We start from the raw sequence: 115,343 nt of genomic DNA on the forward strand, positions 1-115,343 counted from the left end.
CGCTGTCGTCTATATTATCATCGCTACCACTACCGCTCGCTGCGATGCCCGCCGCAGCGGCACCACCAGCAAGAACACCGAGAATGGGAAGCAGCGGAGATCCTTCGCCCGATCCCCCGACTAACTGATCGACCGAGCCAATCTGTGAATAGTCGATCTCCGCCAGGTCGTCGCTAATCTGCGCGTGGAACAACTCACCGTCGCTGTCCTGCAACACGAGGTCACTGTCGGTGCTATGGAAATTTTCGATCCTGATTATCTCTCCCGAGTTCAGGCGAACTATCAAAGCACCGCCCTGCGACTGGATGCTAGCCACATCCTCTGGGCCGTAGGGTATGCGAATGATGCTATCTTCCGAAACCGTTATAACCGCGCCCGAAACGGTTTCGATTGATCCATCGATCTTGCTGGTGATCTCGATTGCCATCTGCAGCCTCCGCCAGAAACACGGAACTGGATATTCAATTCCGCTTATATTCGGAATTTATTGTATGCAGATTTACTTATGTAAAGGGTTGCTGATAAACTAAATCGTGATCGATCAAGGTTACCCTGACGTGTTGCTTAAGTGCCTCACGATCACCATAAAAATACTAGGCGGTGGCGGCCTTTTGTGACGCGCGCCTGTAGCTTACAATTAAGTCGTTGAACTTGGTTCCTTGTATCGCGACGTGGTCGCGCAGAATATCGGCAGCGCTATCGCTGTCACCGGCCACCAGAGCGTCAAGCACCATGCGATGCTCCGCCAAGGATTGGTTCAGCCTTCCCCTTACTTTCAGCTGCATCCGCCGAAATGGCTTCAGTTGCCTGTGCAGCTTGCGCGCTTCCTTCGAAAGGAAAGCATTTCCCGATGCCTCGTAGATCAGGAAGTGAAAGGTTTCGTTTGCATTGTAATAACCGTTTATATCGTCACTTTCGACGGCCGCTTCGCATAAAACCACTGTCTCAGATAGCGCATGGAGAGTGTTCTGAGTAATCCGCCGCGCGGCTAATTTTCCGCAGAACGCCTCCATTTCAGCCATTACTTCGAACATTTCTATGACTTCGTCAAAAGCCGGATGGCGTACGAAAGCTCCACGTCGGGTTTGAAGGTCAAGAAGGCCTGAGGCTGCCAAAGCTTGAAACGCCTCGCGTAAAGGCGTTCGTGAAACGTTGAATTTCTTCGAAAGCGTCGTTTCGTCGAGCCGCTCCCCGCTTGCAAATGCACCTTCTATAATCAGTTCTTCAAGTTTCTCCCGCACGGCGTCCGCTCGACTTACCATAATGTCTTCCGACCAAATTTAAAACGCAACAAACCAATCCTTGCATACAAGACGCTTGACATTGAATACAATAATGCGGCTCATTGACTGATGCAACCGGCATTCGCGCTGGAGGAGAGCGCGGATGTCATAAGGTCTGGGAGGAACCTATGCTGAAACATCTAGTGCTTGCCGCATCCGTATCCCTTTTCGCGTGTAATATTGCAGAGGCAACTGAACTGCGATTATCGCATCAGTTTGCGCCCAACGACATACGCCACAAAATCGCAGACATGGTCGCCAAGGATGTCGCGGCGGCAAATGTCGATCTAAACATTAAGATATTTCCGTCGGGTTCACTCTTTAAGGCCACTGAGCAGTACCTGCCGCTAAGCCGCGGACAGCTGGATATGACGGTTTTTCCGCTTTCCTATGCAGGCGGACAACGACCGGAGTATAATCTCACCCTGATGCCAGGGCTGATAAAGGACCATGATCACGCCGCGCGCATGAATGACAGCCCGTTCATGAAGGCATTGGAGGAAATCATGGCCGAGGACGATGTCATGGTTCTCGTCCACGGTTATCTTGCTGGGGGATTTGCTTCCAAACAAGGCTGCATAACCAAGCCGGAGGATGTACGCGGCAAAACAGTACGCGCGGCAGGAAAGGCTTTCGAGCAAATGCTGGAAGGCGCTGGCGCATCAATTTCCTCAATGCCATCGTCCGAAGCATATAATGGAATGCAGCAGGGCATTCTCGACGCCATGAACACGTCGTCATCGTCGTTCGTCTCATTTCGACTGTATGAACAGGTCGGCTGCTATACGCCAGCATCGGATGTGGCGCTCTGGTTCATGTACCAGCCCATGCTGATCAACAAGACTACCTTCGAAGGCCTCACCCCGGAACAGCAAGAGGCGCTCCGTACTGCCGCTGCCAAGGCACAGGCTTATTATCTGGAGGAAGCGAAGCGAGAGGACGTCGCATCAATCGAGCCATTTGAAAAAGCTGGCGTCGAAATCGCGAAAATGACGCCCGAGGATTTCGAAGCATGGCGCAAGCTGGCGGAAACCACGTCTTACGCAGCTTTTCTCACGGAAGTTCCGGATGGGCAGAAGTTGCTCGATATGGCGCTCGAAGTGAAATGATCAGACATCGCCCCGGGCCTGCCCAGGCCCGAGGCGACGTTTTTTGATCGCCGCGTTTTTCCTGCGCTGTCGCCAGCTCTCTTCATCAGGAGAACATCCGATGGAACAAAGCATCCCTGTCCAATTGAAGGCAAGTGAAAGACATCCTGTTCTGCGATTCATCTACGGCATCTCAACTGTGTGCGGATGGTTCGCGGCAGCCCTGATCGTGGCATCGATCTTTGTCACTTGTCACATGATCTTCGTCCGGTTCGTCCTCGGCCAGTCCACTATCTGGCAGACCGAAGCCGTCATCTATATGATGATCGCCGTAACCACGATCGGTCTCTCATACGTCCAACGTCTCCGTGGTCACGTCAATGTAGACCTGATCCCGTCCCTTCTTCCGATGCCCGCAAGGCGCGCGCTCGCCTATATTGTGCTCATCGCGACCATCGTGCTGATGGCTGCGCTGACCTGGTATTCCGCCCATGCCTGGTATGATGCTTTTACCCGCAACTGGCGCTCAAGTACCGTTTGGGGCGTTCGCCTCTGGATACCATGGCTGGCACTGCCCGTCGGCTTTGGACTTTACCTTCTCCAGCTAATCGCCGACCTCGTTGCGCTTCACTTGCGCCTGGACACCCCCTTTCATCTGGAGGAAGTGTGATGGATCCATTACTGATCGGGCTTCTGGTTTCTCTTGCAACTATCTTCGTACTATTCTCGGGGGTTTCGGTAGCGGTTGGCCTTCTGCTCGTCGCAGCAGGTTTCCTGCTTATATTTGACGGTACCCGTTCTCTGATGATGATACCCGAAGTGTACTTCGCGGATCTCAACAGCTTCACAATGCTTTCCATTCCGATGTTCATCATCATGGGTGCTGCAATCGCATCGACCAAGGCAGGCGCAGATCTGTTCGAAGCCTTCGAGCGCTGGATGACACGGGTGCCTGGCGGACTCGTCGTATCCAACCTTGGAGCGTGCGCCCTTTTCTCAGCCATGTCAGGCTCGAGCCCCGCGACCTGCGCGGCTATCGGCAAGATGGGTATCCCGGAGATGCGCAAGCGCGGTTATTCGGAGGAGATCGCCGCAGGGTCGATCGCTGCGGGTGGAACCCTCGGAATTCTCATTCCCCCGTCGGTCACTATGATCGTTTACGGTATCGCCACCGAAACCTCTATCGGCCGGTTGTTCCTGGCGGGCGTGCTACCGGGCATCATGCTCGTCGCCTTCTTCATGATATGGACGATCTACAGCGCCTGGAGATCCGGAACCCTCTATAATTTGTCGCAGCGTCGCTATTCATTGGCCGAACGTCTGGAGATCATGCCGCGCGTCCTCCCCTTTCTGCTGATCATCGGCGGCGTCCTCTATATCATGTATGGCGGCGTTGCCACGCCCTCGGAGACAGCAGCGGTCGGAGCGCTTCTTGCCATCATTATGGCGATGATCATCTATAAGATGTGGCAACCGCGTGTTCTTTGGACTGTCTTCAGAGATTCGACCAAGGAAGCGGTGATGATCATGTTCATCATCGCGGCAGCCGGTGTCTTCGCTTATATGATGTCGTCACTTTTCATTACCCAGACCATCGCCCAGTGGATCTCCGAACTAGACGTCAATCGCTGGGTTCTGATGGGCATCATCAATGTATTTCTGCTTTTCGCCGGCTTTTTTTTGCCGCCCGTCGCAGTGATCCTAATGACCGCTCCCATTCTGATGCCAATCTTACTGGCAGCTGAATTTGACCCCTACTGGTTCGCAGTTATTCTGACAATCAACATGGAGATCGGCCTTATAACGCCACCCATCGGACTTAATCTCTACGTCATAAACTCGATCGCGCCCGACATCTCCTTGAAGAAAATCCTCGTGGGCTCTCTTCCTTATGTCCTGTGCATGGTGACTGCCATCATCGTACTCTGCTTCTTTCCGGGAATTGCGACTTGGCTGCCTACCGCCGTCATGGGCCCTGCCAACTGAAGCCACGGGGGAATATCATGAAGACGTCCTTCTTCAGTGACCTACTTGCGACTTTGTTCGATCGGCCCCTTTGGCTCGAGGCAACCCCCAGTGCACAACCGATGCACGAGTTATGCAAAGAGCTTCTAGCTGGAAGCGGCGAGATCACCGGAATGCGTACCGCACGCACCATCCTGAGCCGCTACAAATCGATGACAAAGGAGGAAAAGATCACGTTTTTCCAATACTTGACGGAAGAACTTGACGTTGACGCAAGTGCAATCATAGCGGCGGCGAGGCAATATGGCGCTTCTCCCGATGCTCGTGGTTTTGCAAAACTAAGCGAGGCTAGCGAGCCACCGCGGCAAGAATTCCTGCGCCGGCTTAACCGGGTGCCCGGTGCAACAGGCGAACTGGTTCGAATGCGCCTCGATCTTCTTGGGCTCTGTGACAAGTACCCGGAGTTCGCCCGCGCCGATATTGATTTCGTACATCTGTTCAAGTCCTGGTTCAACCGCGGCTTTCTCGTACTGCGGCACATCGACTGGCACACGCCGGCAAACATCCTTGAGAAAATCATCGAGTATGAAGCGGTTCATGCCATCAACAGCTGGGATGAACTGCGCCGGCGCCTCCTGCCGGTCGACCGGCGATGTTTTGCCTTTTTTCACCCCGCTATGGTCGATGAGCCTTTGATCTTTGTAGAAGTTGCGCTGCTGAGGGATATCCCGGGTTCGATACAAGCAGTGTTGGCCGAAGAGCGTCACCATATCCAGCCGGCACAGGCCGACACCGCCGTATTCTATTCAATCTCCAACTGTCAGGCCGGCTTAAAAGGCATTTCCTTTGGGAATTCGCTGATCAAGCAGGTGGTGGAAGAACTCAGTCAGGAAATGCCAAACCTGAAAAATTTCGTTACCTTGTCACCGATCCCAGGCCTCTCGCGCTGGCTCGAAAAACGTGCCGAAAATCATGACGAGATTGCAAAGAAAGTTCTTGTCGCATCCGAAAACGGTGACGGCGATGTCGCCGCGCTGCGGGATGATCTACGCGCGCTTGCGTCCGTCTATCTGCTTGAGGAAAAACGGAGCGACGGATTGCCCATCGATCCCGTTGCGCGCTTCCATCTCGGCAATGGCGCGTCAGTGCATGAGGTGCACGCGCTGGCTGACAAATCTGCAAATGGTTTAAAGCAGTCTTGCGGTGCAATGGTCAACTATCTCTACGACCTGAAAACCGTCGAGCAGAATCACGAGAATTTCGTGACCCAGAATATTGTCGCCAGCTCGCGCTCGGTTAAAGCGGCGGCAAAAAGTGCATCTATGAAAAGAGGAACAGTCGCAAATGTCTAACATGCTCTATGAAGCGCTGTTTGCGCCGCTAGCCGGGCGGTCTTCGACATTCTTGTTTACCCGTGAAGGCAAAGAAATCTCGGGACGGGATTTCCATGATCTTGTGCTGCGTTTTGCATCGACATTTGCCACGCTTGGCCTCAAGTGCGGCGACCGCGTGGCTGTTCAGGTCGCGAAATCACCGGAGGCGCTTGCTCTTTACGGCGCAGCCGTCGCATCAGGCATCGTGTTCCTTCCATTGAATACGGCCTACACCGCCTCGGAGGTGGCATATTTCGTCGATGATTCAGGGGCCGCTCTCTTGATCGGTGATGACGCCCATGCTGCAACGTTGCAAGAAGTGGCACAGAAGGCCCGCGCGAAGTTCCTGTCGCTCAATGCCGACGGGTCCGGGACTTTCTCCGACGAGGCCGAAAAGGAGAGTGCCACCTATGTCCCGGCTGAGCGAGGACCGGATGATCTGGCCGCCCTGCTCTACACCTCAGGCACCACAGGTCGCTCCAAAGGAGCGATGCTGTCGCAGAAGAACCTCCTGTCGAATGCCGAAGTATTGGTAAGGGAATGGCGCTTTACCGGCGAGGACGTCCTTCTCCACGCATTGCCGATCTTTCACACACACGGCCTTTTCGTCGCATGCAACGTTGTATTGCTCTCCCGCGGTTCGATGATTTTCCTGCCCTCTTTCAAGCCGGACGACATTATCCGCTTCCTGCCAATGGCAACGTCGATGATGGGCGTTCCGACCTTCTATACACGTCTGCTTGATGATCCTCGGTTCGACCGCGAACTGACGCAGCATATGCGGCTGTTCACCTCCGGCTCGGCTCCGCTGCTGGCGGACACGCACGTCGCCTTCGAGAAGCGCACGGGACACAAGATCCTGGAACGGTACGGCATGACCGAGACCAACATGAGCACGTCAAACCCCTATGAAGGCGAGCGCCGCGCGGGAACAGTAGGCTTCCCGCTGCCTGGTATTGAACTTCGGATTGTAAACGCAGATACGAACGAACCTGCTGCCGATGGCGAGCCCGGCATCATCGAGGTGCGCGGCCCCAACGTTTTTCAAGGCTATTGGAGGATGCCAGAAAAAACGAAAGAAGAGCTTCGAGAGGATGGCTTTTTTATCACGGGAGACATCGGGCGGATAGACGAGGATGGCTATGTCAGTATCGTCGGACGACAAAAGGATCTCATCATCACCGGGGGCTATAACGTCTATCCCAAGGAGATCGAGCTTGTTTTTGATGAGCAGCCAGGCGTAATGGAGTCGGCCGTCATCGGCTTGCCGCACCCGGATTTTGGAGAGGCCGTTGCATGCGTCGTCGTGCCCGAGAATGGAACGTCGCTCAATCCGTCCGAACTTGAAGCAATAGCGGGTGAAAAACTCGCACGGTTCAAGCAGCCGAAAGTGATTTTCATCGTAGATGAGCTACCACGAAATACCATGGGAAAAGTGCAGAAAAATGTGCTGCGCGACACGTATCATGAGTATTTTCGAGAGAAATCGCTCATCTGATCCGCATGCAGACGAGCGCCGGCTCAACGCGGCGCTCGTCTTGAAAGCTTACGCAGAACGCTCGCTTTCCTTCCACTCTTCCCATCCCTTGTCGCCCCTCATGAAGGCTTCAATCTGTTCACGGTCAGCTTCGAGCTTGGGATCATGCTTGAGATAGAGCCTAGTTTCTCTGGCGATCAATCCCGACATGATGAGCAACCCAATCAGGTTGGGGATAGCCATCAAACCGTTCATCACGTCTGAGAAATTCCACACGACACCCAGTTGAACCGTGCACCCTATAAAGACGACTAAAGAGAACAGAATTCGGAACGGAACGACGCCCCCTCGACCGACCAGACGTTCCACGTTGCGCTCACCATAATAGGCCCAGCCAAGAATCGTCGAATAGGCGAACAGCACAAGACCGACCGTGACAATCCAATGTCCCCACTCGCCGGGTAAGCCATGGCTGAACGCCTCACCGGTCATGATGGCCGCCGAAATCTGCGTCCCCGTGGCCGGGTCGACCTCATTCCAGACGCCGGTCGTAATGATCACCAAACCAGTACAAGAAACCACGATAATGGTATCGATGAAGGTCTGTGTCATGGATACGAGGCCCTGGCGTACAGGATGGGCCGTCTTGGCAGATGCAGCCGCGATTGCCGCAGAACCCATGCCGGATTCATTCGAGAATATGCCACGCGCCACGCCGAACTGCACAGCAATCATTATCGTCGATCCAACAAATCCACCAACCGCGGAGGAACCTGTGAATGCAGAGCTGAAGACTTCGGCGAGGGCGGCAGGAACCGACGTAATATTGACGAACAGGATGTAGAGAGCGCCTGCGACGTAGAAAACAATCATAGCCGGAACCAGCCCCGCGGTCACACGGCCGATCGACTTGATGCCCCCAACCAGGACAAGCAGTGTCATACCCGCAAGTACCGCGCCGGTAGTCCAGGTTGGAATGGCAAAACTGCGATCGAGATTGGACGCGATCGAATTACCCTGTGTCATGTTCCCAATACCGAAACACGCACATACGGCAAATATTGCAAAGGACAATGCCAGCACTTTGCCGAAAGCGTTCGGAATACCGCGCTCGAGATAATATTGGGGGCCGCCCGATTTTTCGTTGGCTGCATCCGTCACACGGTAGCGGACGGCCAAAAAAGCTTCCGAATATTTCGAGGCCATACCGAGTAAAGCTGTAACCCACATCCAGAAAAGAGCGCCGGGACCACCCACGGCGATCGCGGTTGCGACGCCGACGATATTGCCGGTACCCACCGTCGCTGCCATTGCAGTGGTCAAAGCCTGAAACTGAGAAATGTCGCCGTCCGTTCCATCGTCACGCCGCTTCAGGAAGCCCAGTCGTAAAGCTGCTCCCAAACGAACCAGCTGTATTCCCCCGAGGCGGATGGTCAAGATTATGCCGGTTCCCAGGAGCAACGGGATCAGCAGATAAGGTCCCCAAATAATACTGCCTATTTCACCCAGAATACTTTCAAGCTCGTCCATAACTCCATCAACTCCCTAAGTCACTTATTCGAGGGTATAAGAGGTTTAACTCATGAGCAGCAATCACTTAGAACACGCAAGGTCCACGGTTCCTAAATGAGCGCTTTCCTGCCTATCGCCGCCTGTTTTAATTGCACGTCTTGATGCGCACTGGCTCAGCCTCTGTCGCGCCGAGCTCCAGGCACCGATCTTCCGTGCACATGGACCAACCACTCACGGTTTTTCCAGAGGCCGCAAGAACGATTTCCTGCCTGGGTGGAATTTTTGGAACGTAACGATACCAGCCATCTTTCAGCACCGCTTCTTCGGGTGGCTCCATGCCAGCGCCCGATCCTTTTAACCGCGCTTCTACAATGACCATACCCTGAGGAGTGACGACCCAATCCTCCTCCCAGGGCGTTTTCTCAACGCTATGCGTCCACGACAGAAGAAACGCGGTGGTGGCGAGCTTCAGCACGCCGCCCGCCGTTGCAATGCAAATCGCCATGTCAGGCCGTCACCGCCGATATCTGTCGCGACTTCCAGAAGTGCCATGCGAGGAACGCAATGCAGGCAGCAAAACCTATCTCATCGCTCAGAGGATAAGTCGCAAGCATCAAGGCAATCGCTGAGAAAGCCCATACACGCTCCCATATCCTGAGTGGGGTCCGCAGGTGGCCGATAGTAGCCGCGCCCCAGAGAACGATGCTGAGCAGCGCCTTTACAAGCATGTAGGCGAAGGCCGGCCACAAGCCCCAGGCAGCACTTAGAGGGCCGCCCTCCTGCAGCATTATTGCCGGTTCATAAACCGCCATGAACGGAATGGCAAAGCCCGCCGCTGCAATGCGTATGGCCTGCATCCCGATCTTCATACCCGATACTTTTGCTATCGGCGCAGCCGCGAAGGCGGCCAAGGCTACCGGTGGCGTCAAGTCGGCCATGATGCCGAAGTAGAAGACGAACATATGCGAGACAATGAGCGGCACCTCGAGATGAAGCAGCGCGGGACCAGCAATGGACGAGGTGATAATGTAATTGGGGATAGTCGGGATGCCCATACCGAGCACCAGACAGGTCAACATGGTCAAAATCAGCGAAAGAAAGAGCGAACTTTCTCCAATGCTGACAATAACACGCGCGAAGGTCGAACCTGCACCAGTCAGGGCAAGAACGCCAATAATGATCCCTACGAGCGCACAGGCGATACCGACGGGAAGCGCATTCTTCGCGCCGTCAGCCAAGCTCTGCAGACAAAGCCTGAGGGTCTGGCGGCCACCGCGAACGGCGATGTTTATGGCTATGAGCAGTGCAACCAGTACGAGGATGAGAGTGATGCCGCGCAGCTGGAATCCGAAAATATTGAATGTCGTGCTGAAAGCCGCGGCGGAAGTAAAGCCAAGCGCCATCCAGAAAAGCACGCGCACCCAGATGGGCATCGTCGTCGAGACCGGAACGCCGAGAATAATCAGGACGGTAAGACTTAGCCCGACGGTGCCGGCAAAAAGCGGGGTGTAGCCTGAAAACAGCAACCAAACGAGCACTGCCAGCGGCAGGATGAGATACCAGCGCTGCCTCAATGCACCCAGAACGCTCGGCATATCCTCTTTGTTAAGACCTTTCATACCAAGCCGGCGAGCTTCCAGATCAACCATTAAAAAAACTGTCACGAAGTACAGCAGCGCAGGCACGACAGCAGCTTTGACGATTTCGACGTAAGGAAGACCGAGAGTTTCAGCCATGATAAACGCGACAGCGCCCATCACTGGTGGCATGATCTGACCGCCCATAGAGGCGACGGCCTCGACCCCACCCGCGAAAGCCGGACGGAAGCCCGAACGCTTCATGAGCGGAATTGTAAAGGCACCGGTCGTCACAACATTGGCGACGCCCGAGCCATTAATCGTTCCCATCATGGCGGAGGAGAACACGGAGACTTTTGCAGGACCGCCACGCGATGCGCCAACGGAGCCCATAGCTACGTCGTTGAAGAGCTGGATCATTCCCGCGCGCTCGAGGAATGCTCCGAACAGAATGAAGAGAAAAATATAGCTCGAAGAAACGTAGATCGGGGTGCCGTAAATTCCTTCCGTTCCCAGGAAGAGCACTTCGACGATCTGGTCGAAACCATAGCCTCGGTGGTTCAACGGATATGGAAGATATTGCCCAAACAGGCCGTAACAAAGGAACGCTGCACAGATGAGTGGAAGCGTCCAACCCATCATCTTCTGCCCGGCCCAAAATACCAGGGCGATCGCCATGACCCCTACAACTATGTCTGCCGTCGTCGGCTCGCCCGCGCGGATGATAAGGTCATCGTGAAACCGCCAATGGTAAAGGCTGATAACAAAGGCGAAGATTGCCGTCCCCCACAGAAGCAGGCGCGTCCCTGACTGCGACGTCGAATTGGCATAGAGACCAAACAGCAGCAGGAGCAGAAACCCTACATGCACCGAACGGACGATCTGACTCGCCAAAGGCGAATAAGCGGCAGTCCATAGCTGAAAAGCCGAAAACGCGATGGCTATGGCGAACAGAATCTTAGCACCGGCACCCATTCCCCATCCCGGGATATGCTCGGCGGACTCCACGGTGTCGTCGGCTACATGCGACATGGTGAACCTTCGATATGGTGATAACCTGCAAGACGCCGGGACAACCCGGCGTCTTTAACCTTAAAGTTTTACAAGTCGATCCAATAAAGCTGCGGCTTACTGGATTCCCTTTTCAGCATAATATTTCATCGCCCCAGGATGAACCGGCACTGGAGAATCGATAGTGCTCTTGTCAAGTTTGATCGCCCTGGCAGAGGCGTGCGCAGCAGTCAGCTGATCCAGATTCTCAAACAGGCTCTTGGTCATCTGATAAACGAGATCATCGCTCATATCCTTGCGGACGATGAGATAGTTGATGACAGAGGCCGTGGTAACGTCTTTGTCCTGACCTTCATAGGTGTTCGCAGGAATCGTGTTCACCTGATATGGCGAGCCAATCTTTTCAATGATTTCTGCGGGGACCTCGACGACGTTGATCGGAACGGCATTCGCAAGATCGCGAAGCGAGGCCACGCCGAGACCGGACGATTGGAGCGTAGCATCAAGCTGACGGTTCTTCATAAGCTCGACGGATTCAGCAAAAGGCAGGTATTCGATCTTGCCCAGATCATCATAGGACATGCCCGCAGCGGCGAGAATGGTGCGGGCGTTGAGCTCGGTACCTGATTTAGGCGCGCCCACCGAAATGCGCTTACCCTTGAGATCCGCGAGCGTTGTGATGCCCGACTCCCTCGACGCTACGATCTGCACATAGTTCGGGTAGATGGCAGCCATCGTCGCGATGTCGGTCAGCTTCTTGCTGAATCCAGCTTCGGCGTTCCCCTCATATGCATCCCGCAGTGAATCTCCCAGGGTAAAACCTACCTCACCACGACCGCTATTGATGAGATTGATATTTTCGATGGACGCTTTTGTTGCCTGCACTGACGGGCGTACATCGGGCAAACCGGAATAAATCTTCTCCATTGCCACGCCCATGGGATAATAAACCCCACTGGTACCACCCGTCAGGATGTTGATGAATTCTTGAGCCTTGGCAAAGCCACCGCCAAAGGCAACGCCAATTGCGACTGCCGCACCAGCGACAATCCCTTTACGGAACAACGACATTTCTGATCTCCTCCTTGATCCGCCCGATTCCCCCGGCGAACATAACTGACCTAACTTATTAGGGTATGCTGCCTCTTTGCAAGTAGGATCAGAAATGAAGAGACCAATAATGGGATTGCCCTGGCGCCTGACCAAGATGCTATGGACAAAACACGGCTTCCCAGACATTTACGGTCGAAAGGGTTGACGACGCGGCTCGTTACGCCATGCTTTGACGATCTCCGCAACCGGAAAGGACCTCATGCTCCTCCGCCTCCTATTCATCAGTATCGTCGCCTCTTTTCTCTCCTTCAGCCACGGGGCGTTTGCTCAAGACATGCCAAGCGGGCAGGAGACACCTGCCGCGAGTGTGGAAGATCTGGTTCGAATTCTGGAGAATGAGGATGCTCGCAACGCCCTGCTGACCAAACTGAAGACGCAGGTATCAGCAGCGGGCCAGGAAGCAGCAGTGCAGACCGAACCCACCTTAGCACGGCAGATTGCCGAACAGACCCGGGCGGCAGCTGAACAGATCGTTACGGGCGGTACGGCGATCTGGGCGGGCGTGACGGCGGTTGCCGCCATGCTTTCGGGATCATCCGACGTTGACTATGGCGTGATCTGGAATGTTGCGATTCACGTCGTCCTTGTCGGCGCCGGATTGTTTACGTCGTTCTTCCTTGTGGCAATGCTTATGCATGTTGTGCAACGGAGGCTGGAGGGCCGCGCGAGCGGACGGCATTGGTCAGTCCGTGCGGCATTTATGGTGATTTCAACAGTCTTGGACGGGCTCAGTGTCGCGATCGCATGGGGGGCGGGGTATTTCATCGCTCTTCAGATTATCGGTGGCGCAACCGGGCGGATGGACATTAACCAGACGCTCCTTCTGAACGCGTTCCTCATGGTGGAAATGCTGAAGGTCGCCATGCGGCTCGTTCTTCAGCCGCGTTTTCCCGCATTCCGTCTGATCCCGATGTCCGATACGACATCTGCCTACTGGTATTTCTGGCTTTCCCGCGGGGTGTCGCTCGTCGGATACACATTTATGTTCGTGGCTCCAGTAATCGACACGAACGTGTCCCCTGCCGCGGCGCAGGCTGTGCGTGTTCTTGTCATGCTAACCGTCACCGTGACCGGCATACTTATCGTTCTGCAAAATCGGGTGCGCGTCCGCGCGACACTGTCATCACGTGCTTCAAGAGGCCGAAGCGATTTTATCAGCCGCGCGAGTGCTGTTTTTGCCGGCGTATGGCATCTCGTCGCGATAGCTTATCTGATTGCGTTCTTCGTCGTCTGGTTGGTCAACCCGACCGCGGCTCTCCCCTTCATGATTACCGCGACGGTGCAATCCTTCATCGCCGTCCTCGTGGGCGGGCTGGTCATAACCTTCATCTCGCGCTTCGTGAACGCGGGCTTGCGACTTCCCGACGATTTGCGGCTCCGTCTTCCCGCCCTTGAGGGCCGATTGCAAGCTTTCGTGCCACGCGTCATGCAGGTGACCCGGACGATCGTCGTGATTGCGGTGGTCATAGCGATCGCACAAGCCTGGGGTCTGATCGACTTTCTGAGCTGGGTAACGACGGAGCGAGGACAAAGAATAACCGGCTCGTTGTTCGCAGCCCTCGTCATCCTGCTTTTCGGCTTCGTCGCCTATCTCGCAATGTCTTCCTGGGTAGAGTATCGACTTAACCCCGACTACGGTTCTGTTCCAACGAGTCGCGAGAAAACACTGCTTTCGCTATTCCGTAACGCCTTCACCATCGCGTTAATTGTTCTCGTCACCATGCTGGCCCTGGCCCAGCTCGGCGTAAACATCGCACCGCTTCTGGCTGGTGCGGGCGTGCTTGGACTGGCAGTGGGCTTCGGCGCGCAGAAGCTCGTTCAGGATATCATAACCGGCGTTTTCATCCAGCTCGAGAACGTGATGAACGAGGGCGACGTCGTTGATCTGGGAGGCGTGAGCGGGGTCGTGGAGAAGCTCACCATTCGTTCCGTTTCCATCCGTTCTCTCGACGGAACGCTGCACCTGGTCCCCTTCTCCTCCGTCGACACAGTTGCCAATATGATGAAGGGCTTCGGCTATCACGTCGCTGAAATCAGGGTTGCCTATCGCGAAAACATCGCAGAGGTGAAGGAAGCCATGCAGGAGGCTTTCGAACTTCTGCAGCAGACCGAGTGGGGTGAGAAGATTATCGGCCCGCTCGACATGCAGGGTATAACCGCGTTCGGCGACAGCGCCATCACGGTCCGGGCGCGGATCAAGACAATCGCGGGAGGACATTGGGGCGCAGGTCGTGCATACAACGAGTTTATCAAAGACGTGTTCGATCGCCGCGGCATCGAAATACCCTACCCGCATGTCACACTCTATATGGGCGAGGACAAGTCGGGAAACGCGCCGCCCCTCCGGATCAAGCAGCAAAACATCGAATCCGGCGACGAGCCAGCGGCAATCATTACGTCCTGAGCAACCGACGTCTTGTTTCGAGGGTGGCAGTGACCAGCCCAGCGCGACGGTCTCCCATCGCGCACCGCCCTGCGCCAGACCGGCGACACTTTGAACGTCAAGCCAAGCCGGTCACCGTTATTGCGGGCGTTAACCTGGCCCGTTAGAGCGGGAGCAGGAGGGCCGAAGCCAGAGCACTATCAGTGCGGCCGCATCATTGTTACAATCGGCCCGTGGACAGTCATGCAGGAAAAAGAACCGCATATTCGGCTTCCGGTCGCCCATACGCGTCTTGGGCGAATTCTTCCAAAGCTCTACGGTCTCTGATGGTAATCCGCCCGCGCTGCGCGCGTATGAACTGGTTTCCCTCCAGAACATGCAAAGACGTTGTAACACTTGGACGGCGAACAGCCAGCATCAACGCCAAGAACTCGTGCGTGATCTGAAGTTCATCTCGACGCAACCGGTCGTGACACATCAACAGCCACCGGCCCAAACGCTCGTCGACTTGATGAACTGCGTTTGTCAAAGCTGTATAGGATACCTGGGTGGCCAAGTTGTGGGCAGAGCGGTGCAAAAGTTCGGAGAGACCATGGCATCCGGGCATCAGATTCCATAAGTCTTCCACCTTCACCCGGTGACCATGGCCTGACGCCTGCATGATCGTCTCGTGGAAGCTCAAGGCTGATTGAACTGCCGGTGGCGTCGGGGAAAAGCCCTCATAGCCGAACATTCCCGCCTCCGCCTTCTGTCCCTCTGGAGAAACAGAGACGATTGAGCCTAACCCCTGTTCAAGGAAATAGACGTACTCAATCGTCTGGTGAGGCACCGCCAAAAGATAGCCCCTTCTCAGCTCCACAGGCTCGAGAAAGGGCTCCAACGAAGCAATTTCAGCAGCTGGAAGCCTGGCGAGAAGGTTATTCTGGTACGAAGCGGATGACACAATAGCCTCCCGGTTGGGGCAAGAGGTCCTACTCCCAACCGTTCAGGCCCAAATCAAGCGAACGGCACCAGCAAACATACCAGAAACCTTGAGTCTTGACAAAGTGATGGCGGATCGAGGGGCCGCCGGATCGAGGGAGCCAAGCAGACGCTCGAGAACGGGGCGGCGACATCGAGAATGTAGCCCCCGCGCTGAGCTACAGGATACGACGTTATTCCGCCGACCGTTCAAGCGCTTGCCGGCACCAACCTTCGGCTGGAATGCGGGCTTTGGCAAAGGCGAATTCCGGCGTCCGGAACAGATCCCAAAAGCAAGAGTTTGCTAGTGATCCCGACGCGTGGCCTGACGAAGGACACCTGCATTTTTGAGGCGTGCTGCCCCGGCGCAGCCGAACGCGGACCATCCGCGCCGGGCAGCTCAAAATCATCAAGGAGGTTACCGCGATATGAGCGAAAGCAGGTCGGAAAAAAACTGGTGGCATTCAGCAACAGTCTACCAGATCTATCCACGAAGCTTCTTCGACAGCAACGGCGATGGGATCGGCGATCTTCGCGGAATCACTCTGCATCTTGATTATCTGAAGAAGCTCGGAATCGGGTTGATCTGGCTCTCTCCGATCTTCAAGTCGCCTATGGACGACAACGGGTACGATATCTCTGACTATCAGGATATCGCCGCTGAATTTGGCACACTAAGGGACTTCGAAGAACTGCTGGAAGAAGCTCGCAAGCGGGATATCGGCATCCTGCTGGATCTCGTCGTCAACCATACCTCGGACGAACATCCCTGGTTCATGGAGGCCAGAAAGTCCGAGGATAATCCCTTCAGGAACTTCTACATATGGCGCGATCCCGATCAGGATGGTGGCCCTCCGAACTCGCTCCAATCCAGCTTCGGGGGGCCTGCCTGGTCTTACGAACCGGCAACCGGGCAATATTACTTTCATCAGTTTTCACGTCGCCAGCCAGATCTTAATTGGGACAATCCCGAAGTCAGGTGCGAAATCTACAACATGATGAACTGGTGGCTGGACAAGGGCATCGCCGGCTTCCGGATGGACGTCATAGACCGGATAGCCAAGGAGGTTGATTCGGAAATCACGGCGGATGGCCCACGCCTTCACGAATATCTTCAGGAGATGCATCGCGAGACACTGGCGGAAAGGAACGTATTGACGGTTGGCGAGGCCTGGAGCGCAACGCCAGGATCTGCCCTGCTCTATTGCGGAGAAGACAGAAACGAACTGTCCATGGTCTTTCAATTCGAACATGTGACACAGCAATGGGATCAACTCTACGGGAAATGGCGTTCCAAACCTTTTGACCTGGTGGCGCTGAAATCAGTTCTGGGCAAATGGCAGCACGCTCTCGCAAATGATGGATGGAACTCCCTCTTCTGGGGCAATCACGACCTGCCCCGTGTGGTTTCGAACTATGGAGACACGGCAGGCTACCACCGCGAGTCCGCCACCATGCTTGCCACTGCGTTGCATCTCCTGAAGGGGACGCCGTTTATTTATCAAGGCGAAGAGATTGGCATGACGAATGCCGTCTTTCAGAGAATAGAGCAATACAGAGACGTCGAGACGCTCAACATGCATCGCCTGCACATTGAGGCAGGGCTCTCGGTGGAGGAGTTCATCGCCGGCGCGAACAGGAACAGTCGCGATAACGCAAGGACGCCGATGCAATGGAACTCGGCTCCGCATGGAGGTTTTACTACCGGAACGCCTTGGATCGAAAGTAATCCAAACTATCCACAGATCAACGTGAACCAGAACCTGCGCGACGACCGCTCCATCTGGAACCACTATCGCCGCCTGATCGCCCTACGAAAATCCGAACCTGTTATTGTTTACGGTACATATCAGGGTTATTTCGACCAGCATCCCAACCTCTACGTCTACACTCGTACGCTCGGCACCCGGCGTGTCGTTATTATCGCCAATTTCACCGCTGAAAGCGTCACTTTCACTGTCCCGAACGAGCTGCGCGGGCGTGGCAGATGCCTGATCTCCAACTATGAAAATATTAAAGAATTGGAGAGCGGAGTCACGATGCGTCCATTCGAGGCCTTTGCCGTCCTGCAGCAGATTGAGCGAAGTTCATCCTGCTGACTGCAACCGACCGGCCGGAAAGCTCATGTGCATGCTCCTCAATCGGCGGGTGGAGGTTGCCGAATAATTTTCCACGAAAATCGACGGTCATTCAGCTCAGGAAGCGACCCGGCATTGTTGCAGACGAATCGAATAACGCGTTGCATGAACGACCGATTCGCTTCTCCGAAGCCCCGAGCAGGGCCAATGATGGGCATGTCAGAAAAGACTCTTAAACTGGAGCTGCACCTGCGACCTGCTGACCGAACCGCATAACCATTTATAATCAAAGGGCTTTTAGCTAGCTGGTTGATTTGAAGCGGCCGCTGATGGCGTTCAGCGTTAAGCTTTTGTTAACCAATAAAGATTTGACGAGAAGTGGAAAAACCGTAATTGTCTGTCGCGACGGTTTTTCATCATCGCTGTGCAAATTTCCGTCGGAACGCATTTCATCAGTTTATCATCGGGCGGACGCTAAGGTGACAGGATCTTCTGCACAAAAGATTATGAGACAGTCGAAGCTTCTGTCTGCGCAGCTGCAGGTCTTGCGTCAGCAGATGTACCCACCGGAAGCGATGAAGTCGATGAAAACCTTCACGTCCCGGGAGGTTGCGTCTCTTTTAGGCGTCGCGGAATCGACTCTTCGCCAGATGTCGATCGACGGTGAAGGCGTCATTCCAGATCGGCAGGATAATGGACGCCGCGCCTATACGCTCGCGCAGATCAATGAATTGCGGGTGTTTTTGGCGCATAAAAGGCCCGGTGAAAGCTTGGGTTTCCTGCCGCGCCGACGTGAAGGCGACAAGTTACAAGTCATTGCAGTGGCGAATTTCAAAGGCGGATCGGCCAAGACTACGACAACCGTCCATCTTGCACATTACATGGCCCTTCAGGGCCTACGCGTTCTTGTGCTTGACCTGGATCCCCAAGCCTCCCTCTCGACCATGTTCGGCTATCAGCCCGAGTTTGACGTCGATGAGAACGAAACACTTTATGCAGCTCTTCGCTACGATGAGGAGGAGCGCCGGCCGCTACGCGAGGTGATCCGTAAAAGCTATTTCGAGGGGGTTGATATCGTTCCTGGCAACCTCGAATTGATGGAGTATGAACACGAGACCCCTCAGGCGATCGCCAGAGGTCTTTCCCGTGGAGATGGCATGTTCTTTCGCCGGCTAAAGAGCGTCATTTCGGAAGTCGAAAATGACTATGATCTTGTTTTGATCGACTCTCCACCGCAGCTCGGTTACCTGACCCTGGGCGCACTTTATGCAGCGACGTCGCTCATCATAACGGTTCATCCAGCAATGCTCGACGTGGCTTCAATGAACCAGTTTTTAGCCATGACCAGCGACTTAATGAGTGTAATCGAGGATGCCGGCGGCAGCCTGGATCATGACTTTATCCGCTATATCATCACGCGCCACAATCCACATGATGCGCCACAGGTCAATGTCGTGGCTTTGCTGCGATCTCTTTTCGGCCAAGACGTATTGGCTGCGCCTGTCGTTGACACGACTGCGATCGCCAATGCCGGTCTGGAAAAGAAGAGTTTGTACGAAATTGCACGTGGTGCCGTAGGTCGTGATACTCTCAATCGCGCGCTTGAGTCAGTTGACGCGGTCAATGGCGAAATCTTCCAGCTGGTGAAAACCGTATGGGGACGCACATGAATACTCCAAGCGACCGCTCCAAACGCATGAAAGCCCTCTTTGGCGGCATTGACCCCTCAAGCCTGGAGCAGGCCCCCTCCCCCGCTCCGACAGAACAAGAAAAACGTGTCGGGGCTGGAGCCATAAAATCAGTCCAGGGTGCGTTTTCAGCAATCGAACAGGAGAACGACAAGCTCCGAGTAGCTCTTGCTCAAGGTGAGCGTCTCGTTGATCTCGACCCGGACTTGATCGAAGCCTCCTTTGTGCGGGATCGTATGGATTTCGAGAATGATGCAGAGTTCCAGTCACTGGTCGACAGTATTCGCGAAACCGGGCAACAGGTTCCAGTTTTGGTTCGCCCACATCCCGCACATTCAGGGCGTTACCAGCTGGCTTACGGCCACAGACGTTGGCGCGCGGCTAAAACGCTATTAATGCCGGTAAAGGCTCTAATACGACAACTTTCTGACGATGCCTTAGTTATAGCACAGGGCAAGGAGAACACTGAACGAAAATCATTATCCTTTATCGAGCAAGCGATGTTTGCCCAGACGTTGAAGGACCGCGGCTTCGATCGACAGACGATCGCCAACGCGCTTGGGCGAGGTGAAAAGAAAGGTCTCGCCTACATTTCAATGTTGACGGCGGTGACAGGCGCCCTGCCCGCCTCGCTCATTCATGCAATCGGCCCGGCTCCCTCATCCGGACGCCCCCGCTGGGAACAACTGGTGGCCCGGTATGCTGAGCTGCCCTCTGAAAGATCATTCGATGCGATGATCGCGTCGGAGGCCTGGAAAGCGCTGGAAAGTGACCAGCGTTTATTAAAAGCAATTTCCTTCTTTTCTGCTCCGACAAAGAAGCGAGAGTCCCTTACGGACAGCATCGCAAATGCGAAGGGTCAGGCCTGCATTACCGTCCAACGGAGCGGGTCCCATATCAGAATCGCCCTCGATAATCGCAAAAGTCATGGATTTGCCGACTGGCTGGTAGGTCAGTTGCCGGAAATGCTGAAGAAATTTGAACGGGAGACTGAGAATGACGACTGATAAAGCACGCGCCTGAGGCGCACTCGGCAGCGTTTTTCCTCCTGGCAGAGGTACAAACGCACAAGGGCCCACCGACTGGCATCGGCAAGCCCTTGAGAGATGAGGCAACAGCGGGCTGGCACCCGTCGTAGACCCCGGTTGGTAAAATGATTCTACGACGAGCGCAGTTTCAAATCAAGCTCTGGAGTCAATCCAGAGAATAAGATTTTGCGTGTCCACACACCGTTTTTGCCGATCCATTTCCCCAGAACGGAAGGATCGTCCTTCATAGCGAAGGCGAACGGTATTTTTATGCGCAAATTCCCAACTCTAGCATCGTTTCGCAAGCCCTCCGCCGCAATATTGGAAAGCTCCCGGCTGGCTGCTTCATTCGATCTTCCTGACACAACGAAGGCAGAAGCCTCTATTACACTGAAGCGGGCGGCGCCCTGTTTGGGTATTGATGGCACAGTTTATCATGTCCTTGACATCCTGATCGGGCTCACACGCCCACAAGACTGGCAAGGAACGAACCGACCCATTGTTGCAATTTCAAACGAGCGACTTGCAGACTATACGATGCGCTCAGAACGTACCGTTATCCGTTGCCTGCGCAAGCTCGTAGAAGCCGGCATCCTGGCTTATCGAGATAGCGCTACGGGTCGCCGATTTGTCATTCGGGATGACAACGGTCAGCAGAAGGCTGCTTTTGGCCTGGATTTTTCTCCAGCCCGCGCGCGATTAACCGCACTGAAAACAATGGCTGACGCCTTCAAGGAAAAGCTGGATCGGCAACGAGAGGTCAGACGGGCGCTGTCCGGTCTTATCCAAGCGATCAATCTTCACGCCTCACAACTCTCTCTTGAGCGACAAAACACTCTTCAGCAGGAACTCGCCAACATCATCGAATGCGAAACTCTGACGGATCAGGGGCGACTGGCACCGCTCGAAGCACTCTATGAGAAGTACATCTTGGACACGGCGAACTTGTCTGTGGAGCCGGAAGGGATGTCACCGGCGGGTGACATTGACGTCACCACTAATTATCAAACAGATAATCAACATAAAGAATGTAGCCAATCACTCGATGCTTCACCTGGAGAAGCGGTCCTAAAATCAGGTGAAAGGGAAATTGTGGAAGGGAAAGCGGTTCTTCGAACATTAGACGTTCAGTCTCCTTCCATACCTTTATCGCTTATCAGCAGCGCATTACGGGAGACCAAGAACCTCCTCCGTTGCGCCATCACCGATTGGCATAGTCTCGTATCCACCGCGCCGGTGATGTGTCGCATGATCAGCGTCTCCCAAGCCGTTTGGGCAAAGGCTGTTGATAAGATTGGTGCGATCGGAGCCTCAACGTTGCTTAGTCTCGTTCATGAGAAAGCCTGTCGGGGAGATGCCGCAATTCGCAATCCGAGTGCGTATTTTCTATCGCTTGTAGCTAACGCTGAAAGCGGTAGTTTGCAGTTGCAGAGATCCTTCTATGCACTCAGGCGAACATGAGAGTCACAGCTGTGACTATTCAGCGGTCACAGCTGTGACTCTCATAGAAGAGTTAGCGCCGTACTCCCGTCAAAGCCAGTGAGTAAAGAGAAACGCACATGATCGATACCGCTAAAGACGCTAATTTGAAAACAAACCGTTTTCCTGTCCCGCAGCTTTCTGAGCTTCCTGCAGATATCGCCGAACGTATAATGGCGGTGCAGCAAAAATCAGGCTTCGTCCCCAACATATTCTGGGCGCTAGCGCATCGCCCTGAGGAATTTCGTGCCTTCTTTGCCTATCATGATGCCTTGATGGAGAAGCCTGGAAATTTAACAAAAGCTGAACGTGAAATGATAGTCGTTGCGACGAGCAGCGTAAATCAGTGCCAGTACTGCGTGATTGCTCATGGAGCCATCCTTCGTATCCGATCGAAGAACGGTCAACTTTCCGATCAAGTCGCAATCAACTATCGCAAGGCAGACATAACCGAGCGGCAAACTGCGATGCTGGACTTCGCGATGAAAGTCTCGCGCAACGCCCACCTAATCGACGATGATGACTACGCTGTTCTGGAAACACATGGCTTCGCGCGGGAAGATGCATGGGATATTGCAGCGATCGCTGCTTTCTTTGCTATGTCAAACCGCTTGGCAAATGCAACGTCCTTACGCCCCAATCCCGAGTTCTACGTTTTAGGACGCTCGCTTTGAACGTGTCGCTGAACACTCGCTGAGAGTCGTCTCTGTATGACGCGCACTGTCACTTCACGTGCTCGTAGTCGGATTGAGAACAGGATAAGACAACGGGCTCGCTTCCGAGCTAGGCATTCTACCGACGCGATGCAAAGGGGAACAGTAGGCTCGTCCGGTTCGAAGGAGAGGTGCGGATCGCGCAATGGACGATCTGGCTCAGCGGCATCTCTAACATTTAATCGTGATCGGTAGGGTCAGCCAGCTGTATCAAAGATCTGGCGATTGTGCCCTTGACTGTCTTATCGGTTCTTTCGCTTGGCTTATTCTATTTTCAAGCGCGCGTCCCGGTATTGCTATTCTATTCCATCGGCGGGCGCGGCGCTGTTCTACTTTGGCGTTCTGACTTGGAACTTGTGGCAGGACACATCTCGCGCGGCTCGTCCAGTAGCCAGCAGAAAGGAGCACGTCTCACCCGTGTAGGACGAAAGGCTGCACGAACTTTTTTATTTTGTCATTGACTTTTGTTGCCTCATTTCCATATTTAACCGTCCGGTCGGAAATTAACGGTGTACCCTCCATGTCTCGCCCCCGTCAGATTGAGCAGGATGATATCCTGGATGCTGCTGAAGCAGTCATTGGACGCGATGGCGTCGCGAAGCTGACGCTGGACGCCGTGGCGCAAGAGGCGGGCATCAGCAAAGCGAGCGTGATCTACGACCACAAATCCAAGCACCAACTGATGCGGGCGATTGTGGCACGGCAAATGGAGCGGGAACGCTCTAAGCTACGGCGCGCCATTGAACTCCGCGGCAATAAATCGGATGCTGCCTTGCATGGGTTGTTGGCAATTGTCCGTGAAAAGATTGATGAAAATGAGCGCAGTGTCGCTTTCAACCTGTGCGCTGCGCTAACGCAAGATAGCGAAGTCTTCGAAATGATTAAGGATTTTTACTCCGAGATCATCAAGGAGGTGGAAGCGTGCGCATCGAATCGACGTTTGACCTTGATTGCTTTCCTTGCCTTGGAGGGGCTCCGCGCAATCGAATGGCACAATTTTCATCGCTGGGATGAAGAGACACGCGCCGAGCTACTTGAAGATATTGAGCTTTTGCTAGCCGGCAAATTACATGGACGCCATGATGAATAGATTTTGCAATAAAACCTAATTTCCAAAACCTCTGACCATCCAACCTCCCTGGATAATTCAATGCGACCCAAGTCAAAACTCTCCCTAACCGCTCTTTCCCTCTCAGCCCTTTTCTTACTCGCCGCGTGCGGGGAGGGGGACGAGCAGGCAGGTGGCCAGCAAATGCCGCCATCTGCCGTCGGCGTTATTGAACTTAAAGCAGAAAACATTCCCATCATCAGTGACCTGCCAGGACGTATTGCTCCGACGCGAATTGCCGAAGTGCGCCCACGCGTAACCGGCATGCTCGTCGAGCGCGTGTTCGAGCAGGGAAGTATGGTGGAGGCTGGCGATGTTCTTTACCGAATAGACGCTGAACCGTTTCGAGTTCAGGTCGAAAGTGCGAAGGCAACCTTGCAGCGGGCTCAATCGGTACAGCTGCAGGCCAAGCAGACACTTGATCGTCAGCAAAATCTTGGTTCACGAAATGTCGTGTCTACCCAGCAGGTTGAAAACGCTGTCGCCGCGCTGGCACAAGCCGACGCAGATGTAGCTATCGCTCGGGCTAACCTTGCATCTGCCGAGTTGGAACTGAATTACGCGGCGGTTAAAGCCCCTATTTCCGGGAGAATCGGCCGTGCAATGATCACCGAGGGTGCTCTCGTGAGTTCTTCGAATGCCGAGAGCTTGGCCACGATCCAACAACTCGACCCAGTTTATGCGGATTTCACGCAGACGGCCGGTGATCTTATCAAGCTGCGCCGTGGTCTTGAGAGCGGAGCGCTTTCCAGTTCCGACGCGGAAGCGGCAACTGTAACGTTGTTTTATGATGACGGCAGTGAATACGAGCACAAGGGGAAGCTTCTATTTCAGGAAGCAACCGTCGACGAGACGACAGGCCAGGTCACCTTGCGCGGCGAGTTTCCCAATCCGGAGGGCGATTTGCTGCCGGGTATGTATGTGCGCGTAAAGGTGGAGCAGGGGGTGCAGAGGAACGCTCTTGCGGTGCCACAACAGGCTGTTCAGCGTGATAATAGCGGTCAGGCGAGCGTCATGGTCGTGGGGGCCGATAACAAAGCGGAAATCCGGCGTGTTCGGACCGATCGCGCAGTCGGCGAACGTTGGGTGGTTTCCGAGGGGCTGAGCCCCGGTGATCGGGTCATTGTCGATGGTTTTCAGAAAATCGGACCCGGAGCACCGGTAAATCCAACACCGTGGCAGGGCGATACAGCCGAGCCGGGAGCACAACAAAATCAGGCTCAATCCTCCCAACAGTCCAAAGCGGCTGTAGAGTAAAGTCGGGGAAGGGATCGGCATTTCATGGCACAGTTTTTCATCGGACGACCTATTTTTGCATGGGTCGTCGCCATCTTCATCATGCTTGGCGGTATCCTGGCGATACCTATGCTGCCTGTCGCGCAGTATCCGAACGTCGCGCCGCCGCAAATATCGGTTTCGACATCATTTCCTGGTGCTTCGCCTGAAGATATGTATCAGAGCGTGACACGACCCATTGAAGAAGAGCTCAATGGCGTCAATGGTTTGATATATTTTGAGTCGACGTCGAACTCTTCTGGCAGCGTCTCGATCAATGCCACATTTGCTCCTGGAACAAATTCCGCGCAGGCATCTATCGACGTTCAGAACGCTATTCGCCGTGTAGAGGCACGTCTTCCGCAAGTGGTGACTCAACAGGGCGTACAGGTTGAGGAAGCGGGATCCGGCTTCCTTATGATGGTCGCCCTGATCTCGCGTGATGGCAACACTGACGTGATTGGCCTGGGCGATTATCTCAACCGTAACGTTGTAGGCGAAATTCGGCGTATCGACGGCGTCGGTAAGGCTCAGGTCTTCGCCAGTCAGCGGGCCATGCGCGTGTGGATCGACCCCGATAAGATGGTTGGCTTGAACGTCTCGGTTAGCGATATCAACAACGCGATCTCGGCGCAAAACGCTCAGGTTTCGGCGGGCCGCATCGGTGCACGCCCCAATCCGATTAATCAACAGATCGCTGCGACCGTTCTTGTGAAAGGACAACTGACTTCGCCGGAAGAATTTGGCGCCATCGTTCTCCGGGCGAATCCGGATGGTTCGTCTGTGCGTCTGCGGGACGTCGCACGTGTCGAAGTTGGAGCAGAAAGCTATAACTTCTCCACGCAAATCAGCGGCCAGCCAGCTGCCGCTATTGGTGTACAGCTTTCGCCTACCGGCAACGCTATGGCGACATCGGACGCTGTGCGGGCAAAGATGGAGGAACTCTCCGCCTACTTCCCGCAGGGTGTTGAGTATATGATTCCATACGACACGTCGCCCTTCGTGAAGGTGTCCATCGAGAAGGTGATCCATACTCTTCTCGAAGCGGTTGCGCTCGTTTTCGTCGTCATGTTCCTATTCCTGCAGAATTTCCGCTATACGATCATCCCCACCATAATCGTGCCGATCGCATTGCTTGGAACCTGCGCGATCATGTACGTATCCGGCTTCTCGATCAACGTGTTGACAATGTTTGCGATGGTGCTGGCTATCGGCATCCTGGTCGATGACGCGATTGTCGTCGTGGAAAATGTCGAACGCATCATGGCGGAGGAGGGGCTTCCCCCCAAAGAAGCGACGCGCAAAGCCATGTCGCAGATATCGGGTGCAATTATCGGCATCACGACGGTTCTGACGGCGGTGTTCGTACCCATGGCCTTCTTCCCGGGCGCGGTCGGTGTCATCTATCAGCAGTTCAGCCTGACGATGGTTGTGTCGATCCTGTTTTCTGGCTTCCTGGCGCTGTCATTGACACCTGCGCTCTGCGCCACGTTCCTGAAGCCGATCAAGGGCGGTCATCACGAGAAGAAGGGCTTTTTCGGCTGGTTCAATCGCCGTTTCGATAGCGCGACCAATGGCTATACGAAATGGGTTTCCTTTCTCGTAAGGCGTAGCGGTAGGTTCATTGTTATCTACCTCGCGATCGTTGCCGGTCTCGGATACGCGTTTATGCAGTTGCCATCCTCATTCTTGCCGAATGAGGATCAGGGCTTCGTTATCGTGGATATGCAGGCTCCCGCAGAAGCGAGTGCGAACCGTGCCATCAACGTTTCGGACCAAGTCGATGCCATATTTGCGGAAGAGCCGGCTGTCGACCAGCGCACGATTGTACAGGGGTTCTCCTTCTCAGGTGCGGGCGACAATGCAGGGCTGGCTTTCATCACCCTGAAGGACTGGTCAGAGCGTGGTTCGGAGAATTCTGCCGACTCTCTGGCGGCCCGTGCCAACGCGAAGCTTTGGCAAATCCGTGACGCAATTACCTTTGCGCTATCGCCGCCGCCGATCCAGGGCTTGGGCACCACGGGTGGCTTTGCATTCCGCCTGCAGGATCGTTCCGGTGTAGGAACCGCAGCTTTGGGCGCTGCCAGCCAGCAATTGCTCGCGGCGGCAAATGCGAGCCCCGTTCTTGCAGGGGTCCGTATTGAAGGAATGCCGGATGCGGCCCAGCTCAACCTGAATATAGATCGTGAGAAAGCAAACACATTTGGTGTCACCTTCGCTGCCATCAACCAGACGATCTCAACCAATCTCGGTTCGTCTTATGTCAATGACTTCCCCAATGCCGGTCGCATGCAGCGCGTGACCATCCAGGCAGACCAGGCTCAACGAATGGGACCAGATGATCTACTCAATCTCAATGTTCCCAACTCGAATGGCGGCATGGTTCCGATGCGTTCCTTCGCGACCGTCGAATGGAGCAAGGGACCTGCTCAAGTCGTAGGTTACAATGGATATCCATCCGTGCGTATCGGCGGGGGTGCGGCTCCGGGTTACTCGTCTGGTGCGGCGATTGCCGAGATGGAGCGCCTCGCCGGCGAACTACCGCCTGGCTTCGGTTACGAATGGTCCGGGCAGTCGCTGCAGGAAATTCAGTCCGGATCCACGGCGCCGATGCTTGTGGCGCTGACCATCCTTTTCGTGTTCCTGCTCCTCGCGGCGCTATATGAAAGCTGGTCGATACCCTTGTCAGTCATGATGGTGGTGCCACTTGGGGTGATCGGTTCGGTCATTGCTGTGATGCTGCGCGACATGCCGAACGACGTCTATTTCAAGGTGGGTCTGATCACGATCATTGGTCTATCGGCCAAGAATGCTATCCTGATCATTGAGTTCGCCAAGGACCTGCGGGCCGAAGGCAAGCCGTTGCTTGAGGCAACGATTGACGCTTGCCGTCTTCGCTTCCGCCCAATCCTGATGACGTCGCTTGCCTTTACGCTCGGCGTCGTACCTCTAGCCGTCGCCTCGGGGGCCAGTGCCGCCAGTCAAAACGCTATCGGTACCGGCGTCCTCGGGGGTATGATTTCGGCAACCGTTCTGGCGATCTTCTTCGTGCCGGTGTTCTTCGTATTCATTATGAAGCTGTCCGGCAATGCAAAGGCGAGGGAGACCCCGCCTCCGGAAGCTGTGGCGCCGGCAGAGTAAGATTTGGCGCCTCATTTGAAGGACTGAAGCGGCTGCCGTCGGAAGATCGGCGGCCGCTTGCGTTTATTGAATTCGGAACCGAAGCGGAGATTCAATAATTTTTACGGATTAAAGTCGAAACGAGGCACGTATATTGATCATGAAGAAGGGTAAACCGTCTCGCTTCGATGTTGTCGGCCAACTTGGCGTGCTGCGGCGCTATGCGCGCTCGCTGACGCGCGACCAGGCGAACGCTGAAGATCTCGTCCAAGACGCCCTTTTGAAGGCTTATGAACGACGCAAGACGTTCAAGCCCGATGGAGATATGCGGGGCTGGCTTTTGTCGATTGTGCACAACACCTTTATCGACGGCATTCGATCCAAACGGTCGGAAGAGCGGCGTAATGAACAGGTGGCTTATCTGGCACAGCAATCCCTCGCTGCTCCTCAGGAAAACGCGGTGCGCCTGGCACAAGTGCGGTCGGCGTTTCTGCATTTGCCGGAAGATCAGCGCGCAGCGCTTCACCTCGTTTCGATTGAGGGGCTGAGCTATCAGGAGGCCGCAGACACGCTGGGTATTCCACTGGGAACTTTGATGTCGCGCATCGGACGTGCAAGAGCGACTCTGCGCAGTATGGAAGAAAGGACCGGCGAGACGCGTGCAAGCGCTGCCTCGCATCTCAAACTCGTAGGAGGAAAGGATGACTGATCATCGCGATCCCATCACCGAGCATGATCTCGACTCCTATGTCGATGAACAACTGACAGCAGACCGCCGTATCGAGGTGGAAGCTTATCTTTCGATGCATCCGGAGACTGCCGCACGTGTCATGGCCGATCTGCGTATGCGTGACGAATTGCGTTTGTCCCTGGCCGACGGAGCGTTTGGACTAGGGAATGTTTCTCGTTTTGCAACAATGGACGCGGCACGCAAGCTCGAACGGGGGCTGCAGGCCGGACGCTGGTTTCAAGTTTTTCAACGCGCCGCTGCCGTTGCTGTTTTCGTTGGTACTGGTTGGGTTGCTCATGGTGCATTCGGACCGCTTTCCGTAACCAGTGTCAACGCTTCGTCGCTTACTCCCCCCTATGTCGCGGATGCAATTCAGGCGCATCGCACGACGCTTGTACGTGCCTCAATGAATTCTCAGATCTCGACGCAAGATTACGATGCAGTGGAAATCCGTTCCGCAACGGGCATTCTCATGCCAAAACTTCCTGCCGAGTGGCGAGTACAGGACGTTCAGGTCTATCCTTCGCAGTTCGGCCCGAGCGTTGAGATTGCAGTTGACGCAGAGGGACTTGGCCCCATGTCGCTTTTTGCTGTACGCCCGGGATCGTTTGATGTTGTTGGCGTGACGCTTGACAGTGGCAAGGATACGTCGGCTGCATATTGGCAGATTGGAGAAGTCGCTTATGCACTTGTCGGTAAAACCGGCGTGAACGAACTCGATCATGCGGCGGCAACACTTGCCGACACGCTCTATTGAAACGATATAGTTTAGGCTCATCAGGAGATTGATTGTCATGAACCAGCCTCAATACCGCCAGCCAATGGGTTATGGTGCCCAATCGGCGGCTCTTTTCGACGAAGGTCTGCGCAAGCATATGCTGCGCGTCTACAACTATATGGGCCTCGGCCTCGCGCTTACAGGCATTGTTGCGCTTGTGGTCGCGTCCACGCCTGCACTGTATGTGCCGATCTTCACGTCTCCGCTCAAGTGGGTCGTGATGCTCGCTCCGCTCGCCTTCGTCATGTTCTTCTCATTCCGCATCCATGCAATGTCGGGTGCGCAAGCTCAAGCTATGTTCTGGGCCTTCTGCGCCGTAATGGGTCTTTCCATGGCGTCGATCTTTCTCGTCTTCACGGGCGCTTCGATCGCACGCACCTTTTTCATCGCGGCAACGATGTTCGGTGCCATGAGCCTCTATGGTTACACGACCAAGACCGATCTGACGAAATTCTCGTCGTTCCTGATCATGGGTCTGATTGGCGTCGTCATCGCGAGCCTGGTGAATCTCTTCATGCAGTCCTCGATGATGCAATTCGTTATCTCGGTGGTCGGTATTTTTGTCTTCCTTGGTCTGACGGCCTGGGATACGCAGTCCATCAAGGAGCAGTACGCAGAGAATTTCGATGCTGAGGCCCAGCAGAAGATCGCAGTCTTCGGCGCGCTTTCGCTCTATCTCAACTTCGTGAACATCTTCCAGCTGCTGCTGAGCCTGACCGGCGAACGCGAATAGTCGCTGTATAGACCCGTCCCCTCCTCGCTGAAGCGGGGGAGGGGACCTGCCGCCCGGGCGGAAAATGAAGATTCCAAATCTGAAGAAATACCGGGTGGTCCTCATGTGACCGCAGTGTCTTTGTGTGCCCAACTCCGGAGTCCTCCGATGGATAACAGCGACCAGCAGGCTATCAAAAGCCTTTTTAACAAGCTGTCTCAAGTCGAGCGGCAGTCACCGCCACGTGATGAGCAGGCGCAGGCCTACATTGAAAAGCAGATCAACGGGCAGCCAGCGGCACCCTATTACATGGCGCAGACGATCATCGTACAGGAGCAGGCGTTAAATGCTGCGCAATCGCGCATACAGGCACTGGAACAGCAGCTCGCACAGCCGCAGCCAGGTGGTGGTATGCTCTCAGGTCTTTTCCGAAACGGGGCGAAGCCCGCACCTCACTCTGGTGTGCCGCGTATAGGACGTAGTATCGACGCACAAGGGCAGCAGCCGACGTTTGGTGGCCAGCAGCAACCATCCTCATTTAATCGTGCTGGCGGTGGCTTTCTGGGCGGCGCTGTGCAGACAGCAATGGGGGTAGCAGGGGGTGTTTTACTCGGCAACGCCATGGCTGGCATGTTTGGTGGAAACGAAGCGCAAGCTGCTGAAGCCTCGGCAGAGGAACCTGTGGTCGAAGATGACATAGGCGATCTCGGTGACGGCGGTATGGACGATATAGAGTTTTAAGATCAAGCAAGATCGCCATGGATCGGCCCGGCTTTCAAGTCGGGCTTTTTGTTTTCACGCCCTTCCGATCGCCACATTTCCATGGCCAAAGCGCTCTGTCTGCGACTTTCCAAGAGACATTCCATGTATATACCCTCACGTCGTTCTGTCTTGACCCTGCTAGGTGCCGGAGTTCTGCTACCATTGGCCGCTTGTCGATCCGGTCGACTCGTGCCGGTGCAAGGTGGAGGTGTATCTTCCGACACACGTGCCATCGTTGGCTTTATCCGCACCGAAAATGGGTTGCCGGCGCTGCGGCCGGATAGGCGGCTGGAACGTGCCGCGCTGCAACAAGCCCATTTCATGGCTCGTGTGGGGAGGATGACGCACGATACGGGCCGTGGTCGTGATTTCGCTTCGCGGATGACTGCGAGCAGCATCGGTGGTGTTGCAGCTGAGAACATAGCTGTGGGCCGCATGGGCTATGAGCGACTTTTTTCCATGTGGATGAATTCTCCCCCGCACCGTAAGAACATGCTCAATCCGCAATTCACACGATACGGCTTGGCTTATGCGGAGGCTACGCCCGGAAGCGATCAAAAATATTGGGCGATTATTCTGGCGAGCTAGTCGGGCCGCTGTCGGTCTTCCTCAGTTTCTCGGGGATGGGGATGGTTTTCGGCAAATCCAGCTCTTCGATCACCTCCTTAATGACAGCGCCGTCCCGCCAGGTGAATGCCCAGATCAGCCCTGCACTAGCGGCGAGCAACGAACCTGCGGCGATCCATGGGATCATTGACGGAAAAGGACGCAGTAGCGCGCCATCGAGATCATCGAACTGGCGTCGGGTGGCAAGCAGCGTTGCGGCGAATGCAATCAGGAATAAGCTGACGAAATAGGTGTGGCCCGTAGCGGCTGTTACGACGAATGCGGTCAGCGTCAGGGCCAGCGCTAGTTTCCACGCAATGCGGGAACGCTGGATCAGGCCGCGCCCGCTCAGCACCAACGCCATGCCGCACAAGGCGGAAACGCACAGCGACGTGATCTCAAAGTAGCTTGGCAGATGACGGACGATCTCGCTGGGGTCTGGACGCGCTTCGGGAATCACTGCTGCGAAGATCAGCATCGCCCCGATCATGACCGAGAAGGCTGTCAAAACTGGTGCTGAAAGAACCTCCCGACCCTGTTCAGCAGCGGTTCCAAGGTGGCGAACGGCGCGGCGCGTTTCGGCGAGGCTTACCATAATGGCGGCGGCAACCAAGGGGACGGCGTAATAAATGACGCGATAGACGACCAACGCTGCCAGTGTTTGACTGGCGGGCCCGTTTCCCGCAAGGCCGGCCATCATGACAGTTTCGAATACACCGAGACCTGCCGGTACGTGGCTGAGCGCTGCAAGACCCGCAGCAGTCATGTAGAGCACAATGAATGACCAGTAACCGATCGTGTGATCGGGCAGCAGAACATAAAGACAAAGACCGGCAAGACAGAGATCGACTGTCGTCACCACGAGTTGGCGGATCGTATTGAAGGCGGTTGGCATGAGGATCGACGCGCTGCCTATGCGGATCGATCCGCGGCGAACCGCGAAGGCTACGAGAAACGTCGTGCCAAGCGACACGAGGATGCCTGCCACGACAACCACATTACGGTAATCCCCTACAAGATTGGTTACCTGTGGCGCTGCAAAGGCAATGCCGATCCCCGTAACGACGACGACACCAATGCTAAAAGCAACGACGACGAACGTTATGATGGTGGCGATCTGCTCGGGGGAAAAGCCGAGCCGCGAATAGTAGCGATAGCGGATTGCGCCACCGCTCAACGGGCCAAAGCCAGCAGTGTTGCCGACCGCATAGCCACAAAACGCGACGAAGGCGACAAGAGGGTAGGGACGCTTTTCGCCGATATAGTCGAGTGCGGAGACATCGTAGAACGTCAGAACAAGGTAACTGGCCGCGGTAGCAGCAAGCGCAAGCGCTATGTGGTACCAGCCGAGATCGGCAAGCGATGCACGAACGGCCTGGTACGAAACTTCCTGTGTCAGATCGCGAAGCGCCAGGCCAGCAAGCAGAGCGACTACGATGAGCGCGATCGTTGAGACGGCCACGTGATGTCTGCGAAGGCTGTCAAGAATACGGGTAATGAGGCTGCGGTCGCCAGCGGCGCGCTGCGAGAGTGTCTGTGCCTGACTCAGGATCAGCTCGTCCTGATCTGAGTCCACAGAGCCCTGATCGGGTCTGCGTTCGCTCATGATTGCCTCAAATTTTCCAGTGCTTCACGCGCCGCCGAACCCAAACCGGAAATAGCAAAGCTTCACTCACAACCGCAAGCGCTATCATTGTTTCCCTAGCGTCCTGACTTGCGACAGGAGAAAAAATAATATACCCCCCTATATTATGTCACATTTGCACGCAGACAAATCCAAGCTCGTCGCTCGCATTCGGCGGCTCAAAGGGCAGCTAGATGCGGTGGAGCGTTCGCTTGAAGCGGAAGCCGATTGCGGCGACACGCTTCAATTACTCGCTTCCATACGAGGCGCCCTGAATGGGCTGACGACTGAGCTTATCGAAACGCACATACGCAATCATGTCAGTGATCCGGATAAAGATCCTGACGAGGACCGCGCCAAGGGCGCGCGACAATTAATCTCGGTTCTCAAGACCTATATGAAGTGAGTCTCGAAAATGACCGCAACCGCGCACACACATGATTTTCTAGGTGAGGACCACGACCGCAATGAAAAGCGTGTTTGGCTGGTGATTTTTATCACCGCTGCCATGATGGTGGTCGAGATCGTCGCCGGCTATGCTTATGGGTCGATGGCATTGATCGCCGACGGCTTCCACATGTCTACTCACGCTTTGGCCATGCTCGTTGCAGTCGGCGCTTATATCTACGCTCGGCGCCATCGCCAGGACGCACGTTTCAGCTTCGGAACAGGAAAGGTCGGGGATCTGGCCGGCTTTGCGAGTGCATTGATGCTGGGTGGATTTGCGCTTTTCATCGCCTATGAAAGCACAGTGCGTCTCTTTAACCCCGTGCCGATTTCGTTTGGGCAAGCCATGCTGGTGGCGGCGATCGGTCTTGCGGTGAACCTTGTATGCGCGTTTCTCCTGCGGGAGGATCATACGCATCACGGGCATCACCACGGGCATGATCACCATCACCACGAGCATTCTGATGATGATCGCGCACATGATCACGGGCCTCGGCACGGAGCGCGCGATAACAACCTGCGGGCCGCTTATCTGCATGTTCTGGCCGACGCACTGACATCTTTACTGGCCATCGCGGCTCTTGGCCTTGGTGCGATATGGGGATGGGTTTGGCTCGATGCTGTCATGGGCATCGTCGGGGCCATCATCATCGGGCGTTGGTCATTTTCGCTGATACGCCATTCATCGGCGGTGCTGCTTGATATGGTGCCCGACGAGACGCTGCGAAATCAAGTCTCGTCAACCGTTGCAAGGCTTGGTGGAGAACTGACTGATCTGCACATATGGCAAGTCGGACCGGGTCATAATGCTGCGATCGTCTCGGTTTCTTCGAGCGAAGGAAAGACCGTCGATGATTTCAAGGCTGCATTGTCTGGCTTAGCTGGTTTGTCGCATCTGACGGTGGAGTTGCGCGTTAGCGCGAGTTGAACGCGATCAAGTAAAAAGCTGAGCGGAAAAAAAGGGCGTGCACGGGGAGTGCGCGCCCTTTTTTTCAGTACGCGCCTCATTTGAAGGCTACGATTGAGGATCAAATTTCCTATTTCTCAGATTAAAATCGGTTCAAAAAGCCTTTTGATAATGGAGGTTTATAGGAAGATTGGAAATGTTTTGAAAATTTATGGTTGAATTATGGCCGTCATCTCTCTAGATTTCCCATTATACAGCGGCACTGATGAGATAATCGCTGCGCAATCTGTGTGATGCGCTGGCGGTATTTTGTTGTGCGTTATCTGGCGATAGAAGTATTTCATAGAGATACACTGTATTCTTCGTCTCACAGAAGTAAGAGGGACTATGAAACCCAAGTTAAGGGTCGAAAACGTCTATAAAATTTTCGGGAATCAGCCCGAAGCGGCGCTCGCGAGGCTGAGAGCGGGTGACAGCAAGAAAGACATTTTTGAAGCCACGGGCCAAACCGTAGGTGTCGAAGATGCGAGCTTCACAGTAAACGAAGGCGAGATTTTCGTCGTCATGGGCCTGTCCGGCTCCGGTAAATCCACGCTGGTACGCATGTTGAACGGTTTAATCCGTCCTACTTCCGGCAAGGTATTGATTGACGATGACGATGTCGCCTCCTGCTCGGCCAAGCGTCTGCGCGAAGTTCGTCGCGAGAAGATCACAATGGTCTTCCAGCACTTCGCACTTTTCCCGCACAAGACGGTTGCAGAGAACGCCGCTTATGGTTTGAAGATCAAGGGCGTTTCGGGAGAAGAGCGTCGCGCCAAAGCACTTGATGCCTTGTCCCGCGTTGGCCTCGAGCATTATGCGGACAGCTTCCCGGCGGATCTGTCCGGCGGTATGCAGCAGCGCGTCGGCCTGGCGCGTGGGTTGGCAACCAACCCGCAGATTCTTCTCATGGATGAGCCGTTCGGTGCGCTGGATCCATTGATCCGTCGTGAGATGCAGGATGAACTGATCCATCTCCAGCGCGAATTGAAGAAAACGATTGTCTTTATCACGCATGATCTCAACGAAGCGCTTCTGCTTGGCGATAGAATAGCCATCATGAAGGATGGACGGTTCGTGCAGATTGGCACAGCGCAGGAAATTGTAGACAATCCGGCGGGTGAATATGTCGCCGCCTTCGTCGCGGATATTGATCGCGGCCGCGTTTTTTCCGCCCATCATGTCGCGCAGGATGTTCCCTCCGTTCAGTTGGAAGAACATACGCCCGAGAGCGCGCTGAAGACGATGGAGGACCATAATCGTTCGGCACTTTATGTCATGGATGGCAAAGAGATTGCCGGCGTTGTGACCTATCAGGATCTAACCGTAGCCTCGCGCGAAGACGGCGCTGAGCTACGGGACTCGCTTATCACCGAATATCCGACAGTCGAAGGCGGTACACCGCTTAATGAACTTTATGGTGCAGCAAGTGCCGGATTGCCGGTTGCGGTGACGGATAGCGAAAACCGTCTCGTGGGTGTCGTCGATCCGCATGCCGTTCTGGCGCAGCTTTCGGGTGATGAGCAGCCGGATGCCGAAACCGATGTCGAAGAAAACGATAAAAAGACAGGAGAGCCCGTTGTTCAGCCCGTCTGACCTTATGCAAATTCCGTTCGATGACTGGGTCAACACCATCGTTCGCGGTTACATCGTTCCAAACTTCCGCCCGACGTTCCGGGCCATGCAGGTGCCTGTTGCAGCAGTTCTCGCTTGGTTGAACACGTTTCTCAACTGGTTGCCGATGCTTATTTTCACAGGGGTCCTCTCCTTGACAGCATGGCGCACGGCGGGTCGGGGCGTTGCCATCTTCACGCTGATTGCCCTGGTTTTCATTGACATGATCGGCTTGTGGAGCGAGACCATGACCACCCTGTCGATGATCATCACTTCTGTGCTTTTCTGCGCTGTGATCGGTGTTCCGATCGGCATATGGGCTGCACGGAGCGATCGCGCGCTCGTGATCATTCGTCCGGTGCTCGACATTATGCAGACGATCCCTTCCTTCGTTTATCTTGTGCCGATCGTCATGCTTTTTGGTGTGGGGATGGTGCCGGGGATTATCGCGACGATCATCTTCGCTTTGCCACCAATCATTCGCTTGACCAATCTCGGCATTCGCAATGTTCGTGCGGACCTCATTGAAGCTGCAAATGCATTCGGTTCGACACCGTCCCAAACGCTCTGGGAGGTCCAGCTCCCCATGGCCATGCGTACCATCATGGCGGGTCTTAATCAGACGCTGATGCTGGCTTTGTCGATGGTCGTCGTTGCGGCTCTGATTGGCGCAGGGGGACTCGGTCTTACTGTGTTCACGGGGCTGGGCCGACTCGATGTAGGCGGTGCGACTGCTGGCGGTGTCGGCATCGTCCTCCTCGCCATCATTCTCGACCGTATCACCCAGGCCCTAGGGGAACAGAAGTCGGTGAAAACCGTGTCGCTGCGCCAAACGCTCATGTCTTTCTTCAGATCGGGGAAAGCAGATGAGGAGAAAGCGAACACGCTCCCAGCATCATCCAAGCCCGCGTGAAACTACTTTCGTGATCGGCGGGCGAGCCGCCGGTCAACCAACCTCTGCTGCGCTCTGCCGCGGTTAACTAAACAGGAGAACACTCCCTGATGTTCAGGCTCAAATCTACGCTCACTGCTTTGACATTCGCTGCTATGATGGGGGCAACTGCTCTTTCGCCGCTGGCAGCCCAGGAACTGCCTGGCGAGGGTACAACCGTCAACATGGCACGCGCGACATGGGACACCGGCTGGTTTACCGGCGAGATCTATAAGCAACTTCTAGAAGAGCTGGGCTATACGGTTAACGGCCCGACGACGCTCGACAACCCGCCATTCTACCAGGCAGTGTCCCAGGGTGACATCGACTTCTGGGTCGATGGCTGGTTCCCTTTGCATAATACCTATAAGCCGGTGTTTGAAGGGACTGCCGAAATTCGCGGGGCTGTCGCCGAGGGCGGTGCGCTGGAAGGCTACCTGGTCGACAAGGCATCCGTTGAGAAGTTCAACATTAAAACGCTCGACGACTTCAAGCGCGAAGAAGTAAAGAAAGCCTTCGATCGAGATGGTGACGGCAAGGCAGATCTTGTTGCGTGCCCTCCAGGCTGGGGCTGTGAAATAAACATCGAGCATCACCTGGACGCCTACGAGTTGCGTGATCATGTAAATCCCATCAAGGCGAGCTACTCAGCGTCGATGGCCGATGCGGTTGCCGCCCATGAAGACGGCCAGCCCATTCTCTTCTACACCTGGACGCCAAACTGGACGGTCAATGAACTGAAGCCGGGCGAGGACGTCATGTGGATTGAAGTTCCGCGCATCGACCTTCCGGAAGCGAGTGCGGATCTGGCTGACGCGGCAACTGTTGCCGATGTAGAGGGCTGTGTCGCAAATCCGTGCAAGCTCGGCTTCCCGGCCAACGATATTGTTCCGGTTGGAAACAGCGAGTTCCTAAAGGAGAACCCCGCCGTCGGTAAACTTTTCGAAGTTGTGTCCGTTCCGCTTGCAGATGTATTTGCCCAGAACTCGCTCATGAATGACGGCGCTTCGAGCGAAGAAGATCTAAAGAAGCAGGCTGCCGAATGGATCGAAAATAATCGTTCTTCCGTCGATGGCTGGCTTGAGGAAGCCAAGGCTGCCGCTAGCGAAGGCTAAGATCCGCTGCCTCTTATGTGGAAAAGCCTCCTCGTTCTCGAGGGGGCTTTTTTTGAAACATTATAGTTTCGATTGCTGCCAAACCGGGAATTATAGCAGCAGCACAAGCGCCTGAATCTGTTTACCTGTCCGGTTTTTGTAGTCGAACAGGTAAAACTCAATGTTCCTAGCCATAACAAAAGCGCTTCAATCGGCGAAAGATAGCCTCAACGAGTTGGAAAGCCGTTTGTTGAATTGGAGTTTTAAGCGCGAAGCGCTTCCCGCGCAATCAGAGAAGATAGGAAATCAAGATAGAACGATAAAAGTCGAGAAGGGTGCCGCTGCGCGCGACTTTTCGTCGAAGGCAATGAAACTGTCCGCTCTGTCGAGGGACGACGAGCTGCTTCAGTCCGATCAGCCGCAGCATAAAAACGTGTCGCGTGAATTCGTACCCGGTGAAGACCTGACGGTGGCGATCTCAGAATTGCTCCCTCATCTGACGCGCGAAGAAGCTCAATCCTATATTTTAGCCAGTGTTTCGAGTCCGGACGAACCTAAGGCGCATGTGAATGCACAGCTGGCTGCCGGGGGATCCATGAGATTTTCTATAGGTGCTGAGCAGCGGAGTCCCGTCACGCTTAATCTTGTGCTGCGAAAGGCGGGGGAGGCTGAAGGCAAACACATAACTGAGGACGCTGTTCTCCATCTTCAGCCAGCCTCCTTGAGCGCAGAGCGCCAAAAATCGGAGAAACAGAAAGCGGCGAATACGGGCAACGATGGTGATGATGCCGCACCGAGTGACTCAACCCCGATCTGTATTCACGAGTTGGAGACGATGGAGGATCGGAAGACGATAGTATTTTTGGCGAAGCTATTCGAAGATTTCCACTCTTTATCCGGCCCAGTAAAGGTGGTTTCGAGCGGGCGCTTCCAGAAGGTCACCGTCAAGGGGAATGTTCTGCAACTTCTACCGGAGAAGGATTTCAACGGCTATACGAGTATAATCCTTGCACATGAAGATGGAGAGCGCGTCAGGTATGAAGAAATTTCCGTCCAGGTTGCACCGGTCAATGATGTACCCGTCGTTGTTAGACAGATCGCGGACCGTGTCTACGACGCCGGGACGAAATTTTTTATCGACTATGGCTCCATATTTGCGGACAGCGATTCCCCGAAACTCACTGTTTCAGTTCTAGGACTAGAGAAGTTTGACGATTTTATCGGAGTAGATCGGCGCAACATGACAATTACAGGAATCATGCCCGAGAAGATGTCTGCGCCGGTCATGATTGTCGCCCAAGACGAGCATGGCGCCAAAGCATCCGTTCTCTTTAAAATCGCCACGTCGGAACAAACCAATCCCCTAAAAGCATATGACGACGAGATTCGTGGCATATCTGCGGGGGATAAGATTGAGATATCCCTGGCACAACTCGTCGCCAATGACATAGCGGTTCCGGGACACTCGGATCGATGCGGCACGGTTCAGTACGACGCCATAACAACCTTGCCGAGATATGGCAGGATTTCGGCGAAGGGCGACGGCAGCGGTGATCTCCTCTACACAGCATCCGACCGGTTCCTTGGGTTGGACAGTTTCGAATATCTGGCAACGGACGGCATTCACAATGCACGCGCTACCGTATACCTGTTCGGCGAGTGAGACCGCATAATTCGATGAAAAACGTGCGGTCCTCGAAGATCAATCCCTTGAGAGGGCAGCCACTGGATCGAGCCGCGAGGCGTTGCGGGCAGGAAGGTAGCCAAACGCAATACCGATAAGGCTGGAGCAGATGAATGCAGCGATGATTGAGGCGGTCGAGTAGATTAGTGGGAAGCTTGATCCCATTGCGGAGAAGAGGGCACCGAATAGGAGTGCCAGCAATATGCCGAGTATTCCGCCAATCAAGCAGACGAGAACCGCCTCGATCAGAAATTGCGTGAGAATGTCGCTGCGGCGAGCGCCAACCGCCATTCGGACGCCGATCTCGTTGATGCGTTCCGAGACGGAGACCAGCATGATATTCATTACGCCGATGCCGCCAACCAACAAGGAGATCAAGGCGATCGCCGCGATAAGCAAGGTCAGCGTTTGCGTTGTGGCCGTGATGGTGCGGCGAATATCGTCGGTGTTGAGAATGAAAAAGTCCTGCGTTCCATGCCGTTGGGTAAGAAATTCGGTCACGGCCTGCTCTGCGAGCGACGTTGGCGTATCGTCCCTTACGCGTACCGTTATCGACCGAAGCGACTGGCTTCCGACGAAGCGCGACTGAACCGAGGTGAATGGCATATAAAGGCCGAGATTCTGACTGCCACCAAAGCCGCCCTGCTGCGCTTCCACCACACCGATGACGCGAACCGGAATTTTGCCGATCAGAATGACAGCGCCGATTGGATCTGCATCTGAATTTGCAAAAATAGTATCGCGGGCGGTTGTGTCGATCACGACTTCGGAAGTGACCTGTTCGACACTCCTAGCGTCGAAAAGCTGACCTGCGACCAGCTTCGTGCCGCGTGCATCGAAATATTGCTCGCTGACGCCATTTACCAAGGCATTAGCTTCATTAGCCTCGAAGCGAACCACAGAGTTTGTAGAAACCGTGGGCGTAACTGCTTCTACATAAGGCTGTTTCGCCAGCTCTACGGCATCGGACTCAACCAAGGTTGTGATGCGGCCAGATCGCGTATCGCCGAAGGAGCGTCCGGGGAAGACCTCCAGAGTGTTTGTCCCGAGACTCGAGATATTGGCAAGCACTTGCTGTTGTGAACCAGTGCCCAGCGCAACCACGCAGACCACGGAAGCGATGCCGATGATAATGCCCAACATGGTGAGAAATGTTCGCAAACGGTGCGCGTTCATGGCAAGAAGCGCCATGCGCAGTGCTTCCTTGGAACGATCGGCGAATGCCTGCCAGCTTACTCTGGACGGAGGAGCAATACGGACCACGGGGGGAGGGAGGATTTCCTGGACCTGGGTTTCACTCCTTCCATCTGCAACGATAGCCCCATCCGATATCTCGATAATGCGTTCCGCCTGACGGGCCACGGACATGTCATGCGTGACAATGATGATCGTCTTGCCGTCCGCATGCAGTTCCTTGAGAATGCGCAGCACCTCTTCACCGCTGCGACTATCGAGTGCCCCTGTCGGTTCGTCCGCGAGGATGACCTCTCCGCCATTCATCAAGGCACGTGCGATAGAGACACGCTGTTGTTGGCCCCCAGAAAGTTGGCCCGGACGGTGCTCCGTCCGCTCCTCCATGCCAAGCCGTTTTAGAAGGTCGAAGGCTCGTTGCTGGCGTTCTGATTGCCGCTTGCCGGCATAGACCGCCGGAATTTCCACATTGCCAAGCGCGCTGAGTTCTCCAAGTAGATGGTAGCGCTGGAAGATGAAACCAAAGTGCTCGCGGCGAAGCTGCGAGAGTTCGTCGGGCTCAAGACTTCCTGTCTCCCGACCGGCGATCTTATAGCTGCCCGATGTTGCTCTATCCAGACAACCCAGGATGTTCATCAATGTCGACTTGCCGGATCCTGACGCACCCACGATAGCGACCATCTCACCGGCATGAATCTCGAGATCAATATCTTTCAGGACGGCGATGGTTCCTTCCCCTGCCGGAAATTCGCGACGGATCTTGGAGAGTGTAATAAGCGGATCAGCCATCTTTACATGCCCATCGGACCACGTGGTCCACGTTGGCGCGCTGCACTGGCGCCTTGACCCAGCGGCCGGCCGCTCACGACCCTCTCGCCTTCCTCAAGCCCAGCTTTCACCTCTGCCATAACGCGGTTGTTAAGGCCGATCTCGACCATGCGCTGAGTAAGCTTGTTTTCATCGTCGATGACCTGGACTGTATAGCGCCCGTCTGGGACTCGGGGGCCGAGTGAAGCCGAGGGTATAAGAAGCGCGTTCTTCGCCTTGCCTAACACGATGTGCACTTCCGCTGTCATGTATGTCTTCAGGTGATTGTCGGGATTCGGAACTTGGAAGACTCCGTTGTAATAAACGGCGGATGTGGAAGCAGACGAAGTTGAGCTCGCCGTTGTCGATGTTGCGACCGCGCTGTCGCTACGGATGGATTCTGGAGCTGGCTCGATGGCATCGAGCTGTGCATCGAAGCGCTTGGTATTGTCGCCAATAACGGTGAAATACAGTGGCTGCCCCGGTTGCACGCGTACAATATCGGCTTCAGCGATCTCCACCTTTACTTCCATCATGTCGAGTTGCCCGAGGATTACGATGGTCGGCGCTGATTGGACAGCGTTCAATGTCTGTCCCTGGCGCGTCACGATGGAGAGGACCGTTCCGTTCGTGGGCGCTGTGATGCTTGTGTAGCCGAGGTTGATCTGTGCCGTCTCAACGGCAAGTTCGGCTTGTGTAATCTGGGCTCCAAGCGCAGCGATCTGTGCTTGCAATACCGCGACGCTCTCTTCCGCTGCGTCGAAATCGGCCTGTGAGGAGGTGCGCCTTTGCAAAGTAATTCGCTGGCGTTCCAGTGTTGCCTCGGCGTATTTGAGGTTGGCAAGTTTCTCATCGCGCTGCGCCTTTGCAGCGGCAAGTTGGGCCTCTGCTGTGCTAAGGTCGTTGCGACGCGTAACCGGATCTATTTCCGCAATCAGATCGCCCTGCTTAACCATCTGGCCAAGCTCAACCGCGAGTTTTGTGACGCGACCGGAAACCTGGGCACCCACGGCGACGAGATTGGTAGGACGAATAGTCCCCGTGGCTAGCACATTTTCTTCGATATCGCCGCGGGAAACCGCCGCAGACATATATTGAGGCGTGTCTTCCCGGCCGAACACTGCATTTGCTGCCCAGGCTGCAAGACCCAGCGCGACGAGGCCTATGACGATCCACTTGAGGCGACTGCGTGTTTTTGGGCGTGTGTTCGTCACATCACTTATCCTGCTTGCTCTGAATATACCGGTTCCTTTAAGGCAGGAGTGCGCCGGACGACAAATTAAATTCTAGTCATGATGCCCCATCGGTGTACTGATTACGCTTTATAGGGATAAGACCACCGGTTCATTGGAACGCATTTTCGGATCGGAGAGTTTGCACTGTCATGGAGGCTTTCATGACAGAAACAGTGATGCTCACAGATCATCAGGCTATTCGCGATTGGGCCGAGGCCCGGATCGGCAGTCCAGCAATCATAGACGCTCAGGCGTCCATCGGTGCGACGCAACCTGTCTTACGGTTGCTTTTCGATCAACACGCCTATCAAGACCAGGATCAGGGAGCCGACCGGCCGAGCGCCCCGCGGCTCGTTGACTGGGATGAGTGGTTTCAGATGTTCGAGGAACACGAGCTTGCGTTGGTGGTCGCCCAGGATGTCGACGGGCGCCGCGAAAATTTCCACGAAATCATTCGTCGTTGAAGGGAGCGAGCAATGAACGGACGCAAAGTATTGCCGAATGAAGAAGGCAGGGAGCCGGTCCCGGATGCGCCCGGCGTAGAAACGCCCGACTGGGATGAGATCGCGGCAGGAGAAATTTCGGGCGTTGTCGAAGAGGATATTGATCTCGATGCGCCGCCGCCGGAGGAACTTCCAGAGGAGGATGACGACAACCCTTATCAGGAAAGTGACGAGGCTCTGCCTGACGACGATGAAGAACGTGAGATCCGTCGGGATGAGCGCGACAGTGGGATGTTCGACGGCGAATAGAGTAGAAGGAGTTCGTCGTGCCTTTAAAAGCATTGGCCATAAATTGCTCGCTCAAGGCATCTTCATCCTCTGAACGTTCCTCGACGGACGTCATGCTCGGATTACTGCGTGAGGATCTTCGGTACAGGGACTGCGAATCGACGGTGCTGCGAGCGGCCGATTACAATATCAAGCCGGGCGTGACATCGGATGAAGGCGAGGGCGATGATTGGCCTCATATTCGCCGACAGATACTTGATTCAGATATTCTGATCATTGGAACGCCCGTGTGGTTGGGTCAACCCTCGAGCATATGCAAGCGTGTTCTGGAGCGTATGGATGCCTTCCTTGCTGAAACAGATGATGAAGGCAGAATGGTCTCCTACAGCCGGGTTGCGGCCGTAGCCATCGTGGGTAACGAAGACGGTGCTCACTTCTGTTCCGCGGCCATCTATCAAGCGCTTAACGACGTCGGCTTTTCACTTGCCGCCAATGCAGTCACCTATTGGGTGGGTGAGGCTATGGCATCAAGAGACTTCAAACATCTTGATGCGACCCCCACAAAGGTGGTGGAAACATCGAAGCTGGTAGCGCGAAATGTCGTGCATCTCGCGGAACTCCTCAAGGCGAACGCTTATCCCGGGAAGGAGAGAAACCTCGAGTGAATGTTGAGGCTTTTCTTTTATTCCGGCGGGATTGTGGTTGCGGGCACATCCGGATCACCAACAGGGTTTTCCGGCGCGATCAGAGAACCGAAGATTTCTACGGCCGCCCAGACGACGAATGCAAGAACCAGTGCTACTAGCAACACCCTTAAAACGGGGATGCCCTTGCGTCCTTGTCGCGCCTCCGTGGTGGAAATTTCTGCCGTATCGCGATCTGCCATTGATTGACTCCCCATGTTTGCTCTGAGGTCAATTGCCAGTGAAGCTCTTTGTTCCACGCAGGTCAGTCGCTGTGTTGCGCGGCATGCAGACAAGCATACGCACCGCCAGTTGCGAGAAGCTGCGCATGCGTTCCTTGTTCGACGATGCCGCTTTCGTCAACGACGACCACTCGATCGGCATTCCGGATGGTTGCGAGGCGGTGGGCGATAATGAGCGTCGTGCGTCCAACAGCGAGTTCTGCAAGCGACCGCTGGATCTCGCGTTCGGTCTGCGTATCGAGAGCGGAAGTCGCCTCGTCTAGAATCAGGATCGGCGGGTTCTTGAGGAACATGCGGGCGATCGCCAGACGCTGCTTCTGTCCGCCGGAAAGCTTTACACCCCGTTCACCTATGATCGTGTCCAGCCCATGCGGCATGGCCGCGATGACGGAAGAGAGCCGTGCCCGCTCGGCTGCCCGAACGATTTCCTGCTCTGTGGCGTCGAGACGGCCATAGGCGATATTCTCGCGGATACTACCGCCGAACAGAAAAACATCCTGCTGGACGATGCCGATCTGACTGCGAAGCGATCGCATCGTCATGTCGCGAATATCGGTGCCGTCAATCGTGATCGCGCCGCTTTCAACCTCGTAAAAGCGCGGCAGCAGGGCGCAGAGCGTGGTCTTGCCAGCGCCAGACGGACCGACAAAAGCTATGGTTTCACCCGGGCGGATTTCAAGGTTGATATCCACCAGAACAGGACGGCCTGTCTGATAAGCAAATGACACATCGTCGTACCGGATAGCGCCAGACAGATTAGTAGCTTCAATTGCACCCGCGCGATCCGTTATGTCCGGGGCAGTGTCGATCAATTCGCAATAGCGTTTGAAACCCGCAATGCCCTTGGGGTAGGTTTCGATAACGGAATTGATCTTTTCCACGGGACGAAAGAAGACATTGACGAGCAGAAGGAAGCCGACGAAACCGCCCGCCGTCAGGTCCTCCTGGATGACGAGATAGCTGCCTGCGAGCATGACGACCAGTTGCACCAGACGCATACTCATGTAGCTCATCGACATGCTCGCGGCCATGATCTTGTAGGCTTCGAGTTTTGTACGCCGATAATTGGCATTGTCGGATTCGAAGAGCCGACGCTCATGTTCTTCGTTGGCGAACGCCTGAACGACGCGCATGCCGCCGACATTCTCCTCGATACGAACGTTGAAATCGCCGACACGGCTGTAGAGTGCGCGCCAATTATTTGTCATACGCGCGCCGTAACGGGTCGTCAGCCATCCGATCATCGGGACGATAGCGGCTGTCAAAAGCGCAAGTTCGACATTGACCCAAAGCATCAGCGCAAACGCGCCAATGAACGTCATGATCGCAATGAAAAGATCTTCCGGGCCATGATGGGCGACTTCGCCGATTTCTTCGAGGTCTTTCGTAAGACGACCGATGAGATAGCCGGTTTTGTTATTGTCGAAGAAACGAAACGATAATTTCTGAATATGATCGAACGCCTTGCGGCGCATCTCGGTCTCGATATTAATTCCGAGCATATGACCCCAATAGGTCACGACGGCCATCAACCCCGTATTGATCATATAGACGACGAGCAATGCTACGCTCGCCAGAATAATGAGCGACCATTGCTGGGTGGGCAGCAATTCATCCACGAATACCTTGACGGCCATCGGGAATCCCAGTTCCAGAAGGCCAGCAAGAACTGCGCAGGAGAAATCCAGCAGGAACAGGCTTTTCCACTTCGTATAATAGGAGAAGAAGCGGCGAAGCATGGAATTTTCCTAACGTATCTGGCTGCGCCGGGCGATAGCACTGGAAAGATGTGCAAGGCAATCATTTTAACATTGAGAGAACGCGAGGAAGGCCAAAACCGGCAAGCTGGACCAATGCTCGCAGCTTGCTCGCGCAAACCACCTGCGTTAGTCAGGGAAAACTCACAAGTGTCCTCGTAAATGTCCCTTCTTGATCTCGCGCTGTTTTTCGCTCTGGCGGGCGTTGCTGCCTACGTCCAGACGCTGACGGGTTTCGCCTTTGGCTTAATCGTGATGGGTGTCGTGGGGCTTTCGGGCTTGCTTCCATTGAGAGATGCCGCAGCGGTTTTGAGCATATTAACCCTCTTTAATGCAGCTGCAATGTTGAAAAGCGGATGGACCCACGTCCGCCTGCCGACACTTTGGATGATTTGCTGCGCAAGCATCCCTATGGCTCTCGTCGGATATGGAATGCTGGATTTTTTCGCAAACACGCACCTGCTTGTTCTCCAGCTTTTGTTAGGCGCGATTATTGTGGGTTCAAGCTTTCAGCTTCTTGGAGAAGCAAAGGTGGATGTTCACAGGCATGGTGCCGGGGCAATGCTGCTTTACGGCGGGCTCGGCGGCATCATGGGAGGCATGTTCTCGACTAGCGGCCCGCCAATCGTCTACCACCTTTATCGGCTGCCCTGGCCGCGCGAAGCGGTGCGCGAAACTCTGGTAGCGGTGTTTGCCATCAATTCGCTGTTCCGCACCGTTTTCGTCTTTGCCGACGGGACTTTCCCGGAGCCGAGCATGTGGCCTGCTTTTCTTGCGGTCTTTCCCGTTCTGGCGGGAACATATCTGGCACGTCATCTCCCGCCTCCATTATCAAAGCAGCAGTTTCGCTGGCTGGTTTTCGTGCTGCTTCTTGCATCAGGACTGTCGCTTGCGATTCCCGCTTTGATAAAGATGCTTACTTAGGTCCAACTTTACAAAATCAGGGTCATTATGCGCCTCTCCATAGCCGAAGTAGAAAGCGTCGTCATCCAGGCGCTGGAGCGTAGCAGGGTCAGTTCTGCCAACGCACATTCCGTTGCTCATGCGCTTGTTGGAGCGGAAATGGTCGGGCAAGGCGGGCACGGGCTTCGCCGTGTCGAGGCCTATAGTGCTCAAGCGAAGGTCGGTAAGGTGGATGGTTATGCGACTCCCATAGCCAGTTGTCCAAAACCAGCTGGATTGCGCATTGATGCAGGATTCGGTTTCGCCTATCCGGCCATAGATCTCGCGGTGGCGGAACTGCCCGCGCTTGCACGGGAGTGTGGCATCGCTTTTGCCGCTATTGGCCGATCGCACCACGCGGGCGTCATGGGATTGACCGTCGAACGTCTTGCCGATCAGGGCTGCGTTGCCATGATGTTTGCGAACGCGCCGGCCTCAATGGCTCCCTGGGGCGGCACAAAACCGCTTTTCGGCACGAACCCCATTGCTTTCGCAGCGCCCATGGCGGGTGCGGCACCGATCGTCATCGACATGGCGCTGTCACGGGTAGCAAGGGGAAAAATCATGGCAGCGCATCAGAAGGGGCAGCCTATCCCGAATAATTGGGCATTCGATCTGGATGGCAAGCCAACGACCGACGCGGGTGAGGGGCTGAAGGGGACAATGATCCCCGCGGGTGAAGCGAAGGGCGCGGCACTCGCTCTGATGGTGGAGATCCTCGCAGCAGGCTTGACTGGCACGAACTATGCTTTCGAAGCCTCGTCGCTCTTCGATGACAAGGGCCCGGCACCTAATCTTGGACAGATGATTATCGCGATCGATCCGCAAGCTGGCACGGAACGAGATACAGCGTCCAGGTTGCGGCAGATTGCCGACGAGATCGAGGCAGACGACGGAGCGCGCGTGTCTGGCCGCAGAGGGCAGAAGTTGCGTCAGGAAGCGATTTTGCACGGGATTGAGGTCGAGGAGGAACTCCTTGAGAAAATTCGCGCGATCTGACGCTTTTGTCATATGTCCCTCATTGAAGGACGATAAGCCGGCTTCGAGGAACGGCTATCATGACAGTGATCGATAAAGACGACCGAAAAGCGATATCGTCGTTCGGGGAGATATTTTGGATCTTCCTGAAGCTAGGACTGACCTGTTTTGGCGGGCCAGTGGCGCATATTGGGTATTTTCGCGAGGAGTTTGTCGTTCGCCGAAAATGGCTGACCGACGGCGATTACGCTGATCTTGTTGCGTTGTCGCAGTTTCTGCCTGGACCGGCGTCGAGCAAAGTAGGCTTCACGCTCGGACTGATACGGGGCGGCGGTTTGGGCGGAGGCCTCGCGGCCTGGCTCGGCTTCACTCTTCCATCGGCCATCATATTGTTTGCGGCAGCAATGAGCGCCGGCTCTTTGAGCGGACCCACTGCAGAAGCAGTAATCCACGGACTAAAACTGGTGGCCGTCGTGGTCGTGGCTCATGCGGTTTTCGGCATGATGCGCTCCCTCACGCCTGACCGTACGCGTCTGGCAATCGGTCTTGCGGCGCTTGCCATCGTAATCTTGTTTGCCGGCGCCTGGGCGCAAATCCTTGCTATATTCGCAGGGCTGTTGGCGGGCATGTTCCTGTGCCGGGAAACAAACGAGCCTGTCGCTGCGGATTATTTGCACGACCTCGTGCCTATACGGGCCGGTGCTATCGCGCTAACCCTGTTCGGGTTACTTTTTCTTGTTCCCGTGGCGGTTGCGGGGATGGCCGCAGATCTGTTTTCCGTGTTCTATCGTGCTGGCGCACTGGTTTTTGGCGGAGGACACGTCCTTTTGCCGCTGCTCGAGAGCGAACTGGTTTCGCCGGGACTGGTCACTGTCGAACGTTTTCTTGCCGGTTACGGCATTACTCAGGCCATGCCCGGCCCATTATTTACCTTTGCGGCTTGGCTCGGCGCTGTCTCGAATACACAGCTTGTGCCGGCCGTCGCTGCCGGGATTGCCCTCGTTGCGGTTTTTTTGCCGGGCATGTTACTCGCATACGGTGTGCTGCCATTCTGGGCGAGTTTACGCAGATCTAAGCTAATGCGATCGGCGATGCGCGGGGGGAATGCAGCGGTAGTTGGGATCTTGGCGGGGGCGCTTTACGATCCTGTCTGGACGAGTAGCGTGATCTCGCCGCTCGACTTTCTCACCGTTGCGATCGGTTTGGCGCTCCTCGCCAGTTGGCGCGTTTCGCCGCTGATGGTTGTTTTCCTGGTCACGGGCTTCGCCACGTTCTCGCGGCTGTTAGCTTGATGAAAACACGCTTCACAGGTTTCGTTTCAGTGCTTAGGTTCTTCTCGAACAATCGGGAGAATAAACGTGACGCTACCTGCAAGCCTTGAAGGACGACTGAAGCTGCCAGCAATTGCAGCGCCAATGTTTTTAACTTCTGGGCCGGATCTTGTCGTAGAGACCTGCAAGGCGGGCGTGATTGGAACTTTCCCCGCTTTGAATCAGCGAACGAGCGATGGCTATCGCGACTGGGTTGACGAAATCGAAAGCAGGCTTGCCGGCGCGAAAGATGCGGCACCGTTCGGTGTCAATCTTATCGTCCATCGAAGCAATCCGCGACTTGAGGCTGATCTGCGGATCACGGTCGAAAAGCGTGTACCGCTCGTCATCACATCGCTAGGCGCGGTAAGCGAAGTGGTTGAAGCCGTCCACTCCTATGGAGGCCTTGTCTTTCACGATGTCATCAATCGGCGCCATGCGGAAAAAGCGGCTGCGGCTGGCGTCGATGGTATCATCGCCGTAAGTGCCGGGGCGGGCGGACACGCGGGTACGATGAGTCCCTTCGCGTTGGTCTCGGAGATCGCGAGCTTCTTTCACGGAGCGATCATTCTGGCTGGTTCTATCAACACGGGTGCTCAGATTGCTGCAGCACGATTGATGGGAGCAGATCTTGCTTATATGGGGACGCGCTTCATTGCCACAAAGGAAGCAATGGTCAGCGACCAATACAAGACGATGCTGACGGAAAGCGCCGCCGCGGACATCCTCTATACCTCGAAGATATCGGGCGTGAACGCGAACTTTCTGCTTCCAAGCCTGCGCGCCGCTGGCCTCGATCCGGAAAACCTTCAAGACCACGGCAAGCTTGATATGGAGAATGAGGCGAAGGCCTGGAAAAACGTCTGGTCGGCGGGCCACGGCGTCGGCGGAATTAAGGATGTCATTCCGGCAGCAGGCTTATGTCAACGGCTGATCCGCGAATACGCGGAAGCTTGTAAAAATTTGGCGGCAATACATGCGAGTTGACCAGCATCGCGCGTGGATAAAAGCCAGCACTAGTTCAGAACAGTGCGCAAGAAACGGACGATCTCGGTTCCGACATTTGTATATCGGTAAGTTTTGCTGCTGTCGAAAAGCGTGAAGGTTCCGGCCGGTAGAATGCGCTCGGTTTCGCGGTCAATAGTCAGAACAAGCTGGCCTTCCTGAACGATCAGGGCCTCCTGATACCCTTCAGGGTCAGGCTCACCCTGATAAAATTCACCAGGCTCAAGCGACCAAAGCCAAAATTCAGCTTCGCGCCGGACTGTGGCCGTCCCGACCAACACCGCTTGGCTATTTGGGGAATGGCCACGCCATACGATTTCGCCGTGGGGTGATGGCGGCGAACTATCGGATACGATGCGGGCAAAGCTCACGCCAAGCGCAATTGCAATGGCATCGAGTTTGCCCAGGCTGATATTGACGTCACCTGCTTCGACGGAAACAAGCATCCGCCGGCTTAGCCCGGCACGGTCCGCCAATTCTTGCTGGCTTAGCCCATTCTCGAGGCGAAGTTCGCGGACGTTCCGAGCAACGTGGCGAAGTACGTCGTTTGAAGTCTCTTGACTGCGCAATATATTGCTCATAGTGGCTGTGCATTATGTTGCACAATCCTTCAGCTCGCAAGTCTCTGAGACTTCATTTTTCGCGCCAGGAACTGGCGCTTATCGCCATTACGATCGTCTGGGGCGGTACCTTTCTGGCGGTACAGCATGCCATGACGGTCTCTGGACCGATGGCTTTCGTCGGGTTTCGCTTTGCTGTAGCGGCCCTTGCGCTCGCATTGTTTTCTCTGCCGGTCCTGAAAGGTCTGACCTGGCGTGAGTTTTTTGCTGGCACAGCGATAGGCAGCATGATCTTCATAGGCTACGCGCTTCAAACCGTGGGGCTGCAAACGATCTCGAGCAGCAAATCTGCATTTATCACTGCGATGTATGTGCCGCTGGTGCCATTGTTACAGTGGGCGGTTTTTCGTCGCCCCCCTCGTCTGATGAGTTGGCTCGGCGTCTCCTTTGCCTTTGCCGGACTTATCCTTCTCGCTGGACCGGAAGCAGGCCAGGTAGGGTTTGAACTGGGAGAGATTCTAACACTGATAGGTGCGCTGGGCATTGCTGCCGAAATTATTCTGATCGGACTTTTTGCAGGAAGTGTGGACAGCCGCCGAATAACGATCGTCCAACTTGCGACGGCGGCTGTCATTTCGTTTGCAATGATGCCGGCAGTGGGTGAAGCGATGCCCAGTTTTTCCTGGACGCTCGTTCTGCTTGCCGGTGGTTTAGGCCTTGCCAGCGCCATCATCCAGCTCATAATGAACTGGGCGCAGAAGTCCGTTTCACCCACGCGTGCCACGGTGATCTATGCTGGCGAACCGGTTTGGGCTGGTATTGTAGGCCGGATAGCCGGTGAAAGACTGCCGGTTTTGGCACTGGCCGGCGGCGCGCTGATCGTCATCGGCGTGATTGTCAGTGAATTGCAGCCGAAGCGTCGACCTCTGCCGGAAGAAAGCGGGGGCCAGAGTTGATGGAAGTAGGTCGGTCATTTCATTACGCCCATCACCTCCGCTGCACTAGTAGAGCTCTGGAACTCCGGTTTTCCAGCCCCGATACCGACGGCGTTTATGGAAGCACTTCTCGCGCGTGACATGGTCTCGAGCTTCGTCTGCGACGGAAGAGGGAGAGTTTGCTTTTCTTAGATGCGGCCCTGCAAGGGGTGCTAACTTATAGACGAATCGCGGAAGGGTTCAGTCATTGCGTGAATGGTCATAGAGTGCCTGCGATGATGGCTGCTAGAAAGATGGTGGTGTGCAGGCACTGATTACTTCACACGCAACAGGCCCGATACAACGGAAGCGGTGAGGCCTGCGACTTTCGAAATAATAGGCATCTCCCGGTCCAAGCACTCGGCGTTCGCTATCAACCGTGACCTCCAGGCGTCCCGACAAGACGATCCCACCTTCCTCCCCGTCATGAACCAGTGGGATTTTGCCTGTATCGGCACCAGGCTGATAGCATTCTTTGAGAATCTGCAAGCTTCGCCCGAACAGGTTGTCTCCTACCTGCAGATACGATATCGACCCTTTGCCGATTTCGACCAGCTCTTCGGCCAGATAGAATGCCTGTCGTGGTCGATCCGGCTCGTAAGCAAAAAACTCGGCCAGGCCGATAGGTATTCCGTCTAGGATTCGCTTCAAGGCGCCTACGGACGGATTGGACGCGTTAGACTCGATGAGCGAAATCGTGGAATTCGGAACGCCCGTTCTTTTTGCTAACTCCCGCTGAGAGAGGCCATGCGCGAGACGCAAATGCCGAAGACGGTTGCCTATATCAATGGACATGAAACCGATGGGGTTGTTCAGAATACCTAAAAGCTCTCCGCATCATGCAAGTTAAATCAGTGGCTTGCAAGTATCAAGAAAAGGGCTTTCCGTTCTGAGGGAAAAGATGGTTCTCTGGCGGAAAAGGAGGCCACCATGGATCAGGTTAATAAAGCCAATATGCCCGTACTCGACCATTTCTGGATGCCGTTCACAGCGAACCGACAGTTCAAAGCTGCGCCCCGTTTGCTCGCTCAAGCCGAAGGCATGTATTACACGGATGCTGATGGAAATCCGGTTCTGGACGGCACCTCAGGCCTTTGGTGCTGTAATGCAGGCCATGGGCGCAAGGCCATCACGCAGGCCGTCGAGCGGCAACTCGCGACGCTCGACTTTGCCCCGACGTTCCAGATGGGACACCCGATTGCATTCGAATTTGCATCGAAACTTGCGGCGAATGCACCTGGCGGCACAGATGCCAAACTTGACCGTATATTTTTCACCGGTTCGGGATCGGAGTCAGTCGATACCGCGCTGAAGATCGCAATAGCCTACCAACGGTCGATCGGGCAGGGCACGCGCACTCGGATCATTGGGCGGGAAAAGGGTTATCACGGGGTAGGTTTCGGTGGGATCTCCGTCGGCGGTCTCGTCAATAACCGGCGGATTTTCCCGCAGATTCCCGCGGATCATATGCGCCATACCCTCGACATCGAACGCAACGCCTTCTCCAAGGGCCTGCCTCGAGCAGGTGTCGAACTTGCTGACGACCTTGAGCGACTGGTTCAACTCCACGGCGCGGAAACCATAGCAGCAGTCATTGTGGAACCCATGTCGGGGTCCGCGGGCGTGATCCTCCCCCCTGTAGGGTACCTGGAAAAGCTTCGCGCAATTGCCGACAAGCATGGGATCCTGCTGATTTTCGACGAAGTTATTACCGGCTTTGGGCGGTTGGGAACGCCGTTTGCGGCAGATTATTTTGGCGTCACGCCCGATCTGATAACGACAGCAAAGGGTATCACGAACGGGACCATTCCGATGGGAGCGGTCTTTGCGAGCCGCGAGATTTATGATGGGCTCATGACCGGCCCGGAAGGCGCGATCGAACTTTTCCATGGCTATACCTATTCCGGTCATCCCGTCGCCTGTGCTGCCGGTATCGCCACTCTGGAAATTTACGAAAAGGAAGGGCTGCTAACGCGAGCGGCCGATCTTGCGGAATACTGGCAGGAAGCGTTGCACTCTCTCAACGGTTTGCGGCACGTGGCAGACATTCGCAACCTTGGGCTCGTCGGGGCAATAGAATTAACCCCCCGCGAGGGAAGCCCAGGCGCGCGCGCTTACGAGGTTTTCGCAGATTGCTTCAAAAATGGTCTACTGATCCGTGTAACGGGCGATATAATCGCTCTCTCTCCCCCGCTGATCATAGAGAAAGATCAGATTGATACGATCGTGTCGGTTCTTGAAGATGCATTGAAACGCGCAAGCTGACAGCCGAAATGGTCAAAGGCCCGCATCGCATACGGGCCTTTGACCTGATGACTATTCGGGGCGGCTTGACAAACGTGTACGGCCGAGCAGGTGGTACAGGATAATAGCGCCGATTGTGGCGGTGCCGATGCCGTCGAGCGTGAAGCCTCCGACGTCGAGCTTGAAATTTCCTGCCCCGAGAACGAGCGCGACACCAACGGTGATGAGATTACGCGGCTCAGCGAAGTCGACCTTGTTCTCTACCCAGATGCGGCCCGCTGTTGCCGCGATAAGCCCAAACACGACGATTGAAAGCCCGCCGAGGACCGGACCTGGGATCGTCTGGATGAGGGCTCCGAACTTTGGCGAAAAGCCAAGGAGGATCGCAATCGCAGCGGCGACAATAAAGACAAGAGTGGAGAAGATCCTCGTTACGGCCATGACGCCCATATTTTCAGCGTAGGTCGTCATGCCTGTGCCGCCAAATGCGCCGGAGAACATGGTGGCGATGCCGTCACCAATGAAGGCGCGACCCAGGTACGGGTCCAGATTTCGTCCTGTCATGGCGCCGATTGCTTTGATGTGCCCAAGGTTCTCCGCCACCAGAATGACGACAACGGGGGCGATGAGGGTGATGGCGGATGCCGAAAAGACAGGGGCTGTGAAGTGGGGGATGCCGAACCAGGATGCTGCTGCCACGCCAGAAAAGTCGATCGGTGTGCCGAGGCCAAAGCCGTTGGCAAGAGTGAGATAGGCGAGATAGGACAACGCACCACCGATCAATATTGGAAGGCGGCGGGTCGTTCCTGGTGCATAAACGGCAACGGTGCCAACGGCAGCAACTGTGAGAATGGCAATCCATCGGGACAACTGGTCGCCGTCGGGGTTTGTTCCGCTGGTCCCGGAAGCGCTGGCGATGGCAATGGGTGCAAGAACAAGTCCAATCGCAGCGACGATAGCGCCGGTAAGCACTGGGGGCATCAAGCGTTCGATCCAGCGATGGCCGATCAGTGTCACAATGAAGCCTATAAGGGCGTAGAGTGCGCCCGCGGCGATGATGCCGCCCAATGCCAGCGCTATGTTCGGATTAGGGAAGCCGACTGCTGCACCGGTTGCAGCCAGGACGGGACCGATAAAGGCAAAGGATGAACCGAGATAGCTCGGAACCCGGCCGCCCACGGCGATGAAGAAGATCAACGTGGAGATACCGGAGAAAAGGATGGAGACGTTGGGATCGAACCCCATCAGAATGGGAGCGAGTACTGTAGAGCCAAACATGGCCACGACGTGCTGAAGGCCCAGGACCATGGTCTGTCCCGCAGGCAATCGCTCGTCGGGAAGAATACGCCCTTCGGTTTTCAGATGCCAACGTGGAAAGTAACTGCCTGTATCGCTCATAAGTGCCCCCACGGTTTTGTTTCCGCCAAGCGACCTTGAGGAATATCCCGATGGGGGTCTTCTGGCGTTGAATGGAATACCGGTTACACCGATACTTGCTCAAGGCCATCTCTGGCTCATTATCGGTTCGCCAGAAACCTCGATAACGCGATCCAGTGCGTCTGTCATGGAAAATGGAAGCTTTCCCACAGCCGCGGTTCAAGAGACCGAGGCTGCGGGCGCGTCTCTAGAAATGGTTGGGGCGCTTCGGGTAACGGCGACAGAAAGTCGAGACGGCGGGGGATTCCGTCGATGAATCGAACAGTATCGCCGTTTCCATTTCAGTTGTTACCCTCGCCAGGATATCCGACAATTCGCGTTCGCTCACTATCGCGTTGGGAAACCTTTCCTTGAAAGCACGGATTGCCGCTGACGATGAGATGAACGAGTTGAGGGGGCGATTGAGAATATAATTTCGAAAAAATCCCTCGGGCGATGCGAGAATTCCTTCCCACGGCATAGCATTATCCTCCTTGCTGCGCGGTAACTAAACCGGGTTATGTCAGAAGGTTCCTGAACCACCGCGAAGATCCGCAAAGAAGAAAACGCACGCAGTACACCGCTGAACAGCCTGGGACTTATGGAAGAAAGCGATCGTGACGTTCGAGTATCTCGACGACAACATTATCAGGGCCCAGCACGAAAAACATTCTCAATCCAGGCCGAGGCGTCGTAATATCCTTGTGGAAGTGCGCGCCCTTGGATTTGAACCTCCGATAGACCTCATCGATTTCCTCGACGCGGAAACCAAGATGATTTACGCCGCAAGTTGGAATTGCCAACGGCTCTTTTCCCGCGATCTGGTGCACGAAAATCTCAAGATCATCCACCCGAATTTCGCTCATGTTCTCGAGATGCTGAACATCCGCGTCGAAAAAATCTTCGAACCATTTCCCGAGCGTCTCCGGCGAATGTGAGAATACATGAACGTGATCGAATTCAATTTTCATGGGTCATCGTGAGGCTAGAGGGGGAAACAGGAGTTGCAATTGACACAAAGACATGGCGGTAGAATCGAGGTAATAAGCATTTGAACAATTCGCGAACGAGATGTCATCTTCCACTACCAATTTCCTCGGAAATTGTAACCTGCGGCTGAGCATTTCGTAGAAGGCGATTTCTGGATGCCGTCTATCTCGTCCGCCTGGCAATCAATCTTCGTCACCGGCCATCTGGCTTAGCATCTTGCCTTTGCCCCGTATGCGTAGCACCAGCGGGATGACGAGTGCTAACGCCGCCAGAACAAGAAGTGTCGCTGAGATCGGGGAGGAAACGAGTACGATGAAGTCTCCTTGACTGATAGCCAACGCGCGCCGCAGCTGCTGTTCGGCCAACGGCCCAAGAATTAAGCCGACCACCACGGGCGCAATCGGATAACCGAAGACGCGCATGACATAGCCAAGAACGCCGAAACCGAGCAGCATGCCGAGCTCTATGGATGACGGGTTGGCACCGATCGTACCTAATGTTGCAAAAACCAGAATGCCGGCAAAGAGCCATGGACGCGGGATCATCAGCAACCGGACCCAAAGACCCACCAGTGGCAGATTGAGCACCAGAAGCATGAAATTCGCGATCAGCAGCGAAGCGATCAGCCCCCACACCAGCTGGGGATTCGTCGCAAAAAGAAGCGGCCCTGGCTGCAGTCCGAATTGTTGGAACCCCGCCAGCATGATCGCGGCAGTTGCCGTGGTCGGCAGGCCAAGTGTCAGGAGCGGCACCAGCGTACCGGCGGCAGAGGCATTATTTGCCGCTTCGGGACCAGCCACGCCTTCGATGGCACCATTGCCAAACTCTTCCGGATGCTTAGCTATGCGCTTTTCGGTCGCGTAGGAGAGGAATGTGCCGACGTCGGCGCCGCCAGCGGGCATTGCACCGATTGGAAATCCGATCGCGGTGCCGCGCAGCCACGGTTTCCACGAGCGCTTCCAGTCTTCCTTCGTCATCCAGATGGAGCCTTTTATCGCGTGCACAGCCTCTTGCCGGCTCAGACCTTGCGCTCCAATGTAGAGCGTTTCACCAATGGCAAACAAGGCAACTGCGAGTGTCGTGACTTCGATGCCATCGAGGAGTTCGGGTACGCCGAAGCTGAGGCGCGTCTGACCTGTCAATTGGTCTATGCCGACAAGTGCAAGAGCCAGGCCGATGAACAGGGAGGTCAGGCCGCGCAGGGTGGAGTCACCGAAGGCCGCCGAGACCGTCACAAAAGCAAGTACCATCAAGGCAAAATATTCGCGCGGGCCGAAAACCAACGCCAACTTGACAATAGTGGGCGCGATGAATGCGAGCGCTATGGTTGCGATCAGACCTGCGATGAATGAGCCGATGGCGGCGGTCGCCAAGGCTGGGCCACCGCGTCCCTTGCGGGCCATCTTGTTGCCTTCGAGCGCAGTGACGATGGAAGCGCTTTCGCCGGGGGTGTTCAGGAGAATCGACGTCGTTGATCCGCCGTACATGCCACCATAGTAAATGCCTGCAAACATGATCAGCGACCCACCTGGATCAAGCTGGTAGGTCACAGGCAAAAGTAGCGCGACCGTGAGCGCGGGTCCAATGCCCGGCAAGACGCCAACAACGGTGCCGAGCGTGACGCCGATAAAGGCGTAGAGCAGGTTGTGCGGCTGCGCAGCAGCCATGAGTCCCTGGAAGAGAAAATCGAAAGTACCCATGGTGATTCCTTGACGGTCCGCCGATGCGTCCGGTCTAGAAGAAAAGACGTTCGAGCGGACCCGCCGGCAGAGACAGCATCAGAAGCTGCGAGAATATTGCCCACACGAAGAAAGAAAGCGCGATGCCAAGTGGCACGGAAATCCAGAATTTCTTCTGGCCGAAGGCGGCAGCCGTTGCGGCAAATAAGAAGCCCGTCGCCAACGAAAACCCAAGCATATGCAAGAACAGTAGTTGAAATGCCAAACCTGCCACAACCCAGGCGATCGGGGCGATCTCTTGTTGCGGGCGCTCTGGAAAATCCCCCCGCACGGCCGCGACCAGCGTCCAAATGGCGAGACCCAGCAGACCGGTGCCGATGACGAGCGGAACGGTGGACGGACCCACCGGTGAGTAACCGCTGCCAGCCGCCAGATGCGAGGCGTCCCAAAGGATGATGCCTCCGAGAATGGCCAAACCGAAGGCGATGAAGAAGGCCGCCCGACCCGGGCGGCTCTCCTCTATTCCATTGTCGTCTTCGTGGTTCATTTCACCAAACCGATGTCCTTGAGGATGGCTTCGGTGGCAGCTGTGTCTTTTGCAAGCTGCGCTTCGAACTCAGGACCGGCCAGATAGGTATCCATCCAGTTCTTATCCTTGAGAGCTTTCTGCCACCCTTCCGATTTCACAAGCTTTTCAACATCAGCAGTAATCGCAGCCTTCTGCTCCTCACTGATACCGGGAGCTGCGGCAACCATGCGCCAGTTCTCCAGAACGACGTCGAGGCCCTCCTCCTTCAGCGTGGGAGCATCGACGCCTTCAAGACGCTCGGCGCTCGAAACGGCAAGAAGGCGCAGGGTTCCTGCTTTTATCTGCGCCTCGAATTCCCCGTAGCTCGACACGCCAGCTGTCATCTGGTTTCCGAGAATAGCAGCAAGGGCTTCGCCGCCCCCGGAAAAGGCGATGTAGTTGATCTTGGTTGGATCGACCCCGGCTGCCTTGGCAATAAGCCCTGCTGCAATGTGATCCGTGCCGCCAGCCGAACCACCACCCCAGGATACGGCGCCCGGATTTTCCTTTAGCTTGGCGACCAGCTCGTCCATCGTTTGAATTTCAGAGGCGGCCGGAACGACGATGGCCTCGTATTCGCCGGTGAGACGCGCAATCGGCGTGGTATCTTCCAGTGTGACTGGAGCCTTGTTGGTCAGAATTGCGCCAACCATGACATAGCCGCCGACGATCAGGGTATTCGGGTCGCCCTTGTTCTGCGAGACGAACTGCGCGAGACCGATAGTGCCGCCCGCGCCCGGCACGTTCTGAACCTGTACGCGAGACGAGATCTTCTCGTCCTGCATGACCACCTGCATGGTCCGCGCAGTCTGGTCCCAGCCACCACCCGGGTTGGCGGGAGCGATCAGCGTGTAGTCGGCTGCGTAAGCGGGAAGCGCCATGGCACCGGCGATGATGGATGCCATAAGAAACTGTTTCACGTACTTTTCCTCCGAATGGGCGCAAGTACCTGCACCCTGTTGCCTATAGTCAGGAGGAATCGCGTCGCGTTATTCAGCTCTATAATTTAGCTCCTCCGCGGGGACCGATTTTCTCCTCCCGATCCGCCATATCGGCACGCCTCCACGAGCCGAATTACCGTAGACGATCATAATAAGCTGACATCAAGCTGACACGGAATCGGTTTTTATCACCGCGATAAATCTACCGCTGATTTCTCAACGTTTCATTCCAACGCTCGATCAACTTGGCCCGGCGCATCTGGTCGAGATAGACCATTAGACCAGGGGTGACCGGAACAGGGCGCAATTGTGCGCCGAAAGTCCTTTGCATCGTGTTCGCAGTGTTCTCACCTGAAATTTCGGGGCTTACTGCGGGCAGTCCAAGCTCTTGCGAGAGGATCGTCTGGCCCTCCTTTGACATGAAATAGGAAAGGTAACGCTTCCCGAGTTCCGGAGAGGCAGCTTGCGCCGGCACCAGTCCGATGCGTGACATGACGACAGTGTAGTCTTTAGGCAGCACAATTCCGATATTGGGCTGCTGCTTGGCCCAATGCGTCGCGTAAGAGCCGAGAATGTTGTAGCCGAGGACGAAACGACCGTTGGCGACGCGTTCCAGAATCGCAGAACTGGTGGAATGAAGGCGAACGCCGGCAGCGCCCATGGCGCGGATAACTGACCAGATGTCTTCGAACTGCTCCTCATCGCGCGACAAGAAGAGGAAGCCAACACCTGCGCGTTCAATATCATACGTGCCGATCTTGCCGAAGACGGACTTGCCGTTGCTTTCGAGGTAGCTGAGGAACTCAGCTCGAGTTGACGGCGGCCTTTGGTTGAGAAAACTGGGTTTGTGATAGACGAAGACGGCGGGCTCAAATGTGAGCGCGTAGGCGGAATGGCGCCAATGCGCCCATTCGGGCCAGATGGAGCTGAGAGGCAGATCAGCGCGCTGAACATAGCCGTCATTGACGAGTTTCACTTGAAGATCCATGGCGGAAGAGAAGGCGAAATCGGCCGTTTTTCTCCCGCGATCCGTTTCCTCTACAATGCGGCTGTAGACTTCGGGCGTCAGCATCTCGAAATAGTGCACAGCAACATCCGGATTCGCCTTCTGGAAGCCTAGAATGAGCGGGCGCGCAATGGGCTCGTCGAGCGCGGAATAAACCCTCACGACTGGCGTGTTCTTGTCACTGGACAAGGCCGGATAATAGGTCTCACTGGCCGCCTGAACACCCCCGGCGCACAGCAACAGGAGAGAAAGCAGCAGAAGCGGGCGCATGAAGAGGCTCATAGGCCAAAATTGCACCGAGCGCCACTCCTTGCCAAGTCGAAACTCAAAAGCTGAACTCTTGGAAGCTCGTTCGCGATTGTGTATGCACTGACGAGTGGAGGAGCGGCGATTGCACATATTGCTCGCGGAGGACAATCGAGATCTCGCGGATGCACTTTGGAAGCTTCTGCGCTCGAACGGCTATGTCGTTGATGTCGTTCATGACGGTGCATCTGCGGACGCAGTTATTGCTGCCCAAAGTTTTGATTTAATCATTCTTGATCTTAATCTGCCTGAGTTGGATGGTCTTGACGTTTTACGCGCCATGCGTTCGCGCCAGAATGGCGCGCCCGTTCTGATCCTTACGGCGCGCGGCAGCGCCGAGGAGAGAGTGCGCGGACTCGATCTTGGTGCTGACGACTACATGATCAAGCCTTTCGACGTAGGCGAGTTCGAAGCACGTATACGCGTTCTCCTGCGTCGTCACGCGGGTTTGCGCTCGTCGACAGTTCGTTATGGCGAACTGTCCTTCGATCTGACGTCGCGTAGTTTTTCAACCGGTGACGGCGCCTTGGACCTTCCTGCTCGAGAGCTTGGCCTGCTCGAGGTCCTCATGTTGCGCGCAGGCAAGGTCATCACGAAGGAATCGATTATTCAGTCGATGACTGCTTTCGATGATGATCTCAGTGCTAATGCGATCGAACAATATGTAAGCCGATTGCGCAAGCGCCTCAACCCATACGGACTAACCGTGCGTACTGCCCGTGGCATTGGTTATTTTCTTGAAAAAACGGTGTCTGACAAGTGACGAGGCGGGGCTATTCGCTACGAAGACGGCTTCTGCTATGGCTGGTTGTCGCCGCCGCCGCCATAGGCATGATAGCACTGATCGACACTTGGCGCGAGGCCACGCGAACCGCAAATGCGGTGTCTGATCGCGTCCTTTCCGGCTCGGCGCTGGCGATTGCAGAGCGTGTCATCGTCAATGAACTCGGCTCCCTGGATGTCGATATTCCCTATGTAGCGCTTGAAATGCTGACCTCGACCGCACAGGACCGTGTTTTTTATAGAGTTGATGGTCCGCCCGGCAACTTCATCACTGGGTATAGCGGTCTGCCTACCGTCGAGACGAGTGTTGCAGGTTCACCCGCCTATAGAGATGCAATCTATCGAAGCGAGCCTGTTCGCGTCGCGACGTTAATGCGCTTCGCTTCAACTGGGATCAATTCGGTACCGTTTACAGTTACGGTTGCTGAAACGACCAATGGGCGCCGCCAGCTTGCGAATGCGTTCATCTGGCGCTCGGCATTGCGTTTGTCCGCGCTGATTCTGGCCGCTCTGACGATCGTTGCCATCGCACTGACATTTGCCTTGCGTCCGTTCTACAAGCTCGAACAGTCAATCCGGCGGTTAACACCGAGCGATCTGGATCCGATCGAGGAGCAGGGGCCGCGTGAAGTTCGCAATATCACCGCTACGATTAACGGTTTCATGGAGAGATTGGCATCCGCTCTGTTCGCTCTTCGTAATTTTACGGGCAATGCCGGCCATCAGCTACGCACCCCGCTTGCCGTCGTACGAACGCAATTGGCGCTTGCACAGCGCGCGGAGACTTTGGAAGACGCGAAATTCGCGTTGAAGAAGGGCGATGAACAGGTCGCCTATGCCGAACGGATTCTGGCGCAATTATTGCTCATGTCGCGGATCGAAGGGGCGCCAGCGGCCATGCAGATAATCGACCTTGCCGAAATCGCGCGGCAGCACACGGCCGAGCGTATACCTGATGCTGCTGCCCATCGGGTTGATTTAGGCTACGAAGGTGAGGAAACGGCTATAGTCGAGGCAGAACCACTTTTGCTCGGGGAGCTCATCAGGAATCTAATCGACAATGCCATGCTCTATGGCGGGTCCGGCTGCGAGGTAACCGTGCGAGTGCGGGAGATTGCGGATCGGGTATCGCTCACGGTGGAAGATACTGGAGCAGGTGTTGATGCGGCGACGCTGCAACGTCTCGGTTCTCGTTTTGCACGCGGCACGGATCAGGGCGCCCATGGCGCTGGACTGGGGCTGGCAATAGTTGCCGAAATCGCTGCGCTCTTTCGAGGGCGGATGGTCCTTGCACAGGGTGCGGATGGGGCGGGGTTCAAAGTTGAGATAAGCTTCCCAGCCGCGTCAATGGGCTGATCCGGGGCGAAGTGTTTTCCAGATCGGCGAAAGCACGTAAGAAACGAACGGGATGAGCAATAGGCCAAACAGTATCCCGACAATGCCGTTGCCTAGTGCGATTGCCAGCCAGTGGACCGCCGCTTGTGCTATGGGGGGCACGCCGGCGACAAGAGAGGCAATTTGCTCGATGAGATGCTCAGGCCCGGTGAAATTGAAGCTTGCAAGACCGTGGACGATGATGCCGCCGCCGACCCAGATCATGGCAGCCGTTCCCACGATATTTAATCCATTCATGAAGGACGGCATAATTCGTACCAGCCAGCGGCCGAAGCTGCGGCCGGCATTCGTGTAGCCATGTTTGGCAAGGGCAAGTCCGGCGTCATCCGCGCGCAGGATAAGCGCGACGCCGCCATAGACGGCGACGGTAATGCCAATAGCTACAATGGCCAGAATGAGCGCACGTGTGATGAGATCAGGACTTTCTGTTGCAGCAAGTGCGATCGTCATGATCTCGGCGGAGAGGATGAAATCGGTTTTCACCGCACCGGCCACTTTGATGCTCTCCAATTGTTCGGCGCTTGCCGCCTTGGGTAAACTCTCTTCATGCGCGTGTGCCGCGTGCGGGAAAAGTGCCTGATAAATTTTTTCTGCGCCTTCATAACAGAGATAGGCGCCACCCAGCATCAAGAGGGGAGTGATGAGCCATGATGCAAACACGCTAAGGATCAGGGCAGCCGGCAGGAGGAAAAGAAGCTTGTTACGGATCGAACCAAGAGCAATCTTGCCCACGATAGGCAGTTCCCGATCAGCCGACAAACCTTCGACGTAGCGCGGCGTTACGGCGGCATCATCAATGACGGCTCCGGCAGCTTTTGCTCCGGCTTTCGCTGCCTGCCCGGCAACATCATCGAGAGACGCGGCCGCAGCTTTTGCTATTCCAGCCACATCGTCCAACAATGCCAACAATCCGACACTCATGATCTTGCCCTTTCAATGCTCAGATGCCGGAACGATTTTCGTCTACCGAGGTTGCGGTTCCATTATGCAGTGATCTCTATTGTACCGGCACGATACCCCGTCGTACTGCCACGCGATGACGTAGGTAAAGCCCGATCAGTGCCAGCAGAATGGTGCCAATGATGAAGATGAAGGCAGCAGCTGCGATGGCCGGGCTGATATTTTCGCGAATGGTCGAAAACATCTGCCTTGCCAGGGTACGCTGGTTGGGGCCAGCCACGAACAATGTCAGAACCACTTCGTCGAGCGACGTTGCGAAGGCGAGTACGGCACCTGACGCTATACCAGGGAGTGCAAGCGGGAATGTTACCTTGCGGAAGACTGTCATCGGCGAAGCGCCGAGACTTGCTGCGGCTCGTTCCACACGTGTGTCGATACCTTCAAGTGCACCGATGACGCTCACAAGGACGAACGGTATCGAAATCACAGTGTGCGCTATGATGACGCCGAGATAGGTGCTGCCCAGACCAATACGGGCGAATAATACCTGCATTCCGACGCCCAGCACCACAGCCGGGACGACCATTGGCAGAAGGAATAGGGTGCGCACGGCTCCAAGGAAAGGCAGGCGCCTGCCGCGCAACCCGAGAGCCGCGAGCGTGCCGAGAGTCGTAGCGAGTAGCGTCGTTCCGCCGCCAATAATCAGCGAGTTGACAATGGCACGTCGCCAGACGTCCACGTTCATCAACTGCGCGAACCACCGCCCCGAATAGGACGGAATAGGGTAGGTGAGGATGACGCTGGAGGTGAAAGCCAACGGTAGGATGGCCAGAAGCGGCGCGACCAGAAAGAGCATCGCCAGCACGGCAAAGATCACGCGGAGGCTGGTAAACATTATCAGCTCCTCACTTCCGGGCTGGTTGAGAGGCGCCCATAAACCGCGTAGAGCAGGATGGTTATGGTGAGGAGGACGATACCGAGAGCACCCGCCATTCCCCAGTTCGCACTGCCGGTAGCGTAGAAGGCGATGACGGAAGATATCATCTGGTCGCCGGCACCTCCAATTAGGGCGGGTGTAATATAATAACCGATCGCCGACATGAAGACTAGCAGTGCACCGGAAGCCACGCCGCGCAGGCTGAGTGGCATCAATACCTTCCAGAACGCGCGCAGCGGATGCGCGCCAAGCGAGGCGGCGGCCGGCATCAGGTTTTTGGGCACAGTAATGAGGACGCTGTAGATTGGCAGCACCATGAAAGGCAAGAGCACATGGGTCATTGCGATGATGACGCCCGTGCGATTGAAAATCAGCCGCATGGGTTCGGCGGTAATCGACAAGTCAACAAGAGCACGATTGACGAGGCCATTGTCCTGCAACAGGATAAACCAGGCCGCGGTACGAACCAGCAGCGATGTCCAAAGCGGTAGCAGCACGGCGCCCAGCATCAGGTTACGCTTCCAACCATCGACCGAAGCCGCAATCATCGCGTACGGATAGCCAATGGTGAGGCAGAAGAAGGTGACCAGAGCGGCGATCCAGAAGGTGCGCGCGAGAATCGTCAGATTGGCGGACTGGTCCGCGGGCAGCGAGACAATTTCGCCTGCGGCATTGCGCTCCATATCAACGGCTGCAAGCAGGTAGCGATCCGTAGTCGGAGACAGCGCATCTGTGATTGCCCGCCAATATTGCGGTTCGTCCCAACGGGGATCAATGGCGGAAAGATCAGGATTTTCTTCTAAGGATATGGCGCGTGTCGTCTTACCCATCAATGTACGGAAGCCGGACTGCGCCGAGTTCAGACGGCGGACCATGTCACCCACGGCTTGCTGATTATCCGCGTTGCGAAGATCCTCGATGAACGCGGCTTTCATCGCAGGCGTTGGCGGTCCATCTCCATCCCAGTCATTGGCGACTTCTGCTGTGCGCGGTAGAATATTGGATACGGCGGGATCAGAAACCGCTTGGCTCATCATGGTAATCAGCGGCCATAAAAAGAAAATTGCTATGAAGATCAGCAGCGGCGCGAGCAACGCGGCCGCCGAAAATCTTTGCTTTAACGGAGCCATGCTACACTTCCGCCTTCTGTCGCGGAATGATCCAGCAATCCGCTGGTGCAAAGCAGGCCGAAACAGTGTCGCCGATCTTCCACTCGCGGGAGCGCCGGTCGAGCCGCGCGAGAAGCGCGGTTGTTCCAAGATCAAGCAGGAGACGCAGGTGGTCTCCTTGGTAAATACTGTCGCGGATAGTCGCTTTCGCAACGTTTATACCGGAGGCGTTGTCGCCAATCTGCACGCGTTCAGGGCGAATCGAGACAAGAACCTCGTCGCCCGTCCGGACATGTGCCGGCGCCGCCTGAACGATGCGCCCGTCGGCAAGCTCGACCCGGCTGGTATCCGCACCGACCTCAAGGATTCTGCCAGGGGTGAGGTTCGTCTCGCCGATGAACTCGGCCACGAAACGGGTTCGCGGATGGTCGTAAATGTCGCGGGGGCTGCCTATTTGCTCGATCTTGCCCTTATTGAACACCGCAATCCGGTCCGACATGGTGAGCGCTTCGGACTGATCGTGCGTCACAAATACGATGGTGAGGCCGAGGCGATTGTGCAATTCGCGAATATCAAGTTGCATCTGCTCACGCAATTGCTTGTCGAGAGCGCCAAGCGGTTCGTCCATGAGAACGACCCGAGGCTCGAAGACAAGCGCGCGTGCAAGTGCGACGCGCTGCTGCTGACCGCCCGAAAGCTGGGCTGGATAACGACGGGACAGAGTTCCGAGCTGCACCATATCGAGAGCCTTGTCGACACGGGATCTGATTTCCCCTTTGCCGAAATTGCGCATGCTGAGCGGAAAGGCGACATTCTCCGCAACCGTCATATGGGGAAAAAGCGCATAGTTCTGAAATACCACGCCCATATTGCGCTTATAGCTCGGCAAGCCGTTGACAGATGTGCCATCGACGAGAATGCGTCCTTCGGTCGGTTCTTCAAAGCCGGCCAGCATCATGAGAAGAGTCGTCTTGCCTGAGCCGGATGGCCCAAGAAGACTAACGAATTCACCTGCCTTAATGTCCAGATTGAGCCGGTCGACAACGCGAAGCGCGCCGAAATTCTTGCTAACGCCATCGAAACGGATACGAAAATCATTCACTGCGTGGCTCTCCAGGCAACCTGCAGGGCGACATGGGAGAGATGGCGCTTGTCCTGCATGTGAGCTTATCACGGAGCGAAGACGCCGCTATCGTTCAGCGGCGCTCCGACAATTGTAGCGTACGTGGCGGAACGGGGGCCGCACGTTGTGCCGGTTTACTGAGCGAGCCAGGCGTTGAAACGCTGGGTCAGCTCCTCCGAATTGTCGATCCAGAAGTCAACGTCGAGCGGAATAGCGCCTTCCAGATTCGCAGTCGTTGTCGGTAGTTCTGCCTGCTGATCTGCGGGAACTATTTCGGCGGCCTTCTTGTTCGGCAAGCCGTAGGCTATATAGGTTGGAAGTTTGGATTGATTTTCGGGCTTGGACGCAAATGCGATGAAGTCGAGGCCATCATCCTTGTTTTCCGCGCCCTTCAGTATGACCCAACTGTCGACGGCATAGATGCTGCCTGGCCAGACAACTTTAAACTGCTTGCCTTCCGACTTGTTGATGCCGGAAATGCGTCCATTATAGGCTGACGTCATGGCGACTTCGCCTGATGCCAGAAACTGTAACGGTTGAGCACCGGATTCCCACCAGACGATGTCGGCTTTTAAAGCGTCTAGCTTCGCAAAGGCGCGGTTGACACCCTCTTCCGTACGGAGCATGTCGTAAACTTCCTCGGCTGGAACGCCGTCGGCCATCAACGCGAACTCCAGCGTATATTTGGGACCCTTGCGCAGGGAACGTTTGCCCGGAAATTTTTCGGTATTCCAGAAATCGGCCCAACTCGTTGGGCCATCAGCGATCTTTGCGCTATCGTAAGCGATCGCGGTTGACCAGACAATGGCACCGACGCCGCAATCATTGACGGCGCTTTCGATGAAATCCTCTTTCGGTGCGACTTTGGCCCAGTCGATCGTCTCGTAGAGGCCGTCGGCACAACCGAGGGCGAGTTCTTCCGCTTCAACCTGAACGACATCCCAGTTGGGAGCCCCGGCAGCCATCTTCGACTGGATCACGCCATAGCCACCGTCCCAGGATTCATCCAGAATCGGCTTTCCAAGCTGGGCTTTGAAGGGATCAAAATAAATCTCCTTCTGCGCGGTCTGGTAGCTGCCACCCCATGAAACGATGGTCAGATCGCGTGCGCCCGCTGTTACTGCGGATAGACCGAGCGCGGTTGCGATCAGGCCTGAAACAATGGCATTTTTGCTCTTGTTTTGCATTTTATGTTCCCCATGTTCCTTCGCGGAATTCATTCCGCATCCCATTGCGGTAACGACTAGATTATCCCGTCGCTGCCGGAAATCCAGATCCTCCGAACGGTCATTTTTGACTCTGATCAAGGATCGGTGGGCGGCACGGGCTGTCCGCGCCGCGAGAAAAGCCTCAGGCCGCTTTCACCGAGCCTTCAGGTAATTCGGCAAGCGCCAGATCGAGTGCTGTGGCGAAACGAGAAACCATTTCGTCGACTTCTGCTTCGGTTATGATAAGCGGCGGGCAGAAAGCCATGGAATCCCCCATCGCACGGCTGATAAGGCCGTTCTCCTGTGCATGCTTGTTGACGAGCGCACCAAGTTCGCCTGCTTTGCCAAGCCCAGTCTTCGCCGCCTTGTCTTTAACCAGCTCCACAGCGGCTATGAGACCGACGCCGCGTACTTCTCCCACCAGCGGGTGACTTTCGAGTTTCCTCAAGGCAGCGCGCATTCGTTCGCCCATGGATGCTGCGTTCGAGACGAGATTGCGCTCCTCGATGATCTTGAGATTTTCCAGTGCAACGGCAGTCACCACCGGATGACCGCTTGCTGTATAACCGTGACCGAGAACGCCTACGCGATTGCTTTCGTCGGCAATGGGTTCAAAGACCCTGTCGTTGATCATCAGGGCTGAGGCGGGAAGATAGGATGAGGAAAGTTGTTTCGACAAGACCATGATATCCGGCTTGATGCCAAAAGTGGTCGTACCGAACATCGTACCTGTGCGACCGAAGCCGCATATTACTTCGTCGGCGACAAGCAGGATGTCGTACTTCGCAAGCACTGCCTGAACCTTCTCCCAGTAGGTTGCTGGAGGAACGATGACGCCGCCTGCGCCTTGAACCGGCTCGGCAAACATGGCTGCAATCGTGTCGGGGCCTGCCTCTATGATCTTCTGGTCGAGCTCTTCTGCTAGACGTGTCGCAAAATCCTCCTCCGACTCGCCGGGCTTCGCCTCCCGATAATGATGCGGTGCGGTCAGGCGAATGACGTCCGGCACGATCATTTCGAAGGAGGTGTGGTTGGCAGGAAGGCTCGTCAGATTACCGGCGGCAATCGTGATACCGTGATAGGCGCGGTTGCGAACGATAATCTTCTTTTTCTGAGGAAGGCCGAGGGCATTGGAGCGATACCATATCAGCTTCAACGCCGTGTCGATGGCTTCTGAGCCCGAATTGGTGAAGAACACCTTGCTCATCGGGACGGGCGCCATGCCGATTAACTTCTCGGCAAGATCAATGACCGGTCCATGCGACTTATGAGTAAACGTGTGATAATAGGGAAGCTTGGACATTTGCTTCGTCGCTGCTTCAACTAGCCGTTTCTCATTGAATCCTACGCCTACACTCCACAGACCGGCTAGAGCTTCGATATATTGCTTGCCGTTGCTGTCGTAGACATAGATGCCTTCTCCTCTGTCGATGATCAGCGGGCCGATTTCCTGGTGGCGTCGAGCATTCGTTACGGGATGCAGATGATAGGCGATGTCGCGGGCTTCTGCGGAGTTGGGTGTGGCTGCCATTGCAATTTCCCCTCGATCAACACGTGTCGCGACATGATGTATGATGCATCTTCTAAATCGACGGCACGTGAGTCAAGACCTTTCTCTGGTTCTTTCTGATTAGACTTTAAGCGGATATTTTATAATCGGCTAATTAAGTGGCATCTTCTGCGGATGCTTGGGCGGCCAACGATTTCACGTGTGTTGGCCACCATTTATGTGGATTTCAGAGCCATTTATGTAAGATGAGGCTTGAGAGCACAGAAAGTAGATTGTTTCGGCCACTTCCGTAGGCGTGCCAAGCCGGCGCATAGGCACTTCGGCTGCTACCAATTCGTCGGTTCCCGGCGAGAGAATGGAAGTGGCGATCTCGCCAGGTGCGATAGCGTTCGACCGGATACCCAAGGGGCCGAACTCATGCGCCAATTCGCGAGTAAGCGTGGCGAGGCCGGCTTTTGAAGCCGCGTAGGCGACGCCCGCGAAAGGATGAACACGGGAGCCGGCGATGGAGGTAACATTTACAATTGAGCCTTGAGCGGCTTCCAGCTCTGGGCGAAGACCGCGTGCAAGAAGAGCCGTCGAAATGAGATTGACGTTCATCACGCGTGTCCATGTGCTAGCGTCGGAATTGGCGACGCCCAGTCGCGAACCATCCGGACCCTTCGGTGAAATACCCGCATTATTGACGAGAGCGTGCAACTTGCCCTCCGGCAGCCGTTTGCGCACTTCTGCGATCAATTCCTCTACCTGAGAAAGATCGGCAAGATCAGCCTGAATGTGACTTTCGCGTGCCGCTGGCCATGCACATTCCTCGGAGGACTGTCGCGAGACTGAGAAAATCCTCCAGCCGCGTGATTGAAAAAGCTTCACAGTCGCATGGCCGATGCCGCGACTGGCGCCCGTCAGCAACATGTATCCCTCAGCCATGGTTTCTCCGTATCTAAAATTTGTCATGCTTATGATGCATCATGCGAGGTGAATGCCAAGGGGGTTTCGCTTTTATGGGCGAAATTATTCTGCTGCTGCGGGTTGCCCGAACGCAGAAACGCGGTCGAGAAGCGCCTGCCCGCCGCTGGAAATATCGGTGATCATCGCCGCGCCTGCGCCGACGGGATCATGTTCACGGAGTGCGTTCAGGATGGTGTAGTGGTGATTGATCATTGAACGCCCTCCCTCAAGATAAACCTGCGAGATCAATGGTCCCATCTGCAACCATAGTCTTTGCAGAATAGAGTAGAGTTGCGGCATGTCGGCTATGCTGGCGATTTCAAAGTGAAACGCCTGATTAAAGTCCGCTCCGCGAATGCCGTCCTTGTTTCGAATGGCCGTTTCATTGTTTTCCAATATGCGCTCAAGTCTCGTGATATCCTCCTGGCTTGCACGTCGCGCGGCCGTTTCGGCAGCCAGAGCTTCCAGGCGCATGCGGATCGCACGTATTTCAAGGTAGCGAGGCTTCGTGACGATCGGAATACGGATGTTTCGCGCGGACTGGAAAACAATCGCTTCATCCTGCGCAAGCCGCAGGATCGCATCGCGGACCGGGGTGACGCTCGTACCGAATTGCTCGGCCAAGTCGCGAATTTTGAGTCGATCGCCAGGTTTATAATGACCTTTCACTAATGCTTCGCACAGTGTGGTATAAGCCCTATTGGAGAGATTTTCGCGATCCAGGATGTCGTGCTTAACCATAAGATGCTCTAAACGATGTTTGATGCATCATAATTGAGCCGGTTGGAAATGCAAATTCGCTGCTTGTTCATTTGCGCCCGCAGCGCGCGTTATTTTATTGCGTTTTGTAGGTGTAATCTTTTGCCTTATAATATGATTGTGCTAAGGCGTACTCTTCGGTACGGTTGAGTCAAGATCAGTCTGTTGCTGAGCAGCATTTACGCTTGTACTGCGCATCTGCGCGGAAGGTGTAGGCTGAAACAGTTTCTAAAAAGGGTTCGAAATGCCTTCTTATCGTTCGCGTACAACCACCCATGGGCGCAATATGGCCGGCGCGCGCGGCCTCTGGCGCGCCACCGGCATGAAGGATGAGGATTTCGGCAAGCCGATTATTGCCGTCGTGAATTCCTTCACCCAGTTCGTACCCGGTCACGTGCATTTGAAGGATCTCGGACAGCTGGTGGCACGTGAGATTGAAGCAGCCGGCGGTGTTGCCAAGGAATTCAACACAATCGCTGTCGATGATGGCATCGCGATGGGTCACGATGGCATGTTGTATTCCTTACCGAGCCGCGAGCTGATCGCCGATTCCGTCGAATACATGGTGAATGCGCATTGCGCTGATGCGATGGTATGTATTTCGAATTGCGACAAGATCACGCCGGGTATGCTGATGGCGTCCCTGCGGCTGAATATTCCCGTTGTCTTCGTATCGGGCGGACCGATGGAAGCCGGGAAGGTGGTTTGGGACGACAAAATCAAGAAACTTGATCTCGTTGATGCGATGGTCGCGGCTGCCGACGATAGCTATACGGATGAGCAGGTCCAGGCCATTGAACGCTCGGCTTGTCCGACGTGTGGATCATGTTCCGGCATGTTCACCGCTAATTCGATGAACTGTCTGACGGAGGCGTTGGGCCTCTCGCTTCCGGGCAATGGTTCGACGCTGGCGACGCATGCTGATCGCAGGCGTCTCTTCGTTGAGGCCGGGCATCTTATCGTTGATTTGGCGCGCCGGTGCTATGAGCAGGATGACGCAAGCGTACTGCCGCGTTCGATCGCAACGTTCGAAGCATTTGAAAACGCCATGACGCTCGACATTGCGATGGGCGGCTCGACCAACACGGTGCTGCATTTACTCGCGGCGGCGCAGGAAGGCGAGATCGACTTTACGATGGCCGACATCGACCGATTGTCGCGGCGTGTTCCGGTTCTCTGCAAGGTCGCGCCTGCTAATAATACGGTACATATGGAAGATGTGCACCATGCCGGTGGCATCATGGGTATTCTGGGTCAGCTCGATAAGGCAGGTCTGTTGAACACCGACGTGCCTATGGTGCATGCGGAGACCCTTGCGAAAGCACTTGATCAATGGGATGTGACGCGTACGACGAGCGAGATGGTCCACACCTTCTACTCGGCTGCCCCGGGCGGTGTGCCGACGCAAGTGGCATTCAGTCAGGAGCGCCGGTTCGACAGCGTTGACGTGGATCGGGAAACGGGGGTCATCCGTTCGAAGGAGCATGCGTTCAGCCAGGATGGCGGATTGGCCGTGCTTTATGGCAATCTGGCCGAGGATGGTTGCATCGTGAAGACCGCAGGTGTGGATGAATCCATCCTAAAGTTCTCTGGTCCGGCGCGTATCTTCGAAAGCCAGGATTCGGCGGTTCTTGGCATTCTAAATGGCGGCATTAAGGCCGGCGACATCGTACTGATCCGTTACGAAGGACCGCGCGGCGGTCCCGGCATGCAGGAAATGCTTTACCCGACCAGCTATCTGAAATCCAAGGGTCTCGGGAAGGCGTGTGCGCTCGTCACGGATGGCCGCTTCTCCGGCGGATCCTCAGGACTTTCAATTGGCCACGTCTCGCCGGAAGCAGCCGAAGGCGGCACGATTGGCCTGGTGCGCGAAGGCGATATCATCGACATCGACATCCCTAATCGGAAGATTCATCTCGCAGTCGACGACGCAACTCTTGCGGTGCGTCGTGCTGAACAGGACGAAAAGGGATGGAAGCCGGAAGAGGTGCGCAAGCGTAAGGTTTCCACCGCCCTCAAGGCTTATGCATCGATGGCGACAAGTGCTGCCAAAGGCGCTGTTCGCAAGCTGCCGGACTGACTTTATTCTGATATGAAAAGGGGCCTCGGCGCCACCGCCGGGGCTTTTTTATTGCGATTTACGGCGGCCGGTCCGCGCCAGCAGGATGACCGGCAAAATACCAACTGCGACAATTGCAAGCGCAGCAATCGCTGCTTCTTCATAGGTGCCTCGCGCGGCTTCGCCGTAGAGCTGCGTGGCGAAAGTCTCGACGTTCAGTGGACGCAGGAGAAGCGTCGCGGGTAACTCCTTTACACAATCAACAAAAACGAGAAGGGCCGCGGCAGCCAGGGCCGATTTGGAAAGCGGGAGATGAATTTTACGCAGCGTGCCAAAGGCTCCCTGACCGAGCGAGCGGGATGCATGATCAAGAGACAAGGGAATGCGCGACAGACCTGCATCGACGCTTCCAGCAGCAATGGTCAGGAAACGGACGGAATAGGCAAAAACCAGGGCTGCTCCGGAACCCATCATAATGAGACCAGTCGACACCCCAAGCCACTCACGCGCGCTCTGGTCGAGAAAGCGGTCAAAACCTGCAAGCGGAATAAGAACGGCAAGCGCTACAACGGTGCCAGGTGCAGCATAGCCGATGGTAGAAAGACGATAGATCCAGTTGCCGTTTCGAGAAGGATGCATCCGCAATGCGTATGCAGCGATGATGCCAGCAAGCATGACGATCAGCGTGGCTAATGCGGAATAGCCCAAGGTCGAGAATGCAGCGTCTGCGAGACGGTCTGAGATTCCGGAAAACTGGTAACGCTTGACGGCCTCATTCACGAGATAGGCAAAAGGTGCCATGAAGCCGAGCAGGACGGGAAGGAAACCAATAAACAGCGTTGCGACGCCTTGAAGAGCCCCGAGACGGCGCGGCTCCATCAGGCGCGCACGTTGCGCGCTTAGCGTATAGCGCTGGCGTTGCCGGGCCACCCGTTCCAGCGTCACCAGCCCAACAACGAGGACGAGCATCGCCAGCGCGATTTGCGCGGCGCCAGGCAAGTCAGAACGGGTGATCCAGGTCGTATACACGGTGACCGTCATGGTCCGTACGCCGAGGAATTCTGCGGCACCGACATCGTTGAGCGCTTCCATCAGAGCAAGCGCCACGCCGACTGCAATGGCGGGTCGAGCGAGTGGCAACGCTATGCGACGAAATAGGGCGCGACGCGATACGCCGAGTGTACGCGCGGCCTCAAGCAGGTTCGCACCCTGCATCAGGAACATGGCACGCGTGGTGATATAGACATAGGGATAGAGCACGAAGGAGAAAAGCACGATGCAGCCCCACATGGAGCGAACATCAGGCAAGCGAAACTGACGCGGACTATCGTAACCCAGTAGATCGCGGACAAAGGCTTGTGCTGGCCCGATCGGATGGAGGATGTCCAGATAGGCATAGGCTATAATATAGGTTGGCATCGCCAATGGGAGAAGCAGTGTCCATTCCAGCAGGCGGCGGCCCGGGAAATCGTAGGCGGTAACCAGCCATGCTGTGCCTGTTCCAATGATCATTGTTAACAGGCCGACTCCGACCAGGAGCGTAAACGTGTCTCGGAGCGCGACAGGCAGAACAGTGGTAACGAGATGTGGCCAAAGACCGGCAGAACCCTGAACCGCCTGAAGAGCTAGCGCGGCGAATGGCATCACCACGCAGGCTGCGACGAGCAGACTGAGAAAAGCCCAAAGCCGGCCTGCGTAGCGACGCGTTGGGCCGGAGAAGTTGCTTGTTTCTCTCTTGTGCGGAACCGGGTCCGTCAGAATATCCGTCATCGAAATGCAAAGCGCGAGAGGTTTTCCGTCTCGCGCTTTTTGATGCCCTAGTTATCGAATCCAACCTTATCGACCAGCTCGCTTGCCTGCTTGCGATAGCTGACGATTTCGGTGAGGGGCTTCGGATCAATCTTCAATTCGCCAAAGGAAGCGATGATCGGATCTACGGCCGCACCAGGCTTGACCGGATATTCAAAGTTCGCTTCGGCGTAAATTTTCTGCGCCTCGTCCGAAACGAGATATTCCAGCAACTTGACAGCGTGCTCTTTGTTCGGCGCGTTCTTGGCAACGGCTGCGCCGGATATATTCACTTGCGTGCCGCCATTCTTGAAGGTCGGCAGGATGACCTTGATTGCGTCGGCCCATTTTACCTGCTCTTCGCCGCCTTTCCCGGACTTCATCAAGCCGACATAATATGAGTTTGCAATGCCGATATCGCAGATGCCGCCCAGAATGTCCTTGGCAGAATCGCGATCGCCACCAGCCGCCTTGCGCGCCAGGTTTGCCTTTACGCCGGCGAGCCATGTTTCGGCTTCTTCAACACCATAGTGAGCGATATAATCTGCAAAAAGTGCGGTATTGTATGGATGCTGGCCGGAACGAATACAGACTTTGCCCTTCCACTTCGGATCGGCGAGGTCTTCGTAGTTGAAACTTGTCAGTTCGAGATCTTTGGCAGCGTAGAGAACGCGCGCCCGCATTGAGAGGGCAAACCAGTGATTGTTTGCATCACGCAGTTCTGCGGGAATGTTTTCGGTGAGAATGGCAGACTCGACAGGCTGCGTAACGCCTTTCTCCACGAGATCGATCAGATTGCCTGCATCCACAGTCATCAATATGTCGGCTGGCGAACTCTCACCTTCAGAAAGGACACGTTCTGCAAGGCCGTCCTTGAGTAGGACGGTATTGACCTTGACGCCACTTTCCTCAGTAAATGCTTCCAGCAACGGCTGGATCAGGCCCGGCTCGCGGGTCGTGTAGATGTTAAGTTCTTGCGCTTGCGCGCTGCCAACAAAGCTGGCGCCCGCGAAAACGACTGCGGCACACAAAGTCTTAATACGCATTTTAAGTTCCTCCGAGCAAATTTCTGCTGCCAGAGATCATAGTTGATTAGTATAATCAAGTTTCTACGGCTGACAATTTTGCGAGAACGTCGCCCTTTTTGTCATCGAACACAATGACTCTCTGATCCGCCATATCAAATCCAAGTTCCACAATGTCGCGCGGGATGCGCTGTGACGTGCGAAGCCGAACAGGATCGGCTAGTTGGGGGACACGAATCTCGATAACTTCGTCAGCACCAAGGAAAGTGCGTCCGGTGATTTTTCCACGCCATTTCCCGCCTTGCAACGAAGGCAGGAACTGCTGTGGGCGGATATAGGCAAAGCCGGGACCCCCTTCGACCCCCTTAGCGTTAGGCGCCGCGAAACATCCGAGAGCAGTCTCCAGCCCGCCCGAGCGGAGTCTGCCCGGAAGGACATTGAAGTCGCAGAAGAAGCGTGCGGCGTAAGGCGAAATTGGATGATCGTAGATCTCATAGGGGCTACCAGCCTGGACGATCCCTCCCTCTCGCATGAGCACGACCGTATCGCCGCTCGATAATGCCTCTTCCGCGTCATGTGTGACGATAATGACGGTGGTTCCCAGATCACGCAGGAGTGCAACTGTCTCGGTACGAACCCGATCACGGAGGCCGCGATCCAGATTCGAGAAGGGCTCATCCATGAGAAGTACGCTCGGCTGCGGCGCGAGCGCACGGGCGAGTGCGACCCGCTGCTGCTCGCCACCGGAAAGCATGTGCGGGTGGTTTTCCGCGAGTTTTTCGAGTCCGAGCGACGCCATGAGGCCGGAGATGCGTTTATGATCAGCGGGAGAGAGCCGGCCTTTCATGCCAAATCGAATATTTTGGCGTACCGTGAGATGTGGGAAGAGAGCATAATCCTGAAAGACCATACCCACCTTTCGGTTTTCTGGTTCAACGAAGCGGTCGCGTCCTGACACTTCTGCGCCGTCCAGAAATATCCTGCCACCATCAGGGTGCTCGATGCCCGCAATGAGCCGCAGAAGCGTGGACTTGCCACAGCCGGATTGGCCTACCAATGATACGATTTCTCCCGCCGCGATTGACAGTGTCACGTCCCGCAGCGCCTGTTTTCGGTTGAAATTCTTGGCGATGCCATGCAGTTCGAGCTTTTGCGTCATGAAGCCTCCCTTGTTGCTTCTGGCCCAGCGCCGCGGGATTGTCAAAGCGCGACATGGTGATTGACGCAGGTAGAATTCGAGCTCTAGATTTGCCCAAAAGAGGGGAAAGATAATGTACGATACGATCGTGATCGGCATCGGTGGAATGGGCAGCGCCACATTGTGGGAGTTGGCAAGGCGTGGGCAGAAGGTGCTCGGCTTGGAGCGCTACGATCTAGGTCATTCCATGGGGTCGTCGCACGGTTTCAACCGCATCATCCGGCTTTCCTATTTCGAACATCCGTCATACGTGCCCTTATTGAGGCGGGCATATGCACTTTGGCGAAAAACGGAAGAACTGGCTGGCGAACAGCTTCTGTTTATCACCGGAAGTATTGATGCCAGTCGTGAAGATGGACGCGTTTTCACCGGTTCGCTTGCCGCCTGTAAGGAGCATGGTTTGAGCCATGAAGTGCTTGGTGCGAGGGAGGTTAATTCGCGCTTTCCGGGCTATAATTTACCGGATTATATGGCGTGTGTCTTTCAGCCTGAGGGCGGGTTCGTAGCGTCGGAGCGTGCTATCCTGGCGTATGCTGCCCTAGCTGTAGATGCGGGTGCCGAAATCCACGCGCGGGAAAAGGTGGTTGCCGTCGAGCCGGGGCAGGGCAGGGTGGCAGTCATCACTGATCAAGGCCGTTATGAAGCGAGGCGGGCTGTCGTGGCGGCCGGAGCCTGGATCTCCGATCTCATACCTGGTCTTACGATGACGGCCGTTCCCGAACGACAGGTTTTGGGCTGGTTCCAACCCATAGATCCATCTGCTTTCAAGCCGAGCGTTTTTCCGGTTTCGAACATTGCGGCTGACCATGGCCACTATTATCAGTTCCCGAGCTGGGGTATTCCGGGGTTCAAGATCGGGAAATATAATCATTTCAAGGAGCATGGGCATGCAGATGAATTATCGCGCGAACCCCGGCCCGATGATGAAGCAGCGCTGCGACTCGCCATTCGCGATTTATTTCCCAAGGCTGATGGCCCCACGCTGCGGCTGGCAGCATGCCTCTTCACCAATACGCCGGATGAACACTTTGTCGTCGACACGTTGCCAGGGCATCCTGAGATCATCGTTGCGTCGCCTTGCTCGGGCCACGGGTTCAAATTCGCATCCGTTATGGGTGAAATTCTCGCCGATCTAGCAACGACCGGCGAAAGCAAATTCGATCTTGAATTGTTTCGCTATGCGCGGTTGGCCACCTAGCGTTTAAACCGCCTGCAAATAGCTCGAGACGACGACGCGGTCCCGGCCGGTGTTCTTGGCGTCGTAGAGGGCATGATCGGCTTCGCGCAAGAGCGTGTCTATATCGCTTCTGGTTCCTGTGGCGATAGCGATCCCTACGCTGACCGTGCCCCTCAGGAGACCTTTTTCGGTCTCGACAATCCGCCCGGCAAATCCCTTGCGGATTTGCTCCGCTATACTTTGCGCCTGCTCCGGAAGACAGGTGGCTTTGAACATGACGAACTCTTCGCCACCCAAGCGTGCACAGCAATCGCCTGTGTGTCGCAAAGCCGTAAGTTCTTCGGTAAATATATTGAGGACCATATCGCCAACGGCATGTCCGTAGCGATCGTTGATCGCCTTGAAATTGTCGAGATCAAAAAGGAGGACCGCGCTTCCCGGTGCGACAGCATATCGCCCGTGAGCTTCGAAGAAGGCGCGCCGATTGAGCAGGCCCGTAAGCGGATCGGTGCGTGCTTCCGTACGATGCCGACGGGCGAGACGGCTATAGTGAAGCGATAAGGAAAGCGCGCCAATACCACTCATGCCGCCGATGACGATGGCGAGGCTTAAATCTTCCGCCCAGTTCTGAGGCGCATGCCCCAGTACGGGCCGAAAATCCTGAATCAAGACGAAAGCGCAAAGAAAGAAGGAGGCGCCGGTAATCGTGTACAGGACCGAGAGGCCGCAGATTACGGCAGGCGCTTCTGCGCGCGCTCGCCAATATTCGGCTGCGCATCCCCACATACTGATGCCAATAGCGAGATTGAACATGATGAAGGAAACCCCATCATAACCGACGGCAAAAGTGCCGACGATCACAACGAGGGTGAGGAGTGTGATGGGAATGATATCGCTTATGCGCAAGATGCCACTGCGAAATTGCCGCGCGGCTGCAAACAGGATGGCGATAGCCACGATGAGACTGGATATTGCCAATGTTCCGGCGAAAAGCGTAGGCTTCCACACATAAGAACTGTAAGCGAAAATGCTGACGACGGTGACAATGGCACCGATCCCCCAGGTAAGAAGGGTATTTTCGCTACGTGTGACAGCCCAGCTGCCGAGCATCGTCATAACCAGACAGATACCGGAAAAGCCGATCGCTAATAAAAGCGAATTATAATCCAACGCCATCGCACGCCCCCCAGCGTGATGCTTCGTTCAGGCATCTATTGCAATTTACAGCTTTATAATTGACTAACTGCGCATGCGAAACTTTGGCAGGACGATCGCCTGCTGTGTAATTCTCAGAATAACCGCGAAGACGCTTAACCAACTTTGAAACGGGAAATGCACCGTCTGTCAATGCTTCCGCGCTTCTCCACTTGAACTAGAGCGCCAGTTTTAGCATTTCTACCTATTGTGAACCCATTCTTCCGCCACGATCGGGGCTAATCTGACGAACATGCACCAGAAAGCGCCCACTTTGCCATCTGCGATCTTCTCAGCCATTCAGAGGGGCAATCGTCGTTACCAGAATCCACAGGTCGAGCAATGGCACGCGACCGTGGCTTCCTACAATGTGCATAAATGTGTAGGCGCTGACGGTAAATTCGACCCGGAGCGGGTGGCAACCGTCATCAACGAGTTGGACGCGGACATCATTGCCTTGCAGGAAGCCGATGAACGGTTCGGCCGGAGAGCGGGACTACTGGATCTGCGCGGGCTGGAAAATACGGCTAAGCTTGTTCCTGTCTTTCAGTCCGATCATGCCCATAGCCACGGTTGGCACGGGAATATTATTCTGGCGCGAGAAGGTTTGGTCAGCAAGGTGCGTTCGCTCAAGCTGCCGGGCGTGGAGCCGCGTGGCGCGTTGATCGCCGATCTGGAGATCAAAGGCGCCAAGCTACGCATCATCGCCGCCCATTTGGGTCTCCTGCGCCGCTCCAGGGCGAAGCAGGCAGAAACGCTGCTTGATGCGGCGCGCGCTGATGAGGGTCCCACGATTCTGATGGGCGATCTTAATGAATGGCGCGTGGCGCGGCGATCTTCCCTGATGTCGCTTCTGCCGCATTTCGGACCACTTGACGTGGCTTTGCCGAGCTTTCCCTCGCGCATGCCTTTTCTGGCACTTGATCGGATTCTGGCAAGTCCGCAACAGATCATATCGAGTATCGAGGTTCATGACAGCCTGCTTGCCCGCAAGGCATCCGACCATCTGCCGATCAAGGCCCGGATCGATCTCACACCCCCCGTACACCTGCCATGACAGACGACGCCATCTGGATCGCGCTTTTCATCATCATTGCCCTCATAGGCCTTGGCGCTTTCTTCATCTATTCCTATGGTCGGTTTGCGCGCCATGCACAGGGAGAATGCTCGAAGGCTTTGCCGGTCGAGGATGGGAAGACGGATCTCGATCGGTTGTTCACGAGACTAAAGCCCGACACCGCTATGTCGACGGGTATCATGCTGGTGGATGACAATCTCGACGCTTTCGCTGCACGCGTACTTTCCGCCCGTCACGCCGGACGCAGTCTCGACCTGATCTATTATTTCTGGAATGACGATCTGACGGGCAGGCTGCTGGCAAACGAGGTGCTTAAGGCCGCAGACCGGGGTGTGCGGGTGCGCATTCTGCTCGACGATATCAATACGCGCGATCGCGATCCGTTCTATCTGACATTGGATAGCCATCCCAATATCGAGGTCAGGCTCTTTAATCCCACCCGCTCGCGCGGTGCTCCATGGAAACGCGGATTGGAGATGATCTTTCGGCTCGTTTCGGTCAACCGTCGTATGCATAACAAGGCGTGGATCGCTGATGGGCGAGTGGCTTTTGTGGGCGGACGCAATATCGGGGATGCCTATTTCGATGCGGCGGCAACGAATTTCCGCGATCTGGACGCAATCCTGATGGGTGAAGCGGTTGGACAGACGGAAGAGATGTTCGACCTGTATTTCAATTGCAACGCGAGTGTTCCGATAGCGGCACTAAACCGGCTGCGGCGGGCCAAACTCGCCAAAATGCGCAGACGGCTGGCGAAACTCGAGCGGAGCGAGAAGGCGCGTCCCTATCTCAAGCGCGTCCGCCATCGTGCTTCTGTTTCGGAGGTGATCGCTTCGCGCAAATTCGTCTGGACGGAGAGGGCGCAGATTCTCTCAGATCCGCCGGGAAAGGCGGAAGGGAAAGACCGTACGAACTGGTTGATGAGCGAACTCTCCAAGGAAATAGATAAGGCGACCAGCTCGCTCGATCTAATCTCACCTTATTTTATTCCGGGGGAGCGTGGTTGTTCGTGGCTTGCAGATTTGACGGACCGGGGTGTGGAGGTCACCGTACTGACCAATTCACTGGCGGCGACAGACGTGGTTGCCGTTCACGGAGCCTATAGCCGTTATCGGGTGCGCGTTCTCCAGGCTGGGGTGAAGCTTTACGAATTGCAGCCTTTTGCGCGCCGGCCCGGTGTTTCAGTTTTTGGTTCGAAGGGTGCGAGCCTGCATACCAAGGCCTTCAGTGTGGACGGTAAACAGGGTTTTATCGGTTCGTTCAACTTTGACCCGCGCTCGGTATCACTCAACACCGAAATGGGGGTGCTCTTCCACAGCGACGCTGTCGTTAAGCAGATGAACGCAATCTTCCGTGCCGAGACGAGGTCCGACGCCAGTTTCGCGGTGATCTGGAAAATGGACCGCCTTCTATGGACAGGTCGGGTAGGTTCGCGCGAGCGGGTTTACCGGCGCGAGCCCGAAGCTGGCGTTGGCCGACAGATTCTGGCGAAAATTATCGGATGGCTGCCAATGGAGTCGCAGCTTTAGATCACGCGGAAATATCGAGTTCTGGATAGTGCCGAAAGATGCCCGATCCCGTAAAACCGAGGCGCCGTTTGGAGCCAAGATAGGCTTTGATATTCGGACGCTGGGAAATCGTGTGGTGCAGGGCGAGCAGCAATGGAACGTCGTCCTCGACACGACGCATGGCGTTGGGCAGCGCATAACGCAGCCCCTCGATCAACTGGAACATCGAAAGATCGACATAGGTGACGCGCTTGCCGACAAGCTGCATGTTGCCGTCGCGATTTTGCGTCAGAACGCGTTCGAAATACCCAAGAAATTTCGGCAGGCGCTCATCGATGAAATATCTCGCGCGGCGCTTTGCTTCCGTTTTCTGGTCTTCATAATAGAGTGAACCAGAGATCGGATGATGCAGATCGTGAATCTCGGCAATGAAATCGGTCAGCGTCAGCTGCAGGCCATTGACGAAAATGCGCAAATCCTCGTCCTCAGGCGCAAGACGCAGATCGGGGCCAATAAAGTAGAGAATATTGGCGACATGTGAAATCGTGACATCGCCATAAGTGAGAAAAGGTGGTGCGAAGGGAATAAAGGACGTCTTTTTGTTTTGCAGCGCTGCCATGACGGCTTCGGGTCCCATGCCTTCGCCCTCTTCGCGTGCCACGTCGATGTAATCGACACCGGCATCCTCGAAAGCGAGACGAACGAACTCGCCGCGGCCCTGAATGCCATCCCAGTAGTAAAGCTTGTACTTGGCATCCTCTGCCATGGATTTTTCTCCGGAATTATACTGGTTAGAGCACTTCGTCCCATTTGCGCGAAAGGTGCATGATGGAATTGATCAGCCCGACCATTGAGTAGGTTTGCGGGAAGTTGCCCCACAGCTCGCCTGTTTCGATATGAAGCCCTTCGGACAGCAGTCCAAGATGATTACGATGGCTGAGCACATCCTCGAAGACGGCGCGAGCGTCGTCCAACCGTCCGACACGCGCCAGCGCATCGATCAGCCAGAAGGTGCAAGCGGTGAAAGCGGTTTCAGGTTCGCCAAAGTCGTCTGGTGCACGATAGCGATAGACATGGTTGCCATAACGCAGATGCTTTTCAATGGCACCTAGCGTGGAGAGATAGCGGGGATCATGTGCGTCGATGAAGCCGATCTCCGGCATGAGGAGCAGGCTGGCGTCTAGGTTCTCTCCTCCGAAGGAAGACACATAAGCCCCGAGTTGCTCGTTCCAGCCACGCGCTAGCGTGCCGTTGCGAATGATTTCCGCCCGTTCGCGCCAATAGGCAGCGCGCTCTGTGAGCTCCAGCTTCTTTGCGATGCGGGCGAGCCGGTCGCATGCAGCCCAGCACATGATGCTTGAATGCGTGTGCACTTCCTCGCGTGTCCGGAATTCCCACAAGCCTGCATCGGGCTTGTCCCAACGCGCGAAGGCTTGCTCGCCCAGCGGCTCCAGACGTTCAAATAGCGGCACATCGCCCTGTTGGGGCAGACGCTCATCGAAGAAAATTTGTGTGATGGCAAGAATGACGGACCCGTAGCCATCATTTTGAACCTGCGTGTAGGCGGCATTGCCGCGCCGCACAGGACCAAGTCCGCGATAGCCGGGAAGGTGCGGGACGATTTCCTCATCCGGCTCCTGTTCCATGCCGATGCCGAAAAGCGGTTGGAGATAACCGTCCTTCGACGCCGCAGCAATGTTCACCACATAGCGTAGATAATCTTCCATCGTCTTGGTTGCGCCAAGCCGGTTGAGCGCGTTCACCGTGAAATAGGAATCGCGTAGCCAGCAAAAGCGATAGTCCCAGGTGCGACCGCTTTGGCCATATTCCGGAATGGAGGTGGTGAGTGCCGCGACTATGGCACCGGTATCCTCGCTAGCGCAGAGTTTCAGCGTTATTGCCGCACGGATCGTCACGTCTTGCCAGTCAACGGGAAGAGACAGATAGCGCGTCCAGTCTATCCAGTAATTATGCGTCCGATCCTGAAACCGGCGTGCCAGATACATGGGCGCTTCTTCGAGACTTTCGTCCGGGCCGAGAACCATGGCATAGGGGCGATTGAAGATGAAGGGCGTCTCGTTCTCGATGAAGACCAGCGGCACGTCTGTCGTCAGGCGAACTGTGCCGTCCGGCAGGTGGAACTTGATATGGCTTGTCCCGCGTGAGCGCTCTGGTTCCGACTTGCCATAATCCTGACGCGGCCGCATTCGGATGCGTGCGCGCGGTGCGCCAATCAGTGGCTCCACGATACGAATGATATTTTGCGGTCGAAAGAGACGTCCATGCTGTTTGAAGCGCGGAACGAAATCAATGATACGCAACGCGTTTCCATCGCCATCGTGGAGAACCGTCTCGAGGATTGCCGTGTTGCGAAGGTAGCGTTGCTCGCTTCGCTCGAAACCGTCGAGTTCGATAGACCAGTCGCCCCCGTCAGCATGATCGAGAAGATTACAGAAGAACGGATCACCATCAAAACGCGGAAGACAGCTCCAGACGATGCTGCCCTTGCGGTCAACAAGTGCTGCGATTGCCGAATTGCCTATGACGCCGAGATCAAGCGACGCGCGATTGGGAGCGCCCGTGTCCGTGCCGGCTTGTTCGGTAATTTGTGGCGTTACGGCAAAGTTCAACGCGCTTCTCCTGTGTTCTTTCTGGGTATGCCCCGCGAAACTATGAAGCAGCAAGGTTGCATTCAAGGCATAAAGGGGCGCTTTCGATGCGACGGTATGCTGAGCGTGACCTGCAAGCCGCCTATCTTCGAAGCGGAAAATTCAACTCTGCCCTCATAAGCATCGAGGATATCCTTGACGATGGCGAGGCCAAGACCTGCACCGCCGCTTTCGTCCTGGCGGCTGCCGCGCTTGGAGAGAGCATCCACCTTTTCTGCTGCGAGTCCGGGCCCGTCATCTGCAATGCGGATGACTGTTTCCGTGGTATTCTGGCTGGCTTCGACAACTATGTTATTTTTTGCCGCCCGTGTGGCATTTTCTAGAACGTTGCCAAGAATTTCCGCCAGATCATCTGCTTGCATGGTGATCGTCAGATGCGCCTCGACACGATTGTCAAAGGCGATCATTTCGCCTCTCGGTGTTCGTGTCAATGTACGGATGACCGCGTTGGCAACTGGTTGGAGCGAAACTGGCTGAACCGCGGTAAGGCCGTGACGTACACGTGCTCGGGCCAGTTCCCGTTCGACAGTGCGCCGCATTTGTTGTGACAAGGCTTCGATATCATCCGCTATAGCGTCCTGCCCTTTTTTGCGAAGGCGGGCCGCGTCGCTTGCAAGCGCTGTCAGCGGTGTACGTAAGCCGTGAGCAAGATCGGCGGCGCGATCGCGTGCACGTGCAACCTGCATTTCCTGCGCAGCAATCAGCGTATCGACTTCCTCCACGAGCGGAGCGATCTCGCGTGGAACCCGCATATCAAGCCGGGTTGCTTGCCCTGACCGGATCGCATGGATGCCTGCACGCACGGGCTCCAATGGGCGCAAGCCGCTTCTGATCTGGATGAAGGCACCGAGCAGGATCAGGCCGGCGAGAGCAGCCAGACCGGGGATCAGATCGTAAGTGAAGCCTTCTCGCAGGGAAACGAGTTCGGCTCGATCGACGGCCACGAGGATCTGGATACGGCGGTCCGCGTCATCTCGCGAGATGATGATCGAACGTTCATGCAGCAGGATGCTTTCATCTGCCGGTCCATCGGCCATCGTCAGTGATGTCTGCCCTCCAATAAGCGGCTCAGCATGACCGACTAGGCTGGAATCCCATAGGGAGCGGGATCGGAGTGTCTTTTGCGACGCGAGGTCTGTAATTTGCCAGTACAGGCCGGAGAGTGGACGCTGGAAGCGTGGATCGGATGGTTCTCCACGCAGATAGGATGTGCCATCGGGATTAATTTCTACGGCGGCAGCGAGTTGAAGGCTGTAGCTGTCGAGCTCGTGGTTTAAGCGTCGTTCCACGTGACGTTCGAAAAGCGCAACCAGCGCAAGGCCTGAAAGGCCTATAGCGATGACGGTGCCTATAAGAGCCATCAGCATGAGGCGCAGGCGGATAGACGTGACGGGAAGCTTCATCGCTTACGTGCAATCGACGATGTAACCGAAGCCGCGGCGCGTTTCGATGATATCACCGCCGATCTTGCGGCGAACCCGACCAACCAGAACTTCGACGGCATTGGACTCGCGCTCATAATGCTCTGCCTGCAAATGCTCTGCCAGTTCCTGCTGTGGCACTACGCGCCCCTGGTGATGCAGGAGATAGGCAACCAGACGATACTCCTGTGGCGTCAGCGAAATCGCTTTGCCGGCCCGCGTTACGCGCATCTGGCGCGGGTCCATGAGAAGATCTGCTGCTTTCAAGATCGTTGTCGCATGTCCGGCGTGGCGACGCAGGACAGCACGTAAGCGTGCGAGCAACTCTTCCATCGCGAAGGGCTTGGGGAGGTAGTCATCTGCCCCTGCATCAATCCCCTCAACGCGTTCGCTCCAGCTTCCGCGCGCGGTGAGGATAAGCACAGGTGTCGCGCGTCCAGCTTCCCGCCACCGCTTCAAGATGGACATTCCGTCCATGGTTGGAAGGCCGAGATCAAGGACGATGGCTGCATAATCTTCCGTGTCACCTGCGAACCAGGCCTCTTCGCCGTCGTGCTGATGGTCGACGATATAGCCGCCGATCTCTAGTGCCTCGCGAACATCCCGAGCGATTCGTGGATCGTCTTCAGCCAACAGGATACGCATTGTCAGTCGTCATCCTCCATATCGACGTCGAGTACACGACCGGTCCGCGCATCGACTTCCAATTCAACGATACGGCCATTCGGATCAAGTATGCGTATTTGATATTCCGGATCGTCATCATCGTCGAGATCAACCTCTATGACCTTTCCCGGGTAGCGCGGGGAGATGGTCCGGAGAATCTGCGCTAGAGGCAAGATTGAGCCGGACAATGCGCGCGCACGCTCCGCATCGTCATCCGCCATCGTGGAAGATGACGTTTGAAGAAGGAGAGCAGTCACCAGAAAGACGATAGGACCTGCACGCATATTATCTCTTTGCCACCAGAAGAATGACAATTGGCTGACAAGTCGTCTCAGCCAGTCGTCATACTGAACATGGGAGAAGGAAAGCATCGAAAACGAAATCCGAAAGGAACTTCCCATGTCAATGACGAGAACGCTAGTCCTTGCCGCCGCTTTCACCACGTTTGCTGCCGCTGCCGTTCCAGCCTACGCTGGTGATGATGATCGCTGTGGTCGGGTGCCGCGAGGCGAGTGGATGAGCGTGGAGGAAATTGCTCGCAAGGCAGCAGCAGACGGTTATCGGGTAACGGGAGTGGATGCAGATGACGGTTGCTGGCAGGTCGAGGGAATTGATCAAGACGGTCATCGTGTCGAGGTTGATTTTCATCCCGTTTCCGGTGCTGTCGTTTACATCGAGTACGACGATTGATCTCTAGATGGGAACCGAAGTTGCACCGTATCGTTTGACGCGGTGCAACCGGATAAGAAATGCCAGAAGATCCCCGCAGCGTCAGCGAGATAATTGAGCGGCTTGATGCAGCGGCCGGGGACGACCGCGTGTCGGTGGGGCTGATGCTCGACTGTCTGGGAGAACGCAGTTTCGGACCATTCTTGCTCGTTCCGGCGTTGATTGAGATTTCGCCTATCGGCGGTATCCCCGGATTGCCCACGACGCTCGCATTTATCATCCTGGCATTTTCAGCGCAGATGCTTCTACGTGCGGAGCATTTCTGGTTGCCGCAATTTCTTATGCGTCGAAAAATGTCCGGCGGGAAACTGCGAAGCGGTCTCTCCAAGCTCAGGCCGGTTGCACGCTTACTCGATAGATGGTTTCACGGGAGGCTCCGCATAATGGTACGCGGGCCGTTCATTGCGGCCGCTGCGCTGTGCTGTATGGTGCTTTGTCTGACCGTCCCGCCGCTCGAGTTTTTTCCTTTTGCCTCAACAATACCCATGTTGGTGATCGCCATGTTTGGCCTCGCCATCATGGTCAGGGACGGTCTGCTGATGCTTGTGGCTTTCTGCTCCTTTGCCGGGTCGGCAATTTTTGTCACGAACCTGTTTACAGGCTTTGCCGCGTAGCTGCCATGCGAGCGGGCGTCTTTCCGCCATCAGAAAAATCGCCTATCTACGCCTTTGGTATCAGGAGTAGAAAATGTCGCCAGTCATCCGCCGGATTGTATATGTCTCATTTTATGAAGGCATCGCCATCCTCTGTACGACGCTTGGTTTGGCACTGGTGGGCAAAGCCGTCGGAACAGCGGGGATCGTTGCCATCATGTCGTCGGCAATTGCACTCGCATGGAATTTTGTTTTCACGACCATGTTCGAGTGGTGGGAATCCCGGCAGGTGAAGAAAGGACGTTCTCTCGCCCGCCGTATTGCGCATGCGATCGGTTTTGAGGGCGGCCTCGTGGTTTTCCTGGTACCGCTCTTCGCGTGGATATTCAATATCGGTCTTTTGGAAGCGCTGGTCCTTGATGTAGGGCTGCTGATTTTCTTCCTCGTTTATACCTTTGTCTTCAATTTTGCGTTCGACAAGGTTTTCGGATTGCCTGCTTCGGCGCGTCCTGCCGAAGGTTAATAATATACGTCCTCTTCAGGAAAGCTTGCCGCCGGACCATCCCGATCCTTCCATGCGCATCGGTTGACTGTTCTGGACAAGGATTTCCTGCCGAAGAGCGTCACGCCCCCATGATGCAGAAGCCCAACTAGCTTAAGCCATGATCATTCGTAATGTGCCGATGAAAAGCTCTACCCGCAAAAGCATATAAGCCGCCCGGGAGTTGTGATCCGAGAGGATCGGAAAGAAAAATCGAACGGCCAGAAAGAAATATCCGTTGGACCAGAATTAGGGTCGCTCCTAGCTTGCTCTCATAAGAAAATTCAATCAGAGCAATAGGGGAATTGGGATGAATTTGTCGAAATTCGCATGTTTGATGGGATTGGCGGCCGGATCAGTTTCGCTTGGTAGCATCGCGGCAGCGCAAGCTGCCGATATCACGGTAATGGGCTATCGCGGCGTTTTCCAGGACCACTACCAGAAGCAGGTAATCGATCCTTTCAACGAAGCGCATCCGGATATCAAGGTTACCTTCTTCGGCGTGCAGAACGCTGCGACATCTCTCGGTAATATGCGCGCGCAAAAATCCGCGCCGCAGGCCAATGCCGTGATCTACGATCTTTCAGTTGCCCGGATCGCGTCGGAGGAAGAACTGGTTGCCGATGTCGATACATCCAAGCTCAGCAACTATGCTGACCTCGCCGATATCGGCAAGGAACTGGGTGGCAAGGCGATCCCGATTACCTATGACACTTTGGCACTGGTCTATAGTACCGGCATCTACAAGGATAAAGTACCAACGAGCTGGGAAGCTCTCTGGGATCCTGCACAGAAGGGCAAGGTGATTATCCCAGCACAGGGCGGTGGTGATATCCAGGCAATCCTTTTCACGATTATCGCCAACAAAATGGCTGGTTCTGCCGACTATAAAGAGGGTGAAGCCGACGCGCTCGAAGCGACCATCAATCCGGGCGTGGAGAAGCTTGTCGAACTTGCGCCCAATATTCAGACGTGGGAGCCGAAGCCTGACCAATACACGCTGATCGCCAACGGCACAGCGTCGATCGGGGTGGGCTGGAACGCACGTTCGCAAACCTATTTTGATCAGACGGAAGGCAAGGTAAGCGCCTCTGCGCCGGAAGAAGGCACGGCGACGCAGGTTAACGTAATCAGCGCGATCGCCAATGCACCGGAACAGGAAGCGACGGAAGCCTTTATCAATTACGCCATCTCCCCAGAGGTGCAGGCGCGTTTCGCCAAGGCGATGTATTATGCGCCGACCAATTCGAAGGCGGAGGTCGACGAAGAAACCAAGAAGCGCATTCCGCTGATGAACGCCGATCAGCAGGAAAAGCTCATCCCCGTCGACTGGATGACCATCGGAGAACTGCGTGACTCCATCCTGGAGCCCTGGCGTCGCCAGATCATCCCGGCGAGCCGCTAGAAAGCATTCCATAGGGGTGGCCGCTGAAACGCGCCTGCCCCGCATCCCTCCGGGACGGGACCGGTGGCAAACGAAACAATCCAACGAACAACGTGGGTAAGCTGATGCAAACGCTGGCCTCGCGCGACGATGCGCGTCCGAACGCCCTTCCTCCTGCCGCTTTTGAAGCCGATGATGTGTTTTTGAGGCTGCGTGGTCTCACGAAGCGCTACGATAATGGCTTCGTTGCGGTAGACAATCTCAATCTTGATCTGCCGAAGGGAAAGTTGCTTGGGCTGCTAGGGCCATCTGGTTGCGGTAAGACAACGACACTGCGGATGATCGCCGGGCTTAATTCGGTAACCGACGGCAATATACTGATCGGTGACGACGACGTTGCCCGCACCGCACCGCACAAGCGCGACATCGGGCTGGTCTTCCAGAGCTACGCGCTATTCCCCCACATGACTGTTGCCGAGAATATTGCATTTGGGCTGGACATGCGCGGCATTTCCAAACATGAGGCGCGAGGGCGTGTCGAAGAGGCGTTGGAAATGGTGCGTCTGCCCGGCTATGGCAATCGCAAGCCAAAGGAAATGTCGGGCGGCCAGCAGCAGCGCGTGGCGCTGGCCCGCGCTCTGGTCATCCGTCCACGCATTCTCTTGCTGGATGAGCCGTTGTCCAACCTCGACGCGAAACTGCGCGACGAGATGCGCATCGAAATCCGTGAGATCCAGAAGCGTCTTTCGATCACGACGGTTTTTGTGACGCATGATCAGGTCGAAGCTCTGACGATGTGTGACGTCGTGGGCGTGATGAATGGCGGTAAGCTGGCTCAGTTGGGCACGCCGGAAGAAATATACGAAAAACCGGAAAATTTGTTCGTCGCCCAATTTGTCGGGCGCGCAAATGTCATTGACTGCGAGATCGTCGGCAAGGATCAGGCGAAGATCGGACCAACCGTTTATCGCTGCGATACGAAGGGTCTTTCTTCCGGGGCCGCCAAAGCTGCGATCCGTCCGCATCGCATCAGCCTGACGCCCGATCGCGATCGGGCGCTGGTGAGCAACGCCACCAACAGCGCCCGCGGTCGTATCAACCGCGTTACCTATATTGGCGACATCGTGCAATACGATATAGCGATCGACGGGGCTACGTTGAAGATCGAAGTGCCGACGGCAAGTGCGGGGCATGGTTTTGGCGACGGCGACACGCTTCTGTGCGAATGGAAGCCACAAGACATGCTGGTCTTTGGGAGGTAATGGTCATGAGCGCTGTTACCCATACTGCCCCGCCACTTACTCAAAATGCTCAGAAAAACCGGAAATTTCCGGTCGTCGTTCTGGCCTTGCTTGTGCCGATGGCGGTCATCAACTTCATCGCCTTCGTCCTGCCGGTTTTAAGCCTCGGACAGATTTCCTTCATGGAAAGCCGCTCCGGTGGTGTGCTGACGCAGAATTACACATTCGAGAACTATCTTGATTTCTTCACCGACAGCTTCAACTTCGGGTTGGTCATAAACTCGCTCTGGATCAGCTTCGCCATTACGCTTGCCACGTTGATCTGCGCCTATCCGATTGCCTTGTTTTTGCACCGTGTATCGCCCGTGTGGCGCAACGTGCTTTTCGTTATTACAGTCTCGCCTCTGCTGGTGAGCAGCGTGGTCCGCACGTACGGCTGGATGGTGTTGCTCGGCGACCAAGGCATAATAAACGGATCGTTAATATCGCTTGGTCTGATTTCCGAACCCTTCCGCTTGATCAACAATACGCTTGGCGTCTTCATCGGCCTGGTGGAAATCCTCATTCCTTATATGGCCTTGTCGCTGATCGCTGGCTTCGGCAAGCTTGACCAGGCTTACGAGGAAGCGGCTGCGTCGCTCGGTGCAAATGCCTTTACGCGCTTTCGCCGCATCATTTTCCCATTGACGCTGCCCGGCGTAGCTCTTGGTTGTCTGCTCTGTTTCGTGCTGGCGATCAGCTCCTTTATTACGCCTAAGCTGCTTGGCGGCGGTCGTGTCTTTCTGCTGGCGACCGAGATCTTCGATCAGGCAGTAATCCAGCTCGAATGGCCGCGTGCGGCAGCGACGTCTGTCATCGTTCTCATCATTTTCGGCATCGCGCTCGCAATCTACTCGCGCGTCGTTCGCCGGTTCGATTAACGCACTGTGGGTCCATTTGCACCGCGGAACTCGCGCTAAGACTTAATTTGCTGCATCGAACCGTCCGGTCGATGCAGAGGGGAGATCAGGTCATGATTGGCAAAATTTCACTACCCTTTCGCATCCTCGTCGTCTTTCTCTACCTGTTCCTACTGGCGCCGATCTTGGTTGTGTTGCCTTTGTCTTTTTCTAATGACAACTACCTGACTTTCCCGCCGCAGACCTGGGGTGTGCGCTGGTACCTCGCTATGTTTCAGCATAGCGGGTTGATCAACGCCTTTTGGTTGAGTCTCGGCATTGCCGCCGTGGTGACGGTTTTGTCGCTGATCGCTGGTATCCCGGCCGCTTACGCAATCAATCGCTACAACTTCCGCGGCAAGGAGGTGGTGCTGAGTATCTTTACCGCGCCATTGCTGCTCCCGTCGATCGTGCTTGGCCTCGCCATTCTGTTGGTTTTCGTACAGGCACGACTGCTCGGCACCGTGACAGGACTGATCATTGCGCATCTTATTGTCACGACGCCCTATGTCATTCGCATCGTACTGACGTCACTGACCACGCTTCCGCCATCGGTGGAAGAGGCTGCGACGATGCTGGGTGCCTCTCCCTTCACAGTGTTCCGTCGTGTCACATTGCCGCTGATGGCGCCGGGGCTCATCGCGAGCGCAGCACTCTCCTTCCTGCTCTCTTTCGATGAGGTTGTTATTTCTCTCTTCATAACCGGTCCACGACTGACAACTTTGCCCGTCGAGATATTTAACTATGTCGAAAGCCAGACAGACCCGATGACGGCCGCGATCTCGGTCGTTCTGGTCGCGGCAACGCTTGCCATCATCATCGTGATCGAACGTACGCTCGGTCTCTCTCGCACCATTGGCAAGCCCGACTGATTTCTCAATCGCAGCCTAAGAAAGTATATGAATATGGATAATATCGCGCTCTGGATGTCGCAGCCACATCTAGGCTATCTCGAGATCGCTCGTACCTGCGGCGTCAAATCCCTGGTGCTTGAACTTGAGCACGGCACATTCGATCTTGCAACGCTCGATCAGTTTCTCGCCTATACCAAGGCGATCGCCATGCCCACGATTACCAAGATCATTGCGCCAAATGCCGAATCCATACAACAGGCGCTGGATTTCGGGTCGGATGGGGTCGTAATCCCGCATATTCTGGGTGTAGACCATGCCCGCGAAGTGACCAAAGCTGCGAAATATCCGCTGACGGGAACGCGCTCCTATGCCGGAGGTCGCATCTTCGGCTATACGCGCCCTGCGACCGATGCCTTCGAAAAAGAAAACAAGCGCACCAAATGCTACGCGATGATCGAGACAGCCGAAAGCCTTGCCGATGTCGAGCAGATCATAGCGCTGGAGACGGTCGACGGCCTCTTTCCCGGTCCCTCCGACCTCGCGCTTTCCTGCGGACGGGGCGCTTACGCCTTCAACGACGCCGACAAATCCGATCTCAAGCGCATAGCTGCCGCCGCCCGTAATGCGGGCAAAAGCTGGATCATGCCTGCGTGGACGCCGGCCGAGCGTCAATTTGCCCTCGATGAGGGCGCGGAGCTTCTCGTGGTAGCGACCCAGACGATGACTCTGCGTGCCGGCATCATGAACACAATCAGTGCCCTCAAGGACGAGAAGATCGTCGCGTAATCTTGAAACAGATGGGAGAAAGAGAATGAAAGTCAGTCTGATTCAGACGAATCCGCAAAAAGACCGCGATGAAAACCTTCGGGTAACACGCGAGCTGATGCTCGATGCATTGAAGACCGATCAGCCGGATCTGATCGTTCTGCCGGAATACTTCGAATATTACGGTGGCACCATCGAGGAGAAGCTCGCGACTGCTGAGAAAGCACCGGGTGGCGCGGCATATACGATGGCGAGCGACTTTGCCAAGGAACATGGCGTCTATGTCCACGCAGGGACGATCATGGAAAAGGTCGAAGGCGAGGATCGCATTTACAATACGAGCTTTGTCTTTGATCGTCAGGGCAAACAGGTGGCCGCCTACCGCAAGATCCACATGTTTGACATCGTCGCGCCGGATGGTACGGCCTATAAGGAATCGGCGTCGGTCAAGCCAGGCGAAGACATCGTGACTTACGAGATCGACGGCCTCAAGGTCGGTTGTGCGATTTGCTATGATATTCGTTTCTTCGAACTCTTCCTGCAGCTAGAGAAGGCTGGCTGCGATGTCATCGTGCTGCCTGCCGCCTTCACGCTACAGACCGGGAAGGATCACTGGGAGGTTCTGGCCCGCGCCCGCGCCATCGAAACCCAGACCTATTTCGTTGCCTGTGGCATGACGGGCGCGACTGCTTTCGGCAATGAGAAACGCCATTGCTGGGGGCATTCGCTTGTATGCGATCCGTGGGGACATGAAATCGCAAAGGCGTCCGACGGTGTCGGCTTTGTCACGGCCCGTATTGATCCCGCACAGATCAAACGTGCTCGCACGTTGATCCCCATGACGCAACATCGCCGTCTGGCTTGCGCTTAAGGGAGGCAAACAATGTATGTCATCAAGGATATGCCTGAACAGGTGCCGCAGGAGGATCTTGATCTTCTGTCCGGCGTCGAGACTGCAACTGTCGGACACTGGCGCCTGTTCGGTTTCATGGATCGCGCCATCCAGCCGCTTCTGCCAAAGCGCCGTGTCGTCGGCACGGCGGTAACGCTGGCTATCGCCGGGCCTGACTCGACGCTGCTCCATCACGCGACGGGCCAATTGCGCCCGGGCGATATTCTCGTTGTTGATCGGCTTGGAGACGATAAGTATGCCTGTTGGGGCGGCGGTGTCACTGTTGCAGCGAAGGCAGCAGGTGCGGTCGCTGGCATTGTCGATGGTCCCTGCACGGATCTGACGGAGATTGAGGATTCGGATTTCCCGATGTGGTCACGTGGTTTATCACCCATCACTACACGTCTTTATGATCTGGGTGGCGGTTTCAATATACCCGTTTCTTGCGGCGGCGCGGTAGTCATGCCAGGCGATGCCATATTGGCCGATGAAAGCGGGGTCCTTGTAATCCCTCGTGATGAGGTGCGCGCCGTCGCCGAAAAGGCGCTTGGCATGCAAGAAACCGGCAAGAAGCGCGAAGCCAGCGTGAGAGACAAGGTGCAGAAGCTCGGCGAAATGTCGGGTGCCAGCGCGAAGGTGCTGGCGAAGCTGGCCCAGTGATGAAAACTGGTCGCCAGGTTATTCACTGGCGGCCAACGCATTGATTAAGCATAATTTTAGCAAGTTAGACGTTGCGACATTAATCGTGTGAGCTAATCTTGTCGAAAGGCGCATCCAAAAAATAATGACGGCATGGTCCACTGCCGCTTTCGGAGTAGGGCATGGGGAGCATTCGAAGTCGGTGAACATTCGCTTTCTCGAGACCGTGATCTGGCTTGCCGAGCTTCGCAATTTTCGTGTTACGGCCGAGCGCATGAACATGACGCCGGCCGCTATATCAAATCGCGTCTCAGCCATGGAACAGGAGCTTGGTTTCAAGATTTTCGACCGCGATGCACGAGATGTGCGACTGACGGAGGAGGGCGCGCGCTTCGTGTCCGGCGCGCGTGATATTGTGGGGCGCTACAACGCTTTGCTTCAGGACCTTGGACCGAAAGGCGAAATCGAAGGAACTATCCGCATTGGCGTCCTGCCGAGTATGGCGTTGACCATCCTCCCGGGTATCATGGAGACGTTACGCAGGCGCTTTCCTCGAATTCGGGTTTCCGTCTCGACAGATTCATCGGCAACGATCCTGCAACGTCTCGAGAATCGTGAGCTGGATGTTATTCTGGGCTTTCCCGGCACCCATATGGAGAAGCTCACAGTATCGGGACTATGTGATCTCAGCATGTATTGGGTTTCGAGTCCGAAACTTGATCAGGAGAAGCCGAACGCGCTGATCGGACGCGCTGACTTGTTGCGTTATCCGATTATTTCCTACGAACTCGGAACGTATAATCACGGGAAACTGCTGGAATATCTCCAGGACTATGACGCTGCGAGTGCCGTCATGCACTATTCGAACTCTCTGACGACCACGATCAGCATGATCTCCAATGGCCTTGGAATTGCCGTCCTGCCGCCGATTGTTATCCAGAACGAATTACGGACAGGCGAATTACGTGTTTTAAATGTCCAACCGACGTTTCCGGTAACACGCTATTATGTCGTCTATCTTGAAGCGGCCTCATCGCGTCTTTGCTCGCTCATTTCCTCGATCGCTCGGGATGTGACGACCGAACTTTGTGGTTTTTACGACCGTTCGCTGATGCAGCAGGTAGATCATTTCTAGGAAATGAGGCATCTCCACCATCGTGCCGGAGTTGAGTGATGCCTGTTCAAGCCGCATCCAATTGAACCGTGGTCTTGTAGTCAAATCGGACGATCCTCTATGGATTTCGCCTCTCCGAGATGAATAATAAGCGGTAATCGATTACCAAAACGCAGCAAAGGCTTGCCCGTGCAAAAACTCTTGATCGTCTTCAATGGTGCCATGCCTTCAGACCTAATTTCCGGTTAGACAGATGTCGACACTGATGCATCGCGAGACAATGGAAATTCCTGGCCTGGCGAGGGCGCTTCTTGAGCGGCAAGTCGGAACATTTGCGAAAACAGCGTCGAGATTACGCGCGTTCGACCCGCATCTTCTGCTTACGGTGGCGCGCGGGTCCTCGGACAACGCAGCCAGCTATTTCAAGTATCTGTTTGAGATAGAGGCCGGAATCCCTGTCGCGTCCCTCGGCCCCTCGGTTACTTCCGTGTATGGCAGGCAGCTCAAGCTGACACGTACGGTCTGCCTGAGCATATCGCAGTCGGGCAAAAGCCCTGATCTCATCGCAACACAAGCAATGGCCAAGACCGGCGGAGCGTTGACGATCGCCTTGCTCAATGATCTGGATACGCCGCTTGGCATGGAGGCTGACCATGTTCTTTCCGTCGGGGCGGGACCGGAAAAAGCGGTAGCTGCGACAAAGTCTTATGTCATGTCGCTGATCGCGCTCGCTAAGCTCATAGCCGATTTTTGTCAGGAAGAGACGTTGCTTGCGGCACTTGGGTCGCTGCCTGCGACACTTGACGAGGCACTGCGATGCAACTGGCGGGCTTTCCGCGAAACTCTATCCCCCGGCACATCGCTTTATGTGATCGGACGAGGTCCTGGTCTCTCTGTTGCCCAGGAGGCGGCGCTCAAGTTCAAGGAAACTTGCCAAATTCATGCGGAAAGCTATTCATCAGCAGAAGTTTTGCACGGTCCTATCCAACTCGCCGGCGGCGGGTTCATCGCGCTTGTTTTTCTCGCCAGGGATGCCAGTCGCGCCAGCACGATTGCGGCGATCGAGCGACTGGCGCAGGTAGGCACGCGTGTTTTCGTCGTCGACCCGGCCAGCGAAATCTCCCTTAAGCATAAGAGAGTGCAGTATCTGCCATGCGCGCCGGCTAAACATCCGGCGCTGGATGTGATTTCCCAGATCAGCTCGTTTTACATTATGGTGGAACAATTGGCCGCAAGTTTCGGCCTCGACCCTGATCGGCCCGCTCTTCTAAACAAAGTGACCAGAACATTATGATTGATCGCCGCGCCTTTTCTGCACGTCGTATTTTCGATGGCCGCCGATTTCACGAAAACAAGACGCTGCTGATTGACCGAGCCGTTGTCGACTTGATCGATAGGGGCGCATTGCCAGCGGGCATTCCGCTAATTGACACCGGTGCGGATATTCTTTCGCCAGGATTTATCGACTGGCAGGTAAATGGCGGCGGCGGTGTTCTTCTAAATGAGGATCCCACGGTAGATGGCATTTCGCGTATTGCGAGAGCACATCTGTCCTATGGAACGACCGCTCTTCTTCCGACCGTTATTACGGACCACCCCAAGATTACGCGGGCTGCGGCACAGGCGGTCCGGGACGCAGTTTCTCAAGGGGTGGACGGCGTTGTCGGTATTCATTTTGAGGGCCCGCACATCGCGGTCGAAAAAAAAGGCGTTCATGAACCGTCCTTTATCCGGCCAATGCTTAAGGATGATCTCGAACTTTACAGCGCCGGGGGAATGGGCTGTGTTCTGATAACCCTCGGCCCTGAAAACACGAGCCTCGATCAAATCCACCAACTTGTCGCAAAAGGGGTTATCGTCAGTCTCGGTCACACAACGGCCGACTACGAGGCCGCGAAAATGGCATTTGCCGCCGGCGCGCGCGCCGTGACTCACCTCTTCAACGCGATGGCGCCAATGCTGCATCGGGCGCCGGGGCTCATTGGAGCGGCGATGGAAAACCCGGAGATTTTCTGTGGCATAATTCCAGACGGGCATCATGTTCACCCGGCGGCGTTGCGGATGATCTTTGCCAACGGACCAATTTCCCGGCTTACTCTGGTTACTGATGCAATGTCATTGGTCGGTGATAATGCCGACAGTTTCGAACTCAACGGGCGTAGGGTCTGTCGGGAGGACGGACGCTTGACGCTTCTTGATGGAACCCTTGCCGGATCCGACCTCGACATGATTTCGGGCATTCGTTACGTGGTGGAAAAGTGCGGGGTAGCAGTCGAGGACGCCTTGCAGATGGCAACGTTTGCTCCGGCGACAATGCTCGGCCTCTCCACGCATGGCAAGTTCGCTAGGGGGGCTCGCGCCGACATTCTTGCGCTCAGCGAAAATCTTGAAATTCAGGATATCTGGCTAGCTGGCAAGGAAGTCAAATTATCCTGAGAAAGCTGTTCCTGCCGGCGGGCATTCCCGTTCAAATGATGATCGAGAACCATCCTTGAGCTGAACTTTATAGGCAACGCGGGATCACTTTCCATCCGCAGTCTTGTTGCTTCGATACGCAGGAAATCCTGAACTTCGCCATCGTGGCACTCGGGCTTGAAATCCGCGGGGAGGGAGAGGTCATAAGACACAAGCAACTCCCGGTGCATGCCCTGCTTACTAAAGTAGACCACCGGAATTCGGCCGCGAGGGGCAAGGCGTCTCATATGCTCTTCGGCTATGCCTGCTTCCTCCCAACCTTCTTTGATTGCGGTTTGCAACATGCTTACGCCGCTCGCTTTCCCGCCTGCAACCAAGGTGTCCCAGTGCCCTGGCGCGGCATTTGCTGCATCAGAACGTTGTGAAAGCCAAATATATGCCCTGCCAGAGCTTAGGTCTTTCACAAAACCGTTCACGTGCACTTTTGTGGCCCAAAGCCCAAGAATTCTTAGTGCGCTGCGATCAACCTTGGCGATGGGTGAGCTGGTGGAGCTGTAGCAGACGTCCATCGCTTCGCAACGATGCGGGACGATCAATCCTTCCCTGCACAGGGCATCACGAACATCCTCCAATCTGCAAGACAGATTTTGGGCTGTTTCGTGTTTGCCGGATAATTCGAGACGCGTGCCATTTTCGACGAGAAGGCCCTGGCGCACCAGAAAGGCAGAAATGGAAAACGGCACATACCCTAGACATTGCGTCCCCGAATAGACGTACCATTCGCGAAAAGCTTCGTTGATAAAGGATGGGGTTGAGTACGGATTGGGCATGGGGTCTCGGATCATTTCGATTTCGGGCGGGGGATCAGGGGCGGAAAAGCAGGACGGCCTTCGGATCGATTTCGATCGTGATTTCGGCGCCGGCCGCGTGCCGCTCATTCAATATGAACGCAGCCATTTTCCCGCCGCCAAGGTCCAACTCGACGCGCCACTTGCCACCCTCGAACAGACTTTGCAGCACGTGTCCTTGAAGGCGCAGCGCATCTTCAGATGCGGGGCTGATACTGTCGGCGAGAACCGCCTCAGGGCGAAGCATCAGAACGACTTCGCCGCGAAAGCCTGAACCTATGTCTGCGCTCGCTGGAAGCATGACTTTTTGAGGACCTACCATAGCTGAAAGCAGACCATTTTTGTCGTCCCCGACAATCTGTGCAGGCACACGATTATCATAACCGGCAAGGCCAGCGATCCACTTCGAACGAGGCTTGGCAAATAGGTCTTGCGGATTGCCAATCTGTTCGATGCGTCCCTGTTTCAATACCACCAGAATATCGGCGAAACTGCTGGCCTCCAAAGGATCGTGAGTTACATAGAGTACCGTTTTGCCGAGCGTGCGGAACAGGCGTGCAAATTCCTTCCGCATTTCGAGACGCAGTTGAACATCGAGATTGGACAAGGGTTCATCGAACAATAGTAGATTCGGATTGGTAGCCAGGGCGCGTGCGATCGCGACGCGCTGCTGCTGACCACCGGAAATTTGAGACGGCAGGCGTTTTGCCAGCTGGGCGATCTGCATGGTCTCGAGAAGCTCCTGCACACGATGGGCGCGGTCTTTCTTGGTCTTGCGGTTCAGCCCGTAACCGACAATGCGCTCGACATTCATATGCGGCCAAAGCGCGTAATCCTGAAAAACCATGTTGAGGCCGCGCCTTTGGGGTTCCAGCACTTTCGCAGGTGTAGAGATTGCCGCGCCACCCAACCGGATTTCGCCGGCGCTGGGACGGTCCAGGCCAGCCACCAGTCGAAGTAGTGAAGACTTGCCGCAGCCGGAGGGACCAACGAGACAGGCAACCTTCCCTTCGGGAACCGTGAGCGACAGGTCATCGAGGACGATGTTCTTTCCATAGCGACGGGAGATGTTCAGGATCTCAAGCATGGGAAATCAGGCCTTTGGAGAAGCGATCAGCGCCCGCAAGGCGAACAATGTCACGGTGCGCAGGATGAAGATGATTGCGATGGTGGCGGAGCCGGCAATAAGGGTGGCCGCAGTGGCAGCCCCGAAAAGGCCCTGTTCGAAAGCGCGGTTGACGTAGACCGGAAGGACGTCGAGTCGGGGAGGGCGCAGGATCGAGTTGATAGCGAGGTCGAAGACCGCGGAGCCGAAGGCAGTTAAGGTTGCGGACAGCAGCGCCGCGGCAATTAGTGGCAGGATAATTGTGACGATGCGCCGGGTGAGGCCCGCTCCTTGGAGTGCAGCCGCCGAAAGCATGGATTCTGGGACCTGTGCCATTGCGCCGAGCAGCACACGGATGGCAATGGGGACCGCGCCTGCAATCCCCGCCAGTACGAGGATGGACGGACGACCATACAGCGAAAGATTAAATTCGCTCATGATGGGAGCGTTCCAGACAAAGATATAGCCGATGCCAAGCACTACGCCGGGAACCGCAAGACTCAATGTGCAGGTGACGTCGATCAGCTTGTTGAGGCGGAACTTCGAGAATATCAGTACGTAGGACGCGGCCGCCGCGAGCAAGGCGCTGCCGATGGCGGCAATGGCGGCGATCGCCAGCGAGTTGTGCAGCGCGGTTATAAAGGCGCCGCCCGTGCTCAATACGTAGCGGTAATGGTCCAGAGTGAAATTCTCGCTTCGGAAGCCGGCGCTGATGCGATGGGTGAAGGACACGAGCACGCTGGAGCCGATTGGGATGATCAGAAGAAGCAGGACTGCCGCCAGCGCAGTACCGTTCACAAAAAGATTGAGCGACGATTTCTCCTGTTGGAAGGGTTGTGCTTTTCCGCCGAGGAAATCGTAGCGCCGCCGCCGCACCAGGAAGAGATAGGCAAGTACCGCAAGCAGCATGATCGCGGTTACATAGAAGGCTAGCACCCCCGCAAGGTCAAACCGGATGGGAGACTGGTTGATTGCTACATAGATCGCATATGTCAGGGTCGGAAAACGGTATGTCGTGGCGAGCGCCGCCGGTAAGCCGAAATCGCCCAATACGTCGATGAAAATCAGGACCGCGCCTGATAAAACCGCGGGAAGCAACATGGGAATGCGGATGGTGGCCAGAACGCGCAGGGGCGAGGCGCCGCAGAGGCGTGCGGCGTGGGTGAAATCATCCATCTTCCATTGCAGTGCCGCAAGTACTGTAAGATATGCATAGGGGCTTGCCTTGATGCTCATGATGAAAACGAGCCCCCACGGGCTGAAGAGGGCAGCCGGCACGAAATCCAGGCCAAGCCAGGAGACGGCAAGGCCGCCCCGACTCCCGAAAAGACTCCATCCTTGAGCGAGAATGAAGGATGGCAGGATGATGGTCGCCCAGGCAGCGGTATCGAGAGTCCAGCCAAGGCGAAGCCCGGGCGATTGACGAAGAATCGCAAGCAGAGTCCCCAAAAAGCAGCCGAACAATGCAGAGGCACTCGCCAGAAACAGCGAGTTTTGGAGGGCCGCGCGCCAGAACGGACGATTGAAGATTTCGAGGAGGCCATTCAAAGTGAATGTTGTGGCCTGCGGCGAGAAAAGTCCGGGCAAAAAGGCCTGAATTAGAACCGTGGCAAGTGGAGCGAGAATCAGCACCATGAGTGAAACAACGACCAGCATGCCAAGGATGTCGTCAGCCCTGATCTGGGGCAGGATGCGCGAGCGGACTGCTGCCCGCTCGCCTCGATTTAAGGGGACAAAAACGTCGATCATATCATTCTCTTGAGAACAGTCGGGATTTGTCCCGCGGTTGCCGTCAGTTAACAGCGCGATCGGCAAACCAGGTCTTGATTTCCGCTTCGTGTTTCACGGCATATGCATCTGGAGCGACGCGGTAGACGAGGCCATCCTGCGGACCGTCGGCCCGGCGTGGTGCGCCCTTGACGGTAGGCTCGAAAAGCCCATCGGACTCACCCTTTTCCTGCAGATAGGCCTGTGTTTCAGGCTTCAGCAGCCATTCCACGAATTCCTGCGCGGCTTCAGGACGCTGCGTCTTCGCCTGAATGCCGACGCCACGGACGACACCGGGCGCACCTTCTTCCGGCCAGACAATTTCCACCGGAACTTCCTTCGAAGCCTTCAGCGTGTAAGCGACCTGCGAGGTGATCATTGCAACGGAAACTTCGCCTGCCGTGAGAGCACGACCAACTGGGCCGTTGGTCCGGAATACCCGCATGCCATTGTCGAAGAAGTTGTTGAAGAGTTCCTGTGCCTTTTCGGAGCCCATCGTATTGAAGAATTCAGCAACGCAAGGATAGGCGGGCGCGGCAACTGCCGGATCGGCCATGCCGAACATGCCCTTGAACCGCGGATCGGCAAGATCCGCATAATTGATGGGAGGTTGTTCAAGGAGATCCGGACGATAGATCATCACGCAAGATGCTGCCATGCCGATCGGAAACCAGGAGCGATTGTCCGGGAGATATTTCGATCCGATCTCATTGAGATTGTCGATGTTAGAGGGTGAAACGTCCCGCTTCAGAAGACCCTGCTGATCTAAACTATGGAAGCTATAGGAGCCGTTATAGATCAACACGTCCCATTGCGGATTGTTGGCTTCTGCTGCGATACGGGCCAGAATTTCGCCGCCGCTCATTTGTACCACGTCAATCTGGCGCCCGCTGTCGGCTTCAAAGCGGTCAGTGATTACGCCTTCAAAGTCATTCGTGTAGAGAACAAGAGGTCCCTGGGCATCTTCTGCGATTGCAACGAGAGGGAAACCCGCAGTTGCCATCGCGGCAATCCCGAGGGCTTTGAGGGAAGGGAGCATGGTAGGATCGCTTTCCGCCAGTTCAGGCTCAATGGGTGTGACCGGGTTGTTCGGTGTGGACACTCTTTGGCTAAGAGACGGATATGACAGTCCTGTAACATGGTCGCGTGACCGGGCGGGAACTTGTGGTTCCCGATTTGGAACACCCGCCGCGCGGCAAATGAATTTGTCTCGAACGACGGCATCCTTGATCAATTCGCCCATGGTATCGGCAACGTGACGGAGCGTCTTGTTCATCAGGCGACGCGAGGGAGCCAGGAGCGTAAAGGTGACCTCTGGACCGAGCCATCCGGGAAGCGCGGCCTTCAGCCGTCCGTGCCGGACATCGTCACGTATTGCAAATTCCGGTAGAAGTGCCAGCCCCAGCCCTTCCAGCGCCATTGTTCTCAACGCCCCGACGTCGGTCGTGATGAGATTTGGCCTTTGCGTGAGAAGGAGCGTTTGCCCATTGAACCGCTTGAAGATGAACGTCGATTGGTCGCTGTCGCGTCCGAATGTGAAGAGGCGAGTGCCAAGATCGATCACGCCGGTGTCAAAGCTTGCTGCTTCGGGCAAAATCGCTGGGACCCCGACCAGAAGCGTCGGATTGCGGCAGATACGTCGTTGAACGAGTGCTGTATCGCGCAGTTCCCAGGCATGGGCAATGACATGTAGGTCGTTTGAACTCGTAGAGCTTTCGAGAGAGTGATCCGAGATGTTGAGGGTAAGGGTCAGATCCTGAAACGGGCCACCCAGACCCGCCCAGGCCGTCGACACGAGGCCCCCCACGATCGGCGAGATACTTAGCTCGACCTTTCCGCCTATCTGCGTTTGTCCGTCCTTGACGATATTATCCGCGAGCTGGGCGATCTCGGTCATGGATTTACCGATTTCGTAGAGTTCGCGTCCCAGGGCCGTCAGCCGAAACTCCTCTCCGTTGCGGATGACGAGCAGGCCTTTGACCTGATCCTCAAGCGCCGCAAGCCTGCGACTCATAGTGGATTTGGGAAGATTGAAGACACGACCAGCCTTCACGATCCCTTGCTGCTCCGCAATACCGACAAACAGGCGCAGGTCATTCAGATCTAACATGTGGCCTCGAAGGAAACTATTCGTTGAGCCGTCTTAGTAATGGCTGCAAGTCACCGTTTTTTGACAGGCGTCGCGGCCCTTGTTGGGATCACGTCGATTTCAGGTCATCTGGGAATTGTTTTATCCATTGACGCGCCAATGTAAAAAGACATAGGTACTTGGCCAATTCGAAGGAGATTTATGCGCAGAGGCTTCAGCTTGAACCGCATATAGCGGTATCGCCTGGCACCGAAGGTGCTGGTTGTCTTTGCATATCTTCTTAGGAGTTCTCATGAAGAACCAGAATTTGGTGATCCGTGCCTTGGATTTGGCGACGGACGTCGACAAGCTGTCTGATATTTGGCTGGATGCTTCTCTCGCTGCTCATCCGTTTATAGGTGAGCTGCGACTATTGGAGCAACGGCAGTTGATAGAAGAAAAATACTTGCCAAATAGCGAGACCTGGGTTGCCTGTATCGGCCGCGAGCCCGTTGGCTTCATCAGCTTGATCGATACCTTTATCGGCGGGATATTCGTTGCCCCGGATCACCAGGAAGAGGGGATTGGACGAAGGCTCATCTCCTACGCCTTTGATCTCAAGGGCGAGCTTTCCTTGGAGGTCTATACGCTGAACTACCGAGCGGTACAGTTCTACACGACACTCGGTTTCCAGGAAGTGTCACGCAGAGCAACTGATGATGAAGGGCTTCCCTTCGAGAACGCGCTTTTGCGATTGAAGAGCTGATAGAAGGTGCCGGGCAATTTAGCCGTTGCCCGGCACCCCTTATGCTGCCACCTTTGTATCAGACATGCGGTATCGGAATTTGACGTCGGTCAATCCTGCTGCATCCGAGAGTTCGGCTGAGAAAAGCTGCGCTGTCAGGATATCGATGATCGCCTGTGCTACATTGTTCTTCATGTCGGGGACCCGAACGACAGTGAGCTTTTCACCGTCTTCAACGTCAGAAGCAGTCGTAATCAGCAGACAAGGGCAACCGATTGTATCGAGGTGACGAGCAAGCTCAACTTCACGACCAGCGCCGATTATGACGACCCCCGTTGTCGGATCCATTGCCTCCATAGGCCCGTGGAGGTAATGGCGTGTATCGTAGGCCGACGCCGGGATGCGGGCAGCTTCCCGAATGAGGAGTGAAGCGCCATCTGCGGTACCAAGCGATGAACCCGCGCCGACGCAGTCTATAGCCCGGCGATCCGCAAAATGCGTGCGAAGACGTGCCATTTTGGTCGCTGCATCTGCTAGAACGATGCTTGCCGTCTCGGAGACGGTTTCCCAATCGGTAGACCCGCCGGTGATCCTGTCGATCAGCATGCCTGCTGCAAGTAGAGTCGCTGTATAACCAGTGCTCGACGGGGTCGCGTCGCCGCCATTATTGAGACGAAGATGCACGTTGGACACTTTGGCAAGGGGGCTGTCGGGATCGTTGGTAACCGCCACGCGTTCAGCAGAAGGAAGCTTTTCCAGGGCAATGACGGTTTCTACACTCCGGCCTCGATGTGAAAGGCCGATGAGAACATCGCACAGATCATGACCCGCATACATGTCGCATGAACGGATCGCGAAAGCGCGCCGTCCTCTTGTCTGCAGCTCGCCGGCAACGACGACTGCTGCGGCAAAACTCGCGCCAATTCCGGTTATGCCAATGACGGATTTTTCGAGCGAGGAGGAGTCGAGCTTTGCAAGTTCGTCACGAATGACGGCATAAGTGTCAGCGAGCGCCTCAGGCTGACGAGCAATGGTGGAACGATAGCTCACGGAATTTCCTTTCGGGTCATGAATGAGAAGAAAAGGATGTCTGTCGAGAGGGAAGCCCCGCCTGGGCGATATCGAGCGCGAGTTGGCAGGCGCCCTCGACTGGCGGGCCTTGGAATAGATGTGCCGTCAGCTTCGCTTGGCCTTGTGCTTTTAATCCTTCGGTGAAGGCTTGCCAGAGGCGCGGCTGGGAGGAGATTACACCACCACCGGCAACGGCATGGTCTGCGTCAACGCCGCGTGAACGTAAGCGTGTCACAAGGCCGGCGAGGGCAGCACCATTTTCGTTGATTACTTGTTCGGCCAGGGAAGATCCTTGATCAACAGCTGCAAAAACCGCAGGCGCGTGAGCACCGATGGCCGCCGCACTGCCAAGGCCAGCGAGGACGCTGCCCATCCGCGATGGCGAGGGCACGGCAAGGCTGCTCATCAGAGCGGTGCAGAGCGGTTCGTCAAGGCCGCCTCCTCGATCGAGGTGAAGAGCAACTGCACGCGCCGCATCGCGAACAATGGCAGCCGCGCTACCTTCATCACCAATCGCCCATCCCCAGCCGCCCGCGACCTGCATTTTGCCTTCAGCCGTCCGACAGACTGCTATCGACCCCGTTCCGGCAACGACTCCTATCTGATAGCGCAATCCCAGGGCGAGTGGCATCAGCTCTGCGTCGTTGACGACGCTGATAGGAACCGAGGAGCGCCTCCGGAACTCGGTTTCGAAAGCTTTGCACTCGTCATCATCGTCGCAGCCATGTGCGCCTATGCCGATGGCGGACAGAGTAGCGGTTCCGGCAAATTCACGGATGAGTGCAAGCAGCGCCTGTGCGTCCTGGGCCCAGTCGCGACGGCGCCAATCTTTGGAAGGCCGGACCAGATCTTCCGTTCTCTCGCTGGTTCGCAAGCGTAAATGTGTTTTGGTACCGCCGATGTCGATACCGAGAATATTCATGCCGGGAGCTGTTTCGCTCGAGATCATCTTACGCATCTGATTTCGGCCGAATGCGATTGCCATCGGGGCCAAACAGCAAGACATTTGCTACGCTGGCGCAGGCGCGAAGTCTCGTTTGGCCGAGATAGTTGTGGCGGTTGCCGCGGATGATCACCTTCGTGCCATCGTCCAGTATCAAATGAACATAGGTGATATCGCCAAGTTGCTCCGCAAAAGTGACCGCGCCTTCGATGACGAAATGATCGGGAGGGACTGTACTGTCATCGCTCAAGACGTCCAGATGATGCGGACGAACGGCGATGTCCACCATAGTGGTCGCGCTGCTGTCGAATCCTTGGAATGGAATGGTGACAGTGCTATCGCCCATCAGTAAGCGAACTGTGTGGGCGGATGATTCCATGATCGTGCATGGAAGAAAATTGATGCGCGGCGAGCCGACGAAACCTGCCACGAACTTGTTGTCCGGGTCGTCGTAGAGATGTAGTGGGTGCCCCGCCTGCTGTATGTGGCCACCGTTCATTACCACCATCTTGTTGGCAAGGGTCATGGCTTCTACCTGATCATGTGTGACGTAGATCATCGTAGTGCCGAGGCGGCTATGCAGGTCCATCAGTTCCGTACGCATCTGGACGCGTAGTTCAGCGTCCAGATTCGAAAGGGGTTCATCGAACAGGAATACCTTGGGTTCGCGTACAATTGCGCGCCCGATGGCGACCCGTTGCTTCTGGCCGCCGGAGAGCTGACCTGGCTTGCGATCGAGAAGTGCATCGAGTCGCAGGATTGCGGCGGCCTTTGCGACACGTTCATTGATGAAGGCCTTCGGCTTTCGTGCCATGCGCAAGCTGAAAGAGATATTGTCCCGCACGGTCATATGCGGATAGAGCGCATAGGATTGGAAAACCATCGCCGTGCCGCGCTGCGCGGGCTCGATGTCATTTACCACTTGACCGGCGATTGAAATTTCGCCGGATGAAATCGCTTCCAGCCCGCTTATCATGCGAAGAAGCGTCGACTTACCGCAGCCTGATGGTCCGACGAAGACGACGAACTCACCCTGCTCGATCTCAAGGTTGACATTTTCAAGCACATTGACGGTGCCATAGGTTTTGGAAAGGGAGGAGATATCGAGAAAAGCCATGAGGTTACCTGTAACTATCCCTTTGAACCGGACATCGCGACGCCTTCGACGATCTTGCGTTGGAACAAGAGGAAGAAAATCAGTGGCGGGACGGCTGCCAGAAGATTCGCCGTCATAACGATGTCGACGGTGAGATGTGAGAGCGGGGCGTTGAAGAGACCGACGACCTGGCCGACAGTGTACATTTTTGGGTCTGGTGCTACGATGAGTGGCCACATGTAATTGCCCCAGGTCTGGATGAATGTCAGAATAGCCAGGGTTATCAAGGCATTGCGAGATAGCGGTAAAACGATATGCCAGTAGATCGCAAAGTGGCCGGCCCCATCGAGACGGGCGGCCTCGATCATGTCGCGCGGAATGGATTTCATGAACTGCACGAGCATGAACAGGCCGAATGCTGATGCCAGCCCCGGAACAACCAAACCTTGCATCGTGTTGATCCAGCCTAGTCTGGCCGTCAGAAGATATGTCGGGATGATCGTAACCGCTGTCGGCACCATCAGGGACAGCATGATGATCGCAAACAGGATGCGTTTGCCGCGGAATTCGAAAAGAGCGAACTCGAAAGCAGCCATGGATCCGAAAAGAAGAACCCCTAGAATTGTAAGGCCTGCATATAGGATCGAGATAAGATAAGCGCGAAAATACTGCGTTTCGGTGAGTACGGTGCGGATCTTGTCCACACCTGCGCTGAACGAAGTTGGGAACAGGCGCGGATTGATCGAAACTGGCTCGCCTGGAACAGCGAACACGACATTGATCATCCACCAGATTGGAAAGATCGCGATAATCGCAACTGAAATGGCCACGGTCCATCGCAGGATTTGCCAGACGGTAACGCGGGGCCTGGAACGGTGTTTTCGAGCGGAGTTTTTGTTCATTGTCAGGGTCATCGGCGGCTCCACCACGTACGTAGTCCAAACATGATGAAAGTGATTGTGATGATCGCAATCGTCAGCAGAAAGCCATATGCTGCTGCCTCGCCGAAGTTCACAGAGCCGAAGCCGCGCCCCATCATGTCCATAACCGGAAAGAGCAGCGCGTTTCGGCGTCCGCCGTAGGAACCGAACGACGAACCGGTCAGCAGCCACGGAGTGTCGAAAACCTGCATTGCCGAGATCAGGCCATAGGTCAGCACGAAGAATAGCACTGGTCCGAGCATCGGGATGGTGACGTGTATGACCTGCTGCATTTTGTTGGCGCCGTCGAGGCGGGCCGCTTCATAAAGCTCGCTCGGAATATTCTTCAGGCCTGCGAGAATGATTACCATGTTGAAGCCCGCCGACACCCAGACATCCACGGCGATCAGGGCATAGATCATTGTCCCGGTGTCATTGAGAAAATTGATCGATGGAATGCCGAACCAGCTGAGGATCATGTTCAGCAAGCCGAAGCTCGGTGCATAGATCCAGCGCCAGATCGTTGCCGCAAGAAAGGCCGGTAGGGCGACCGGAAGAAAATAGGCACTGCGGAAGAAGTTGGCCCAGCGACCGGTGAAGCTGTCAACAAGCACGGCGAGAAGAAACGCGATGGTGATGCCGACCGGCACTGTGATCGAAATATAAAGCGCGAGATTTCCCGCCGCACGCTCGAAATCGCGCGAATTGAAAATCCGCTCGTAATTCGCGAGACCTACAAACTGCGCCGGTTGAGCCGCATTCCAGCTGTGAAAGCTGTAAAACAGACCACTCATGATAGGGTACAGGAAAAAGGCCGCAAACAATATGATGAACGGCGCGATCATCATGTAGTGCAAGGTCAACCGGTGTGTTCGCATGAATACTGTCCCGAGGGGCAGCCGATACTAGACGGCCGCCCCATGCAGTTGGATATTGCGATTATTCAGCGAGGCATTCGTTCAGTTCGCTGATCATCTCCTCGGCCCCTTCGGCGGGCGTGTACTCGCCATCCGCAGTTGCGGCAGCGTAGTCGACTACCGTCGAGAGATAGCAATTTGGAACCGAACCAACGAAGTAAGGGGGCTGAACGTCCAGTGTATTTTTTACCGCTTCGACCGATTTCGCGATCAGAGGCAATGCGTTGACTTCCGGATCGGTCATTGCAGCCGAGTTCGAGTTGAAGCGCGACAGAAGGAGTGCCCAGCGCTTCATCTGGTTCTGTTCCGCAACGTAGGCTGCGAATTCCCAGGCTATGTCTCGGTTGGGACCTGGGGCGACGCCGATGAACTCATAGTTTTGGATGCCTCCGTGCTTTCCCTCGCTGATTCCTGGGACAAGCACGAAATCATACTTGAGCTTGCCATTCTTTGCGGCCTGCTCATACGTGGGGTTGACCCATGGACCGATCGTATGAAACGCCAACTGATCAGAGATGAACAGGTCGCGCGTAGCCTGATCATTACGGCTCGTACCGCTCGTCAGAGGTTTAAGCTCCACGAACATCTCGAGCACTTTTGTCATCGTGGGTACGTCGATCTTGGTTTTGCGGTTGGCCCAGTCGATACCCCAGACGGAATTGTCTCCGGCGACGCCATACATTTCGGCGACCGAATTGAAGATTAATGTCTGGTCTGGAATGGCATAGGCACCGGCTTCCTTGACCTTCTTCATCTGCTCAAGCCATTCAGCCCAGGTTGCAGGCGGCTTGGAAGTATCGATACCGGCTTTCTCGAGGACGTTCAAATTGCGGAACATCAAAGACCCGTAACCAGTATAGGGAAGGCAATAAAGCTTATCGGGTTCCGGCATACACTTCTTGATGGCTTCCGGATCGAACTGCGCGCGAAACTCTTCAGGCATCGCCATCCACTTGTCGTAGACGTTGTCCAGTGCTCCCACATCAACAAGCTGTGCGCCAACCCACAACGAGTTCATGAAAACATCTGGAGTATTGCCACTTGCCGCACCGGCGACCTGACCAGCCGTGAGATCATCATCACCGCGGCCGCTTATATTGATGGTTGCGTCCGGATGTTTCTTCGTAAACTCGGTGATAAATTCGCGTTGCATCTCGCCAGCATCACCTTGGGCAAAATCGGAATAAACCCAATAATCGAGCGTCTGCGCACTGGCAGACGACATAGCAAAACCCGTCATCATAGCGGCTGCGCAGACACCGCGCACAAACATGCCATTCTTGAGCATAGCTGCCCCTCCTCTGATTTCAGTTCCCGTGCCAGCGTGGGTCGCCAGCCTACATTCTTATGTGTTAGGCAACTTAACAAACAAATTTGGGTGCCACAATAGGCTTGTGATGAAAAACCGCTCCAATGTGTTTGATCTGCTAGCCGACCAGCTTTGCAAGCGACGAGTCGATTGCGAGCTTTTCGATGCCGAGCACTGTGGCTTCCGACCCCAAAGGACTGCTGACGATTTCGACGGGGTAGGATAGTTGCGATGCAACCTGTTGGACACGCGGTGCAAGTAGTGGCGACGAACCGTAGCCGCCGCCTAAGACAACTAGACCTGGATCGACGACGCTGACGCAGGCGGCCACCACTGCGCCAATGTCAGCCGCATGACGAGCAACGTGACGAATTGCTTCTTCGTTACCATCCGCCGCAAGGTAGAGAAGTTGCGCCGTATCTCCAGGGGCGAGGGTATTGCCATCGTTCCAGTTCGATTGAACGCGGGCCATGAAAGCCTCGGTTCCCAGGTAACGCTCGACTTCTCCCGCAATGGGCTGCATCGAAGGGCCAACAGGGTAGGGTAGATGGCCGATTTCACCAGCAGCGCCATTGCGTCCTCGGATCAAGTGCCCTGAAAGCATCAACCCCATCCCGATTTTAAAGCCGATCTGGATGTAGGCGAACGTGGATGTTCCCAGTGCAGCACCATGCAGATGCTCTGCCACAGCGGCGCAGTTCACATTGTTCTCAAGAAGAATGTCGACATCTTCCGGTGGTGTGAAATGCGAGAAGATTCGGTTCTGCCCGGTGGAAACAACGTCGCCCGGCGAGCTAACCACGCGTGATGGTAATGCTATGCCGAACGTCCGCAGCGGCCCCCATTCCTCATTCGTTTCGGCCAATGCCGCGGCGACTTCGCCAGCGACAGCGCGGCTGATGTCTTCACTCAGCATGACCTGATTTTCCGAAAGCCTATAGGTTCTGCTGAGAAGAAGTCTACGATCAAGCGTAGAAACGCGCAGGCGAACGTGCGTCGAGCCCGCATCGACGGCGATAACATGTCCTGCGCCGCGACCGACCCGGTATTTCGCAGCCTTCCGCCCAGTCGTTCCGCTGACCACGCCAATAGTTTTGACGAGATCTAACTTTTCCAGCTCCGTTACTGCGGCGGACATGGTGGGGCGGGACAGGTCGAGCGCCGCACCGATCTGGGGGCGGGTAGAGGCCCCTTCGAAGGCAAGATGCTTGAAGACCGCGCGCGCACTACTCGTTAATGTCAAAGCTTTCCCGGCCAATGTACGCTCGTTCGATTGTTAACGTATTTAACATTTGCCACAACATAATTAGGCGGTAAAGCTTGCTGGGCGGCCGCGATACAGTATCCCGACCTATTTGCGCCGGTCCTTGCGCTGTCAGACGTATAGCTGGTTTGCCTGCGCGCGCAGCAGCGCAAAAAAGCTTTCATGGTAACCTCGCCCTGAAAACGGATCGTTGGCGCTGCCGTATAATTGAGGGCCCGCACAACCTTCCGAGCGGGAGGAACCACATGCGCCTGACTATTTCCGACGCTACGTCCCTGGCACAAAATGTCATGGTTGCGTTGGGTTACACCCAAAGCCAAGCGAAAATCGCTACGGATCATCTGATCGACAGCGAACTACGAGGCCTCACCTATGCAGGCTTTTCACGTATCCTCAGCATTGCGGATCACCTTGCGCGCAAAGGTCTTTCAAATCGCGCGATTTCCATCATGCAGGAGACGCCGGTCTCGGCTCGTCTCGATGGAGCAGACAATCTGGGCTACCTTGTCGCGCAGCGGGCCACCGAGATTGCCATAGAAAAGGCCTCTGCTGGTGGCATTGCCATCGTCGGTGCCAGCGATACCTGGTACACCGGAATGCTTTCTTATTATGCCGAACAGGTGGTGGCGCGCGATCTCGTCGTCATGATTGCCTCCAACGCTTCCCCCTGGGTCGCACCGCATGGAGGCACAGAAGGGCGCTTCGGCACCAATCCGATCTGCTTCGGTTTCCCAAGTGCCGATAAGCCGGTGATCTGGGACATTGGCACCTCTTCTATCATCCATGCCCAGGCGGTACTCGCCAAGCGATTGGGCAGACCCTTGCCGGACGGCACTGCCTTTGGGCCGGATGGGCGGCCGACAACCGACCCGGAAACAGCGCTTGCCGGAGCCTTTACCCCATGGGGTGGACATCGCGGCAGCGGCTTGGCGCTTGTCGTGCACCTACTCGGAATGCTGGCCGGCTCACCGATGATGCCTGGTGAACTGGAGGGCTTCGGTTATCT

At 55.6% G+C, this 115,343-nt stretch carries 103 protein-coding genes and 1 pseudogene (1 of these 104 running past the window's edge); 55 read left to right on the top strand and 49 right to left on the bottom strand.

The features are described from left to right. The 3 genes and pseudogenes from IE151_RS14365 to IE151_RS17760 form a co-directional block, all read right to left on the bottom strand. The coding region (locus IE151_RS14365) for a BapA/Bap/LapF family prefix-like domain-containing protein (protein ID WP_189491595.1) at positions 1-427 on the bottom strand (427 nt) is incomplete at its 3' end. 166 nt (positions 428-593) lie between these two features. After that, complete coding sequence (locus IE151_RS14370) at positions 594-1,034, bottom strand: GntR family transcriptional regulator (RefSeq protein ID WP_244636820.1); 441 nt, start codon at positions 1,032-1,034, stop codon at positions 594-596. Between the two features lie 42 nt (positions 1,035-1,076). Next, positions 1,077-1,262: pseudogene (locus IE151_RS17760) on the bottom strand (GntR family transcriptional regulator); the annotation flags it as partial. Positions 1,263-1,411: 149 nt separating this feature from the next. On the opposite strand from IE151_RS17760, the gene dctP reads away from it, so the two are divergent. The 5 genes from dctP to IE151_RS14395 all read left to right on the top strand — a co-directional run bounded on the left by dctP (position 1,412) and on the right by IE151_RS14395 (position 7,207). After that, entirely contained in the window at positions 1,412-2,392 is a 981-nt protein-coding gene (dctP, locus tag IE151_RS14375; RefSeq protein ID WP_189491599.1) for a TRAP transporter substrate-binding protein DctP, read from the top strand. A gap of 100 nt (positions 2,393-2,492) precedes the next feature. Next, entirely contained in the window at positions 2,493-3,041 is a 549-nt protein-coding gene (locus tag IE151_RS14380) for a TRAP transporter small permease (protein WP_189491602.1), read from the top strand. Further along, the gene (locus IE151_RS14385) at positions 3,041-4,357 is read left to right on the top strand and encodes a TRAP transporter large permease (RefSeq protein ID WP_189491605.1); all 1,317 of its coding nucleotides are present in this window, start codon (positions 3,041-3,043) and stop codon (positions 4,355-4,357) included. Before IE151_RS14380 ends, IE151_RS14385 begins: the two co-directional genes overlap by 1 nt. 17 nt (positions 4,358-4,374) lie before the next feature. Beyond that, on the top strand, positions 4,375-5,688 hold the full coding sequence (locus IE151_RS14390) for a malonyl-CoA decarboxylase (RefSeq protein ID WP_189491607.1): 1,314 nt from the start codon (positions 4,375-4,377) through the stop codon (positions 5,686-5,688). Continuing rightward, complete coding sequence (locus IE151_RS14395; protein WP_189491610.1) at positions 5,681-7,207, top strand: malonate--CoA ligase; 1,527 nt, start codon at positions 5,681-5,683, stop codon at positions 7,205-7,207. Before IE151_RS14390 ends, IE151_RS14395 begins: the two co-directional genes overlap by 8 nt. A gap of 48 nt (positions 7,208-7,255) precedes the next feature. On the opposite strand, the gene IE151_RS14400 is transcribed toward IE151_RS14395, so the two are convergent. The 4 genes from IE151_RS14400 to IE151_RS14415 all read right to left on the bottom strand — a co-directional run bounded on the left by IE151_RS14400 (position 7,256) and on the right by IE151_RS14415 (position 12,357). After that, complete coding sequence (locus IE151_RS14400; RefSeq protein ID WP_189491613.1) at positions 7,256-8,716, bottom strand: alanine/glycine:cation symporter family protein; 1,461 nt, start codon at positions 8,714-8,716, stop codon at positions 7,256-7,258. Positions 8,717-8,843: 127 nt separating this feature from the next. After that, positions 8,844-9,203: a DUF1850 domain-containing protein gene (locus tag IE151_RS14405; RefSeq protein WP_189491616.1), complete on the bottom strand. Its 360-nt coding sequence runs from the start codon at positions 9,201-9,203 to the stop codon at positions 8,844-8,846. Between the two features lies 1 nt (position 9,204). Further along, positions 9,205-11,307, bottom strand: a complete 2,103-nt coding sequence (locus tag IE151_RS14410; RefSeq protein ID WP_189491619.1) for a TRAP transporter permease — start codon at positions 11,305-11,307, stop codon at positions 9,205-9,207. A gap of 96 nt (positions 11,308-11,403) precedes the next feature. Next, a complete protein-coding gene (locus IE151_RS14415; protein WP_189491622.1) occupies positions 11,404-12,357 on the bottom strand; it encodes a TAXI family TRAP transporter solute-binding subunit in 954 nt (317 codons plus the stop codon). Between the two features lie 241 nt (positions 12,358-12,598). Between IE151_RS14415 and IE151_RS14420 the strand changes: the two genes are divergently transcribed. Continuing rightward, on the top strand, positions 12,599-14,803 hold the full coding sequence (locus IE151_RS14420) for a mechanosensitive ion channel domain-containing protein (RefSeq protein WP_189491625.1): 2,205 nt from the start codon (positions 12,599-12,601) through the stop codon (positions 14,801-14,803). A 220-nt stretch (positions 14,804-15,023) separates the two neighbouring features. Here IE151_RS14420 and IE151_RS14425 read toward each other — a convergent pair whose 3' ends face one another. After that, positions 15,024-15,725, bottom strand: a complete 702-nt coding sequence (locus IE151_RS14425) for a Crp/Fnr family transcriptional regulator (RefSeq protein WP_244636787.1) — start codon at positions 15,723-15,725, stop codon at positions 15,024-15,026. 445 nt (positions 15,726-16,170) lie between these two features. Between IE151_RS14425 and IE151_RS14430 the strand changes: the two genes are divergently transcribed. The 13 genes from IE151_RS14430 (at position 16,171) to IE151_RS14490 (ending at position 31,801) form a co-directional block, all read left to right on the top strand. Continuing rightward, positions 16,171-17,841 carry a glycoside hydrolase family 13 protein gene (locus IE151_RS14430; protein WP_189491627.1) on the top strand — a complete coding sequence of 557 codons (1,671 nt, stop codon included), beginning with the start codon at positions 16,171-16,173 and terminating at the stop codon, positions 17,839-17,841. A 485-nt stretch (positions 17,842-18,326) separates the two neighbouring features. Then, on the top strand, positions 18,327-19,490 hold the full coding sequence (gene repA, locus IE151_RS14435) for a plasmid partitioning protein RepA (protein WP_244636789.1): 1,164 nt from the start codon (positions 18,327-18,329) through the stop codon (positions 19,488-19,490). Further along, a complete protein-coding gene (gene repB, locus IE151_RS14440; protein WP_189491631.1) occupies positions 19,475-20,515 on the top strand; it encodes a plasmid partitioning protein RepB in 1,041 nt (346 codons plus the stop codon). Before repA ends, repB begins: the two co-directional genes overlap by 16 nt. A gap of 207 nt (positions 20,516-20,722) precedes the next feature. Beyond that, positions 20,723-21,997 (top strand): plasmid replication protein RepC, encoded by a 1,275-nt coding sequence (repC, locus tag IE151_RS14445; protein ID WP_189491633.1) that lies wholly within the window; start codon positions 20,723-20,725, stop codon positions 21,995-21,997. Positions 21,998-22,095: 98 nt separating this feature from the next. Continuing rightward, complete coding sequence (locus IE151_RS14450; protein WP_189491635.1) at positions 22,096-22,689, top strand: peroxidase-related enzyme; 594 nt, start codon at positions 22,096-22,098, stop codon at positions 22,687-22,689. Positions 22,690-23,248: 559 nt separating this feature from the next. Continuing rightward, a complete protein-coding gene (locus IE151_RS14455) occupies positions 23,249-23,818 on the top strand; it encodes a TetR/AcrR family transcriptional regulator (protein WP_189491638.1) in 570 nt (189 codons plus the stop codon). Positions 23,819-23,878: 60 nt separating this feature from the next. Next, positions 23,879-25,093 (top strand): efflux RND transporter periplasmic adaptor subunit, encoded by a 1,215-nt coding sequence (locus IE151_RS14460; protein ID WP_189491641.1) that lies wholly within the window; start codon positions 23,879-23,881, stop codon positions 25,091-25,093. 24 nt (positions 25,094-25,117) lie between these two features. Continuing rightward, positions 25,118-28,252, top strand: coding sequence for a multidrug efflux RND transporter permease subunit (locus IE151_RS14465; protein ID WP_189491644.1), 3,135 nt, complete (start codon positions 25,118-25,120; stop codon positions 28,250-28,252). Between the two features lie 139 nt (positions 28,253-28,391). Continuing rightward, positions 28,392-28,940: a sigma-70 family RNA polymerase sigma factor gene (locus tag IE151_RS14470; protein ID WP_189491648.1), complete on the top strand. Its 549-nt coding sequence runs from the start codon at positions 28,392-28,394 to the stop codon at positions 28,938-28,940. After that, positions 28,933-29,718, top strand: coding sequence for an anti-sigma factor family protein (locus IE151_RS14475; protein WP_189491651.1), 786 nt, complete (start codon positions 28,933-28,935; stop codon positions 29,716-29,718). The genes IE151_RS14470 and IE151_RS14475 overlap by 8 nt, the downstream gene beginning before the upstream one ends. Positions 29,719-29,755: 37 nt before the next feature. After that, positions 29,756-30,472 (top strand): Bax inhibitor-1/YccA family protein, encoded by a 717-nt coding sequence (locus tag IE151_RS14480; RefSeq protein WP_189491655.1) that lies wholly within the window; start codon positions 29,756-29,758, stop codon positions 30,470-30,472. Positions 30,473-30,619: 147 nt separating this feature from the next. Next, on the top strand, positions 30,620-31,192 hold the full coding sequence (locus tag IE151_RS14485) for a DUF2076 domain-containing protein (RefSeq protein ID WP_189491657.1): 573 nt from the start codon (positions 30,620-30,622) through the stop codon (positions 31,190-31,192). 123 nt (positions 31,193-31,315) lie between these two features. After that, on the top strand, positions 31,316-31,801 hold the full coding sequence (locus tag IE151_RS14490) for a CAP domain-containing protein (RefSeq protein ID WP_189491660.1): 486 nt from the start codon (positions 31,316-31,318) through the stop codon (positions 31,799-31,801). Here IE151_RS14490 and IE151_RS14495 read toward each other — a convergent pair. Next, positions 31,785-33,425, bottom strand: coding sequence for a putative bifunctional lysylphosphatidylglycerol flippase/synthetase (locus tag IE151_RS14495; RefSeq protein ID WP_189491663.1), 1,641 nt, complete (start codon positions 33,423-33,425; stop codon positions 31,785-31,787). The two genes, IE151_RS14490 and IE151_RS14495, sit on opposite strands and share 17 nt — an antisense overlap. A 145-nt stretch (positions 33,426-33,570) precedes the next feature. Here IE151_RS14495 and IE151_RS14500 point away from each other — a divergent pair, with 145 nt between their 5' ends. From IE151_RS14500 to IE151_RS14525, 6 genes are all read left to right on the top strand, one after another. Further along, a complete protein-coding gene (locus IE151_RS14500) occupies positions 33,571-33,849 on the top strand; it encodes a metal/formaldehyde-sensitive transcriptional repressor (protein ID WP_189491666.1) in 279 nt (92 codons plus the stop codon). 9 nt (positions 33,850-33,858) lie between these two features. Then, positions 33,859-34,818 (top strand): CDF family Co(II)/Ni(II) efflux transporter DmeF, encoded by a 960-nt coding sequence (gene dmeF / locus IE151_RS14505; protein ID WP_189491668.1) that lies wholly within the window; start codon positions 33,859-33,861, stop codon positions 34,816-34,818. Between the two features lie 366 nt (positions 34,819-35,184). Beyond that, a complete protein-coding gene (locus IE151_RS14510) occupies positions 35,185-36,432 on the top strand; it encodes a quaternary amine ABC transporter ATP-binding protein (protein ID WP_189491671.1) in 1,248 nt (415 codons plus the stop codon). Continuing rightward, complete coding sequence (locus IE151_RS14515) at positions 36,416-37,363, top strand: ABC transporter permease (RefSeq protein WP_244636790.1); 948 nt, start codon at positions 36,416-36,418, stop codon at positions 37,361-37,363. The genes IE151_RS14510 and IE151_RS14515 overlap by 17 nt, the downstream gene beginning before the upstream one ends. Before the next feature lie 89 nt (positions 37,364-37,452). Beyond that, positions 37,453-38,496, top strand: coding sequence for a glycine betaine/L-proline ABC transporter substrate-binding protein ProX (proX, locus tag IE151_RS14520; RefSeq protein WP_189491677.1), 1,044 nt, complete (start codon positions 37,453-37,455; stop codon positions 38,494-38,496). Positions 38,497-38,842: 346 nt separating this feature from the next. After that, complete coding sequence (locus tag IE151_RS14525) at positions 38,843-40,138, top strand: Ig-like domain-containing protein (protein ID WP_189491680.1); 1,296 nt, start codon at positions 38,843-38,845, stop codon at positions 40,136-40,138. Between the two features lie 39 nt (positions 40,139-40,177). On the opposite strand, the gene IE151_RS14530 is transcribed toward IE151_RS14525, so the two are convergent. Both IE151_RS14530 and IE151_RS14535 read right to left on the bottom strand, forming a co-directional pair. Continuing rightward, on the bottom strand, positions 40,178-42,139 hold the full coding sequence (locus IE151_RS14530; protein WP_189491682.1) for a MacB family efflux pump subunit: 1,962 nt from the start codon (positions 42,137-42,139) through the stop codon (positions 40,178-40,180). Between the two features lie 2 nt (positions 42,140-42,141). Beyond that, positions 42,142-43,371 carry an efflux RND transporter periplasmic adaptor subunit gene (locus tag IE151_RS14535; protein ID WP_244636792.1) on the bottom strand — a complete coding sequence of 410 codons (1,230 nt, stop codon included), beginning with the start codon at positions 43,369-43,371 and terminating at the stop codon, positions 42,142-42,144. Positions 43,372-43,553: 182 nt separating this feature from the next. Between IE151_RS14535 and IE151_RS14540 the strand changes: the two genes are divergently transcribed. The 3 genes from IE151_RS14540 to IE151_RS14550 are packed head-to-tail and all read left to right on the top strand — an operon-like array spanning position 43,554 to position 44,788. Further along, the gene (locus tag IE151_RS14540; protein ID WP_189491685.1) at positions 43,554-43,856 is read left to right on the top strand and encodes a hypothetical protein; all 303 of its coding nucleotides are present in this window, start codon (positions 43,554-43,556) and stop codon (positions 43,854-43,856) included. 12 nt (positions 43,857-43,868) lie between these two features. After that, a complete protein-coding gene (locus IE151_RS14545; RefSeq protein WP_189491688.1) occupies positions 43,869-44,144 on the top strand; it encodes a hypothetical protein in 276 nt (91 codons plus the stop codon). Positions 44,145-44,161: 17 nt separating this feature from the next. Beyond that, positions 44,162-44,788, top strand: coding sequence for a flavodoxin family protein (locus IE151_RS14550; RefSeq protein ID WP_189491691.1), 627 nt, complete (start codon positions 44,162-44,164; stop codon positions 44,786-44,788). 17 nt (positions 44,789-44,805) lie between these two features. Here the strand turns inward: IE151_RS14550 and IE151_RS14555 are convergent, their stop codons facing one another. Beyond that, the gene (locus IE151_RS14555; protein WP_189491694.1) at positions 44,806-45,009 is read right to left on the bottom strand and encodes a hypothetical protein; all 204 of its coding nucleotides are present in this window, start codon (positions 45,007-45,009) and stop codon (positions 44,806-44,808) included. Between the two features lie 62 nt (positions 45,010-45,071). Next, entirely contained in the window at positions 45,072-46,787 is a 1,716-nt protein-coding gene (locus IE151_RS14560; protein WP_189491697.1) for an ABC transporter ATP-binding protein, read from the bottom strand. A gap of 180 nt (positions 46,788-46,967) precedes the next feature. On the opposite strand from IE151_RS14560, the gene IE151_RS14565 reads away from it, so the two are divergent. The 4 genes from IE151_RS14565 to IE151_RS14580 all read left to right on the top strand — a co-directional run bounded on the left by IE151_RS14565 (position 46,968) and on the right by IE151_RS14580 (position 51,022). Further along, positions 46,968-47,729, top strand: a complete 762-nt coding sequence (locus IE151_RS14565) for a TSUP family transporter (RefSeq protein ID WP_189491700.1) — start codon at positions 46,968-46,970, stop codon at positions 47,727-47,729. Between the two features lie 27 nt (positions 47,730-47,756). Beyond that, on the top strand, positions 47,757-48,746 hold the full coding sequence (locus IE151_RS14570) for an Ldh family oxidoreductase (RefSeq protein ID WP_189491703.1): 990 nt from the start codon (positions 47,757-47,759) through the stop codon (positions 48,744-48,746). A 59-nt stretch (positions 48,747-48,805) separates the two neighbouring features. After that, entirely contained in the window at positions 48,806-50,017 is a 1,212-nt protein-coding gene (chrA, locus tag IE151_RS14575; RefSeq protein WP_189491705.1) for a chromate efflux transporter, read from the top strand. Between the two features lie 66 nt (positions 50,018-50,083). After that, positions 50,084-51,022 (top strand): NAD(P)H-dependent flavin oxidoreductase, encoded by a 939-nt coding sequence (locus tag IE151_RS14580; RefSeq protein ID WP_189491708.1) that lies wholly within the window; start codon positions 50,084-50,086, stop codon positions 51,020-51,022. A gap of 29 nt (positions 51,023-51,051) precedes the next feature. On the opposite strand, the gene IE151_RS14585 is transcribed toward IE151_RS14580, so the two are convergent. Then, positions 51,052-51,621 carry a helix-turn-helix domain-containing protein gene (locus tag IE151_RS14585; RefSeq protein ID WP_189491711.1) on the bottom strand — a complete coding sequence of 190 codons (570 nt, stop codon included), beginning with the start codon at positions 51,619-51,621 and terminating at the stop codon, positions 51,052-51,054. Between the two features lie 14 nt (positions 51,622-51,635). Here IE151_RS14585 and IE151_RS14590 point away from each other — a divergent pair, with 14 nt between their 5' ends. Then, complete coding sequence (locus tag IE151_RS14590) at positions 51,636-52,556, top strand: DMT family transporter (RefSeq protein ID WP_189491715.1); 921 nt, start codon at positions 51,636-51,638, stop codon at positions 52,554-52,556. A 264-nt stretch (positions 52,557-52,820) separates the two neighbouring features. On the opposite strand, the gene IE151_RS14595 is transcribed toward IE151_RS14590, so the two are convergent. After that, positions 52,821-53,369 (bottom strand): cupin domain-containing protein, encoded by a 549-nt coding sequence (locus IE151_RS14595; protein WP_189491718.1) that lies wholly within the window; start codon positions 53,367-53,369, stop codon positions 52,821-52,823. Positions 53,370-53,504: 135 nt separating this feature from the next. Here IE151_RS14595 and aptA point away from each other — a divergent pair, with 135 nt between their 5' ends. Then, a complete protein-coding gene (gene aptA, locus IE151_RS14600) occupies positions 53,505-54,839 on the top strand; it encodes an omega-aminotransferase AptA (protein ID WP_189491721.1) in 1,335 nt (444 codons plus the stop codon). A gap of 51 nt (positions 54,840-54,890) precedes the next feature. On the opposite strand, the gene IE151_RS14605 is transcribed toward aptA, so the two are convergent. The 6 genes from IE151_RS14605 to IE151_RS14630 form a co-directional block, all read right to left on the bottom strand. Further along, a complete protein-coding gene (locus IE151_RS14605) occupies positions 54,891-56,216 on the bottom strand; it encodes a solute carrier family 23 protein (RefSeq protein ID WP_189491724.1) in 1,326 nt (441 codons plus the stop codon). A 617-nt stretch (positions 56,217-56,833) separates the two neighbouring features. After that, entirely contained in the window at positions 56,834-57,205 is a 372-nt protein-coding gene (locus IE151_RS14610; RefSeq protein WP_189491727.1) for a VOC family protein, read from the bottom strand. Positions 57,206-57,406: 201 nt separating this feature from the next. Further along, positions 57,407-58,924, bottom strand: coding sequence for a tripartite tricarboxylate transporter permease (locus IE151_RS14615; RefSeq protein WP_189491730.1), 1,518 nt, complete (start codon positions 58,922-58,924; stop codon positions 57,407-57,409). Positions 58,925-58,958: 34 nt separating this feature from the next. Next, positions 58,959-59,450, bottom strand: coding sequence for a tripartite tricarboxylate transporter TctB family protein (locus IE151_RS14620; protein WP_189491733.1), 492 nt, complete (start codon positions 59,448-59,450; stop codon positions 58,959-58,961). Next, on the bottom strand, positions 59,447-60,391 hold the full coding sequence (locus IE151_RS14625) for a Bug family tripartite tricarboxylate transporter substrate binding protein (RefSeq protein WP_189491735.1): 945 nt from the start codon (positions 60,389-60,391) through the stop codon (positions 59,447-59,449). The genes IE151_RS14620 and IE151_RS14625 overlap by 4 nt, the downstream gene beginning before the upstream one ends. A 223-nt stretch (positions 60,392-60,614) precedes the next feature. Next, positions 60,615-61,688 carry an ABC transporter substrate-binding protein gene (locus tag IE151_RS14630; protein WP_189492074.1) on the bottom strand — a complete coding sequence of 358 codons (1,074 nt, stop codon included), beginning with the start codon at positions 61,686-61,688 and terminating at the stop codon, positions 60,615-60,617. Positions 61,689-61,809: 121 nt separating this feature from the next. Between IE151_RS14630 and IE151_RS14635 the strand changes: the two genes are divergently transcribed. Together IE151_RS14635 and IE151_RS14640 are read left to right on the top strand one after the other, a co-directional pair. Beyond that, the gene (locus tag IE151_RS14635) at positions 61,810-62,487 is read left to right on the top strand and encodes a response regulator transcription factor (RefSeq protein ID WP_189491738.1); all 678 of its coding nucleotides are present in this window, start codon (positions 61,810-61,812) and stop codon (positions 62,485-62,487) included. Beyond that, positions 62,484-63,863, top strand: a complete 1,380-nt coding sequence (locus IE151_RS14640) for a sensor histidine kinase (RefSeq protein ID WP_244636795.1) — start codon at positions 62,484-62,486, stop codon at positions 63,861-63,863. The genes IE151_RS14635 and IE151_RS14640 overlap by 4 nt, the downstream gene beginning before the upstream one ends. Here IE151_RS14640 and IE151_RS14645 read toward each other — a convergent pair. The 8 genes from IE151_RS14645 to IE151_RS14680 form a co-directional block, all read right to left on the bottom strand. After that, a complete protein-coding gene (locus tag IE151_RS14645) occupies positions 63,852-64,823 on the bottom strand; it encodes a DUF808 domain-containing protein (RefSeq protein ID WP_189491741.1) in 972 nt (323 codons plus the stop codon). The genes IE151_RS14640 and IE151_RS14645 overlap by 12 nt on opposite strands. Before the next feature lie 76 nt (positions 64,824-64,899). After that, positions 64,900-65,697, bottom strand: a complete 798-nt coding sequence (locus tag IE151_RS14650) for an ABC transporter permease (protein ID WP_189491744.1) — start codon at positions 65,695-65,697, stop codon at positions 64,900-64,902. A 2-nt stretch (positions 65,698-65,699) separates the two neighbouring features. Next, the gene (locus IE151_RS14655; RefSeq protein WP_189491747.1) at positions 65,700-66,869 is read right to left on the bottom strand and encodes an ABC transporter permease; all 1,170 of its coding nucleotides are present in this window, start codon (positions 66,867-66,869) and stop codon (positions 65,700-65,702) included. A gap of 1 nt (position 66,870) precedes the next feature. Then, positions 66,871-67,950, bottom strand: coding sequence for an ABC transporter ATP-binding protein (locus IE151_RS14660; RefSeq protein ID WP_189491750.1), 1,080 nt, complete (start codon positions 67,948-67,950; stop codon positions 66,871-66,873). Positions 67,951-68,105: 155 nt separating this feature from the next. Beyond that, positions 68,106-69,158 (bottom strand): ABC transporter substrate-binding protein, encoded by a 1,053-nt coding sequence (locus IE151_RS14665; RefSeq protein ID WP_189491752.1) that lies wholly within the window; start codon positions 69,156-69,158, stop codon positions 68,106-68,108. A gap of 163 nt (positions 69,159-69,321) precedes the next feature. Continuing rightward, positions 69,322-70,710, bottom strand: coding sequence for an aspartate aminotransferase family protein (locus IE151_RS14670; RefSeq protein ID WP_189491755.1), 1,389 nt, complete (start codon positions 70,708-70,710; stop codon positions 69,322-69,324). Positions 70,711-70,884: 174 nt separating this feature from the next. Continuing rightward, on the bottom strand, positions 70,885-71,616 hold the full coding sequence (locus IE151_RS14675) for an SDR family NAD(P)-dependent oxidoreductase (protein WP_189491758.1): 732 nt from the start codon (positions 71,614-71,616) through the stop codon (positions 70,885-70,887). A gap of 84 nt (positions 71,617-71,700) precedes the next feature. Continuing rightward, entirely contained in the window at positions 71,701-72,378 is a 678-nt protein-coding gene (locus IE151_RS14680; protein ID WP_189491760.1) for a GntR family transcriptional regulator, read from the bottom strand. Between the two features lie 262 nt (positions 72,379-72,640). On the opposite strand from IE151_RS14680, the gene ilvD reads away from it, so the two are divergent. Next, on the top strand, positions 72,641-74,476 hold the full coding sequence (ilvD, locus tag IE151_RS14685) for a dihydroxy-acid dehydratase (RefSeq protein ID WP_189491763.1): 1,836 nt from the start codon (positions 72,641-72,643) through the stop codon (positions 74,474-74,476). Between the two features lie 48 nt (positions 74,477-74,524). Here ilvD and IE151_RS14690 read toward each other — a convergent pair whose 3' ends face one another. From IE151_RS14690 to IE151_RS14700, 3 genes are all read right to left on the bottom strand, one after another. Next, positions 74,525-76,099 carry an ABC transporter permease gene (locus tag IE151_RS14690; protein WP_244636822.1) on the bottom strand — a complete coding sequence of 525 codons (1,575 nt, stop codon included), beginning with the start codon at positions 76,097-76,099 and terminating at the stop codon, positions 74,525-74,527. A gap of 173 nt (positions 76,100-76,272) precedes the next feature. Then, positions 76,273-77,289, bottom strand: a complete 1,017-nt coding sequence (locus IE151_RS14695; protein WP_189491768.1) for a Fe(3+) ABC transporter substrate-binding protein — start codon at positions 77,287-77,289, stop codon at positions 76,273-76,275. Positions 77,290-77,344: 55 nt separating this feature from the next. After that, positions 77,345-78,427, bottom strand: coding sequence for an ABC transporter ATP-binding protein (locus IE151_RS14700; RefSeq protein ID WP_189491771.1), 1,083 nt, complete (start codon positions 78,425-78,427; stop codon positions 77,345-77,347). Positions 78,428-78,539: 112 nt separating this feature from the next. On the opposite strand from IE151_RS14700, the gene solA reads away from it, so the two are divergent. Further along, on the top strand, positions 78,540-79,664 hold the full coding sequence (gene solA / locus IE151_RS14705; RefSeq protein WP_189491773.1) for an N-methyl-L-tryptophan oxidase: 1,125 nt from the start codon (positions 78,540-78,542) through the stop codon (positions 79,662-79,664). Positions 79,665-79,667: 3 nt separating this feature from the next. Here solA and IE151_RS14710 read toward each other — a convergent pair whose 3' ends face one another. Next, a complete protein-coding gene (locus tag IE151_RS14710; RefSeq protein WP_189491776.1) occupies positions 79,668-80,819 on the bottom strand; it encodes a GGDEF domain-containing protein in 1,152 nt (383 codons plus the stop codon). A 271-nt stretch (positions 80,820-81,090) separates the two neighbouring features. On the opposite strand from IE151_RS14710, the gene IE151_RS14715 reads away from it, so the two are divergent. Further along, positions 81,091-81,894, top strand: coding sequence for an endonuclease/exonuclease/phosphatase family protein (locus tag IE151_RS14715; protein ID WP_189491779.1), 804 nt, complete (start codon positions 81,091-81,093; stop codon positions 81,892-81,894). After that, a complete protein-coding gene (locus IE151_RS14720) occupies positions 81,891-83,444 on the top strand; it encodes a phospholipase D family protein (RefSeq protein ID WP_189491782.1) in 1,554 nt (517 codons plus the stop codon). The genes IE151_RS14715 and IE151_RS14720 overlap by 4 nt, the downstream gene beginning before the upstream one ends. A 1-nt stretch (position 83,445) precedes the next feature. Here IE151_RS14720 and IE151_RS14725 read toward each other — a convergent pair whose 3' ends face one another. The 5 genes from IE151_RS14725 to IE151_RS14745 form a co-directional block, all read right to left on the bottom strand. After that, positions 83,446-84,189, bottom strand: coding sequence for a glutathione S-transferase (locus IE151_RS14725; protein ID WP_189491785.1), 744 nt, complete (start codon positions 84,187-84,189; stop codon positions 83,446-83,448). 25 nt (positions 84,190-84,214) lie between these two features. Beyond that, a complete protein-coding gene (locus IE151_RS14730; protein WP_244636797.1) occupies positions 84,215-86,053 on the bottom strand; it encodes a glycoside hydrolase family 15 protein in 1,839 nt (612 codons plus the stop codon). A 62-nt stretch (positions 86,054-86,115) separates the two neighbouring features. Further along, positions 86,116-87,495, bottom strand: a complete 1,380-nt coding sequence (locus IE151_RS14735; RefSeq protein WP_189491788.1) for a sensor histidine kinase — start codon at positions 87,493-87,495, stop codon at positions 86,116-86,118. A 3-nt stretch (positions 87,496-87,498) separates the two neighbouring features. After that, positions 87,499-88,158, bottom strand: a complete 660-nt coding sequence (locus IE151_RS14740; RefSeq protein ID WP_189491791.1) for a response regulator transcription factor — start codon at positions 88,156-88,158, stop codon at positions 87,499-87,501. 2 nt (positions 88,159-88,160) lie between these two features. Then, the gene (locus IE151_RS14745) at positions 88,161-88,463 is read right to left on the bottom strand and encodes a PepSY domain-containing protein (RefSeq protein ID WP_210310897.1); all 303 of its coding nucleotides are present in this window, start codon (positions 88,461-88,463) and stop codon (positions 88,161-88,163) included. 115 nt (positions 88,464-88,578) lie between these two features. Between IE151_RS14745 and IE151_RS14750 the strand changes: the two genes are divergently transcribed. The 13 genes from IE151_RS14750 (at position 88,579) to nagA (ending at position 100,305) form a co-directional block, all read left to right on the top strand. Beyond that, entirely contained in the window at positions 88,579-88,869 is a 291-nt protein-coding gene (locus IE151_RS14750) for a PepSY domain-containing protein (protein ID WP_189491794.1), read from the top strand. A gap of 59 nt (positions 88,870-88,928) precedes the next feature. Continuing rightward, on the top strand, positions 88,929-89,522 hold the full coding sequence (locus IE151_RS14755) for an exopolysaccharide biosynthesis protein (protein WP_189491796.1): 594 nt from the start codon (positions 88,929-88,931) through the stop codon (positions 89,520-89,522). 73 nt (positions 89,523-89,595) lie between these two features. Continuing rightward, positions 89,596-90,024 (top strand): PACE efflux transporter, encoded by a 429-nt coding sequence (locus tag IE151_RS14760; protein WP_189491800.1) that lies wholly within the window; start codon positions 89,596-89,598, stop codon positions 90,022-90,024. Positions 90,025-90,352: 328 nt separating this feature from the next. Continuing rightward, positions 90,353-91,447 (top strand): extracellular solute-binding protein, encoded by a 1,095-nt coding sequence (locus IE151_RS14765; RefSeq protein WP_244636799.1) that lies wholly within the window; start codon positions 90,353-90,355, stop codon positions 91,445-91,447. A 104-nt stretch (positions 91,448-91,551) separates the two neighbouring features. Further along, positions 91,552-92,688 carry an ABC transporter ATP-binding protein gene (locus tag IE151_RS14770; protein WP_189491803.1) on the top strand — a complete coding sequence of 379 codons (1,137 nt, stop codon included), beginning with the start codon at positions 91,552-91,554 and terminating at the stop codon, positions 92,686-92,688. A 5-nt stretch (positions 92,689-92,693) separates the two neighbouring features. After that, on the top strand, positions 92,694-93,587 hold the full coding sequence (locus IE151_RS14775) for an ABC transporter permease (RefSeq protein WP_189491806.1): 894 nt from the start codon (positions 92,694-92,696) through the stop codon (positions 93,585-93,587). A gap of 92 nt (positions 93,588-93,679) precedes the next feature. Continuing rightward, positions 93,680-94,477 carry an ABC transporter permease gene (locus IE151_RS14780; protein WP_189491809.1) on the top strand — a complete coding sequence of 266 codons (798 nt, stop codon included), beginning with the start codon at positions 93,680-93,682 and terminating at the stop codon, positions 94,475-94,477. 27 nt (positions 94,478-94,504) lie between these two features. Continuing rightward, positions 94,505-95,245 (top strand): HpcH/HpaI aldolase family protein, encoded by a 741-nt coding sequence (locus IE151_RS14785; RefSeq protein ID WP_244636801.1) that lies wholly within the window; start codon positions 94,505-94,507, stop codon positions 95,243-95,245. A gap of 25 nt (positions 95,246-95,270) precedes the next feature. Further along, the gene (locus IE151_RS14790; protein ID WP_189491812.1) at positions 95,271-96,095 is read left to right on the top strand and encodes a carbon-nitrogen hydrolase family protein; all 825 of its coding nucleotides are present in this window, start codon (positions 95,271-95,273) and stop codon (positions 96,093-96,095) included. Positions 96,096-96,107: 12 nt separating this feature from the next. Next, positions 96,108-96,776, top strand: coding sequence for an RraA family protein (locus IE151_RS14795; protein WP_189491814.1), 669 nt, complete (start codon positions 96,108-96,110; stop codon positions 96,774-96,776). A 181-nt stretch (positions 96,777-96,957) separates the two neighbouring features. Further along, a complete protein-coding gene (locus IE151_RS14800; protein ID WP_189491817.1) occupies positions 96,958-97,890 on the top strand; it encodes a LysR family transcriptional regulator in 933 nt (310 codons plus the stop codon). A gap of 232 nt (positions 97,891-98,122) precedes the next feature. Then, the gene (locus tag IE151_RS14805; protein WP_189491819.1) at positions 98,123-99,163 is read left to right on the top strand and encodes an SIS domain-containing protein; all 1,041 of its coding nucleotides are present in this window, start codon (positions 98,123-98,125) and stop codon (positions 99,161-99,163) included. Continuing rightward, positions 99,160-100,305, top strand: a complete 1,146-nt coding sequence (gene nagA / locus IE151_RS14810; protein WP_189491822.1) for an N-acetylglucosamine-6-phosphate deacetylase — start codon at positions 99,160-99,162, stop codon at positions 100,303-100,305. The genes IE151_RS14805 and nagA overlap by 4 nt, the downstream gene beginning before the upstream one ends. Here nagA and IE151_RS14815 read toward each other — a convergent pair. From IE151_RS14815 to IE151_RS14830, 4 genes are read right to left on the bottom strand one after another with little or no spacing between them, the layout of a single operon-like run. After that, positions 100,263-101,114 carry an NUDIX hydrolase gene (locus IE151_RS14815; protein WP_189491824.1) on the bottom strand — a complete coding sequence of 284 codons (852 nt, stop codon included), beginning with the start codon at positions 101,112-101,114 and terminating at the stop codon, positions 100,263-100,265. The genes nagA and IE151_RS14815 overlap by 43 nt on opposite strands. A gap of 34 nt (positions 101,115-101,148) precedes the next feature. Continuing rightward, positions 101,149-102,219 carry an ABC transporter ATP-binding protein gene (locus IE151_RS14820; protein ID WP_189491827.1) on the bottom strand — a complete coding sequence of 357 codons (1,071 nt, stop codon included), beginning with the start codon at positions 102,217-102,219 and terminating at the stop codon, positions 101,149-101,151. Positions 102,220-102,225: 6 nt separating this feature from the next. Beyond that, positions 102,226-103,986 carry an ABC transporter permease gene (locus tag IE151_RS14825; RefSeq protein ID WP_189491831.1) on the bottom strand — a complete coding sequence of 587 codons (1,761 nt, stop codon included), beginning with the start codon at positions 103,984-103,986 and terminating at the stop codon, positions 102,226-102,228. Between the two features lie 43 nt (positions 103,987-104,029). Continuing rightward, on the bottom strand, positions 104,030-106,114 hold the full coding sequence (locus IE151_RS14830) for an extracellular solute-binding protein (protein ID WP_189491834.1): 2,085 nt from the start codon (positions 106,112-106,114) through the stop codon (positions 104,030-104,032). A 271-nt stretch (positions 106,115-106,385) separates the two neighbouring features. On the opposite strand from IE151_RS14830, the gene IE151_RS14835 reads away from it, so the two are divergent. After that, positions 106,386-106,838 carry a GNAT family N-acetyltransferase gene (locus IE151_RS14835; protein ID WP_189491837.1) on the top strand — a complete coding sequence of 151 codons (453 nt, stop codon included), beginning with the start codon at positions 106,386-106,388 and terminating at the stop codon, positions 106,836-106,838. Between the two features lie 39 nt (positions 106,839-106,877). Here the strand turns inward: IE151_RS14835 and IE151_RS14840 are convergent, their stop codons facing one another. The 7 genes from IE151_RS14840 to IE151_RS14870 all read right to left on the bottom strand — a co-directional run bounded on the left by IE151_RS14840 (position 106,878) and on the right by IE151_RS14870 (position 114,316). Next, entirely contained in the window at positions 106,878-107,867 is a 990-nt protein-coding gene (locus tag IE151_RS14840; protein ID WP_189491840.1) for an SIS domain-containing protein, read from the bottom strand. Positions 107,868-107,883: 16 nt separating this feature from the next. Continuing rightward, on the bottom strand, positions 107,884-108,846 hold the full coding sequence (locus IE151_RS14845; RefSeq protein WP_244636803.1) for an N-acetylglucosamine kinase: 963 nt from the start codon (positions 108,844-108,846) through the stop codon (positions 107,884-107,886). Beyond that, on the bottom strand, positions 108,839-109,948 hold the full coding sequence (locus tag IE151_RS14850) for an ABC transporter ATP-binding protein (RefSeq protein ID WP_189491845.1): 1,110 nt from the start codon (positions 109,946-109,948) through the stop codon (positions 108,839-108,841). The genes IE151_RS14845 and IE151_RS14850 overlap by 8 nt, the downstream gene beginning before the upstream one ends. Positions 109,949-109,962: 14 nt before the next feature. Further along, a complete protein-coding gene (locus IE151_RS14855; protein ID WP_244636805.1) occupies positions 109,963-110,841 on the bottom strand; it encodes a carbohydrate ABC transporter permease in 879 nt (292 codons plus the stop codon). Beyond that, the gene (locus IE151_RS14860; RefSeq protein WP_189491849.1) at positions 110,838-111,725 is read right to left on the bottom strand and encodes a carbohydrate ABC transporter permease; all 888 of its coding nucleotides are present in this window, start codon (positions 111,723-111,725) and stop codon (positions 110,838-110,840) included. Before IE151_RS14860 ends, IE151_RS14855 begins: the two co-directional genes overlap by 4 nt. A 61-nt stretch (positions 111,726-111,786) precedes the next feature. Further along, the gene (locus tag IE151_RS14865; RefSeq protein WP_210310898.1) at positions 111,787-113,052 is read right to left on the bottom strand and encodes an ABC transporter substrate-binding protein; all 1,266 of its coding nucleotides are present in this window, start codon (positions 113,050-113,052) and stop codon (positions 111,787-111,789) included. Between the two features lie 139 nt (positions 113,053-113,191). Beyond that, positions 113,192-114,316: an ROK family transcriptional regulator gene (locus tag IE151_RS14870; RefSeq protein WP_189491852.1), complete on the bottom strand. Its 1,125-nt coding sequence runs from the start codon at positions 114,314-114,316 to the stop codon at positions 113,192-113,194. Between the two features lie 266 nt (positions 114,317-114,582). Between IE151_RS14870 and IE151_RS14875 the strand changes: the two genes are divergently transcribed. After that, positions 114,583-115,343 carry the 5' portion of an Ldh family oxidoreductase gene (locus tag IE151_RS14875; RefSeq protein ID WP_189491855.1) on the top strand. 247 nt of this gene lie beyond the right edge of the window, so 761 of the gene's 1,008 nt are visible here — the first part of the coding sequence; its start codon is at positions 114,583-114,585; its stop codon lies beyond the right edge, outside the window.

Origin of the sequence: Limoniibacter endophyticus, from assembly GCF_014652835.1 — a bacterium.
GTDB classification, from domain to species: domain Bacteria; phylum Pseudomonadota; class Alphaproteobacteria; order Rhizobiales; family Rhizobiaceae; genus Limoniibacter; species Limoniibacter endophyticus.

Excerpts from the sequence above, each read along its gene's own strand:
- repA (WP_244636789.1), top strand. The coding sequence starts at position 18,327 with ATGAGACAGTCGAAGCTTCTGTCTGCGCAGCTGCAGGTCTTGCGTCAG.
- IE151_RS14385 (WP_189491605.1), top strand. The coding sequence starts at position 3,041 with ATGGATCCATTACTGATCGGGCTTCTGGTTTCTCTTGCAACTATCTTC.
- IE151_RS14675 (WP_189491758.1), bottom strand. The coding sequence starts at position 71,616 with ATGGCTGAGGGATACATGTTGCTGACGGGCGCCAGTCGCGGCATCGGC.
- IE151_RS14475 (WP_189491651.1), top strand. The coding sequence starts at position 28,933 with ATGACTGATCATCGCGATCCCATCACCGAGCATGATCTCGACTCCTAT.
- nagA (WP_189491822.1), top strand. The coding sequence starts at position 99,160 with ATGATTGATCGCCGCGCCTTTTCTGCACGTCGTATTTTCGATGGCCGC.
- IE151_RS14805 (WP_189491819.1), top strand. The coding sequence starts at position 98,123 with ATGTCGACACTGATGCATCGCGAGACAATGGAAATTCCTGGCCTGGCG.
- IE151_RS14555 (WP_189491694.1), bottom strand. The coding sequence starts at position 45,009 with ATGGCAGATCGCGATACGGCAGAAATTTCCACCACGGAGGCGCGACAA.
- IE151_RS14670 (WP_189491755.1), bottom strand. The coding sequence starts at position 70,710 with ATGGCAGCCACACCCAACTCCGCAGAAGCCCGCGACATCGCCTATCAT.
- IE151_RS14495 (WP_189491663.1), bottom strand. The coding sequence starts at position 33,425 with ATGAGCGAACGCAGACCCGATCAGGGCTCTGTGGACTCAGATCAGGAC.
- IE151_RS14450 (WP_189491635.1), top strand. The coding sequence starts at position 22,096 with ATGATCGATACCGCTAAAGACGCTAATTTGAAAACAAACCGTTTTCCT.
- dmeF (WP_189491668.1), top strand. The coding sequence starts at position 33,859 with ATGACCGCAACCGCGCACACACATGATTTTCTAGGTGAGGACCACGAC.
- IE151_RS14860 (WP_189491849.1), bottom strand. The coding sequence starts at position 111,725 with ATGCGAACACACCGGTTGACCTTGCACTACATGATGATCGCGCCGTTC.
- IE151_RS14545 (WP_189491688.1), top strand. The coding sequence starts at position 43,869 with ATGAACGGACGCAAAGTATTGCCGAATGAAGAAGGCAGGGAGCCGGTC.
- IE151_RS14735 (WP_189491788.1), bottom strand. The coding sequence starts at position 87,495 with ATGAAGCTTCCCGTCACGTCTATCCGCCTGCGCCTCATGCTGATGGCT.
- IE151_RS14630 (WP_189492074.1), bottom strand. The coding sequence starts at position 61,688 with ATGCGCCCGCTTCTGCTGCTTTCTCTCCTGTTGCTGTGCGCCGGGGGT.
- IE151_RS14770 (WP_189491803.1), top strand. The coding sequence starts at position 91,552 with ATGCAAACGCTGGCCTCGCGCGACGATGCGCGTCCGAACGCCCTTCCT.
- IE151_RS14400 (WP_189491613.1), bottom strand. The coding sequence starts at position 8,716 with ATGGACGAGCTTGAAAGTATTCTGGGTGAAATAGGCAGTATTATTTGG.
- IE151_RS14620 (WP_189491733.1), bottom strand. The coding sequence starts at position 59,450 with ATGAACCACGAAGACGACAATGGAATAGAGGAGAGCCGCCCGGGTCGG.
- IE151_RS14720 (WP_189491782.1), top strand. The coding sequence starts at position 81,891 with ATGACAGACGACGCCATCTGGATCGCGCTTTTCATCATCATTGCCCTC.
- IE151_RS14650 (WP_189491744.1), bottom strand. The coding sequence starts at position 65,697 with ATGTTTACCAGCCTCCGCGTGATCTTTGCCGTGCTGGCGATGCTCTTT.
- IE151_RS14420 (WP_189491625.1), top strand. The coding sequence starts at position 12,599 with ATGCTCCTCCGCCTCCTATTCATCAGTATCGTCGCCTCTTTTCTCTCC.
- dctP (WP_189491599.1), top strand. The coding sequence starts at position 1,412 with ATGCTGAAACATCTAGTGCTTGCCGCATCCGTATCCCTTTTCGCGTGT.
- IE151_RS14530 (WP_189491682.1), bottom strand. The coding sequence starts at position 42,139 with ATGGCTGATCCGCTTATTACACTCTCCAAGATCCGTCGCGAATTTCCG.
- IE151_RS14460 (WP_189491641.1), top strand. The coding sequence starts at position 23,879 with ATGCGACCCAAGTCAAAACTCTCCCTAACCGCTCTTTCCCTCTCAGCC.
- aptA (WP_189491721.1), top strand. The coding sequence starts at position 53,505 with ATGGATCAGGTTAATAAAGCCAATATGCCCGTACTCGACCATTTCTGG.
- IE151_RS14540 (WP_189491685.1), top strand. The coding sequence starts at position 43,554 with ATGACAGAAACAGTGATGCTCACAGATCATCAGGCTATTCGCGATTGG.
- IE151_RS14790 (WP_189491812.1), top strand. The coding sequence starts at position 95,271 with ATGAAAGTCAGTCTGATTCAGACGAATCCGCAAAAAGACCGCGATGAA.
- IE151_RS14865 (WP_210310898.1), bottom strand. The coding sequence starts at position 113,052 with ATGCTCAAGAATGGCATGTTTGTGCGCGGTGTCTGCGCAGCCGCTATG.
- IE151_RS14825 (WP_189491831.1), bottom strand. The coding sequence starts at position 103,986 with ATGATCGACGTTTTTGTCCCCTTAAATCGAGGCGAGCGGGCAGCAGTC.
- IE151_RS14760 (WP_189491800.1), top strand. The coding sequence starts at position 89,596 with ATGTCGCCAGTCATCCGCCGGATTGTATATGTCTCATTTTATGAAGGC.
- IE151_RS14740 (WP_189491791.1), bottom strand. The coding sequence starts at position 88,158 with ATGCGTATCCTGTTGGCTGAAGACGATCCACGAATCGCTCGGGATGTT.
- IE151_RS14465 (WP_189491644.1), top strand. The coding sequence starts at position 25,118 with ATGGCACAGTTTTTCATCGGACGACCTATTTTTGCATGGGTCGTCGCC.
- IE151_RS14775 (WP_189491806.1), top strand. The coding sequence starts at position 92,694 with ATGAGCGCTGTTACCCATACTGCCCCGCCACTTACTCAAAATGCTCAG.
- IE151_RS14700 (WP_189491771.1), bottom strand. The coding sequence starts at position 78,427 with ATGACGCAAAAGCTCGAACTGCATGGCATCGCCAAGAATTTCAACCGA.
- IE151_RS14380 (WP_189491602.1), top strand. The coding sequence starts at position 2,493 with ATGGAACAAAGCATCCCTGTCCAATTGAAGGCAAGTGAAAGACATCCT.
- IE151_RS14690 (WP_244636822.1), bottom strand. The coding sequence starts at position 76,099 with ATGCCATTCGCCGCGCTAGCTCTTCAGGCGGTTCAGGGTTCTGCCGGT.
- IE151_RS14590 (WP_189491715.1), top strand. The coding sequence starts at position 51,636 with ATGTTGCACAATCCTTCAGCTCGCAAGTCTCTGAGACTTCATTTTTCG.
- IE151_RS14665 (WP_189491752.1), bottom strand. The coding sequence starts at position 69,158 with ATGCAAAACAAGAGCAAAAATGCCATTGTTTCAGGCCTGATCGCAACC.
- IE151_RS14500 (WP_189491666.1), top strand. The coding sequence starts at position 33,571 with ATGTCACATTTGCACGCAGACAAATCCAAGCTCGTCGCTCGCATTCGG.
- IE151_RS14820 (WP_189491827.1), bottom strand. The coding sequence starts at position 102,219 with ATGCTTGAGATCCTGAACATCTCCCGTCGCTATGGAAAGAACATCGTC.
- IE151_RS14570 (WP_189491703.1), top strand. The coding sequence starts at position 47,757 with ATGCGCCTCTCCATAGCCGAAGTAGAAAGCGTCGTCATCCAGGCGCTG.
- IE151_RS14560 (WP_189491697.1), bottom strand. The coding sequence starts at position 46,787 with ATGCTTCGCCGCTTCTTCTCCTATTATACGAAGTGGAAAAGCCTGTTC.
- IE151_RS14725 (WP_189491785.1), bottom strand. The coding sequence starts at position 84,189 with ATGGCAGAGGATGCCAAGTACAAGCTTTACTACTGGGATGGCATTCAG.
- IE151_RS14680 (WP_189491760.1), bottom strand. The coding sequence starts at position 72,378 with ATGGTTAAGCACGACATCCTGGATCGCGAAAATCTCTCCAATAGGGCT.
- IE151_RS14415 (WP_189491622.1), bottom strand. The coding sequence starts at position 12,357 with ATGTCGTTGTTCCGTAAAGGGATTGTCGCTGGTGCGGCAGTCGCAATT.
- IE151_RS14830 (WP_189491834.1), bottom strand. The coding sequence starts at position 106,114 with ATGTTAGATCTGAATGACCTGCGCCTGTTTGTCGGTATTGCGGAGCAG.
- IE151_RS14370 (WP_244636820.1), bottom strand. The coding sequence starts at position 1,034 with ATGTTCGAAGTAATGGCTGAAATGGAGGCGTTCTGCGGAAAATTAGCC.
- IE151_RS14765 (WP_244636799.1), top strand. The coding sequence starts at position 90,353 with ATGAATTTGTCGAAATTCGCATGTTTGATGGGATTGGCGGCCGGATCA.
- IE151_RS14750 (WP_189491794.1), top strand. The coding sequence starts at position 88,579 with ATGTCAATGACGAGAACGCTAGTCCTTGCCGCCGCTTTCACCACGTTT.
- IE151_RS14695 (WP_189491768.1), bottom strand. The coding sequence starts at position 77,289 with ATGCGTATTAAGACTTTGTGTGCCGCAGTCGTTTTCGCGGGCGCCAGC.
- IE151_RS14565 (WP_189491700.1), top strand. The coding sequence starts at position 46,968 with ATGTCCCTTCTTGATCTCGCGCTGTTTTTCGCTCTGGCGGGCGTTGCT.
- ilvD (WP_189491763.1), top strand. The coding sequence starts at position 72,641 with ATGCCTTCTTATCGTTCGCGTACAACCACCCATGGGCGCAATATGGCC.
- IE151_RS14390 (WP_189491607.1), top strand. The coding sequence starts at position 4,375 with ATGAAGACGTCCTTCTTCAGTGACCTACTTGCGACTTTGTTCGATCGG.
- IE151_RS14615 (WP_189491730.1), bottom strand. The coding sequence starts at position 58,924 with ATGGGTACTTTCGATTTTCTCTTCCAGGGACTCATGGCTGCTGCGCAG.
- IE151_RS14715 (WP_189491779.1), top strand. The coding sequence starts at position 81,091 with ATGCACCAGAAAGCGCCCACTTTGCCATCTGCGATCTTCTCAGCCATT.
- IE151_RS14595 (WP_189491718.1), bottom strand. The coding sequence starts at position 53,369 with ATGTCCATTGATATAGGCAACCGTCTTCGGCATTTGCGTCTCGCGCAT.
- IE151_RS14745 (WP_210310897.1), bottom strand. The coding sequence starts at position 88,463 with ATGCGTGCAGGTCCTATCGTCTTTCTGGTGACTGCTCTCCTTCTTCAA.
- IE151_RS14525 (WP_189491680.1), top strand. The coding sequence starts at position 38,843 with ATGAAACTGTCCGCTCTGTCGAGGGACGACGAGCTGCTTCAGTCCGAT.
- IE151_RS14845 (WP_244636803.1), bottom strand. The coding sequence starts at position 108,846 with ATGCGTAAGATGATCTCGAGCGAAACAGCTCCCGGCATGAATATTCTC.
- IE151_RS14785 (WP_244636801.1), top strand. The coding sequence starts at position 94,505 with ATGAATATGGATAATATCGCGCTCTGGATGTCGCAGCCACATCTAGGC.
- IE151_RS14835 (WP_189491837.1), top strand. The coding sequence starts at position 106,386 with ATGAAGAACCAGAATTTGGTGATCCGTGCCTTGGATTTGGCGACGGAC.
- IE151_RS14850 (WP_189491845.1), bottom strand. The coding sequence starts at position 109,948 with ATGGCTTTTCTCGATATCTCCTCCCTTTCCAAAACCTATGGCACCGTC.
- IE151_RS14455 (WP_189491638.1), top strand. The coding sequence starts at position 23,249 with ATGTCTCGCCCCCGTCAGATTGAGCAGGATGATATCCTGGATGCTGCT.
- IE151_RS14470 (WP_189491648.1), top strand. The coding sequence starts at position 28,392 with ATGAAGAAGGGTAAACCGTCTCGCTTCGATGTTGTCGGCCAACTTGGC.
- IE151_RS14485 (WP_189491657.1), top strand. The coding sequence starts at position 30,620 with ATGGATAACAGCGACCAGCAGGCTATCAAAAGCCTTTTTAACAAGCTG.
- IE151_RS14795 (WP_189491814.1), top strand. The coding sequence starts at position 96,108 with ATGTATGTCATCAAGGATATGCCTGAACAGGTGCCGCAGGAGGATCTT.
- IE151_RS14710 (WP_189491776.1), bottom strand. The coding sequence starts at position 80,819 with ATGGCGTTGGATTATAATTCGCTTTTATTAGCGATCGGCTTTTCCGGT.
- IE151_RS14395 (WP_189491610.1), top strand. The coding sequence starts at position 5,681 with ATGTCTAACATGCTCTATGAAGCGCTGTTTGCGCCGCTAGCCGGGCGG.
- chrA (WP_189491705.1), top strand. The coding sequence starts at position 48,806 with ATGACAGTGATCGATAAAGACGACCGAAAAGCGATATCGTCGTTCGGG.
- IE151_RS14655 (WP_189491747.1), bottom strand. The coding sequence starts at position 66,869 with ATGGCTCCGTTAAAGCAAAGATTTTCGGCGGCCGCGTTGCTCGCGCCG.
- proX (WP_189491677.1), top strand. The coding sequence starts at position 37,453 with ATGTTCAGGCTCAAATCTACGCTCACTGCTTTGACATTCGCTGCTATG.
- IE151_RS14605 (WP_189491724.1), bottom strand. The coding sequence starts at position 56,216 with ATGAGCGATACAGGCAGTTACTTTCCACGTTGGCATCTGAAAACCGAA.
- IE151_RS14645 (WP_189491741.1), bottom strand. The coding sequence starts at position 64,823 with ATGAGTGTCGGATTGTTGGCATTGTTGGACGATGTGGCTGGAATAGCA.
- solA (WP_189491773.1), top strand. The coding sequence starts at position 78,540 with ATGTACGATACGATCGTGATCGGCATCGGTGGAATGGGCAGCGCCACA.
- IE151_RS14755 (WP_189491796.1), top strand. The coding sequence starts at position 88,929 with ATGCCAGAAGATCCCCGCAGCGTCAGCGAGATAATTGAGCGGCTTGAT.
- IE151_RS14855 (WP_244636805.1), bottom strand. The coding sequence starts at position 110,841 with ATGACCCTGACAATGAACAAAAACTCCGCTCGAAAACACCGTTCCAGG.
- IE151_RS14405 (WP_189491616.1), bottom strand. The coding sequence starts at position 9,203 with ATGGCGATTTGCATTGCAACGGCGGGCGGCGTGCTGAAGCTCGCCACC.
- IE151_RS14510 (WP_189491671.1), top strand. The coding sequence starts at position 35,185 with ATGAAACCCAAGTTAAGGGTCGAAAACGTCTATAAAATTTTCGGGAAT.
- IE151_RS14480 (WP_189491655.1), top strand. The coding sequence starts at position 29,756 with ATGAACCAGCCTCAATACCGCCAGCCAATGGGTTATGGTGCCCAATCG.
- repB (WP_189491631.1), top strand. The coding sequence starts at position 19,475 with ATGGGGACGCACATGAATACTCCAAGCGACCGCTCCAAACGCATGAAA.
- IE151_RS14780 (WP_189491809.1), top strand. The coding sequence starts at position 93,680 with ATGATTGGCAAAATTTCACTACCCTTTCGCATCCTCGTCGTCTTTCTC.
- IE151_RS14410 (WP_189491619.1), bottom strand. The coding sequence starts at position 11,307 with ATGTCGCATGTAGCCGACGACACCGTGGAGTCCGCCGAGCATATCCCG.
- IE151_RS14585 (WP_189491711.1), bottom strand. The coding sequence starts at position 51,621 with ATGAGCAATATATTGCGCAGTCAAGAGACTTCAAACGACGTACTTCGC.
- IE151_RS14430 (WP_189491627.1), top strand. The coding sequence starts at position 16,171 with ATGAGCGAAAGCAGGTCGGAAAAAAACTGGTGGCATTCAGCAACAGTC.
- IE151_RS14815 (WP_189491824.1), bottom strand. The coding sequence starts at position 101,114 with ATGCCCAATCCGTACTCAACCCCATCCTTTATCAACGAAGCTTTTCGC.
- IE151_RS14490 (WP_189491660.1), top strand. The coding sequence starts at position 31,316 with ATGTATATACCCTCACGTCGTTCTGTCTTGACCCTGCTAGGTGCCGGA.
- IE151_RS14610 (WP_189491727.1), bottom strand. The coding sequence starts at position 57,205 with ATGAAAATTGAATTCGATCACGTTCATGTATTCTCACATTCGCCGGAG.